Origin of the sequence: Bartonella sp. CB10SXKL (assembly GCF_042195515.1) — a bacterium.
Taxonomy (GTDB): Bacteria; Pseudomonadota; Alphaproteobacteria; order Rhizobiales; family Rhizobiaceae; genus Bartonella.
This window is the reverse complement of record NZ_JBHION010000005.1, coordinates 1-115,343: the sequence shown is the minus strand read 5'-3', so window position 1 is coordinate 115,343 and position 115,343 is coordinate 1. Positions and strand designations below refer to the sequence as shown.

92 protein-coding genes, 2 tRNA genes and 10 pseudogenes are annotated in these 115,343 nt (G+C 37.1%); 79 read left to right on the top strand and 25 right to left on the bottom strand.

The features are described from left to right. Positions 1 to 1,199 precede the first annotated feature (1,199 nt). From ACFIK3_RS04315 to ACFIK3_RS04230, 18 genes are all read left to right on the top strand, one after another. Complete coding sequence (locus tag ACFIK3_RS04315; protein ID WP_375676307.1) at positions 1,200 to 2,282, top strand: quinone-dependent dihydroorotate dehydrogenase; 1,083 nt, start codon at positions 1,200 to 1,202, stop codon at positions 2,280 to 2,282. 140 nt (positions 2,283 to 2,422) lie between these two features. Further along, a tRNA-His gene (locus tag ACFIK3_RS04310) sits at positions 2,423 to 2,499 on the top strand. 195 nt (positions 2,500 to 2,694) lie between these two features. After that, complete coding sequence (locus ACFIK3_RS04305) at positions 2,695 to 2,988, top strand: hypothetical protein (RefSeq protein ID WP_375676306.1); 294 nt, start codon at positions 2,695 to 2,697, stop codon at positions 2,986 to 2,988. Then, complete coding sequence (locus ACFIK3_RS04300; protein ID WP_375676305.1) at positions 2,979 to 3,776, top strand: beta-hydroxyacyl-ACP dehydratase; 798 nt, start codon at positions 2,979 to 2,981, stop codon at positions 3,774 to 3,776. The genes ACFIK3_RS04305 and ACFIK3_RS04300 overlap by 10 nt, the downstream gene beginning before the upstream one ends. Then, on the top strand, positions 3,764 to 4,321 hold the full coding sequence (locus ACFIK3_RS04295; RefSeq protein WP_375630991.1) for a hypothetical protein: 558 nt from the start codon (positions 3,764 to 3,766) through the stop codon (positions 4,319 to 4,321). The genes ACFIK3_RS04300 and ACFIK3_RS04295 overlap by 13 nt, the downstream gene beginning before the upstream one ends. Position 4,322: 1 nt before the next feature. Beyond that, positions 4,323 to 4,826 (top strand): DUF6622 family protein, encoded by a 504-nt coding sequence (locus ACFIK3_RS04290; protein WP_273790365.1) that lies wholly within the window; start codon positions 4,323 to 4,325, stop codon positions 4,824 to 4,826. A gap of 813 nt (positions 4,827 to 5,639) precedes the next feature. Then, entirely contained in the window at positions 5,640 to 5,768 is a 129-nt protein-coding gene (locus ACFIK3_RS04285) for a DUF2924 domain-containing protein (protein ID WP_375630993.1), read from the top strand. 351 nt (positions 5,769 to 6,119) lie between these two features. Beyond that, complete coding sequence (locus tag ACFIK3_RS04280) at positions 6,120 to 6,329, top strand: hypothetical protein (protein ID WP_273790367.1); 210 nt, start codon at positions 6,120 to 6,122, stop codon at positions 6,327 to 6,329. A 213-nt stretch (positions 6,330 to 6,542) separates the two neighbouring features. Beyond that, the gene (locus tag ACFIK3_RS04275) at positions 6,543 to 6,737 is read left to right on the top strand and encodes a hypothetical protein (protein WP_375676304.1); all 195 of its coding nucleotides are present in this window, start codon (positions 6,543 to 6,545) and stop codon (positions 6,735 to 6,737) included. A gap of 21 nt (positions 6,738 to 6,758) precedes the next feature. Then, positions 6,759 to 8,627, top strand: coding sequence for a site-specific DNA-methyltransferase (locus ACFIK3_RS04270; RefSeq protein ID WP_375676303.1), 1,869 nt, complete (start codon positions 6,759 to 6,761; stop codon positions 8,625 to 8,627). A 28-nt stretch (positions 8,628 to 8,655) separates the two neighbouring features. Continuing rightward, complete coding sequence (locus ACFIK3_RS04265) at positions 8,656 to 11,853, top strand: DEAD/DEAH box helicase family protein (protein WP_375630996.1); 3,198 nt, start codon at positions 8,656 to 8,658, stop codon at positions 11,851 to 11,853. Positions 11,854 to 12,168: 315 nt separating this feature from the next. After that, positions 12,169 to 13,419, top strand: coding sequence for an MFS transporter (locus tag ACFIK3_RS04260; RefSeq protein WP_375676302.1), 1,251 nt, complete (start codon positions 12,169 to 12,171; stop codon positions 13,417 to 13,419). Positions 13,420 to 14,350: 931 nt separating this feature from the next. Beyond that, positions 14,351 to 15,691: an MATE family efflux transporter gene (locus ACFIK3_RS04255; protein WP_375676301.1), complete on the top strand. Its 1,341-nt coding sequence runs from the start codon at positions 14,351 to 14,353 to the stop codon at positions 15,689 to 15,691. A gap of 316 nt (positions 15,692 to 16,007) precedes the next feature. Continuing rightward, positions 16,008 to 16,136: an NAD(P)H-dependent oxidoreductase gene (locus ACFIK3_RS04250; RefSeq protein WP_375663711.1), complete on the top strand. Its 129-nt coding sequence runs from the start codon at positions 16,008 to 16,010 to the stop codon at positions 16,134 to 16,136. A gap of 101 nt (positions 16,137 to 16,237) precedes the next feature. After that, positions 16,238 to 16,411 carry a hypothetical protein gene (locus ACFIK3_RS04245; protein WP_375663708.1) on the top strand — a complete coding sequence of 58 codons (174 nt, stop codon included), beginning with the start codon at positions 16,238 to 16,240 and terminating at the stop codon, positions 16,409 to 16,411. A gap of 424 nt (positions 16,412 to 16,835) precedes the next feature. Continuing rightward, positions 16,836 to 17,012 (top strand): hypothetical protein, encoded by a 177-nt coding sequence (locus ACFIK3_RS04240; RefSeq protein WP_375658111.1) that lies wholly within the window; start codon positions 16,836 to 16,838, stop codon positions 17,010 to 17,012. Between the two features lie 65 nt (positions 17,013 to 17,077). Next, on the top strand, positions 17,078 to 17,245 hold the full coding sequence (locus ACFIK3_RS04235; protein WP_375637524.1) for a hypothetical protein: 168 nt from the start codon (positions 17,078 to 17,080) through the stop codon (positions 17,243 to 17,245). After that, positions 17,242 to 17,397: a hypothetical protein gene (locus ACFIK3_RS04230; protein WP_375663019.1), complete on the top strand. Its 156-nt coding sequence runs from the start codon at positions 17,242 to 17,244 to the stop codon at positions 17,395 to 17,397. Before ACFIK3_RS04235 ends, ACFIK3_RS04230 begins: the two co-directional genes overlap by 4 nt. A gap of 789 nt (positions 17,398 to 18,186) precedes the next feature. On the opposite strand, the gene ACFIK3_RS04225 is transcribed toward ACFIK3_RS04230, so the two are convergent. Then, positions 18,187 to 19,407 carry an MFS transporter gene (locus tag ACFIK3_RS04225; protein ID WP_375637523.1) on the bottom strand — a complete coding sequence of 407 codons (1,221 nt, stop codon included), beginning with the start codon at positions 19,405 to 19,407 and terminating at the stop codon, positions 18,187 to 18,189. A 10-nt stretch (positions 19,408 to 19,417) separates the two neighbouring features. Continuing rightward, positions 19,418 to 20,839, bottom strand: a complete 1,422-nt coding sequence (locus ACFIK3_RS04220) for a coproporphyrinogen-III oxidase family protein (protein WP_375676300.1) — start codon at positions 20,837 to 20,839, stop codon at positions 19,418 to 19,420. Between the two features lie 320 nt (positions 20,840 to 21,159). Between ACFIK3_RS04220 and ACFIK3_RS04215 the strand changes: the two genes are divergently transcribed. The 7 genes from ACFIK3_RS04215 (at position 21,160) to edd (ending at position 29,709) form a co-directional block, all read left to right on the top strand. Further along, positions 21,160 to 21,861, top strand: a complete 702-nt coding sequence (locus tag ACFIK3_RS04215; RefSeq protein ID WP_375676299.1) for a hypothetical protein — start codon at positions 21,160 to 21,162, stop codon at positions 21,859 to 21,861. Positions 21,862 to 21,998: 137 nt separating this feature from the next. Next, positions 21,999 to 22,295, top strand: a complete 297-nt coding sequence (locus ACFIK3_RS04210; protein WP_375676309.1) for a class I SAM-dependent methyltransferase — start codon at positions 21,999 to 22,001, stop codon at positions 22,293 to 22,295. Positions 22,296 to 22,750: 455 nt separating this feature from the next. After that, positions 22,751 to 24,178 (top strand): glutamine synthetase family protein, encoded by a 1,428-nt coding sequence (locus tag ACFIK3_RS04205; RefSeq protein WP_273790377.1) that lies wholly within the window; start codon positions 22,751 to 22,753, stop codon positions 24,176 to 24,178. Positions 24,179 to 24,189: 11 nt separating this feature from the next. Then, positions 24,190 to 25,473, top strand: a complete 1,284-nt coding sequence (locus ACFIK3_RS04200; RefSeq protein WP_375637536.1) for an NAD(P)/FAD-dependent oxidoreductase — start codon at positions 24,190 to 24,192, stop codon at positions 25,471 to 25,473. Between the two features lie 120 nt (positions 25,474 to 25,593). Then, entirely contained in the window at positions 25,594 to 27,066 is a 1,473-nt protein-coding gene (gene zwf / locus ACFIK3_RS04195) for a glucose-6-phosphate dehydrogenase (protein ID WP_375676298.1), read from the top strand. Positions 27,067 to 27,076: 10 nt separating this feature from the next. Further along, on the top strand, positions 27,077 to 27,829 hold the full coding sequence (gene pgl, locus ACFIK3_RS04190; protein WP_273790379.1) for a 6-phosphogluconolactonase: 753 nt from the start codon (positions 27,077 to 27,079) through the stop codon (positions 27,827 to 27,829). A 56-nt stretch (positions 27,830 to 27,885) separates the two neighbouring features. Beyond that, entirely contained in the window at positions 27,886 to 29,709 is a 1,824-nt protein-coding gene (gene edd, locus ACFIK3_RS04185; RefSeq protein WP_273790380.1) for a phosphogluconate dehydratase, read from the top strand. A gap of 65 nt (positions 29,710 to 29,774) precedes the next feature. On the opposite strand, the gene folD is transcribed toward edd, so the two are convergent. Continuing rightward, the gene (gene folD / locus ACFIK3_RS04180; protein ID WP_273790381.1) at positions 29,775 to 30,674 is read right to left on the bottom strand and encodes a bifunctional methylenetetrahydrofolate dehydrogenase/methenyltetrahydrofolate cyclohydrolase FolD; all 900 of its coding nucleotides are present in this window, start codon (positions 30,672 to 30,674) and stop codon (positions 29,775 to 29,777) included. A gap of 316 nt (positions 30,675 to 30,990) precedes the next feature. Between folD and ACFIK3_RS04175 the strand changes: the two genes are divergently transcribed. Next, complete coding sequence (locus ACFIK3_RS04175) at positions 30,991 to 32,871, top strand: AsmA family protein (protein ID WP_375637517.1); 1,881 nt, start codon at positions 30,991 to 30,993, stop codon at positions 32,869 to 32,871. Positions 32,872 to 33,186: 315 nt separating this feature from the next. Here the strand turns inward: ACFIK3_RS04175 and ACFIK3_RS04170 are convergent, their stop codons facing one another. Continuing rightward, positions 33,187 to 33,330, bottom strand: a complete 144-nt coding sequence (locus tag ACFIK3_RS04170; RefSeq protein ID WP_375643339.1) for a hypothetical protein — start codon at positions 33,328 to 33,330, stop codon at positions 33,187 to 33,189. A gap of 235 nt (positions 33,331 to 33,565) precedes the next feature. Here ACFIK3_RS04170 and ACFIK3_RS04165 point away from each other — a divergent pair, with 235 nt between their 5' ends. Then, complete coding sequence (locus ACFIK3_RS04165) at positions 33,566 to 34,309, top strand: 16S rRNA (uracil(1498)-N(3))-methyltransferase (protein ID WP_375631008.1); 744 nt, start codon at positions 33,566 to 33,568, stop codon at positions 34,307 to 34,309. A 68-nt stretch (positions 34,310 to 34,377) separates the two neighbouring features. Beyond that, on the top strand, positions 34,378 to 35,751 hold the full coding sequence (locus ACFIK3_RS04160) for a glutamate--cysteine ligase (RefSeq protein ID WP_273790385.1): 1,374 nt from the start codon (positions 34,378 to 34,380) through the stop codon (positions 35,749 to 35,751). Between the two features lie 985 nt (positions 35,752 to 36,736). On the opposite strand, the pseudogene ACFIK3_RS04155 reads toward ACFIK3_RS04160, so the two are convergent. Beyond that, positions 36,737 to 37,322, bottom strand: a pseudogene (locus tag ACFIK3_RS04155) (type ISP restriction/modification enzyme); the annotation flags it as partial. 795 nt (positions 37,323 to 38,117) lie between these two features. Here ACFIK3_RS04155 and ACFIK3_RS04150 point away from each other — a divergent pair. Next, positions 38,118 to 39,473 (top strand): L-cystine transporter, encoded by a 1,356-nt coding sequence (locus ACFIK3_RS04150; RefSeq protein WP_375637515.1) that lies wholly within the window; start codon positions 38,118 to 38,120, stop codon positions 39,471 to 39,473. Between the two features lie 7 nt (positions 39,474 to 39,480). Here the strand turns inward: ACFIK3_RS04150 and ACFIK3_RS04145 are convergent, their stop codons facing one another. Next, positions 39,481 to 40,359, bottom strand: a complete 879-nt coding sequence (locus tag ACFIK3_RS04145) for a methyltransferase (protein WP_375676297.1) — start codon at positions 40,357 to 40,359, stop codon at positions 39,481 to 39,483. Positions 40,360 to 40,555: 196 nt separating this feature from the next. Between ACFIK3_RS04145 and ACFIK3_RS04140 the strand changes: the two genes are divergently transcribed. Both ACFIK3_RS04140 and grxC read left to right on the top strand, forming a co-directional pair. Further along, positions 40,556 to 41,341, top strand: a complete 786-nt coding sequence (locus tag ACFIK3_RS04140) for a ComF family protein (RefSeq protein WP_273790388.1) — start codon at positions 40,556 to 40,558, stop codon at positions 41,339 to 41,341. Between the two features lie 47 nt (positions 41,342 to 41,388). After that, entirely contained in the window at positions 41,389 to 41,643 is a 255-nt protein-coding gene (gene grxC / locus ACFIK3_RS04135) for a glutaredoxin 3 (protein WP_375631011.1), read from the top strand. Between the two features lie 20 nt (positions 41,644 to 41,663). On the opposite strand, the gene ubiG is transcribed toward grxC, so the two are convergent. Continuing rightward, positions 41,664 to 42,407: a bifunctional 2-polyprenyl-6-hydroxyphenol methylase/3-demethylubiquinol 3-O-methyltransferase UbiG gene (ubiG, locus tag ACFIK3_RS04130; protein WP_375676296.1), complete on the bottom strand. Its 744-nt coding sequence runs from the start codon at positions 42,405 to 42,407 to the stop codon at positions 41,664 to 41,666. Positions 42,408 to 42,596: 189 nt separating this feature from the next. Here ubiG and ACFIK3_RS04125 point away from each other — a divergent pair, with 189 nt between their 5' ends. Continuing rightward, positions 42,597 to 43,853 (top strand): aspartate kinase, encoded by a 1,257-nt coding sequence (locus ACFIK3_RS04125; protein ID WP_375631013.1) that lies wholly within the window; start codon positions 42,597 to 42,599, stop codon positions 43,851 to 43,853. 1,847 nt (positions 43,854 to 45,700) lie between these two features. Here ACFIK3_RS04125 and nhaA read toward each other — a convergent pair. Both nhaA and ACFIK3_RS04115 read right to left on the bottom strand, forming a co-directional pair. Further along, complete coding sequence (nhaA, locus tag ACFIK3_RS04120) at positions 45,701 to 47,059, bottom strand: Na+/H+ antiporter NhaA (protein WP_273790392.1); 1,359 nt, start codon at positions 47,057 to 47,059, stop codon at positions 45,701 to 45,703. A gap of 146 nt (positions 47,060 to 47,205) precedes the next feature. Continuing rightward, a complete protein-coding gene (locus ACFIK3_RS04115; protein ID WP_375676295.1) occupies positions 47,206 to 48,912 on the bottom strand; it encodes a hypothetical protein in 1,707 nt (568 codons plus the stop codon). Between the two features lie 352 nt (positions 48,913 to 49,264). Between ACFIK3_RS04115 and ACFIK3_RS04110 the strand changes: the two genes are divergently transcribed. From ACFIK3_RS04110 to ACFIK3_RS04075, 8 genes are all read left to right on the top strand, one after another. Beyond that, positions 49,265 to 51,037, top strand: a complete 1,773-nt coding sequence (locus ACFIK3_RS04110) for an SLC13 family permease (RefSeq protein ID WP_375660708.1) — start codon at positions 49,265 to 49,267, stop codon at positions 51,035 to 51,037. Between the two features lie 571 nt (positions 51,038 to 51,608). Further along, complete coding sequence (locus tag ACFIK3_RS04105; RefSeq protein ID WP_273790395.1) at positions 51,609 to 52,280, top strand: tetratricopeptide repeat protein; 672 nt, start codon at positions 51,609 to 51,611, stop codon at positions 52,278 to 52,280. A gap of 4 nt (positions 52,281 to 52,284) precedes the next feature. Continuing rightward, positions 52,285 to 53,709, top strand: coding sequence for a ribosome biogenesis GTPase Der (der, locus tag ACFIK3_RS04100; protein WP_273790396.1), 1,425 nt, complete (start codon positions 52,285 to 52,287; stop codon positions 53,707 to 53,709). Positions 53,710 to 54,747: 1,038 nt separating this feature from the next. Next, positions 54,748 to 55,179: an AtpZ/AtpI family protein gene (locus ACFIK3_RS04095; RefSeq protein ID WP_273790397.1), complete on the top strand. Its 432-nt coding sequence runs from the start codon at positions 54,748 to 54,750 to the stop codon at positions 55,177 to 55,179. Between the two features lie 7 nt (positions 55,180 to 55,186). Beyond that, positions 55,187 to 55,945: a F0F1 ATP synthase subunit A gene (locus ACFIK3_RS04090; RefSeq protein WP_273790444.1), complete on the top strand. Its 759-nt coding sequence runs from the start codon at positions 55,187 to 55,189 to the stop codon at positions 55,943 to 55,945. Positions 55,946 to 56,000: 55 nt separating this feature from the next. Beyond that, positions 56,001 to 56,231, top strand: a complete 231-nt coding sequence (locus ACFIK3_RS04085) for a F0F1 ATP synthase subunit C (RefSeq protein ID WP_005773968.1) — start codon at positions 56,001 to 56,003, stop codon at positions 56,229 to 56,231. Positions 56,232 to 56,373: 142 nt separating this feature from the next. Next, positions 56,374 to 56,940, top strand: coding sequence for a F0F1 ATP synthase subunit B (locus tag ACFIK3_RS04080; RefSeq protein WP_273790398.1), 567 nt, complete (start codon positions 56,374 to 56,376; stop codon positions 56,938 to 56,940). Positions 56,941 to 56,951: 11 nt separating this feature from the next. Beyond that, positions 56,952 to 57,446: a F0F1 ATP synthase subunit B gene (locus ACFIK3_RS04075; RefSeq protein ID WP_273790399.1), complete on the top strand. Its 495-nt coding sequence runs from the start codon at positions 56,952 to 56,954 to the stop codon at positions 57,444 to 57,446. Between the two features lie 123 nt (positions 57,447 to 57,569). Here ACFIK3_RS04075 and glyS read toward each other — a convergent pair whose 3' ends face one another. From glyS to ACFIK3_RS04055, 4 genes are all read right to left on the bottom strand, one after another. Then, positions 57,570 to 59,792 (bottom strand): glycine--tRNA ligase subunit beta, encoded by a 2,223-nt coding sequence (gene glyS, locus ACFIK3_RS04070; protein ID WP_273790400.1) that lies wholly within the window; start codon positions 59,790 to 59,792, stop codon positions 57,570 to 57,572. Beyond that, positions 59,792 to 60,733: a glycine--tRNA ligase subunit alpha gene (locus tag ACFIK3_RS04065; RefSeq protein ID WP_375631019.1), complete on the bottom strand. Its 942-nt coding sequence runs from the start codon at positions 60,731 to 60,733 to the stop codon at positions 59,792 to 59,794. Before ACFIK3_RS04065 ends, glyS begins: the two co-directional genes overlap by 1 nt. A 92-nt stretch (positions 60,734 to 60,825) precedes the next feature. Beyond that, entirely contained in the window at positions 60,826 to 62,520 is a 1,695-nt protein-coding gene (locus tag ACFIK3_RS04060; protein ID WP_273790402.1) for a tetratricopeptide repeat protein, read from the bottom strand. A 95-nt stretch (positions 62,521 to 62,615) separates the two neighbouring features. After that, complete coding sequence (locus tag ACFIK3_RS04055) at positions 62,616 to 63,692, bottom strand: polyprenyl synthetase family protein (RefSeq protein WP_375631020.1); 1,077 nt, start codon at positions 63,690 to 63,692, stop codon at positions 62,616 to 62,618. A 179-nt stretch (positions 63,693 to 63,871) separates the two neighbouring features. Here ACFIK3_RS04055 and ACFIK3_RS04050 point away from each other — a divergent pair, with 179 nt between their 5' ends. The 6 genes and pseudogenes from ACFIK3_RS04050 (at position 63,872) to ACFIK3_RS04025 (ending at position 68,484) form a co-directional block, all read left to right on the top strand. Beyond that, complete coding sequence (locus ACFIK3_RS04050) at positions 63,872 to 64,660, top strand: tRNA1(Val) (adenine(37)-N6)-methyltransferase (protein WP_375676294.1); 789 nt, start codon at positions 63,872 to 63,874, stop codon at positions 64,658 to 64,660. Between the two features lie 191 nt (positions 64,661 to 64,851). Then, positions 64,852 to 65,700, top strand: coding sequence for a S49 family peptidase (locus ACFIK3_RS04045; protein WP_273790405.1), 849 nt, complete (start codon positions 64,852 to 64,854; stop codon positions 65,698 to 65,700). A gap of 237 nt (positions 65,701 to 65,937) precedes the next feature. After that, on the top strand, positions 65,938 to 66,846 hold the full coding sequence (locus ACFIK3_RS04040; protein WP_273790406.1) for a 4-(cytidine 5'-diphospho)-2-C-methyl-D-erythritol kinase: 909 nt from the start codon (positions 65,938 to 65,940) through the stop codon (positions 66,844 to 66,846). Between the two features lie 165 nt (positions 66,847 to 67,011). After that, entirely contained in the window at positions 67,012 to 67,680 is a 669-nt protein-coding gene (locus tag ACFIK3_RS04035; protein ID WP_375663697.1) for a ribonuclease HII, read from the top strand. A 205-nt stretch (positions 67,681 to 67,885) separates the two neighbouring features. Further along, positions 67,886 to 68,166: pseudogene (locus ACFIK3_RS04030) on the top strand (type II toxin-antitoxin system RelE/ParE family toxin). A gap of 18 nt (positions 68,167 to 68,184) precedes the next feature. Beyond that, a complete protein-coding gene (locus ACFIK3_RS04025) occupies positions 68,185 to 68,484 on the top strand; it encodes a HigA family addiction module antitoxin (protein WP_273790446.1) in 300 nt (99 codons plus the stop codon). Positions 68,485 to 68,537: 53 nt separating this feature from the next. Here ACFIK3_RS04025 and ACFIK3_RS04020 read toward each other — a convergent pair. Next, a pseudogene (locus ACFIK3_RS04020) lies at positions 68,538 to 69,291 on the bottom strand (phage integrase central domain-containing protein); the annotation flags it as partial. A gap of 120 nt (positions 69,292 to 69,411) precedes the next feature. After that, the gene (locus ACFIK3_RS04015; protein WP_375676293.1) at positions 69,412 to 69,771 is read right to left on the bottom strand and encodes a DUF488 family protein; all 360 of its coding nucleotides are present in this window, start codon (positions 69,769 to 69,771) and stop codon (positions 69,412 to 69,414) included. Positions 69,772 to 69,932: 161 nt separating this feature from the next. Between ACFIK3_RS04015 and ACFIK3_RS04010 the strand changes: the two genes are divergently transcribed. The 5 genes from ACFIK3_RS04010 (at position 69,933) to ACFIK3_RS03990 (ending at position 71,710) form a co-directional block, all read left to right on the top strand. Continuing rightward, positions 69,933 to 70,193 (top strand): hypothetical protein, encoded by a 261-nt coding sequence (locus ACFIK3_RS04010; RefSeq protein ID WP_375676292.1) that lies wholly within the window; start codon positions 69,933 to 69,935, stop codon positions 70,191 to 70,193. A 39-nt stretch (positions 70,194 to 70,232) separates the two neighbouring features. Continuing rightward, positions 70,233 to 70,394: a hypothetical protein gene (locus ACFIK3_RS04005; RefSeq protein ID WP_375676291.1), complete on the top strand. Its 162-nt coding sequence runs from the start codon at positions 70,233 to 70,235 to the stop codon at positions 70,392 to 70,394. Between the two features lie 8 nt (positions 70,395 to 70,402). Beyond that, the gene (locus ACFIK3_RS04000; protein ID WP_273790410.1) at positions 70,403 to 70,585 is read left to right on the top strand and encodes a hypothetical protein; all 183 of its coding nucleotides are present in this window, start codon (positions 70,403 to 70,405) and stop codon (positions 70,583 to 70,585) included. 303 nt (positions 70,586 to 70,888) lie between these two features. Next, on the top strand, positions 70,889 to 71,170 hold the full coding sequence (locus ACFIK3_RS03995) for a hypothetical protein (protein ID WP_273790411.1): 282 nt from the start codon (positions 70,889 to 70,891) through the stop codon (positions 71,168 to 71,170). A 135-nt stretch (positions 71,171 to 71,305) separates the two neighbouring features. Then, positions 71,306 to 71,710 carry a hypothetical protein gene (locus ACFIK3_RS03990; RefSeq protein WP_375664118.1) on the top strand — a complete coding sequence of 135 codons (405 nt, stop codon included), beginning with the start codon at positions 71,306 to 71,308 and terminating at the stop codon, positions 71,708 to 71,710. A 100-nt stretch (positions 71,711 to 71,810) separates the two neighbouring features. Here the strand turns inward: ACFIK3_RS03990 and ACFIK3_RS03985 are convergent, their stop codons facing one another. Continuing rightward, positions 71,811 to 72,011, bottom strand: a complete 201-nt coding sequence (locus ACFIK3_RS03985; protein WP_004860538.1) for an AlpA family transcriptional regulator — start codon at positions 72,009 to 72,011, stop codon at positions 71,811 to 71,813. Positions 72,012 to 72,232: 221 nt separating this feature from the next. After that, positions 72,233 to 73,399, bottom strand: a pseudogene (locus ACFIK3_RS03980) (tyrosine-type recombinase/integrase). A 684-nt stretch (positions 73,400 to 74,083) separates the two neighbouring features. Here ACFIK3_RS03980 and ACFIK3_RS03975 point away from each other — a divergent pair. From ACFIK3_RS03975 to ACFIK3_RS03965, 3 genes are all read left to right on the top strand, one after another. After that, a complete protein-coding gene (locus tag ACFIK3_RS03975) occupies positions 74,084 to 75,952 on the top strand; it encodes an outer membrane beta-barrel protein (protein ID WP_375676290.1) in 1,869 nt (622 codons plus the stop codon). 248 nt (positions 75,953 to 76,200) lie between these two features. Then, positions 76,201 to 79,116 carry an isoleucine--tRNA ligase gene (gene ileS, locus ACFIK3_RS03970; RefSeq protein WP_375676289.1) on the top strand — a complete coding sequence of 972 codons (2,916 nt, stop codon included), beginning with the start codon at positions 76,201 to 76,203 and terminating at the stop codon, positions 79,114 to 79,116. A 177-nt stretch (positions 79,117 to 79,293) separates the two neighbouring features. Continuing rightward, on the top strand, positions 79,294 to 79,785 hold the full coding sequence (locus ACFIK3_RS03965) for a hypothetical protein (protein ID WP_375643350.1): 492 nt from the start codon (positions 79,294 to 79,296) through the stop codon (positions 79,783 to 79,785). 622 nt (positions 79,786 to 80,407) lie between these two features. Here ACFIK3_RS03965 and ACFIK3_RS03960 read toward each other — a convergent pair. Beyond that, positions 80,408 to 80,854, bottom strand: coding sequence for a nucleoside deaminase (locus ACFIK3_RS03960; protein WP_273790416.1), 447 nt, complete (start codon positions 80,852 to 80,854; stop codon positions 80,408 to 80,410). A 270-nt stretch (positions 80,855 to 81,124) separates the two neighbouring features. Between ACFIK3_RS03960 and ACFIK3_RS03955 the strand changes: the two genes are divergently transcribed. The 3 genes from ACFIK3_RS03955 to ACFIK3_RS03945 all read left to right on the top strand — a co-directional run bounded on the left by ACFIK3_RS03955 (position 81,125) and on the right by ACFIK3_RS03945 (position 84,058). Next, on the top strand, positions 81,125 to 82,519 hold the full coding sequence (locus ACFIK3_RS03955) for a pseudouridine synthase (protein ID WP_375676288.1): 1,395 nt from the start codon (positions 81,125 to 81,127) through the stop codon (positions 82,517 to 82,519). Then, complete coding sequence (rsmD, locus tag ACFIK3_RS03950) at positions 82,500 to 83,066, top strand: 16S rRNA (guanine(966)-N(2))-methyltransferase RsmD (protein WP_375676287.1); 567 nt, start codon at positions 82,500 to 82,502, stop codon at positions 83,064 to 83,066. The genes ACFIK3_RS03955 and rsmD overlap by 20 nt, the downstream gene beginning before the upstream one ends. A 542-nt stretch (positions 83,067 to 83,608) precedes the next feature. Beyond that, on the top strand, positions 83,609 to 84,058 hold the full coding sequence (locus tag ACFIK3_RS03945) for a hypothetical protein (RefSeq protein WP_375660143.1): 450 nt from the start codon (positions 83,609 to 83,611) through the stop codon (positions 84,056 to 84,058). Positions 84,059 to 84,268: 210 nt separating this feature from the next. Here the strand turns inward: ACFIK3_RS03945 and ACFIK3_RS03940 are convergent, their stop codons facing one another. Continuing rightward, entirely contained in the window at positions 84,269 to 84,415 is a 147-nt protein-coding gene (locus tag ACFIK3_RS03940) for a hypothetical protein (RefSeq protein ID WP_273790420.1), read from the bottom strand. Positions 84,416 to 85,788: 1,373 nt separating this feature from the next. Between ACFIK3_RS03940 and ACFIK3_RS03935 the strand changes: the two genes are divergently transcribed. From ACFIK3_RS03935 to lpxK, 6 genes and pseudogenes are all read left to right on the top strand, one after another. Further along, positions 85,789 to 87,120 (top strand): TldD/PmbA family protein, encoded by a 1,332-nt coding sequence (locus tag ACFIK3_RS03935; RefSeq protein WP_375676286.1) that lies wholly within the window; start codon positions 85,789 to 85,791, stop codon positions 87,118 to 87,120. Further along, positions 87,107 to 87,913, top strand: coding sequence for a 3'(2'),5'-bisphosphate nucleotidase CysQ (locus tag ACFIK3_RS03930; RefSeq protein WP_375623787.1), 807 nt, complete (start codon positions 87,107 to 87,109; stop codon positions 87,911 to 87,913). Before ACFIK3_RS03935 ends, ACFIK3_RS03930 begins: the two co-directional genes overlap by 14 nt. Before the next feature lie 46 nt (positions 87,914 to 87,959). Then, a complete protein-coding gene (locus tag ACFIK3_RS03925) occupies positions 87,960 to 88,205 on the top strand; it encodes a DUF4170 domain-containing protein (protein WP_273790423.1) in 246 nt (81 codons plus the stop codon). Between the two features lie 260 nt (positions 88,206 to 88,465). Further along, positions 88,466 to 88,742, top strand: a pseudogene (locus tag ACFIK3_RS03920) (hypothetical protein); the annotation flags it as partial. Positions 88,743 to 89,612: 870 nt separating this feature from the next. Then, the gene (gene waaA / locus ACFIK3_RS03915) at positions 89,613 to 90,935 is read left to right on the top strand and encodes a lipid IV(A) 3-deoxy-D-manno-octulosonic acid transferase (protein WP_375676285.1); all 1,323 of its coding nucleotides are present in this window, start codon (positions 89,613 to 89,615) and stop codon (positions 90,933 to 90,935) included. Beyond that, positions 90,925 to 91,965: a tetraacyldisaccharide 4'-kinase gene (gene lpxK, locus ACFIK3_RS03910; protein ID WP_375676284.1), complete on the top strand. Its 1,041-nt coding sequence runs from the start codon at positions 90,925 to 90,927 to the stop codon at positions 91,963 to 91,965. Before waaA ends, lpxK begins: the two co-directional genes overlap by 11 nt. A gap of 19 nt (positions 91,966 to 91,984) precedes the next feature. On the opposite strand, the gene ACFIK3_RS03905 is transcribed toward lpxK, so the two are convergent. Together ACFIK3_RS03905 and mutL are read right to left on the bottom strand one after the other, a co-directional pair. Then, positions 91,985 to 92,221 (bottom strand): DUF2093 domain-containing protein, encoded by a 237-nt coding sequence (locus ACFIK3_RS03905; RefSeq protein ID WP_273787833.1) that lies wholly within the window; start codon positions 92,219 to 92,221, stop codon positions 91,985 to 91,987. A gap of 109 nt (positions 92,222 to 92,330) precedes the next feature. Continuing rightward, positions 92,331 to 94,184 (bottom strand): DNA mismatch repair endonuclease MutL, encoded by a 1,854-nt coding sequence (gene mutL, locus ACFIK3_RS03900; RefSeq protein WP_375676283.1) that lies wholly within the window; start codon positions 94,182 to 94,184, stop codon positions 92,331 to 92,333. 237 nt (positions 94,185 to 94,421) lie between these two features. Here mutL and ACFIK3_RS03895 point away from each other — a divergent pair, with 237 nt between their 5' ends. From ACFIK3_RS03895 to ACFIK3_RS03885, 3 genes and pseudogenes are all read left to right on the top strand, one after another. After that, positions 94,422 to 95,510, top strand: a complete 1,089-nt coding sequence (locus ACFIK3_RS03895) for a 2'-deoxycytidine 5'-triphosphate deaminase (RefSeq protein ID WP_375654441.1) — start codon at positions 94,422 to 94,424, stop codon at positions 95,508 to 95,510. A 1,138-nt stretch (positions 95,511 to 96,648) separates the two neighbouring features. Beyond that, positions 96,649 to 97,797, top strand: a complete 1,149-nt coding sequence (gene lldD / locus ACFIK3_RS03890) for an FMN-dependent L-lactate dehydrogenase LldD (protein WP_273790428.1) — start codon at positions 96,649 to 96,651, stop codon at positions 97,795 to 97,797. 2,673 nt (positions 97,798 to 100,470) lie between these two features. After that, positions 100,471 to 100,912: pseudogene (locus tag ACFIK3_RS03885) on the top strand (integrase); the annotation flags it as partial. 654 nt (positions 100,913 to 101,566) lie between these two features. On the opposite strand, the pseudogene ACFIK3_RS03880 reads toward ACFIK3_RS03885, so the two are convergent. Further along, positions 101,567 to 101,754 (bottom strand): annotated as a pseudogene (locus ACFIK3_RS03880) (hypothetical protein). A gap of 274 nt (positions 101,755 to 102,028) precedes the next feature. On the opposite strand from ACFIK3_RS03880, the pseudogene ACFIK3_RS03875 reads away from it, so the two are divergent. Continuing rightward, positions 102,029 to 102,231: pseudogene (locus ACFIK3_RS03875) on the top strand (helix-turn-helix transcriptional regulator). A gap of 87 nt (positions 102,232 to 102,318) precedes the next feature. Here ACFIK3_RS03875 and ACFIK3_RS03870 read toward each other — a convergent pair. Further along, positions 102,319 to 102,394: transfer RNA gene (locus ACFIK3_RS03870), tRNA-Thr, on the bottom strand. 455 nt (positions 102,395 to 102,849) lie between these two features. Between ACFIK3_RS03870 and ACFIK3_RS03865 the strand changes: the two genes are divergently transcribed. From ACFIK3_RS03865 to ACFIK3_RS03840, 6 genes are all read left to right on the top strand, one after another. Continuing rightward, a complete protein-coding gene (locus tag ACFIK3_RS03865; RefSeq protein WP_375676282.1) occupies positions 102,850 to 103,053 on the top strand; it encodes a SlyX family protein in 204 nt (67 codons plus the stop codon). Between the two features lie 1,010 nt (positions 103,054 to 104,063). Further along, positions 104,064 to 105,491: an amino acid permease gene (locus ACFIK3_RS03860; RefSeq protein WP_375631049.1), complete on the top strand. Its 1,428-nt coding sequence runs from the start codon at positions 104,064 to 104,066 to the stop codon at positions 105,489 to 105,491. A gap of 40 nt (positions 105,492 to 105,531) precedes the next feature. Continuing rightward, a complete protein-coding gene (locus tag ACFIK3_RS03855) occupies positions 105,532 to 106,212 on the top strand; it encodes an energy-coupling factor ABC transporter ATP-binding protein (RefSeq protein ID WP_273790432.1) in 681 nt (226 codons plus the stop codon). Continuing rightward, on the top strand, positions 106,209 to 106,865 hold the full coding sequence (locus ACFIK3_RS03850) for an energy-coupling factor transporter transmembrane protein EcfT (RefSeq protein ID WP_273790433.1): 657 nt from the start codon (positions 106,209 to 106,211) through the stop codon (positions 106,863 to 106,865). Before ACFIK3_RS03855 ends, ACFIK3_RS03850 begins: the two co-directional genes overlap by 4 nt. Next, positions 106,862 to 107,419 carry a biotin transporter BioY gene (locus tag ACFIK3_RS03845; RefSeq protein ID WP_375676281.1) on the top strand — a complete coding sequence of 186 codons (558 nt, stop codon included), beginning with the start codon at positions 106,862 to 106,864 and terminating at the stop codon, positions 107,417 to 107,419. Before ACFIK3_RS03850 ends, ACFIK3_RS03845 begins: the two co-directional genes overlap by 4 nt. Before the next feature lie 257 nt (positions 107,420 to 107,676). Then, a complete protein-coding gene (locus ACFIK3_RS03840; protein ID WP_375676280.1) occupies positions 107,677 to 108,243 on the top strand; it encodes a biotin transporter BioY in 567 nt (188 codons plus the stop codon). On the opposite strand, the gene ACFIK3_RS03835 is transcribed toward ACFIK3_RS03840, so the two are convergent. After that, positions 108,213 to 108,428, bottom strand: coding sequence for a hypothetical protein (locus ACFIK3_RS03835; RefSeq protein ID WP_375676279.1), 216 nt, complete (start codon positions 108,426 to 108,428; stop codon positions 108,213 to 108,215). The two genes, ACFIK3_RS03840 and ACFIK3_RS03835, sit on opposite strands and share 31 nt — an antisense overlap. A gap of 375 nt (positions 108,429 to 108,803) precedes the next feature. Between ACFIK3_RS03835 and ACFIK3_RS03830 the strand changes: the two genes are divergently transcribed. The 3 genes and pseudogenes from ACFIK3_RS03830 (at position 108,804) to ACFIK3_RS03820 (ending at position 110,328) form a co-directional block, all read left to right on the top strand. Further along, positions 108,804 to 108,941: a hypothetical protein gene (locus ACFIK3_RS03830; RefSeq protein ID WP_375631040.1), complete on the top strand. Its 138-nt coding sequence runs from the start codon at positions 108,804 to 108,806 to the stop codon at positions 108,939 to 108,941. Beyond that, positions 108,919 to 109,225: pseudogene (locus ACFIK3_RS03825) on the top strand (BrnA antitoxin family protein). The gene ACFIK3_RS03830 and the pseudogene ACFIK3_RS03825 overlap by 23 nt, the downstream one beginning before the upstream one ends. Positions 109,226 to 109,470: 245 nt before the next feature. Beyond that, positions 109,471 to 110,328 (top strand): hypothetical protein, encoded by an 858-nt coding sequence (locus tag ACFIK3_RS03820; RefSeq protein ID WP_375676278.1) that lies wholly within the window; start codon positions 109,471 to 109,473, stop codon positions 110,326 to 110,328. On the opposite strand, the gene ACFIK3_RS03815 is transcribed toward ACFIK3_RS03820, so the two are convergent. Then, complete coding sequence (locus tag ACFIK3_RS03815; RefSeq protein ID WP_375676277.1) at positions 110,312 to 110,851, bottom strand: hypothetical protein; 540 nt, start codon at positions 110,849 to 110,851, stop codon at positions 110,312 to 110,314. The two genes, ACFIK3_RS03820 and ACFIK3_RS03815, sit on opposite strands and share 17 nt — an antisense overlap. A 1,011-nt stretch (positions 110,852 to 111,862) precedes the next feature. On the opposite strand from ACFIK3_RS03815, the pseudogene ACFIK3_RS03810 reads away from it, so the two are divergent. The 3 genes and pseudogenes from ACFIK3_RS03810 to ACFIK3_RS03800 all read left to right on the top strand — a co-directional run. Next, positions 111,863 to 113,911, top strand: a pseudogene (locus ACFIK3_RS03810) (DUF637 domain-containing protein); the annotation flags it as partial. Between the two features lie 48 nt (positions 113,912 to 113,959). Then, positions 113,960 to 114,541 carry an SMI1/KNR4 family protein gene (locus tag ACFIK3_RS03805; RefSeq protein WP_375676276.1) on the top strand — a complete coding sequence of 194 codons (582 nt, stop codon included), beginning with the start codon at positions 113,960 to 113,962 and terminating at the stop codon, positions 114,539 to 114,541. Positions 114,542 to 114,593: 52 nt separating this feature from the next. After that, positions 114,594 to 115,172 (top strand): SMI1/KNR4 family protein, encoded by a 579-nt coding sequence (locus tag ACFIK3_RS03800; RefSeq protein WP_375676275.1) that lies wholly within the window; start codon positions 114,594 to 114,596, stop codon positions 115,170 to 115,172. Positions 115,173 to 115,343 lie beyond the last annotated feature (171 nt).

Sequence of the window (115,343 nt, the reverse complement as noted above, 5' to 3'; positions counted from 1 at the left end):
TCCCCTTTATGTAAGTGATATACGGTAATTTACTTACCGCTTTTGATGAAAAAGGAAAGGGCAGATTTTGTTTTTATGATTATATTACAATATTAATATTATTTTCAAAGACTTTATAAGGTTTAATAAAGAGCTTTAGGGTTCTATTTGGATTTTAGGGCTCTATTTGAATTTACATAGAACCTTTCCTAGAAAAAAGCTTTTTTAATAAAAACTATATCTGCTTTTTCAACAGAAAGTAGAAAACTGTAGCTTAATTTATATAATTGCCTCAAGATTTTTATGTTAACATTAAAAAGAGAGATTTTTACACAATACCACAGTAAAACTTATAATTTAATTCCTCTTAATTTAGTAAGCGATAATAGAAATTAGGAGGGCATTATGGCTTATCTAAAAGCTATTTGTACTGGGTTGCATGAGCTAAAATGGAGATAATTCCGATGTAAGAAACACATTTCATCTGCTGGAAGATTGTATCAGTTTATAAATAGCAGAGCTCTAGGGTTTGCAAGATCATTTTGGTTTGGAAGTCGTTGGTATGATAGGTGTGAGTTCAACAATCAACTGTCATTACTTAAAATATATGTTAGACAGAGCACTTAATAGATGCAAAATTGTATTTAACGCATCAGAAATGGCAAAGGAAACAACGCAGATTCTTCAAAATTCTATCAATAGAGTACAAATTGATTGAACATTCTGTTGCTAATAAATGGTGCAACAATAGTATGAATTTAGATGTTTTTATGAACCATGTATCCTATAAATGCTAGGAAAAAAATAGCTTTATAGAACAAGCTTTGTTTCTGTTGAAAACAATATTACACAGAGGAACTTTGGGAATAGAGGGCATTTGCATGCATATTTAAGAGAATTATGAGCTTGCCTGCATAAGATGCCACAAAACCATGACTATGGTAAAGAGCCATTGATGTTTCAATTCATGCTGCATTTTATAAGATTAGGATTCATATTTTAATCTTTAAAAAATGTCGAAAAAGAGAAACATTTTTTAAGAATAAAAAGTTCTTTACACAGTATATATCAATATAAACATGTATGGCTATTATATGATGATTTTTCTTCTAGAAGGGGAATATTATTTGGATAATATGCTCTCTTTGATTGGAAATCTTTTGTGTTAAAAGATATAGGTGAGGTGCGATGGATCATTTTTATGTTGTGGAGAAGGATTAATGAGTTTTTTTCGTTGTATTGGCCGTTCTGCCTTATTTATGTTGGATCCAGAGCAAGCACACGGTTTAGCGATTCTCGGGCTGAAAAGTGGATTAAATGGTTGTCAAAAGGTTATCGACAAACGTTTGTGTGTAACTGTTGCTGGTCTTGAGTTTGAAAATTTTATTGGTCTTGCAGCGGGGTTTGATAAAAATGCAGAGGTTGTAGATGGTATTTTTCGTTTAGGATTTGGTTTTACTGAAATTGGGACAGTGACACCAAAGCCTCAGATTGGAAATCCTAAACCACGGCTTTTCCGTTTAAAAGAAGATGAAGCGATTATTAATAGAATGGGCTTTAATAATGACGGACATCAAGTTGTTTACAATAGATTGCGTGCGTGTAAAAAAACTGGTGTTATAGGAGTCAACATTGGAGCCAATAAGGATACGGTCGATAAGATTGATGATTATACTGTTGGTATTGTTCATTTTTATGATGTTGCTGATTATTTTACGGTTAATATTTCTTCTCCTAATACACCAGGTTTACGTGATTTACAGGCCCGTGACAGTTTGCATCTTTTGTTGAGTGCAGTTTCGAAAGCGCGAAATGAGCAAGAGAACAAGCATGGATTCCCCATTCCTATTTTTTTAAAAATTGCTCCCGATTTATCAGAGAAAGAATTAGATGATGTTGCTGAAGAAATAAAACTTTCTGATTTTAATGGACTGATTGTTTCTAACACAACTCTTTCACGCCAGGGGCTTAGCAATAGTCACTTCAGTAATGAACAGGGTGGGCTTTCTGGACGTCCACTTTTTGAGCGTTCTACTATTGTGCTTGCAAAAATGCGTCAAAAATTAGGGAAGGAGATTGCAATTATTGGTGTTGGCGGTGTAAAGGACGCACAAACCGCTTTGGAAAAAGTAAAAGCTGGTGCAGATTTAATTCAATTATATAGTGGGATGGTTTATGAAGGTCCAGATCTTGTCATAACTATTCTGCAAGAGATTTTGCAGATGATGCAACAAGATGGAGTTGATAACATAAAAAGCTATCGTGATCATAGTCTTGAACATTGGGCAAAATTTCCTTTGTAAAAAAACGCTTTTTTCTTCACAAAAAATTGCGAGATTTTTTTAAAGGGGCTTGCAAACTTTGTTGATTTTCCTTATGTCACATAAGCGTAAGAATAAATGTTTACGAAATCGTGAACATTTATGATACATTTTCTTTTTATGCGGTTGTAGCTCAGTTGGTTAGAGCGCTGGTTTGTGGCACCAGAGGTCGTAGGTTCAAATCCCACCAACCGTACCAAGAGAGACGTCATTTCTGCACTAATCGGTGGATTTTGTGCTACTGGTCTCGCGCATATAGGAGCCTGCAAATATGCTGCCATGCGACTTTCTAGTGTCCTCCATGAGATTGAAATCGAGAATCTTGAGGTGGCGGTAACGCATTATTGCAAAGACAAACCCTGGCTAGGGTTTGGTCATCCGATTATGCAACGGGATGTCTGGGTTTGATTTCTTTTTTTTACGCTTTCAGGCGCCTATGCGCCCCTTCAGTTCGCTTGCGCGATCTATTTCGGACAATACAGGACAGCAACCCAATGTCGATTTTCTAATTGCAAGCATCATGAGCAAACATCGGGCTGCTCCTGAGCTGGGATTGTTGGCTTTTTTCGTTTGTCGTATGCCGATACTTCTCGCGCACTATCAAGCGCGGTTTAGCTCTCATTCCTTCGGTTTATCATCAAAGGCTTTAAGAGAAAAATATAAAAAGGTCCCCCAATCATGGCTATAAAGCATCGCACCGAGCCAAATTTCTTGGGTATATGTCAGAGTATCACCTTAACCACACCGATGCGTGCTTGCGGGCAAATCGATATTTCTCACTGGGATTTAGCGCATAACTATTTGAAGCAGGGCTTGTTACTCGAAGCCTTGCATCAGTTTTCAGTTCGATTCGCCACCGTGGTGGCTAAAAACTTGGATCTCACTTATCGCTATCTCCCTGTTATGGTTGAACAGTTTTTCTCTACCGTCCATTTTGATAGCGATCGGTTGCGCGTTGAAGGACATATTGAACGCATTAATGAGGACTGCCGTATTCACTGTAAGTCCAGCCCATGCGACAATGGCAGGGCCGTTATTGCGCAGGCAATCATCATTGTCAGTAAGGTCTGCTTCCCTAGCTCGTGTTCTGAGAAAGCCGCTCTTCCATTACTAGGCGATTTATGTAAGATTTCCTCTGTAACCGGAGATTCTTGTACTTTTTCCTTTAATGCGCATCACCCGCTTTTTGAGGAACATTTCCCCTCCCGCGCCGTATGTCCTGGTTCACTATTGATTGAGATGGTTCTGGCTTTGTCCACGCAGGGTAGGGCGAAAAATATCGCATCTGTTGCGCTGAAAAAGGTAAAGTTCATTGAAGCAGTTTATCCGGGAGATACCTATCAGTTGACCATTAAACAGGATACAGAGTATGAACCGGGTGGCGTTTTTTATATTCATACGGAAACTAAAAAACGAAGCACTTGCGGTAAGTTTTCTATCAAATATAAAAAGGAGGATGCGCCATGTTTAACATAATAATCTCTTTTATTCCGTGGAGTATTTACTCCTGGGTTATCAATGGAAACTTTTTAACTCTGGTCGAACGCTCTCTCATCTTAACTGTGATTTTATTGTTCATTATTGCTGTGAATATTAAAATTGTCCGGCAGGGAGAACCCGTGATGATTACTAACATTCTGACAGTTATTGTCCTGTTTGTTAATTATTTCGCTGGATGGTCTACACTTTTACTGAACTACCCCACAGTTTTTTGCTATCTGTCACTTGCTCTGGTTTCATTGATTAGCTTGCTGGTAAAGAAACCCTTTACCATTTTTTATGCCAGTGCTGGTGTTTCTGAAGAAAAACGCAAACATATCCTATTTTATCTCATCAATAAATATATTACATGGATTTGGGTAATCATCTTTTTTGCCAATGGCCTTCTAGTGGCTTTTTTTACATGGACCCCGCAGATTTGGTTGGTCACTATGGGTTTAATTTGTACTGGTATTCTTTTTTCTAAATATCTTCCTAACATCATGCAATATTTTTATCGCATCAAACATCATGGAGCATAATATGTCATTGTTTAACATTCTGACCGGAACCCCTTTATGGGCTTGGATTTTGCTTATTTTTCTCATTGCGAGGGGAATAATCGCATTGAAAGATAGGGAAACGAAGGTTTACCGCCTTTTTCTCTTGCCGTTAGTCTTTCTTTTTTTGGGCGCAAGCGATGTGATTAACCAGCTGGCCTTCCCACGCTGGGGAGCAATCGCAATGTTGGCAGGGCTGATGATCGGCTTTGGCGTTGGCTGGTTGCTCTGGCGTGCTACTGCGCGTTTAAAAATCAAAGAGGGAACGGATTTAATTATTCGGCATGGTACGCCATTGACGCTGATATTTATTCTTATCGCTTTTGTCATCAAATTCACATTGATTGTTTTTCTCAATATTGAACCTGATTTGAAATATGCATTTGATTTTAATCTTCTTTTTGGTCTTTTAAGTGGGTTCACTGATGGTGTGTTTTGGGGCGGCACATTAAATTTATATATAGCATTTCGAAAGAATCCAAATTAGTTCCTATATCCTTAGCTGTTGATGCTTCTGTCAAGTATTATGATACAGAAGCGTCCGCTATTTTACGTTGAAACTGCGGCTGCTATACGACTAAGTGGCCTTACGCCTGAGTATGCAAGAGCGGCAGAGTTTGTACAGTCTACGCCATAATATGTGGAGCACTCTTGCGGGAATGAGTGCATTATTATTGCGATATACATGTAACCCTCTAGCTAATATTATATTAGTAAGGCTGTTTTTTGAAGCCGCTTGTAATTACGGTGTGTTTTTAAAGAGAACGTTCTAACCGATGTATCGCTTGCAGTACCATTTCTCTTTATAAGACTATTATCATTTCTTTTAGAAATCTGCACTTCTCACCTTTTTTTGCGTATGATCGATAACGTAGTTAAGATCCTTGAGATAGTGAATTTTTATCTCTTTTGCTAAAAATGCCCAAACCATCTTATTTAGTCGAGACTTTGTTTAAGAAGGGATCTTCTAAATTTATTTTTTCAATAGGATATAAATTTCTCGTTTTGGGTGCGCGGTAAACTTATAGCAGCAATAAGCTTAGGTTTATTGGTTCTAAGCGTGGAGGGAGTTGAGCTATCCAATGCAAAAGAATAAATTGCACTTTTGTCTGACTTTGTGAACACACACTATTTTCTGGACTAATCGAGGAAATAGAACATTCATGTGTTTGAGAGGATTAGACAATGAGTTGTAAACAATTAGAGCAAGAAATAGCCACAGTAAAGTATACGTCAATGTAGGAGCCCAAAGCCTTATGGCACACTTATTTCAGTGACGATTATTTAGGACAAACCCATCATGTGCTTGTGGTGCCAAAAGGCTATCAATGAGGGCAAGATTTACAAAAGCTTGAAAGTTATTGCCAAGCATATTACCGGCATCAATTGGAATAGCCATTTGTTTTTTGGCCTTGTAAGGCGGGGATGAGAGGATGACAGGGGACAAGAAAGGTGCTTAAACAAGCGATAAAACCAATACGCGGCGCTATATATAGACGTAAAACCGAAGAAGGTTTAAAGCAAGAGTTTAACTAACGGGACGACAAAAAGAAGCAGACGAAAGCTTTGTTAAAGCTTACCGTCATGAAGGTTGGCAATTAATACCAACGTTGCTGATAATGTAAAAATCATGCCGCAATATATTTAAGGAGCGAGTGCAAGAGATTAATACATTCCTATGGCAGATTGTAAAAGCATGGTTTGTACATGAGCCTAATTATATGATTGATAAGGCAATACAAATCACTCAGGGACAAAATGATAAGAGCTATATTTTATTATGAATCTGACACACAGTATAAAACCTATAAAGGCAAAGCGTTTTATGGCATGGGAAGGATTTTCAGCCTGCTGGTGGGCGTTTGAGGGTGTTTTTATTTTACCTTCCGTAAAAGGTATTTTAGCAAATCTTGCTTGTGCGGACAAGGGAAAACTAGAAGTGGATGCTGACATAATCCCTTGTGAAATGGTTTTTATTGCGTCGAAATAAATGATGAAGAAATTTATGTTTTCGTTGGCAGTGATAGTACTTGGATGTGCTTGTGCCAATTGATAAGCTTATTGATAATATTTGTAAGTGCCATAATAGCACACAAGAAAAAATATAAAATCGCTGTCTTTATTATGCCAAACAGCGGCTAATTTAGAGCGCGAAATTATTGCTTTTGCAAAGTAAATCAAAGAAAAGCAAAATGATCAAAATGTGGTAATGCGAATTGATTTAGCTGACTTGCGTAAGCAAAAAGAAATAAAACAAGCACAAGAAACTTTAAAAAATAAAGAGAACAGCTTATACGACACTTTTCATGAAAGTAAATTTGCAGAGGATACAGAAATAAATAGGATAAAAGGAATTGCGACGTACAAAAGAAATATTCATAGACATATTTTATACTAAGCGTAACGGAGAAGCGCAAAGATGAGTATAATAGCGGGTGAAGATAAAATAGAGGGCATGAGTCAAAGCCCTATTAATCCAAACATAGAAAAGTTAAAAGCAGTCTTTCCGCAATGTTTTGCTGAGGGAAAGCTCAATATAGATCAGCTTCTTAATCTATGCGGCGAATATATTGATAATGATTTTGAGAAGTTCAAATTTGAATGGAAGGGCAAAGGAGCAAGTTTAAAGCTTGCTCAAAAGCCTTCATTTGCGACATTGCGCCCGAAGCGCGAGGAGAGCGTAAACTTTGATAATACACATAATCTTTATATTAAGGGCGATAATCTTGAAGTGTTAAAACTTATCCAGCGGGCTTATTTTGGCCAAGTGAAGATGATCTATATAGACCCGCCCTATAATACGGGTAATGATTTTATCTATGATGATGATTTTAAAGACCCATTGGCGCGATATAAGGAAGTGACGAGCCAAACGACAAAATCGAACCCTGAGACAATGGGGCGGTTTCACACGGCTTGGCTCAATATGATTTATCCGCGCTTGCGTTTGGCACAGACCTTATTGCGTGACGATGGGGTGATTTTTATCTCAATAGATGATCATGAAGTTCATAATTTGCGCAAAGTATGTGATGAAGTGTTTGGCGAAGAGAATTTTGTTGCGCAGCTGGTGTGGAGGAAACGCACTGGTGCTAATGATGCGCAAAACAATGTAAGTACAGACCATGATTACATTTTGTGTTATAGTCGCAGGCACACTGTTTTTAGTGGAGTACAAAAGAGTTTTGCAAATTATACCAACCCCGATAATGACCCGCGCGGGCCTTGGATGGCTGATAATTTGACATGCAATAAAACAGCATCAGAGCGGCCAAATCTTAATTACCCGATTACTGATCCACAAACGGGTGTAGTTTACCAGTGTAATCCCAATCGTGTATGGGCTTATGAAAAAGGACGAATGGCAAACATCATCAAAGAAGGCAAGGTGATCTTCCCAAAAAACGGACAAGGTACGCCTACTTATAAACGTCATCAAACAGAAGTTAAATCTCAAACTAAACCATTTAGTACAATGCTTGAAACAGATATGAATTTTATAGCGACCAAACAATTACGAGAACTTTTAGGCGGCCAATTTTTTGATCATCCCAAGGGTGTGAGTCTTATAAAGCAATTGATTGAACAGACGACCAGTGACAACGACATCATTTTCGATTTTTTTGCTGGTTCTAGTACAACGGCGCATGCAGTGATGGCTTTGAATGCTGAAGATGGTGGTAATCGCAAATTCATCATGGTGCAATTGCCTGAATTATGTGATGAAAAGAGCGAAGCCTATAAAACTGGTTATAAAACTATCTGCGATATAGGTATTGAACGTATTCGCCGCGCTGGTGCACAAATCAAGCAAAAGCATGAAGCAGAACTCACAAGTGAGCAGCCTCTAGACACCGGATTTCGCGTTCTAGAGCTCGATAGTTCCAACTTTTCCATATGGGACGATAGCCCGATTGATCCGAATGCACTTGATGTTAAAGAACAATTGCAAATGCGCTTGGATCATATTTTGCAGGGGGTGAATCCCGAGCGCTCTCATCAAGATATTATCTTCGAAATCATACTTAAATATGGTTGGCCACTGGATTTAAAAATTTACCCTTTACCAATCAATGGCAAAAAATTCTATTATATAGGCGAGAGCGAAGGCGATGTCTTGGTAATTATAGCCATAGACCCGCCCTTTGAACCCGAAGATGCGGAAGAGATGATAAAGTATTTGCCCGTAAAAATCGTAGCGCTTGATGCGGCCTTTAAAAGTGATGAGGCGCTTATTAATTGCGACTTTATCTTTAAAGACAATGAAGTAAGTTTTGATAAAATTTAAACTATAGAGAGACGATTGGGGCGGCGATATGAAACTTAAATTTAAACAACAAGAATTTCAAAATGATGCGGTTAAAAGCGTCATTGATTTATTTAAAGGCCAACCACGACGGAATTCTTCTATTTTCTTGCATTCAGAACAAGGACAATTAGCGTTAAATGAATTTGGTTATGGTAATCAATTATTGATCAGTGATGAAAGCATATTAGCAAATTTACAAGAGGTGCAACAGAACAATAAACTCTTGGCGAGTAAGACGCTAGAGCAAAAGCAGTTTTCTATTGAGATGGAAACGGGAACAGGCAAAACTTATGTCTATAGCAAGACGATTTTTGAGTTAAATCAACGCTATGGCTTTACCAAATTTATTATCGTCGTACCAAGTGTTGCTATTCGCGAAGGGGTGTATAAATCACTTCAGGTAACAAGGGAGCATTTTCAAGCAGAGTTTGATAATCTGCCCTATCGTTATTTTATTTATAATTCAAAAGATCTTTCGCAAATTCGCCAATTTGCAAGCTCTACCAATATTGAAATTATGATTATCAATATTGATGCATTTAAAAAAGCAGAAAATATTATCAACCTTCCGCAAGATAGACTGAATGGCGAAAGTGCTATGCGCTATATCCAAGATACAAATCCGATTGTGATCATAGATGAACCGCAATCGGTGGATAATACAGCAAAAGCGAAGGAGGCTATTGCGAGCCTTAATCCGCTTTGTGTTTTCCGCTATAGTGCCACGCATAAAGATGAGATTAATCTTTTATATCGTTTAACACCTGTTGATGCTTATAAAAAAGGACTGGTAAAGCAAATTTGTGTTTCTTCTAATCAGATAGAGCAAAATTTTAACCGTCCCTATATTGCCTTGAAATCCGTATCTCACAAACATGGCTTTAAGGCGCGCTTAGAGTTGGATATTGCGGGAAAGAATGGCACTGTGAGCCGCAAAACAGTTACAGTGAGACAAGGCGATGATCTGTATCGCGTTACGGGCGGGCGTGAGCTTTATAGGGGTTATATTGTTTCGGGTATCAATTGCATGGCGGGGGATGAAGCTGTTGAGTTTTCTGATACTGAAATTGTCAAATTTGGCCACGCCCTTGGTGATGTGAATACAATAGAGCTTAAACGCGCGCAAATTTATCGCACTATAGAAACACATTTAGATAAAGAATTGCGGCTTGCGCCTTTAGGGATTAAAGTTTTATCACTTTTTTTTATTGATGAGGTGGCTAAATATCGTAGCTCTGATGAAGAGCCAGCACTTTATGAGCGTATGTTTGAAGAATGTTATGAAGAGCTGTTGGCGAAAAAGAAATATGCCTCCTTGCGAACTAAGTTTGCACAAAATGTTCGAAACGTGCACGGCGGTTATTTCTCGCAAGACAAAAAAGGCGTCTATAAGGATACAAAGGGCGACAGCCAAGCTGATGATGACACTTATAACACGATTATGCGTGATAAGGAGTGGTTATTATCTTTTGCATGCCCCTTGCGTTTTATCTTTTCGCATTCGGCCTTGAGAGAAGGCTGGGATAATCCGAATGTGTTTCAAGTGTGTATGTTGATTGAGCAAAAATCGAATTTTACCGTACGGCAAAAGATTGGTCGCGGTTTGCGCTTGTGCGTAAACCAACACGGTGAACAGGTAGAAGATAAAGATATAAATGTGCTGCATGTCATGGTGAATGAAAGCTTTGCTGAGTTTGTGAGTACATTGCAAAAAGAATTAGAGGCGGATATTGGTTATAAACTTGGTACATTGCAGATGGAGCATTTGGTTGGCCGTATTTATGAAGATGTAAAATATGTGGCCGCTAAAGTGGAAGTATCGCAAGCACAAAAAATTGTTAAAATACTTGTTGCAAAAGATTTTATTGATGAGGCAGGTGTCGTTAAAGTAGATCAAGATTTAGTAGCGAGCGAATTTGATGCTATAGGGGCGGAGGAAATGCCACGCGAATTGCGTCAAGAAATTGTGAAAAAAACTGATGCGGGCGCGCTTATTAATGTTGAGACGCTGCAAGATCTGATTTATATGACAACTGTGACAGAAACAAAAATTCTGTCTTCGCAAGAGGCTGCTGATATATTGGTTGAGTTGCGTGAAAAAGCCTTGCTTACATCAGCAGGAAAAATCACAGATACATTAAAAGCGCAATGGGCGACTGGGACGTTAGATTTAAGTGAACGTTTTAGTAAAGGGCAGAAGCAGGCTGTGCTGCAGGCGCTAGAAGCGAGCCAAGCCATGCCGATTATTCGTAATGCTACGCGCGAGGTGCGGGTTAAGCTTAAAAAGCAAACAGTGGCTTCACCAGAGTTTTTGGCCTTGTGGGAAAAGATAAATAAAAAGACCACTTATCGTGCAAAGCTTGATCGCACAGAGTTTGTTGCCAAAGCAGTGGATGCAGTGGAAAAAATGGCGCCAGTTGCGCCCGCGCATTTGGTTTATCAGACAGCAGAGATAGAACTGGATAGTGCTGGTGTGACCTATGAAGAGCAGTTATTAAAGCAGAGTGCGCTTGATTATAGTTTTTGTGCACTGCCGAACATTGTACATTATTTGACCTTAAAGCTGAAATTAACCACAAAGACAATTATTGGTATTTTGACAAAGAGTGGTCGTGAGCATGAGTTTGTAAAAAATCCACAAGCTTTTTTAGAGCGCATAGAAGAAATACTCAATAAAACCCATGTTAATCTTACAATTGATGGCATTAAATATTTAAAGCTGGTCGGGCAAGAATATAGTGTGCAAGAGCTTTTTACCAGTGAAGAGCTTGTGGCAAATTTAGAGCGTACAGCTGTTGTGAGTGAGAAGAGTGTGTATGATCATGTGGTTTATGAAAGCAGTGTGGAGAAAGAGTTTGCACAAAGTCTTGAAAATGATCCTGAAGTCAGATTGTTTTTTAAACTACCAAGAAGTTTTAAAATAGCCACTCCCATTGGTTCTTATACGCCTGATTGGGCAGTTTTTTTAGAGCGAGATGGCGAACAAAAGCTTTACTTTGTGCTGGAGACAAAAGGGGCAAACAGCGAGTTTGATTTGCGACTTAAAGAAATACTGAAGATTAAATGCGGCAAAGCGCATTTTGCTGCACTGCAAACGAGCGTTGCGTTTAACGACCAGCCGGTGATAAATTGGCGTGAATATAAGCGTACTTTGCCCGAAGGGGCGCATGAGTTTCCAAGTGCTGCGGTGGTTGTTACAGAATGATTGGAGCATGAAATACTTAAGGGGGAGGGGAGAAAAGCTTTTTATATCAAAATAATAAATTGATAAAAGGTAGTTATAATGTACACTTCATGTTGAATTTAATTGTTTTCATTTAATACAGGAGGTAAAGTTATGAAAACTAAAGATATGTATAAACCACTGAAAAAAAATTAAACGGGTTGATGTTGCTGCGCTCAAAGCCCGAGCAAGTGAGCAGAAAATGGCTGCTTGAGGCGCTTCTATGAATTGAAGTTTGAAAATATACAAAGCTGGCGGTAAAAAAAGCTGCCAGCTTTATAGCTTTTGGATATATTAATGACGATAGATTATGAAGTTAAAAAGTTGCTCTATGGCTGTGGGGCAATGAGCGGGGTTCGGCTGATTACAGGTTCCTTCCATGCTTTTTTTTTCTTGTCTATGGGCGTTAGTATAGCACAGTTAGCCTTATTGCAAATTGTGTTTAGCGCGGCTATTTGTATTTTTGAAGTGCCTTGTGGGATTTTAGGAGATAAAATCGGCGTTAAAAAAAATGTTATCTTATCATGTTTCTTTTTTTCGCTCTTCTTCTTTTTATGTATTTACGCGCCTAATCTTTCTGTCTTAATTCCGGCAGAAATTATATATGCTTTAGGCTTTGCTTTATGCTCTGGCGCTGATAGCACATGGATTAAAGGCTTAATCGACGGCGGTGGATACAAGGGTAGTTTGATCTACCACCAAGTAAACGTCTATAAGCGGGAACTGACGGCATTCATGAATATGGTTGCTGGTGCGCTAGGTGTTCTTATTGTTTTGTGTATGGATAATTATCAGTCGGCATATTATTTTTGTTCTTTCGGGTTTCTCATGCTTGTATTCTTGTTTAGTCGGGTGACGGGGATAGGTATTGCATCCGCTTCGGATAGTCAGTCAATAGACTCGGGTTCTTTGTTGCATGCAACAGAAGCTTTTACTTATTTAGTTACCTCAAAAATCGGGTTATATTATATATTGATATGTGGTTTTATTGTTGCTGCATTGCAGCCAATATTTCATTTTTGGCAACCTTTTATTTTGGGACAGACAGGAGTATTAGACAATGCGACAGGAAAGACTAAAATTCTTATTCTTGGCCTGTGCTTTGTGTCTTATACTCTCGTAAAATACTTATTTAATCGCTTTGTAATTAAATATCTTATGCAAAAATATGCTCCTATGGCGATAACTTTGTGCTCACTCGTCCTAAGTGCTGTTGTTATGCTTGCTCTGCTTCTCGTTGCAAACAGTTGGGCTCCTATTATTTTATTCACCGTATTTCACAGTTTTTTTTCTGTTCCTATGACGCAGTTTGAAGCAGAGTTTTTTAAACATATTCAACAAAAGAATGCAAATACGGTTTTATCCATTGTTAGTTTTCTTGCGCGTATTTTTGGTATTTTAGCGCTTGTGCTGATTGGTTGGTTGGCAAATAATGTTTGTATAGAAGCAGCTTTTTGTTTTGCCTTGGTTTGTATATGTTCAATTATCCCGCTTAATTTGGCCTGGCTTTATACTGATAAAAAGTTAATAAAAAACGAAGAGGTCTGAGAGTGAAGATACAGTTGAATAGGGCCTTGCCTGTGACTTACATAAAGACACAGGAAAAAATAGTGTGTGGGTCATCTTATATGGATTGAGTCGAAATTAATAGCTGTCCATCGTTTTTAGTAGAGATGCTTATCGATTTGAATGCGCCAAATGATTGTGCGGCTATTAGCCAGAAATATCGCGAACGAGCATATCAAGAGGATATGATATTGATGTGTTGTTAAATGAATACTTCAGATTGGATTCGGAGGTGGACAAAATTATTATTTTTGGAGAGGGCAATCATTCATATGAAGTCTCTATAGTTTTGTGATGTGGACATGGTGCGTATAGTTATAGAATGCTCTCCTAGTGAGTGCTAGATGGTGCTTTTGCGTCCGTAAAATATTGTGCGTTGGTTGTTGAAATAAAGTTTCATAATTTTAGATCGTAGAGCGGTGGGGCATCGAGGTGCCTTATGTATCATAAACGCTCTTTTTTAATTGGTGTATAGGCACAATGGATTGTAAAAATGCTAATGCCTGTGTTTTTTGACAACTTGGTCGGCTTTGTTTTTTTACGTATGTAAGCAGCGAGTAAGCAAAGGTTAGCACAGGTGTATTACTTGCAGTACCAAAAAGTTTGATTAAAAATACTAAAAATGGATATACAAGACGAACAAACGGCTCGCTGAGGATCTTTTATCAATGACTGTAGTTGCTTGGGGGCATAGTATTGTACAAAAAAACGCATGGCATAAAGTCCAAAAAACCAATAAAGGTGCATTGCGCTTCTTTTTTAAGAACTGGGCATCTCCTCTTACCTTAATGCGTTCTCATTATGCATCCTTTACACAAGACTTGCGATGGAAAGACTTTACGGAAAAAATCAATGTGTTTTGTTTAAAAGATCCGAGCTTAATATGCCCTTCAATATGGAAAGATATTTCACAATGTTTGTTGTGATGAAGCAATTGCTCTCTCTTGGCATGCCTCTGGCTGTTGGGTTTATCTTTCAGATGATGATTTCCTTCACAGATGCAGCGCTTGTAGCGCATTTAGGCGTGCAAGCCTTGAGTGGTACAATGTTAGCTCTGAGTATATTTAGTTTTGTTATGTTGTTTGGGCTAGGTATTATTACCGCGGTTGCACCAAAACTTGCGGAAAGTTTTCGCAGACAAGATAGATATGCATTAAAGGCATGGTTTGATCAAGGAATATGGCTTTCCCTTGTGATTGGAATGATGAGTGCAATCATTTTACTCAATACGAGGAATATTTTGTGTCTTCTCGGCCAAGATGAGACAATTGCCAATATAGCACAGGAATATAATAGTGGCGCTGCTATAGGAGTGGTGTTTTTTTATCTTTATGTGAATAGCCGAGGATTGCTGTCAGCAATTGGTAATCCACAGCCCTTAACTTGGGTTATGCTTGCGGCTATCATCGTGAACTTTTTTATCTCTTGGCTGCTTATTTTTGGTATAGGTTCTGCAAGCGGATTAGGTGTCTTTGGTGCAGGAATTGCGAGCAGTTTGATCCGTATTTTAATTGTTATTGCAGCAGCAATAATTTTGTCCCGCAATTCTGCTTTTCATTCTTTTCGCTTTAATTATTTGAGACCAAAGTTAGAGATTTCACGAATAATAAAATTGCTGCGAGTAGGGCTACCTATTGGTATACGTATTCTTATTGCGGAGGGCTTTCCTTCGGTCATTGCATTCATGATTACGGCTTATGGGATCGAATCTTTGGCCGCACATACGATAGGGATGCGACTCGATATGCTTATTTCTGTGGTGGCTTTGGGGATTTCCAGCGCAGCCGCGACAATAGCAGCGTGGTATAGAGCAGATAGGAATAATATGGCTCTAAAACAATTGCGTATGAGTGTCACAGTTTTTGCTGTAGCTTATGTCTTATTTTTATCAGTGGTTGTTTATCTCTCTTATGAATTTATCCTTACAACCATCTTTAATATTTCTGAAGACAGCGTTGTTGTTTTCTCTTGGAAGTTGCTTCCGTTCATTTTATTGTCTTTTGCTTTTGGCACTTTAGGAGCTATGCTCAATGGCATACTTGTGGGTTTGCTTGATACGTTTTGGTCAACAATTGTTGTAGCAATAAGTTATTGGGGGTTAGGCCTATTTGGGGGAGCGCTAATGGCAAATTTTTTTGAATATGGCTTTATTGGCTACTGGCTTGGCATGATTGGTGCAAGTTTAATCGTTTCTCTCTTTAATTATATGCGCGTGGGTTATTTAATAAAATGCAATCCTATGGGGGCAGAGTGAGTGTTATAAAAGCGCTTGTAAAGCACTAGCTGTGAAGGCTTAGCTACTCACCATCCATAGAGGCTGTTTTTACTTCTATGGAGATAACAATATAGGTTACAAAACTTGCTTAATATTGAAAAGAAGTGTCTTTGATTGTAGCCTCAATATTATTTGTTGAGTTTTTAAAATAATATGGGTTTATTAAAATCATTCGGCTACAATTTAAGAGTAAGTTCGGTAGATTGGAAGAGTTTAATACCTTAAAAAATGACGAGAAAAAACGTGCTTATATTCATACGCCGTTGAGGAGGCATTTAAAAAAGTTGTTGTTTTTATAAGTCATTACCATTGTGATGCTAAAACGCATGCATTTGTCAAAACAATCGCAGACGCTAACGATGTTATTCTTGCAAGCCCTGTTTATCACGGGTCTTATTCAGGGGGGATTGAAGAATGCTCTTGATAATTTAGAGTATAATGCTTTTGGGATAAAGTTTTTAGTCATCTCTCTCATGACAATATAACCCAAAATGCGCACTGCCCTGTGTATATTTGGTACCAATTGTGCATACGCTTTATGGACAGGCGCTGCAATATCAAGTTGCTTCGGCTAAAGATGATTTTGCATTTGAGAATGAAAACCGCACACGGAGACTTAGCAGCGTAAATGTACGGGCTTACTGCGCACATCTTGCTGATAAAATGTACAATAAGGGTGGAGGATATGATCAAAAATGATAGGAAATACCGTTATTTAGTCATTGGTGGTGCAGGAATATTGGCTCCCTTCGCCGGTTATTAGGGCTGAACAACGTGATTATCGCAGCGCGTTTTCGTTCTCATCAATCCAAAATTGAGTTATTTCAGACAAGGGCTAAATGTATATTTTGGAGATTATTATAAGCCATAGGCACAATTTTTAAAAGGGGTACCCCTATGGACGGGCTTGAAATATTGCATATTATGGGGGGGCATTCGCTTGCACATGCATTTTCGTGTAGGTTGAGATTGAGCGGTTGGCCTTCTTACCGAAGCCTCTGCGTATTGTTCATGTTTTTGGTTCTAATGCAGAGGATAAAATAATCTCTGGATGTGCGCATCACAATGAGATTGATCCCATATCTGTAAAATTAGGTCGGAAAAGGCGATCATATGGCCGGCGGTGGTCAATGAGAAGAGTGTATATGATTATGTGGGGTTTATAAGAGTAATATTGAGAAAGAATTTGCGCAAAATTAATGATAATGCCTCCGAAGTAAAATTATTTTTTAAATTGCCAAGGAGCTTTAAAATCGTGGCGCTCATAGGCTCTTACACGCCGGATTGGGGGGTGTTTTAGAGTGAGATGGCGCGCAAAAGCTTTATTTTGTACTGAAAACAAAAGGAACGAATAGCGAGTTTGATTTGCGCCTTAAAGAAATGCTGAAGATTAAATGCGGCAAGGCGCATTTTACCGCCCTTGAGACTGGTGTGGTGTTTAACGAGGCACCGGTGATGAGTTGGCGCGATTCTAAGCGGGGGATGGTGGTAGAAAGAGTGGGGGGCTGTGGTAGGAGTGGGCGGCACGAATGACGCTGTCTTTAGTTGCGTACCGCCAAGCTAATTTTGTGCTTTGCGAAATTAGCCAAGGCTTTTGGACGTACCGCGTAAAATCTTATGAATATCATGCAGAAGGCGCGCAGAAATGGGGGATTGCGTGTCTAGCTTCCCAATGCCGTAATTAAGTACAGCCACAAATGAGATAGCTCTTCAATATCATCAGTCGCACTGATACTTGTTCTTTATTTTCAAACAATAATAGGTCAGATGGTAACGATTATGTCCTTTCTATCTGAGAAAAGAGTAGCACCGCTTGCGTATATGCACGAGTAAAAGTCAATCAACATTGGTCTGAGGTAAAAACAGCCAATTATTTCTAATACACCTAAGGATTTCATAGCTTGCTCTAACGGTTTATATAAATCCGCCCTTTTAAAAGGTGGATTGGGTGGAAAATTTATTGGGATATAGGCTTTATGAATCTCTCGAACTAAGCTTCCTACTATGCAGGCCCTAAGGCGTGATTGCATATATGGTCGCATCTGTTGCTCGTTGTGTAGGCAGAAATCCTAAATTAGGAAAGGAGGGCTGGTCTTTTAATTACAAAGGAAGAATACGGCGCGTAAGTGCAACAAAATGTATTTTGAGGAGCGGTAAAGGGGTGAGGCATTTGATGTCCAGCGGGTGACGGATTAACTGGAGTATAAGTAGGCATTGCTAGGGCGGAGTTTTTAGTTAAGAATTGCGCTCTGTGCGCTATAAGCTCTCTGCATCCTTCATATAGGCGTTGGATCATCGCCCAATGCAACGTAAAGGGGCTGTTTTGTCTTTAGCGCTTGTTTGGCTGCTTCTATAGTGCCGCTGGCTCTATCAGCCATTATGGTTATAATTTCCTCGTCCAAAGAACAGATCAATCGATTGCGTAATAGGGTATGTGTGCCTTTTTTGACCGTGTCTTTTTTAAAAAGAAGCTGTTACCTCGTGGCAGGATTGGGTGTGTTTATATGATCAGCCTGCCAAAGAAATGGAAGCGTTATCGCGATAGCCACCAATAGTAGTCCAGCGATAAAGGCGGCAGCAAACTGCAATGATATAAAAGAACCAAGGACGCCGACCAAAAAGCTTCCGACCGGCATTCCAGCATAGCCTATCACCCGAAAAGCAGAATTAGCTCGCCCGAGAAGTTGCTTTGGTGTGAGGCGCTGCCTGAAGGCGGTAACACCAATAAACCATAAGCTTGCTCCAACGCCAGCGATAAAGGTGACGCCCCATACGACGACAGCACTTTTTGAAAAGGCTGGAATCAGCAGCAAGACAACCGTTCCTAAACCGTCAGTGAGAACAGCTAGGCGCACCGGTGCATAACGTATACGCGGCGCAAATAGGGCACCTGCCATTGTTCCAAGCGCGTAGGCCGCAAACATCACGCCATATTGGCTGCTATGTAGGCCCAGATACCGACTGTCGGTAACGAAGAAGATGAACGAGGTTAGGAATGCTCCAAATACCACCGATAGAAAGAATGTGAGTAATGTAAGGGAGGTAAGATGCCGATTTGAAAAAATGAAACGAAAGCCGGCAATAATATAACGGAAAGTGATGTTTTCTTTATCAAGTGTTGGCGATGTCGGAACAGCACGGCGAGCGGTAAAAATCAATGTGATAAAAAGCACGATTAACAAGCCAAGAAATAGCAGTGTGCCATGCCCTAAAATGCTGCTTGTTATGACAGGGGCAAGAAAATAGGAGACCCCGAAATCTAAAAACAAGACAATTGAGTAGAAGGTCATCAATCGCTCTCCCTCCATGATAAGTGGTGGAATCGTCATTATATAAGCTTCGGCAGAAACGACGATGAATCCAGCAATGGTTGCATAGAAGAAAATTTGTTCGGCTGGAGCAATCTGTATCATGAGCAGTACGAACAGGACAATATGCAGTAGCATGAAGATGAGGAGAGCTGTGGTGGCAAGTTTTATTTTGTCGCAGCGATCAAGTAAAGCGCCTGCAAGGATGCCGAAAATTGGCCACGCTAATGAGAAGAGACCTTGCGCCCAACTTACTCCGACTACGCCATATCCAGATTGTCTTGCTAATAGCGGGATGGCAGTGCGCAAAGCACCGCTGAGTAAGGCGAGCAGACTAACGGTTAGGCAAAAATAGCGTATGTTCCTGTTGGCAAAAAGCGTGAACATTCTTTTCTCCTTAAGATGCCATACAGGTTTCCGCTGTTCCATCAAGTACGGCGGTTGTATTCAGCATGTTTGCGACATAGCCGTCCAAGATATTCCTATCTGCCTGAGGTAGAAGAAAATACATAAGGTTGGAATACCATTGCCAACCACGCTGAGTCAGCTGGAGATCGTTATCACTTTCTACGATGAGACCTGCACCTATGAGCTGTTGTAGGTTATTGTATACGAAAGAGGGGAGTGCGGTCCAGTCAATTCTTTCTTTTTTGGCATAACCGTTATAAGGTAGCCGCATACACAAAGCCTTGGAGGCTTGTTGCTCCGCTGATACCCAATTGTAGTATACTTTGGATTTGCCTTTAAGTTGTATGTCGGTAATGTATCCGCTTCGACTGGGATTGGCTCGTGTGACGAGTGAGCCGAGAATCGACATTGCTGACGCCCCGAAGCCAACCACATAATCGTCATGATAACCATGCAAATATTTGTGATAGCGGAAATAATTCGCTGAACTCGTTTTAGCGAGCGTTAGAGGAGTGTTGTTGGCAATTTTGATATAGGAATGCCCATTACACGGCGCATAGCCGCAGCTGCGCATAACGATGTCGCTAAATAAGCGAAGCATCTGTCGATGCTGTAGGCTGGATGGCTTTAGCCCTTTTTGTGCGTAAGACTTATGCAGTTGCGACGTGATAGCCAGATTGTTGATTGCATAGAGGTTGATGGTTTCAGGGTGAAGCTCGCTGGCTTGCTTCAAATCGTATAATAGTTCTTCGGCTTGCTGGCTGTGCATGCCATAGAGTAGGTCGAAACCGACATGTCCAATTATCTCTTGTGACCAAGCCACGGTATTGTTGATTTGTTCACGTGTTGAGGTGAGGTTAAACAATGATCGGAAACGCTCAATGAAACTCTGTATACCGAAGCTGATCCGGTTAACGCCGATCTCACGGGCAGCATAAAGTTTATCACGTGTGACGCTCTTCGGTTCGCTTTCCAGTGTAAATTCGGCTAAGGAAGAGAGCTCAAATTCGGCATGCAATACTTTTCCGATGTGTCGGATATTATCTGCGGACAAAAGCGACGGTGTGCCGCCCCCTATATAGATGCTGCGGATGGGCCCTCTAAGCGAGCGAATGAAATTTCCTTTGGCTCTGATCTCTGTGGTAAGCGCTGAAATATAAGATTCGATTTGTTTAACGTGCTTGTATGCCCCTTTCTGAAAGGGACAGAAGGAACAGATGGTTTCGCAAAAGGGAATATGCAAATAAAGAGAAACGGTACGCGCTTGTGGAATCTGCTTACTGTGCGCTAGTTTATTAAAGTCTAGGTAATCGTAAAATTCATTTGAAATAGTGCGAAATAACGGATATGTGAAGTTGTAAATCGGCTTGAGTTGATCGAACTTCAGAAAAGGATGATCCACGAGTTGCATAGCTTACCTCCCCCAATTTCTTAACTCGCACTATATTATTGACGGGCGACTGGTGACCCAATCACCCGAGTGTATTACCAAAGATTTTCACGGAACATAATGAATCCTCCTTTTGTAGAAGTTATATGTATAATACATATAACTTCTTATATGAACAGGCTAGCTTGTTTAAGAGGCAATGTAAAGATAAAAATATAAAAAAACTTTCTCTTGCAGCCTTATGGTCTGATATTGTAATTGGTATCCTGTTTTACGTGGTCGGGCTATGAATGCCTAGGGCGAGAAAAAGCAGGGTATTTTAATGGACGTGCGGGGCATCATTGTTATGTTGCTGGGACTTGGAATTTGCGTCTGGTTATGAAATATCATTAGTGCAAAAAGATGATTTTAAAGGTAGATATATATTTTTTGATATCCCTGTAAAACTTCGAGAAGAGATAGAATTATCTATTAGAAAACATATAAATGTCCAGTGTGATAATATTATCGAATTACATGACATCATCGCTCTTGCCCGCCATTTTGACATATTGCCTAAAATCTCATTGAGATTGTGCCATGTACTGGCAAACGGGGATAGATTGCGTTTTGGTATGACTGCGGCGGAGTTACGTGCCGCATTATCTTTGCTAGAATCCAATAGGATTAGGCTTAATGGGGCGCCTTTGCATGTGGGCTCTAATTTGAATTCGACTGAGTTAATACTATCCACCTTAACTAAGGCTGGAAAGGATATTTACGCATTGAAGGATCAAAAAAGTTTTATCAGTCTAGGCGGGGGATATCCGACTTCCACAGCGTTCTGCGATGCCGTGACGATCAATGACGAATACCCTCGTAAAATTTATGAGGCATTATCACAATTGGGTTGTGATTTACATAAGCTTACGGTAATTATTGAATCTAGGCGTATTATATCTGAAGATTATGGTTATTTATTTTCTATAAAAGAGCAGAGTGGTACGAACTTAATTACAATCTTGGCTCTGGGGATGTGTACTCAATCTGCACAGTATCACTAGGTCATAAGTCAAAGTATGTGAAAGCAACTGATACAAAAAAGATTTTACGATGGTGGAAGATCGACGATGAAGGACTTTAGTTCAAAGGAAATTGATATTATTGTGTTCTCATATCCTGATTTTTTGGCTTTTTAGATATAAATAACACACCTCCTAGTGGGCTGGAGACTATCAAATGTTGGATCACGCATGGCGCAATTAGCAAAAATTCCTATCTATTGGATTTGGTATGCTCTACTGGATTCTCAGCTCTAAATATTGTGTGCGAAGTGCAATGTCAAGTGGTGGAAATTGATATAAGTGCAGAGTTTGTACCATCCGCTCAGAACAAGGTTGATAGCTCTGTTATGCAGGCGATGGTTAAGTTTCATATCGGAAATGCTGAGCGTATGACTTATCCTGAAAATACATTTACGCATATTATGGCGGGGTGAGTGTTTGTAAGCACTAGCTGTAAAGGCTACTCACCATCCTAGGGTGTTTACTTCTATGTGGATAACAATAGAGTTACAAAACTTGCTTCATATTAAAAGAAAAGTTTCCTTTCTTTTAATTAAGCATTGCGACAACCAAAAGGAAATTAAATATCTCGCCTTTATTATTCTCACCAATGTTTGCTTATATATGATTATTTGAATCGGAATTAGGTTACGTACAATATGGTATTTCTCGCTGTTTTATATAAGGAGAAGGTTAGCACCGATGTATCGCGTGCAATATCATTTTTTTCACTATGGTGATAGGATAGCTTGTTGAGCGTAAAGTTCTTTTACCTTGATGGATCTTATAGTATTATTCAAAATATCAGTTGATAAATTTTTTTCGTGTCGTTTATGCATGGGCTGATACAATAAGAATAGGACTTGATTGTTTTTAAAGTTGGTATGTTATGGATGTAAAAAATGGTAAACAAACGAAAAGTAAGAATTTTAAACCTGTTTCTCGTTTTCTCAAAAGTTTACGTGGTGTGCACAATTGGGAACAAGTTTCACAATGGCTTGCTTTCCGTAAGGTAGAGGATATTGAATGTATTACGCCTGATCAAGCAGGGGTACCACGGGGCAAGATGATGCTTTCTAAAAAATTTACATCGGAAACATCATTGGCATTGCCTTCAGCAGTTTTTATGGCAACAATTTCAGGGGATTATCCGGAAGATGGTCATGGTTTTGAATATCCTAAAGCAGATGGTGATTTACGCCTTGAGCCTGATCTTTCTACGTTAAGCATTGTTCCATGGGAAGATGCTCCTACGGCACAGGTGATTTGTGATCTTGTGTATCAAAATGGTCAGGTTGTGGATTACACACCACGCAATGTTTTACGAACGGTGGTTCACTTTTACACAAAAATGGGTTTAAGCCCTGTTGTTTCACCAGAAATTGAGTTTTATTTGGTACAAAAAAATCCCGATCCTGATTATCCGTTAGTTCCACCGGTTGGTCGTTCTGGACGTTCAATTGGTGGTGGACAGGGGTATTCCATTGCTGGTGTGAATGAATTTGATGATTTGATTGATGATATTTATCAATTTTCAGAGGCACAAGGATTGGAAATTGATACCCTCATTCATGAAGAAGGAGCAGGACAGTTTGAAATCAATTTACGTCATGGTGATCCTATTGAATTAGCGGATCAAGTTTTTATGTTTAAACGAACAATTCGTGAAGCAGCACTAAAACATAATATGTATGCAACTTTTATGGCAAAACCCATTCAAGGGCAGCCGGGTTCTGCTATGCATATTCACCAATCGGTTGTTGATAAGAAAACCGGTATGAATATTTTTACACAGGAAAATGGTGAAGAAAGTATCTGTTTTCGCCATTTTATTGGTGGATTGCAAAAACATATGCCAGGGGTACTTGTGATGCTTGCACCTTATGTGAATTCTTATCGACGTCTTGTTCCTGATAATTCGGCTCCTGTTAATTTGCGATGGGGATATGATAATCGTACTACAGCTTTTCGAGTTCCTCGTTCTGCTCCTCAAGCGCGGCGTGTTGAGAATAGACTTCCTTCATCAGATGCGAATCCTTATTTAGCCCTTGCAGCTTCTTTAGCGTGTGGTCTTATTGGTTTGCAACAAAAAATTGAGCCGGATGAGCCAGCGACAAATAATGTAAACGCTGATAATATTGAGTTGCCGCGTGGACTCATTGAGGCAGTCAATTTGTTTGAACAAGATACAGTGATACGTGCTATTTTAGGGGATGTGTTTGTCAGTACTTATGCTGCAATCAAACGCCAAGAGTTTGAAACTTTTATGGAAGTAATCAGTCCGTGGGAGCGTGAATATCTCCTGCTGAATGTTTAAATTTTATGACGATGATTGATTATAATTCAATTTCTCCAGGAATTTCTTGGTATGAAGATGCTTTAAGAGAACGTCCATCGTATCCTTCTTTTTGTGAAAACAGACAGTGTGATGTGGTCATTATTGGAGGCGGATTTACGGGTCTTTCGGCTGCTTATCATTTAGCCAAAGCTGGAGTAGATGTTGTTTTATTTGAAGCATCACGTTTTGGTGATGGTGCTTCAGGGCGCAATGGTGGACAGCTGGGAACAGGGCAACGGCAATGGGTAGAAACATTAGAAAAAAAGTATGGTTTTGAGCGAAGTAAGGCTCTGTTTGATTTGGCAGAAGAAGCTAAAAGAGATATTTTAGCTTTATGCGCAATGCCTAATTGTCCGTGTGATTTGATAGGAGGACAGCTTTCTGTAACTCATAAAAGGCGTGAGCTTCTCTCTTATCAACGGCATATTGAGGCGATGCAGCGTTATGGCTATCACGCGCTTACTTTTATGGATAAGGCTGAAACATTTGAGCGACTTGGATCAACTTTTTATTGTGGTGGTATTTATGATGCGGATACCGGTCATATAAATCCCTTAAAATTGATTATCGGGTTGGCAAAAAGAGCACAAGATGCTGGTGCTAAGCTTTATGAGAAGTCACAAGTAACGACCGTAAGGCGCAAGGGAGCACATTGGAAAGTAATAACAGAAAAAGGCAGTGTAACAGCAGAGCATGTTTTACTTGCAACAAATGGGTATAAACTTGGTCTGGAGCGTTTTATTGAAAAAAATATTGTTTCTATTCGCTCTTATATTGGAGCAACGGACCCATTACCAAAGCATAGTTCAATTCTTATAGGGGGGGAATCGGTTGATGATTCCCGTTTTATGGTTCGCTATTTTCGCAAAAGCATTGATAATCGCCTCTTATTTGGTGGTGTAGAAAGTTATGATAATAAGCATCCTCTAAATTTAGATGAACGTATAAAACGGCAAATTGTTGAAATTTATCCTCAATTACATTCTATCAATTTAAGCCATCGGTGGGGAGCAACGGTTGCCATCACAGTTGAACGCATGCCCTATGTTCGCCAAATTTTTTCAAGGATGACTTATTGTGGTGGTTATTCAGGGCATGGCGTTATGCTGGCTCCTTTCGTGGGAAAATTATACGCAGAATGGTTAACTGGAAAATATGAACGTTTTTCCTATTTCCAAGACTTAAAGATTTCATCTTTTCCGGGGGGAAGAGTTTTGCGTTATCCGCTTATATTTTTAGCAATGCGTTGGTTTTCTTTATTGGATCGCCTTTAATGGAAACATTGCTTGAAATGAAGAAAATTAATGGCTTATTTAGTATCTGTCTGCTTTAATGATGAAAGCTTTTATAAGTGATATGGGATTTCATAATCGAATAGAAAAATAAACAAGTTCATGGTGCGTAAAATTATTCCAGTTTCTTCCTTTGATTGTATTGTTTTTGGTGGCAATGGTGATCTGGCGTTGCGCAAGCTTTTGCCGGCTTTGTATCATTGTCAGTGTGCTGGGCAATTCAGTGAGCCAACACGTATTATTGGGGTTTCGCGCACTTCCTTAAGTTGTGAAGAATATCAAAATTTTGTCCGCAATTCTTTAGAAAAACATATCCATTCAAAAGATCTAAATTCAACAGAACTCAATCGTTTTCTTGCACGTTTAACTTACGTTTCTGTTGATGTTTCCTCAAATCGAGGGTGGGAGGATTTAGCCCTCCTTCTGTCACAAGATTCAGCGGATATTCGAGCTTTTTATTTGGCTGTTGGTTCGTCACTTTTTGCTGATATTGCGATGAAGTTGGAAAAAAATGATTTGGTGACACCACAAACACGGATTATCATTGAAAAACCAATTGGTTGCGATGTAAAAACAGCGGTTTCACTTAATGATGTATTTGCAAGCGCCTTTAATGAAGAGCAGATCTTTCGTATTGATCATTATCTTGGGAAGGAAACTGTTCAAAATTTAATGGCATTGCGGTTTGTTAATACACTTTATGAACCGCTATGGAACTCCAATTATATTGATCATGTTCAAATAACCGTTGCTGAATCTTTAGGGTTAGAAGGGCGTACAGAATATTATGAAAGCACTGGTGCTTTACGCGATATGGTTCAAAACCATATGCTACAATTACTTTGTTTGGTTGCGATGGAAATACCATTTACCAACAGTGCTAATGCTGTGCGTGACGAAAAACTTAAAGTTTTACATTCTTTAACACCGCTTGATGTCCATAATGTAGGGCAGCATACTGTACGTGGGCAGTATCTTTCTGGTCTATCAAATGGTATATCTGTAGAGTCTTATTTTGATGATTTGGGAAGAGTGAGTAAGAGCGAAACATTTGTAGCCCTTAAGGTTAAGATTGATAACTGGCGTTGGGCTAATACGCCTTTTTATTTACGAACAGGTAAGCGCATGTTCACGAGAATGTCTGAAATTGTTGTGGTTTTTAAACCTATTCCTCATAATATTTTTAATGTGGATTTAGATGAAATTTTTTCTAATCGGCTTGTAATTCGTCTCCAACCTGATGAAGGTGTAAAACAATGGTTGATGATTAAGGATCCAAGTTATGGCGGTATGCGGTTTCGTCACATTCCATTAGACATGAGTTTTGCTTCCGCATTTTCTGAACGTAATCCTGATGCTTATGAACGTTTATTAATGGATGTTATTCGTGGAGATCAAACACTGTTTATGCGTCGTGATGAAGTTGAGGCTGCTTGGCGTTGGATTGATCCAATCATTGAGGGGTGGGAAGCAATAAAACAGCCTGTTCACAGTTATAATGCTGGTTCGTGGGGGCCGTCTGCTTCGATGAGCCTCATGGAACGTGATGGGCGTATATGGAACAATTTAGTTTAGAGCAATAAGTATGTATAGAATGAATATTGACCGTTTAGATTTTGAAACCCCTCAGACTTTAGCCTTGGCATTGGCAGATCGAGTAGCCGCAGAGCTTAGTGTATCTGTTCTTGAGCGCAAGAGAGCAGTTTTAGCGGTGTCTGGTGGTAAAACACCAGCATTGTTTTTTCATTATTTGTCAAAAGCGGATATTGATTGGCAAAATATTATTATCACTTTGGTCGATGAACGTTTTGTCCCTACACACGATGAACGTTCAAATGAACATATGGTACGGTGTCATTTGTTACAAAATTTTGCCGAAAAAGCACGTTTTGTAGGGCTTTATCATAAAGCAATTACTGCTGAACTTGCTGCTTTTTCAGCGGCGAGTCGTGTTAATACTTTGCCTAAACCCTTTGATGTTGTTGTTTTAGGAATGGGGCAGGATGGACATACGGCTTCTTTTTTTCCTGATGCTGATCGTTTAAAGCAAGCGCTTGATTTACGAACACAAGCACTTGTTTTACCCCTTCATGCTAAGAGTGCTGTTGAGCCAAGACTCTCACTAACTTTGCCAGTTATTATGCAATCTCGTTGTATTATTCTCCATTTTGAAGGTTTTCAGAAACGCGATTGTTTTGAAGAGGCTTGTCAAGACGGGTCTGAAATAGAAATGCCTATTCGGGCAATTTTGCGTAATTCCCCTCATCTCGTTCAGGTTTATTGGTCGCCTGCAGAAAATGAAATAAGTGAATCAAAATATGCGACACAAGGTGAATAAAAACGTAATCTCTCTCAATGAATGAGGGGCAGCAACAATGAAAGGGGGAGAGAAATATGGCACTTTCCAAGACAATTGCCACAGTTACACGAAGGATTTATGAACGGTCTCAATCAACACGAGAAATTTACTTAGATCGTATTGCAAAAGCACAAGTTCATCGCCCCAAACGAAGTTTTTTAGGATGTGCCAATCAGGCGCATGGCTTTGCTGCTTGTGGTGCAATAGATAAAGAGCGTTTGAAGGGAAATATTGTTGGGAATATTGGCATTATCACGGCATATAACGATATACTTTCAGCGCATCAACCTTTTGAAAAATTTCCTCACTTAATTAAAGAGTCGGCCCGTATGGTTGGTGGTGTTGCACAGGTTGCAGGTGGTGTTCCCGCGATGTGCGATGGTGTTACGCAGGGAAATGCGGGGATGGAGCTTTCCCTTTTTTCGCGTGAAGTAATTGCAATGGCGACAGCTATAAGCTTATCACACGATGTCTTTGATGCAGCATTGTATCTTGGGGTGTGTGATAAAATTGTACCAGGTTTATTGATTGGTGCACTAACATTTGGTCATTTACCAGGAATTTTTATAGCAGCTGGTCCCATGACGAGTGGTCAAGGTAATGATGAAAAAGCGAAGATACGTCAACTTTACGCGGAAAATAAAATAGATCGCCAAACACTTCTAGCATCAGAAGCACGTTCTTATCATGGGCCAGGAACATGTACATTTTATGGAACAGCTAACTCTAATCAGGTGATACTGGAGATGATGGGGCTTCATATGCCTGGAGCTTCTTTTATTAATGCTAATACACCGTTGCGTGATGCTTTAACAAAAGAAGCTACGAAACGTGTACTTGAAATGACAGATCTTGGTGATCATTATAGTCCACTTGGTATGATCATTGATGAGCGTTCTTTTGTGAATGCCATTGTAGGATTAAATGCAACAGGAGGTTCTACCAATCATGCGATTCATTTGATTGCTATGGCTGCTGTTTGCGGTATTAAATTGACATGGCATGATATTGCAGAAATTTCATCCGTTGTGCCTCTTTTAGCGCGCATTTATCCTAACGGTTTAGCAGATATTAATCATTTTTATGCTGCGGGGGGAATGGGATTTATTATTCGCGAGCTTATCGAGGCAGGCTTGGTCCATGAAGATGTTTCTACAGTTTTTGGTAAAGATCTCAATGCTTATGCAATTGAAGCAAAGCTTTCTGCTGATGGTCATGTGGTGCGTGAAGCGGCTCTTAAGGAAAGTGGTGATCATAAGGTGTTAGCAGGGTGGAGAAAGCCATTTCAGTCTGATGGTGGTCTTCGTGTTTTATCAGGAGATTTGGGAACAGCTATTATAAAAGTTTCCTCTGTTAAACCAGAGTATTGGCAGATTAAAGCACCAGTCTTTGTTTTTAATGATCAAGAGGAACTACAAAAATCTTTTAAATCTGGAGTGTTGCATAATAAAGACTTTATCGCTGTTATTCGCTATCAAGGACCAAAAGCCAATGGTATGCCAGAGCTTCATAAATTAACGACCATTTTAGGCGTTTTACAAGATCGCGGTCAAAAGGTAGCATTGATAACCGATGGGCGTATGTCAGGAGCGTCAGGAAAAATTCCTGCTGCCCTCCATGTGACACCAGAAGCAGTGGATAATGGCCCCATTGCACGTTTGCAGGATGGTGATATTGTTTTTCTTGATGCTCATGAGGGTAAATTAACTCTTTTGGAGGATTTAGCAAAATTTAACGCGCGACAAATCATACCTCCAGATCTTTCAAAAAACGAACATGGTGTTGGACGCGAACTTTTTCATGTTTTTCGTCAATCCGTTAATCGTGCAGATCAAGGGGCATCTGTTTTTATGACATGAAAAATGCAAAAATAATAAGCTGAATCATATACAATGAAACCATATACAAGGAATTGTTACAATTCTTAGAATTTTGGTATAGGCAGATTGTGTGATCGCGCAGCAGCTTTGAGTGTATTAACCATAAGCATGGCAATTGTCATTGGTCCAACGCCTCCTGGAACAGGGGTAATCGCAGCAGCTTTTTCTTTTACGTTTTCAAAATCGACATCACCAACAAGACGTGTTTTCCCTATACCTTTTTCTGGTGCAGCAACGCGGTTAATACCGACATCAATAACAATTGCACCATCTTTTATCCAGTCTTTTTTAATCATTTGTGGACGGCCTACAGCTGCTACTAGAATATCAGCGCTTCGACACACATCATCAAGGTCACGGGTACGACTATGGGCAATTGTCACAGTAGCATTGGCTGCTGTTAAAAGGGCAGCCATAGGTTTTCCAACAATATTAGAGCGTCCAACAACGACAGCATCAAGTCCAGATAAATCTTGCCCACAGTGTTGTTCAATCATCATCATGGCACCAGCTGGAGTGCAGGGAATAATTGCATCTTCAAGTGCATTTGCCGCGAGTTTTCCTACATTAATATAATGAAAACCATCAACATCTTTTTGGAAAGCAACGGCTTGTGTTATGCGATTTGTATTCATATGAGCAGGGAGAGGCAGCTGTACCAAAATACCATGAATTTTGGGATCAGAATTTAATGTTGCAATAAGTTGAAGGAGTTCTTTTTCTTGTGTTTCTTTGGAAACGGCATGTTTGATTGAAAGAAACCCACATTCTTCGGCTTTTTTATTTTTTGAGGCGACATATACTTGACTTGCAGGATCGTCTCCAACGATAATAACAGCGATACTAGGTTGTATATTATAGTGATGGCGGAGCTTTGCTGTTTCGGCCTTAACTTTCACAATAATCTCTTCAGCAAGTTTTTTTCCGTCGATAATATTATTCATTCAGAGATCCTTTCGGTAAGGCTGTTTGTTTTTTTTTGTAAAGCATTTTCTAATAATACGATAGAGTTTTATAGCAATATTCATATGAGAACAGTAAGAATGGTTTTATAATGTTGTGGATTTATAGTTTTGAAGACTTTTAAATAATTGCTTTATAAAGAAGCAGCAACATTGCTGTTTGAATAAATTTTGGATAAAGAACAAAAATAATGAAGATACAAAGTGGATATAGTGAATTATAGGGTTATAAAAACTTTTTATGATCATTTAAGTTTGTTTTTAATCTGTTATAGGGGGATAAGTATAGAGGGATATTGTGCGCATCAGAATAATAAAACTTTTGAGCGGAATTTTTATTACAATTATCTTTTTATTGGGAGTGGGGATTCTCGTTTTACCTTATCTTATCTCTACAGATGCGATTCGTATTCGTTTAGCGCAGGATTTGAGTGCATGGACGGGTTACAATGTGCAATTGCGTGATCCACCGCGATTACATCTTTTTCCTTATCCTAAAGCATTTCTTTCTGGCGTTACTTTAACATCAAAAATGGATGATGTTGCGCCATTAATGGAAGCTGAATCAATAGAAGTTGATCTTTCTGTCGTCGATCTTCTTTGGGGACATATTTCTTTTTCAGAGACGCGGATTATGCGTCCTCAATTTGTTATGGAAAAGCCTGTTAAAACAATAGCAGATTTTTTTGATCGGTTTTCTCGCTCACAAGGTGCATTAGGGTTGGCAATACGTAATACGCGTGAAATATTAAAACATAATCCTGAACATCCAGAGATAGAGCAACTTTTAAAACAACCTTTTGGGCGGATTGTCATTAAAAATGGTGTTCTTGTGTATCACGATAGTTTTTCAGGAGCAGCAGAAAAAATAACAGGATTAAATGCAACTTTAGATTGTCCGAAATCAACTCAGGAAGTACGGTTACGCGCAGATGCGCGTTGGCGTGGAGAATTTACAAAGTTATCAATTGATGCTTCTCAAGCATTGTTGCTTCTTGCAGGAGGCAAAAGTCATATTAGGGCAAGTCTCAATTCTGTACGTGGGGGAATAACTTTTACAGGAAAGGCTCGGTTATCTGAATATTATATTTTTGACGGAAAAGTATCGATGCGTTCTCCTGGATGGAATCAGACATTGTCTTGGGTTGGTGGAAATCAGTTTTGGGGACATAAATTAAAAATACCCATTGTATGGGAATCTCATTTTTTAGCGCAGCCAATGCATATCCAAATGAACAATGTTACATTTACGATGGGAAAAGCCAATGCGCGAGGAGCTTTAAAACTCGATTTTCAAGATTATGTACCAAATGTCATGGGCTCTTTAGCTTTTGATAACCTAGACCTTAGCCTCTTGAGTTCAATATTTTTTTCAGGCAAAAAGAAAAATGCCTGCTTTGACATGAGAACTTTTGATCGTATTGGCGTGGATATACGACTTTCTGCGCCACAAGCTAAAATAGGAAATATTTCACTCACAAATTTAGCTGCTGCAATACAAATAAGAGATGGGCATGGTATTTTTGATCTTGGACATGCTAATATTTTTGGTGGATCCGTGCAAAGTAATATTGAAGTTACGTCAGCTGGACAGAGAGTGCGTATTGGAGGAAATATTTCAGGCGCTTCTATTGATATGCAGGAGACTTTAGAAACCTTGGGATTTATTCCATTTATACAAAGCAAAACGAATTTTACTGCAACGGTACGAACACTTGCTGATTCTTGGCCAGAAATTTTCACGAAAATGCAGGGTGAATTAACACTGAAGATGTCTTCTGGTCGGCTATTAGGGTATGATCTGAATGAATTACAAACAAGACTTTCAAATAAACAACAATTTCTTTTAATGAATAATGATACTTTTTCAACAACATTTGATCACTGGGATATTCAGACAAGCTTTTCAGAAGGTATGATGAAGGTGACAGAGTCATTAATGCGTACAGCAGACTTGAGCTTATCCATTCAAGGAACCATTGCAGCTGCTATTGCGCAAGGGAAGCAAAATGAACTGATATTACAGGCACAACTAGACAAAAACTATAGATCAGAAACTTTATGTAAAGACGTCCAATGTCTTGCTAATAGCCTTGCATGGCCTTTTACATTTTCTCTAAGCTCTAAAGGACAAAATCATGGTAATTTTTGGGTTACAAAAGACATTGACGCAGATTGAGTATCGTTTTTCATCTGTATAATATTCTATCCTATAATGGTAATTCGTTTTTTTGCAACTTAAAATTGTCTTTTAAATTTAAATCAGAGCTCCCATTATCGAAAGATTCTCTCATTTTAAGTCCGTTCGTCGTGAAGCAGTAAAAACCGTCCTCTCCGTCATAATAAGTGTGGTTGATATAGATAAATGACTGAAGAGAAGAATAAAAATCCTTCTTATGGAATCTCTCAAATACAAGAGATTCATAATATTGATGCAAATCTTAGAAAAGTTGCTAAAAAACATTAAAATTTTAAGGAGGATGTTGGCCAGTGCTTATTGAATCGCAGAAGAAATACCATAGCCATCTTTGGTAATTGTATGCTTCCCGTCTGCTCCAACAGAACCAATTCCCACTGTAATCAAAATAAAGGCTAAGAGGGTTGTAACCGTAATAATTGTAGCTTTTTTAGCAGACATATTTTTCCTCCACGGATGCATCAATGACTGAATGCAAAGATGAATGGTGTATTATTTAAACTTTTATGAAAGCAGAATCACTTAAGGATCTATAAGTTCCTATTATTATCTCATAAAGCTAAAAAAACTCTATAATTCTTTAATATATTATAGTTCTATAGATATAATTTTTTCTTTTTGCTATATATTTTTCTTCATTTTCTCGATGACGATAGTGAGCATTGGCAAAATTTTTATGCGCATAAATTATAAACTTAAAAGATTATTTATCAGACAGACATTGGCTTTGAATGAAGAAATAAAGATAGAGGGGGCACAAGCTTCTTATCTTGTGCATGTTTTGCGTATGAAAGAAGGAGCAGAAATTTTACTTTTTAATGGACAGGATGGTGAGTGGCTTGCTAAACTTATCGCTATTAAGAAAAAATTTGTTGTGGTTCAGCTTATCCATCAAGAAAGATTACAAACGACGCATTCCAATCTTATTTATTGCTTTTCTCCACTCAAAAACGCGCGGTTGGATTATATGGTGCAGAAAGCTGTTGAAATGGGGGTATCGATTTTGCAGCCTGTTATGACGCATCATACGCAGGTTACGCGTATCAATATGGCGCGTATGGAAGCCAATGTTATTGAAGCTTCTGAACAGTGTGGAATTTTATCTCTTCCTGAATGCGTCTCTGCTCTATCATTAGCAGAACTTTTAGCACGGTGGGATAAGACACAGCCTTTATTCTTTTGTGATGAAGAGCATAAATCGCATAATCCATTAGCTTCTTTTAAAAAGCGTGACGTTACAACACCTGGTATTCTTATTGGACCGGAAGGTGGCTTTAGTGAAGAAGAGCGGAGCTTTTTAAAAAAACATCCTTTTGTGGTTCCAATATCATTAGGTCCGCGTATTTTACGCGCTGACACTGCCGCTGTTGCTGCTTTGGCTCTTCTTAATGCTACCGTGGGGGATTGGGCAATGGATTGAGAAATCTGTAAAATCATTCTAAACAATTCATTTAAGATGATGATACCAATTATAGGATACGATGAGTTATGGCGCTTGATATAACTGATGAAAGTGAAATTTATAACTTAGATTCTTTGGTTAGCTATTTCCAAGGGGGGTATAAAGCAGAAGATGATTGGCGCATTGGTACAGAACATGAAAAATTTCCGTTTTATAGAGATGGTTTTCACCCTGTTCCTTATGAAGGAGAGAGGGGAATCCGAGCGCTTTTAGAGAGGATGCAAAGCGCCTTAGGATGGAAACCTATTTTAGATGAAGAGAATATTATTGGGCTCGTAGGATCCGTTGATCAGGGAGCTATTTCTTTGGAACCTGGGGGACAATTTGAATTATCTGGTGCACCATTAAAATCAGTAGGCCATACATATTATGAGTTGATGGAGCATTTAACTCTTCTCAAAAAAATTGCAGAACCATTGGGTATAGGTTTTCTAGGTCTTGGAGCTAGTCCAAAGTGGACTTTAGCTGAAACGCCGCGAATGCCTAAATCACGTTATCAGATTATGACTGATTATATGCCTAAAGTGGGGTATAATGGTCTTAATATGATGTATCGCACATCAACAGTTCAGGTTAATCTTGATTTTTCATCTGAAAGTGATATGCGGCGAAAAATGCAAGTGTCCATGAAGCTACAGTCCATTGCAACAGCATTATTTGCAAGTTCACCTTTTACAGAAGGGCGCCCAAATGGCTTTTTGTCGTGGCGTTCTGAAATTTGGCGTAATACGGATAATCAGAGGACAGGCGTTCTTCCCTTTATATTTTCTGAGCGTTTTGGTTTTGTTGATTATGTTGAATGGGCCCTTGATGTTCCAATGTATTTTGTTGTGCGTGATGGTCGTTACTATGATTGTACACACATAACGTTTCGTCAGTTTATGAATGGAGCATTAAAAGGACAAGTTGCAAATTCAATTCCAAACATGGGAGATTGGATTAATCACTTATCAACGTTATTTCCTGAAGTCCGCTTAAAAAGATTTTTAGAAATGAGGGGAGCTGATTGCGGTTCTTGGAAGCGCATTTGTGCGTTGTCGGCTTTTTGGGTTGGGCTTCTTTATGATAGGGAAGCACTTAATGAGGCAGAGGCTTTGACAAAAGATTGGTGTTTTGAAGAAGTTTTAGAGTTGCGCCAACGCGTTCCTAAAGAAGGGTTAAGAACTCCTTTTCGTCAAACTATTCTTTTAGAGTTAGCACGTCAATCTCTCGCTATTGCTCGCAAAGGCTTAAAAAATCGCAAACAGTATGATACGAATGGTTTTGATGAAACAAATTTTCTTAATCCTCTAGAAGAGGTTGTTGCAATGGGACAAACAGATGCTGAAAAATTTTTGTCCCATTACTATTCTATTTGGAATGAGTCGGTAGAACCTTTATTTTTAGAATGTGCCTATTAAATTTGAAGCAAAGATACTTCCTACTTTTTTAAAAATGCATATAACCGTGGTGGTTCATTCACTCATTTGCTCTAGAGAGCATATCCTACCTTGCTTTTAACATTTCTCATAACGGAAAGGATACAATACAAAAATCTCTTGGGCAGTGTGATTTTTATACCCAATAATATCACGATATTTCCGTAATCGTAATGTTGTCCTTTTGTACTAAAGATAGTTCATAAGAGATAAAGCTTATTATCAAACATTTTTTATTCACTTGGCTCATCTACTTATGAATAGGTCTGAAAATAATATTTTTCACTTTTAAAAGGGATAAAAAAATATAATTTGCGGTTAATAGTCAATTATTATAATTCAATATACGATGCTTATATGAAAGAGCATTTTATTATACAAAAATTATGATATCAATCTTTCAGTGCGCTAAAAAGACAGTAGAAAAAATACCGATAGATCTATGTATGTATAACTCAAGCTTATTTTTATAGAAAAAAGAAATATATTATATAAATAGATAGAAATAAAGATGATAATATATAGAATGAATGTGTTAATTACATCATTAAATATTAATAAATAAAAATATTATCTTCATAGGGTTATATGAAATTATAAGCTATTCATAGATAAGAAATAACTATTTGTATGCAAAGGGGTTATTATATTAAAATACTATTATTCTTGATAAAGATGAAAGAGATAAAGAGATTGAGCTTGTAACGAATGAGTGTTTGAATACGCATAAAAATTCAAAAAAGAACAACATTTCTATAGCAGAATAATTTTTATCAGTATGAGCGCAATTTATTATAGACGATTAATTATCTCCCATATATTGTAAATTTACTTTAAAGCTTCTTTTAATGCTTTATAACTGTACTATTCATAAAATTTATAATATTTGTAGGCTTAAAGCCTCTCATTTTAATCATATACCCTCAGTCTTTTCCATTGTTTTCATTATCTAGAAATTTGTAACCGCCTTTGTTATGCTCTCACTAGGATAAGCAGCTTTAAAGTGCATCCGTAATGGCATCACGCCTCTGTAAACCAGCTGTTGTGTTTTCTTCTGTAGAATTTGTAAATAAAAGGGACTGTTTCTCATCACGATCAGTTACAGAGATTCAACGTTTTTATAAAGATACCGTGGAAAGCATTGACCTGTATCTATTGCATCTATATTAGGCAAATTCTTAGCTATCAACACAGAAAAAACGCTTCGTGCTCCTATGCCTATAATTTGTATTACTCTATTTTCTACTACTGGCACCATAGGGAATATATGTGGTATCTGAAAACTCCATCATTGAAGATACAACTATAATAAAGCCATTGTCGTGTAAAAGGGCGATACGAACTTTGCGTGAGGCATGCCTCTTCAAATTCAAAAACCTTCCTCTTATTAGTCCTTGCTTAATATTATAACTCCAACTTATCTTTTTTTGTATCTAAAATGACAAAATTATCTACAGCACGTGCACGTGTTGTTCGATCAGCATATGAATAGGTATCGTTAAAAGTTTTACTGCGCTATTATAAAAAGCAATCATATTATTTATATTTGCTGCTCAAGCTCCGCCCTTCAATGTTTCGACAACTCTTGCATTAAGACGTTTCATAAGAGGTATTTCTACTCCTTTCTCATACATTTTTATCCACATATCTGCCCTGCTTGTGACGTGCAAGCAAATGATTTTGATTGATTCAAGATAAACAGGTTTGAAATGAGAGAATCTTATGTGATTCGGGACTCTCATTTAATATGCAAACAGTAAATTATGATTATAAATCAACATGTTGTCTTTAAAAACCTTTTTATGACTATAAAAGAATTTTGAAAAATAAAAAAGCTTTCATTGAGAGCAAAGAAAGAATGTATAAAAGGTATTTTCAATAAAATAATTATACTTGAAGTGCTGATCAAAGCTATTGAGAGTGCAGTCCATAAAATGAGCAGAAGTAGCTTGTTGGTGTATTTTCTAGAAAAATCATGAATGTTCGATTGTTAATTCATCTTTTCTTGGAAAGCTCGCTTCAGTTCAAATAGCAAAAGAGAGTGGTAAGGACATTTATAGGATAAGATACGCTGGAATTATTCAGTATTAAGATGCAATGAATGTTGTTTATATTTTTCTTATTTAACTATTTTATAAGAGCATAAATTTAAAGAATAAGAAAATAATTTTATTTATTTTCTTTAAACAGTTATTAGTAGATAAAAAATTCTCTTTTAATCTATAAATTAAAAAAATAATGATTTTGTAAAAGCCTTGTAAGCTTTATAGGTTAATTTTAAATATCATGCATTGATTTTGAATTATGCAGATTATTTATGTCAACCATAATAATAGTGAGCATAGACAATGACATTTAATTTTTTCGTCAATTTATTTCTATTTGTTATTTTTTTATTATTGGTTTCTCAAAGTAAGAAAATGCAATGGAGTCTTTCACTACGTGTTATGCTATGGCTTATCCTTGGCTTGATTTTTGGAAGTGTTTTGCAGTTTATTTATGGAGAGGGTGAAAGCACTTTATTGAAATCCGTTGAATGGTTTAACATTGTCGGTGAAGGCTATATTTTATTGTTGCAAATGATTGTTATGCCACTGGTTTTTATTTCTATCGTTTCAGCAGTTGCTCATTTACATTCTGTTTATGCTGTTGGAAAGATGAGTATAATAACAATTTCAATATTGCTTTTTACAACGGCTCTTTCAGCATTGGTTGGTGTGCTTGTGGTTAATTTTTTTGGATTAACAACCGAGGGTTTGGTGCATGAAGGGCAAAATGTTTCTGCTCTTCTTGAAGGTCATATTTCTAAACTTGGAGATATGAATATACCAAAGATGATTTTGTCTATGATTCCTAAAAATCCATTTGCTGAGTTGAGTGGAGCTAAACGTACGTCAATTATCAGTGTTGTTATTTTTGCGTCATTTTTAGGTGCATCGGTTCTTCTTTTAAAGAAAGATGAGCCAGAAAAAGGAGAAAAAGCGCTTTTATTTATTCAAGTGGCACAAGCTTGGATTATGCGGTTAGTCCGTATTGTGATTGCTTTGACGCCTTATGGTATTTTTGCACTTATGACGAAAGTAGGAGCAATATCGCGTATTGCAGATATTTTAAATTTACTGGTTTTTATTATTGCTTCTTATGTCGGTATTATTTTAATTTTTGGAATTCATGGTGTATTGCTTGGTATTTCTGGGATTAATCCCTTTCGTTTTTTCAAAAAGGTTTTACCAGTTTTAACATTTGCTTTTAGCAGTCGTTCAAGTGCTGCAAGTATTCCTTTGAATATTGAAGCGCAAACACAGTGGATAGGTGTACCACAATCCATTGCGAGTTTTGCAGCTTCTTTTGGGGCAACAATTGGACAAAATGGTTGTGCTGGTCTTTATCCAGCGATGCTTGCGACCATGATTGCACCCTCTATGGGTATTAATCCTCTTGATCCTACTTGGATTGCTACGCTTATTGGTGTTGTAACATTGAGTTCTATTGGTGTTGCTGGTGTGGGGGGAGGTGCTATTTTCGCTGCATTGATTGTGTTACCAATTATGGGGCTTCCTGTTACTTTGGTTGCTGTACTTATCTCTATTGAACCGCTAATTGATATGGGACGGACTGCTCTAAACGTGAGCGATTCAATGATAGCTGGAACGGTCACTAGTCAAATATTACGGACAACAGATAAAAGTATTTTAAAAAAATAATTTTAGGTTATATTTTTTTTGGCTGTAAAACATCTGTAAGAGATATTTGCGCTGAACCAGGTTGTAGGGGTTTTTGTTGGTTGGGATGAGGAGCCCAACCAGAGAGCCAGATGAAAGAAAAATGTGCACGAATACGTCCATCAGGATCACTAAATTGTTGTGCATAGATTTCAGCTGCGCGGAGAAAAAAACGTTTGGATACAGGGCGTCGTGAACGATTGATGAGTGCATTTTGCATTCCCATAGCTTTAAGATCGTGCATAAGGTCAAACATTGTATTATAACGTATTGTGATATCTTCAACGTCTGCTACAGGCAGGGCAAAGCCAACACGCTGTAAAAGAGCGCCTGCATCACGAATGTCGGCAAAAGGGTAGATCCTAGGGCTTGCTCCACCATAAATTTCACTTTCAGCTTGCAGCAGGCTTTCCCGCAATTCTCTTAATGTACCAGCTCCTGCCATAACAGCAAGAAATAAGCCATCTGGTTTAAGGGTATTTTTTATCTGGCTTAGAACACCAGGGGTATCATTGGTCAATTGTAATGAAAGAAGTGAAACAATAAGGTCACAGTAACTTTGAGGTAAATCAAGAAATTCTCGATGACGTAAATAGAATTTTTTATCATGGCTTTGATAAAGCGTATCGGTTTCAATGCGTTCTATGGAACAAACTTTTCCAGATTTCATTAAAGCTTGCGCAGCAAGGTCTGTATGGCTGTGTAAATCAAGAGCTAATGTAAAGTGGCGATCAACAGTGCTAAGGCGTTTATAGAGATCTTCTGCCATGTGAGAGAGTAAAAAGTCACATCCTTTTTTTGCTTTTTGAAAGGCACGTTTTCGGAATTGTTCAATGCGGTTATGATCAAAAATTAAAGGATGCGACATATTGTGGAACACTTTCGATCTATGAAAGAATATATTTTGAAAAGGTTCATTATTTGTGCAAGCTCTGTCAAGTTTATAATATGAAAGAAAATAAATTTATAGAAGGTAAGAGTTTTTAAAGGAATTAAAATTATAAATTGAGGAAATACAAAGGAACTTTTGTTCTGAGGGAAACTTGTAAAAGCCTAAATTTATAATGTTGTATTTTCGAGAAGCGGCGTTAAATAGCGGGGATATACTAAGTAAGTTCGTTGAACGCTTGAAAACGATGCTTTATCCACCAATTTGTCCTGGATGTAAGCAAAATGTTTCTACTTATGGTACGATTTGCTCCGAATGTTGGAAAGACCTTCAATTTATCACGAAACCTTATTGTCCTGTTATGGGGACTCCTTTTGTTTGTGATATGGGGGATGGTTTTCTTAGTGGTGAAGCACTCCGTAATACTCATCCTTTTTCACGTGTTCGCTCAGTCATTGTTCATAAAGGGCTTGCACGAACTTTAGTAACGCGCTTAAAATATGGTGATCATATAGAATTGGCATCATTTATGGCCAATTGGATGATGTTTGCTGGACGCGAGGTTATTGATGATTGTGATGTTATTATTCCCATTCCATTGCATTTTCGTCGTTTTTGGGAGAGGCGTTATAATCAATCTGCTGAGCTTGCACGTTACATTGCAGCATCACAAAAAAAGCTTTTAAAACCGAGTTGGCTTGTTCGTTGTCGGCATACCCGTCCGCAGGTTAGTCTTTCTTCAAGAGAGAGAAAACTTAACGTAAAAAATGCTTTTAAGGTTTCGCATAAAGTTAAAAAATATCTCAAAGGATGTTCTGTTTTGCTGATTGATGATGTATTTACAACGGGTGCAACAGTTACAGCAGCAGCTGCTGCATTAAAAGATGCAGGTGCACGACAGGTTGATGTGCTAACATTTTCGCGTGTTCTCAAAGAAGATTCTATTTTTCCTTCTTCTTAAGAGGAATTTAAAATGAATATTATTAAAAAATATTGGAGGATAATACTATGAAAGAGATAATAATTTATACACGCCCTAACTGTCCTTATTGTACAAAAGCACGTGATTTGCTTAATAAAAAAGGCGTAAAGTATACAGATATTGATGCTTCCACATCCCTTCGCCAAGAAATGGTACAGCGTGCAAATGGACGTAATACATTTCCACAAATTTTCATAGGTGATTATCACGTTGGCGGTTGTGATGATCTTTATGCTTTAGAGGCTGAGGGAAAGCTGAATTCTTTATTACAAGGCATATAATATTTGTAAATTACATATCCTTACGACCTTTTTGCGAGAAGGAGATAGTTAACACCCATGTCTTTTGAGCGATTCCAGCTGTCGTTTAAAGGGTTATAAGTAATACCTATCTCATCAATGACAGTCAGAGCGTTTTTTGATAAGAAATTTTTAAGTTCTAGAGGTTTTAGGAATTTTTTATAATCGTGGGTTCCTTTAGGAAGCCAACGTAGAATATATTCAGCGCCTACAATAGCAAGCCACCATGCTTTCCATGTGCGGTTGAGTGTTGAGACAAACATCAACCCTTGTGGTTTCAACATTTTTGCTGTAGCTGCTATGAAGAGATTAACGTCAGCGACATGTTCAACAACTTCCATATTAAGGATAATATCAAATTTTTCTCCTTCATTGGCAAGTACTTCTGCTGTCGTCGTGCGGTAATCAATGGAAAGGTCATTTTGAGCAGCATGGGTTTTTGCGACTTCAATATTTGTTTGTGCAGCATCAACGCCTACAACCATAGCACCAAGACGTGCCATTGGTTCAGATAACAAGCCTCCTCCACAGCCAATATCAAGAATTTTCAAATTGTGAAAGGGCGTAAGTGAAGAAGGGTCACGATTAAACTCTAAACAGATTTTTTCTCTGATGTAAGCAAGGCGTGTTGGGTTAAATTGGTGAAGAGGTCGAAATTTTCCTTGTGGATTCCACCATTCTGTAGCAATACGTGAAAAGTGATCAATTTCACTTTGATCAATAGTTGTTTGTGTTTCATCGATCATGTTGCCTTCCTTTTATTTTTAATGATCAGGTCAAGTAGATTTTATACAAAGTCAAGAGAAATTAATATAATCATAATGAAACTTGCACAAATGATAGATATTCGCTATGTCGAGAAAATGGTTAGTTGATACAGCATCTAATTCTCATTACTGTTTGAGATAAGAGATGTAAAGGTAAGAGTGTTATTAATGGCGCGCATTGTCATGAAATTTGGTGGAACATCTGTAGCAAACATTGAATGTATTCATAATGTTGCACGGCATGTCAAAAGAGAGGTTGATGCAGGCAATGAGGTTGCCGTTGTCGTATCTGCGATGGCTGGTAAAACAAATGAACTTGTTCAGTGGACGAGTGATGCTTCCTCCATGCATAGAGATGCTCGTGAATATGATGTTGTGGTTGCTTCTGGTGAACAGGTTACTTCAGGATTGTTGGCTTTGACACTTCAAGAAATGGGGGTGAATGCACGTTCATGGCTTGGTTGGCAAATTCCTATTCATACAGACAATGCGCATGGCCGTGCACGTATTACTAATATTGATGGATCTTTTTTAATCGAGTGTTTTCAGGAAGGTCAGGTTGCCGTTATTGCTGGTTTTCAGGGGTTAGCTCCGGATAACCGGATTTCTACCTTAGGGCGTGGGGGATCAGATACAAGTGCTGTTGCTATAGCCGCTGCTGTACAAGCTGATCGCTGTGATATTTATACGGATGTGGATGGTGTTTATACAACGGATCCACGTATAGAACCGAAAGCGCGTCGTTTACCAAAAGTAGCTTTTGAAGAAATGCTAGAAATGGCTTCTCTTGGTGCAAAGGTTTTACAGGTTCGTTCTGTTGAATTAGCAATGGTTCATAAGGTTCGTACCTTTGTGCGTTCAAGTTTTGAGGATCCTGATGCGTTAGGCATGGAGGATTCAATGAGTTCTTCTGGAACACTTATTTGCGATGAGGATGAAATTGTGGAACAACAAAATGTTACTGGTATTGCTTTTGCCAAAGATGAAGCACAAATTTCCCTTCGTCGGCTTGCCGATCGTCCAGGGATTTCGGCAGCAATTTTTGGTCCCTTGGCTGAAGAACGCATTAATGTTGATATGATTGTGCAAAATATTTCTGAAGATGGCTCAAAAACTGATATGACTTTTACTGTACCATCATCAGATGTAGAAAAAGCCGTTACACTTCTTGAGAAGAATCGCAAAGAAATTGGATTTGATGTTCTCCAATTTGAAGGCGATCTCGCCAAGGTATCTGTGATTGGTATTGGAATGCGTAGCCATGCAGGTGTTGCCGCTACAGCATTTAAGGCTTTGGCTGAAAAGGGTATTAACATTCAAGCAATTACGACTTCAGAAATTAAAATTTCTATTTTGATTGATAGTGCTTACACTGAACTTGCGGTTAGAACATTACATGCTGTTTATGCTCTTGATAAGGGATAAGTATTTTTTAGTTTCAACAAAGTTTCAATAACATAAAGCTTTAATATATGTTAATAATTTTTGTTAAGAACAATTTATATTTTTAACTTAAATAGAATATTTAATACAGCAAAACTCTCTCATTTTAAACTTGTTCATGATGAATTTAAAAATGGTCACTTATACATTACAAGAGAAAGATGTTTGGGTAAAAAACTGTTTAAGAAGGGATAAAAAATATGCCGTCTATAAACGTTTTAGAGCCTATAGAGAGGGATGGAGAAGTCTTTACGATAAGCCTTAATGGAATAAGGAGCAGTGCGCAGTGTTTATTCAAAAGATGCATGTTGCATGAGGGACAGCCCCGTCAATACAGATTTAATATTATAAATCTTAGAGAAATTAGAGCTCATTAGATTAGTGATGGAATTACCAAAAGTAAAATTGATGATGTATTTTCTATAGATGTTTAGTTTATCTTCAAATGATTGTTTATGACTTTATGTGTATCTTGAAAAGTTAATTTTTTCCATATTATGAGGCAATAAAAAAATCTATCTCTATAGACAATATTTATATTTACGCTATACGTTATAAAATTACTATATCTTATGCGTTTATAGCTTCTTCAGAAGTACTTTTCATAAAATTATGTAACTATAGATCAAAATTAATGATAATGTTACAAGTGTGTTGCTTTTATTAATTAAATTTTTTTCATGTCTATTTCTCTTTTTGGAATTATAATTAAGATTTTCAAAGTTTTTGATACCTCCATATGTTCTTTAGGTTAACTTTCTTCCCTTAACTACTCTATTATAAGTATTTTCTGTGTCATACTGCCAACCACGCATGAAATACATTCTTCCGTTTTTTCAGTATATCGTGCTAGTTTCTTTATCGTGTTTACATATTTTGCAAATGGTGGTCTTTGTAAGCAAAACTCTTCTTGTGAGAAATATAGCCATATTATTTTACTCTTTTTGTATTTTATGTGGCGTTGTATAAATTCGAAAGTCTCGGAAATATTGCTTTTTAAATTATCTGTGAAGAGTATTTTATGGTATCAAGAAATATAGAGCGAGCTCTTTAAACAAAAAGAAAATAAATATCAAATAAGAGCGCGAAAAGGGGAGAACAACGATATACATGCTCTATTTTTCCACCAATCATATGTTTTAGAATAGTCTAAATGACTAGGGTTTTCTTTTTTCCCGCGAGTTAATTACTTAAACTAGAGTGCTTCCTATGGAAGCATGCTTCAAGTTTAATTCTTTCATGGAGTGAGACAAGTGATGTGTCGATGATAAAAAACGGGAATATTTTTATCCAAAAATAATGTGCTTTTAAGAAGATAAAAATTAAAGTTGTTTAGAATACCGGCAATAAAATCAATAACGAGGAGGGTGGTTTATTGGGAAAAATAAGCCATGGAATTACTTAACTGATTATTGAACTTTGCTTATTCTTATCTTTTTCTTATTATTAAACATAATATATTGATTTATAATAATTAAATTCTTCTTTATAGTGAATCATAGTCCCAATAAAAAACAGCTTTTCTGAAACCACGAAGCCTTTATTGAAACAATTAAAACCATTTCTGTGTATATCATGAGTGGAGCTGGTACATGAGTAAAAGATTATTGAAGAAAGGAATAAAAATATCTCTTATAATTCCTCTCGAGTGTCAAAGGTTGTTGCAACATTAGAGGCTAGTAAATAGTATGATGACGTTAGTTTTCTCCTTCATAAGTGTAAAGATGAGGCGAGACAACGGATTTTACATTAAATATCGTCCGAATCGAACAAATGGGCAAAATTGCTTTTTAGAATTTCTGCATAAAAATGTATTTTCAGTTAGTTTGTTAGGAACTATGAGAAATTCCTTTATTGCGCTTAATATAAATAAATCCATATCCCAAACCGATAAGGGCAGATAAACCAGAGCCACAAAGGACCCCAATTTTTGCCGCATCAAGCAGAATAATATCTTTAAAAGCGAGCATTGAAACAAAGATAGACATTGTAAAGCCAATTCCTGCTAAAAAACCAATGAGTAAAACACCTGTCCAGGTCATATGAGGGGGTAGGCGGCATAGTCCTGATTTTACAGCTATATAACTGGCAGTGATAATACCAAGAGGCTTACCGATGAAAAGACCAATGACAACACCCAGAACAATCAAGAATGATTTGTCAGAAGAAAGATCAAAGTTTGCAAAACTTACTCCTGCATTTGCGAAGGCAAAAACCGGCATGATAACGTATGCAACCCATGGATGCAATGCTTTTTGAACACGAGTTACTGGGGCAATCATGGCCCGTTGTCCTTTGCGCATCTTTTTTAATGCTGTTGAAATATGATGCAGATCTGTTTTTGTATTTTTTTCTTGAAGAATTTGCATAGCGTTACTGAGCATGGTGAGTGGCGCTACAAGAGTACGGGTAGGAAGAACGGGAGTCATCATCCCTAAGATTACGCCAGCAAGCGATGGGTGAACGCCTGTTGCCATTAAACCCCACCAAATGATTGCACCAGGTAAAATGTAAAGCCATGCTGATGCAAGCCCGATCCACTGAAAAAATAGTACCAAAGCAATACCCGCTCCTGCAATCATTAAACCGCTAGGATCAATGTTTGTTGAGTAGAAAAAAGCAATAATAAGAACAGCGATAATATCGTCAATAATCGCTAATGATAGAAGAATAATATGAAGATTAGAAGGAATTTTTTTTCCTAGAAGAGCAAGAATACCTAGAGCAAAGGCAATATCTGTTGCTGTTGGCACAGCCCAACCGCGCATATGTCCCTCGTTAAAATTGAAGATAAAGTAAATAATTGCAGGAACACAAACGCCCCCTATTGCAGCAACAATTGGTAAGATTGCTTGTTTAAAATCGGCAAGAGCACCTTCATGAATTTCTCGTCGAATTTCCATTCCTGCGACGAGAAAGAAAATAGTCATAAGGGCATCATTAACCCAGAAATGTAAATCCCATGAAAGAGTGAAATGACCCAAATTAAAGCCAAGAGGTGTATGCCAAAAAGATTCATAGAAAGCAGCATATTTAGAATTGGCAAAAATAAGTGCAGAAGCAGCAGCTAATAAAAGAACAACACCACTAAGAGCTTCAATATGGAGAAAACGCTCGATAGCAGAAAGCGCTTGATTGGTGACACGAGAAGCGCGATTAGGCAGGCGATTTGAAGATAAACCAGACATGAACAACTCCAAGCATCGACAATTTTAGATTCTATATTCTCTGTATAAATAACTCTGTATGATACCTTCTGTATCATATAAAAGAAAAAAGAGGAATAAAGTTCTTAATTTATAGACAAGATCATCATGTTTAAAGCACAAAATGTTTAAGGCGATGATTCATTTTTAATAGTAAGATGTACTTTGCTTAAAGCCTTGGATAGATCATTTTGTAGAGCAGATTCGAGATCAACTATTGCGAGACCTTTATTATCTTTTGCTTTAATTTTCACGATCAATGTTTGTGGATTTTTAGCAAATTCTCCTAAGGATTTTGAAATTTTTTCTGCTTCGTCATGATTTTTTAGCAGAATTTTTGGGGTCTGCGTCATCATTAGATAGAAATCGTCATAAAGTTCCTTTTTAAGATCATGTTGGCTGTCATTAAGATTTTGCGCAAGATAAGAAAAAAGCTTATCAATGAAACCTGCATCAGTATATTGTATATCAATTTCATTGATGCCAAGATCTTGAGACGCAGCAATCATTATATTTTTCTGACCAGAAAAAAGCTTTTCATCAACATCAATAACCTTAGCCGATATATCTCCAGATCCAACGTCTTTCATATTGAAAGACATTGTATCAAGAAAGAGCATACGTTTTTTTTCATCGTAAGAAATATCAACTTTTCCTGAAACATTAAAGCGCTCAAAGTTCAGATTTTTAAAAAACTCTAAGTCTTTTTCATTCATTTTTTTAGGTAGAATGGAAAGGTTGTTGAGAGAAAGAAAAAGCTTTTTAGGGATAGGTTGTTTCCACAAACTTGGTTTGAATTGGAATGATTCGAGCGTTGCTTTCAACTGCGGTATATCAACGGTGATATTATCAACTTTGGCATCCGCTGAGGTAATGGCGAGCAGTATGTTTAGAAGAAGACCATTTTGTGCAACTTTTTCAGCGATTTTATTATTCTCTTTTCTTGCATTAAGATAAGCTTTGATTAATTTTTCAGGAGTTTGTTCAAGCGGTTTCATCTTTAAACCAGATGTTTTAAACTGCCCAAGGAAGAAAGAGCTATTTTTTTCTGCTTCTTCAAAAATATCAACACTTATATTATTCAGAGAAATGGGGCCAGTAACGGTTTTACCTTGATTGAGAGCATTGTTTTTTCCAAAAATGATAGAATAGGCATAGTTGATGTCGATATCATGGGCTTTTATTGTATCACTTTTAGCCATAAGTTGCATCTGTTTGGCACCATTTGCTACGACCGTTTTAAGATCCATATTTTTGATACTAACTGAACGGATATGGTTATTTCTAAAATCAGAAAGCTGGAAATTCTTGATCTCAACCGTTTCTGTTTGGTTATTTTTATTTTCTATAGAAAGTTGTATATTGGGAGCAATAATTGAGGAAAGCTCAATACGCATCATTGATTGTAAAAGACGTGATGTTATCGTTCTATCTTTTTCTTTTAGGGATACACTCCGAAGAGAAATTTGGGGAATTTGCACATGAATATTATTATGCTTTAAATCAACATTATAAAATGTAAAAGTTCCGGGAATAAAGGAAAGAGGAGGACGGGCAGAAATGGCACCAATTTTAAGTGATGTACCAGCTGGAACGGGTAATGTCACATTCTTCAAGTTGACTTTACCTAGAATGCTTACTTCAGATGTTTCGGCTTTTATGGCACGACGGGCTATTTCTTGTCTTACAAAACTGTCAAGATAGGGTTTTGCGATATAAAATCCACCAACAATTATAATTGCCAAGATAGCAACAAATCCAATAATGCAAGTGAGCCAATATCTGAGGTTACTTTGATACCCACTATTAAGATTGACCATTCTTTCTTCTTTCATTTTTATCACTCTGTGAATTGAGAGTGAAGATAAATTCTTTTAAGCAACGACAAAGGTTTAAATATAGCGTGTACCAGTTTCAACAATTATCTACGCTCTATATTAGAGTTATTCTCATCTTTTTTGCAATATAGCTTTATCAACTTTTATCAATTTTCTTTGGGTTCAGCACTTTATAGAAAAGCACGCATAATAAGGAGAGGTGAGTTTATGCGCATCATAATTTTTTATCACTTTAAAATTATCCTAAAATATTCCGATGTCTGCTTTTATCTTGCTGCTGTTTATAGGAATATTTAAAACATAAAAGATATGTTTTTGTTCATTAATTTAATGGGGAGAAGTGAGTGTTATGACAGAAAATCAAATAATGGCCTTTTCGATCATTGGTCTCATGATGGTTGTTTTTATTTGGGATCGATTTCGTTATGATCTTGTTGCTATTTGTACATTATTAATAGCTTGTGCCCTTGGTCTTGTTAGCCCGAAGGAAGCGTTTAGCGGTTTTAGTAATGATATCGTTATTATCGTGGGGAGTGTGTTTGTTGTCAGTACTGCTGTATCTCGCTCTGGTATAATGGAATTTATTATTCAACGGATATGGCCAGATGTGAAATCGGTGCGTCTTCAATTAGCTTTTTTGGTTCTTTCTGTTGTCGTATTATCAATGTTTGTTAAAAACATTGGTGCTTTGGCGATTATGCTTCCGATAGCTTTTCAGTTTGCACGTCGTTCTCAGGTTTCTCCTTCTGTCTTTTTGATGCCCATGGCCTTTGGTTCTTTGTTGGGAGGGCTTATGACACAGATAGGAACATCTCCTAATGTTGTTATTTCAGCGATGCAAGAACGTTTAGCAGGAACACCTTTTACTATGTTTGATTTTACACCAGTTGGTGCGGTTATTGCGACGGCTGGTGTTGTATATTTGGTCTGTTTTTATTGGCTTTTGCCTGTGCGTGTGCGTTCAGGTGTATCATTTGATGATGCCATTGATATCCGTAATTATGTTGCAGAAGTGCATATTCCAATAAATTCACCGATTGTGGGGAAAAATATTGTTGATTTGGTTAAGCCATCAAGTGGTGATGTGATGGTAATTCAAATTATCAGAAACAAAGTATCTATTTCACCATTACCAGATTTTGTTTTGTCTGAAAATGATATTATTTTGCTGGAAGGGTCACATACAGGGTTAGATAGCGTGATGAACTCTGCTCGTTTAGAGTTTTCTAAGGGGCGAACTATTGCTGCAGGTGATAAGGACAGTGACATTGATATTATTGAAGCAGTCATTACCCATAATTCACCTCTTATTGGTATTAGTGCGAAAGAGTTTTCCCTATTTGATCGCTATAATGTAAATTTACTTGCGTTAAGTCGTCAACATGAAAGGGTGCGGGGAAGACTTGATGATATTATTTTCCATCTTGGAGATGTGATTGTTTTGCAAGGACAGGATGCAATTATTCCCAATTTATTAAGAGAATTGAAATGCTTGCCCCTAGCAAAACGAAATATTGTGTTTGGAAATTTACGACATGGTTTCATCTCTTTAGCTGTTTTATTTATAGCAATTATTTTTACAGCTTTTCATATTGTTCCAGTTGCTTTTTCTTTCTTTTCTGCTGCTGCTGCAATGGTGATCTTTCGTGTTTTGCCCGCGCGTGATCTGTATCAGGCATTAGATGGTCCAATACTCGTACTATTAGCGGCTCTTATTCCAGTGAGTGAAGCGTTAGAGAAAACAGGATGTACGGATCTCATTGGTCAATGGCTGAGCCAATTGGCAATATTTTTCCCGCCATCTGGTGCTTTAGCGCTTATGTTGGTGACAGCTATGTTGGTTACGCCATTTTTGAATAATGCAGCAACAGTGATGATGGTAGCACCAATTGCGTCAAGTTTTGCTCATTCCCTTCATTATAAGCCTGAAGCTTTTTTGATGGCTGTTGCAATTGGTGCGGGATGTGAGTTTCTTACACCTATTGGACATCAAAGTAATATGCTCGTGATGGCGCCAGGAGGATATCGTTTTAGTGATTATCCACGTTTGGGTGCTCCATTGGCGGTGTTGATCGTTATTATTGCTGTTCCAATGCTTATGTGGGTTTGGCCCTTACAATAGGATATTTTTAGAAACTTTAAGGATCAATTACAAAAGGTTGTTAATCGTATGAAGATAAGTTGAAGGGATACACTTTATATAAAGAGCTTTAACTGAAGATTTGGAATTATACCACACTTTAATCATGGCGCTTCGGTATTTTTGATACAAATAAAAATTTATTTATTGGGTTTTAAGGGACTTTCATGGAAATTTACCTTTTTTCAAGAAGTGGTTTTTCTATTATAATTCTATAATCCAATACAACCAACGATTGCGGTTGAAGACTTTAAAAGATTATCTCGCTATATAATGGGGAGAAAATCTGCTTGAGATGATAGGCAATCATGATAAATATTAAGGCAGTGAATTTTTCATAAGACTCAATATATGTAAAAGCTGTAATATGTACAAACAGGGTGCTTATATCATTTTCGATTAAGACTGTTGCAAAAATCCGATTGAATTGGCTACATGTTGATTTAAAATAAATAAACGAGCAATTTAAAGATTTTTAGTTAATTAGGGCTACCATCTTTATCCATTTATGCGTAAAAGCACAGATAAAGTAACTTTTTTCAAGGTATGATATATGTCGTATGATAGTTTTATTGCTGAAGTGAATGCAGAATTTCGTCAGGAAAAGGCGCTTGCTTTTTGGAGACGGTATGGTTTTTCAATTATTGGAGCAGTTATTCTTTTTATATTCATGATAGTTGCTTATCAAGTTTATCATCATACGCAAATAAAGAAAGCTGGTTATATTGGTGATGCATTTGTAAAGAGTCTTGATCTTGCGAATACACGTGATTTTGATAAAGCGATAAAGCAATTAGAAACTGTTAAAACCTCTCATTTTGGGGGGTATCCTTTTCTTGCTCGTTTACGTGAGGCTTCTTTACTCATGGAGAAAGGTGATATTATTAAGTCAGTGGAGATCTTTGATTCTATTGCAGCGGATGAGAAAGCACCGCAGATTTTGCAGAAAGTTGCAAAAATTCGGGCGGCTTATATTCTGGTTGATACAGGGACATTAGCTGATGTTGAAAAGCGCATCAAAGATATGGCAAGTGATACCGATCCTATGCGTATGTCTGCAAGAGAAGCTTTAGGCTTAGCTGCCTATAAGGCGGATAAAATGGATGAGGCGGTTTATTATTTTAAAAAAAATTCTGAAGAAGGTGCTTTGGGTTCAAAAATAACAGATCGGGCTCGAATGATGCTTGAGCTTATACAAGCTGAGGGCAAGGCAAATAAGGAATAAATCGATGAGCCTTACCATTGCTATCATTGGTCGTCCCAATGTTGGGAAGTCGACACTATTTAATCGTTTGGTTGGGCAAAAATTGGCTTTGGTTGATGATAAGCCTGGTGTAACACGTGATCGGCGTATTCATGCGGCAAAACTTCAAGATCTACGTTTTGATGTGATTGATACGGCTGGGCTGGAAGAAGCAGGTGATCATACACTCGAGGGGCGTATGCGTTCTCATACAAAAGTTGCAATTGATGAAGCGGATCTTATTTTATTTGTATTTGATGCAAAGAGCGGAATAACACCAAGTGATTTAAATTTTTCTTCATTGGTTCGCAAATCAGGAAAGCCAATTGTGCTTGTTGCCAATAAGTCTGAGTCAAGAGCGGCAACAGGAGGAGAGTATGAGGCGTGGTCATTAGGTTTGGGAGAGCCGTGCCCAATATCGGCTGAACATGGTTTGGGACTTAGTGATCTGCGTGATGCAATTATAGATGCTGTTGGGTCAGAGCATGCTTTTGGCAACAACAAAGAAGAAAATAGGATGATACAGCCTGCATCTGTTGGTGATGATGTAAAGGATTTGGAAGAAGAGGAGCTTATTTACGATGAAAGTAAGCCCATTAGGATTGCGATTGCGGGGCGTCCCAATACAGGAAAATCCACTCTTATTAATAGTATGTTGAAACAAGAGCGATTGTTAACAGGACCAGAAGCAGGACTCACGCGTGATTCTATTTCTGTAGATTGGGAATGGCGTGGTCGTCATATTAAACTTTTTGATACTGCAGGTTTACGTCGAAAATCGAGAATTCAAGAAAAATTAGAAAAACTATCTGTTGCAGATACTTTGCGTGCTATTCGTTTTGCAGAAGTGGTGGTCATTGTTTTTGATGCAACGATACCTTTTGAAAAGCAGGATTTACAAATTGCTGATCTTGTGATTCGTGAAGGGCGTGTTCCAGTTATTGCTTTCAATAAGTGGGACCTTATTGAAAACAGTCAGACTACATTGATTGATTTGCATGAAAAATGTGCTCGATTTCTTCCTCAAGTTCGTGGTTTGAGAGCCGTTCCTTTATCAGGACAATATGGTCAAGGGATTGATAAACTGATGGAAAATGTCATGATGATGCACCGTGTATGGAATCGTCGCATTTCGACGGCTAAATTGAACCAATGGCTTGGAACTGTTGTGGCACATCATCCACCTCCTGCGGTTTCTGGACGTCGACTTAAGGTTAAATACATCACACAGGTTAAGACACGTCCTCCTGGATTTATGATTTCTTGCTCGCGTCCCAAAAGTATGCCACAGTCGTATTTGCGTTATCTTGTCAATGGGTTACGTGAAACATTTGATATGTCTGGTATACCCGTTCGCATATCATTACGAGCCTCTGATAATCCTTTTGCGACACGTTCCAAGAAGAAATGATAACTCTTTAATTTTTTGAGTGAATGAAATCTATACTTAAGAATCTTAAAAGTAAGTTTTTTCAATGATCTTTCTTTTCATAAAATTAAAATTTTATTTGCTAAAGTTTTAATTTTATTGATGATCATTTATTTGCATGTCATGAGAAGAGTGTGATAGGGAGTATTTAAGAAAGAGTACATAATCCTCTTAATGGGTTATTTAAGTGCAAGAATAGATGCAATATGAGGGTAGGGGAATATAATTATGATGCTTGTGTGAAAAGCAGTATTAGATTATCGTTTCATAAAAATAAAGATTATGAATAAGCGCTTTTGCTTACGATAGTTTGTCTGAATAAAAAGCAAAAATACTTGCTAAATCTACCGATATTCAATTGTAAAGAGTGAAGTTCATAAAAGTGGATTAAAATTGTATAAAGTGGTATGGTAATCGTATTTAAATTTTATTGTGTTCTATTGGCTTAATCTATTTGAAATTTTAGATTTATTAATATCTTGTATTTAAAGGAACTTCTCTTAATACCCTCAAGCTCATTTCGTGATGGGGCCTGTAATGGCATATGTAAAATACTTTGCGAATAGGATCATATAGAAACCATTGATTATTATTTTCATAAAATAAAAAGTGCAAGTTTATTTGAATAAAAGGTGTAAACTAACGCTCTCATACTGTTTTTTAGCTTTCTATGTTCTCTTTCAAAACTAGGATTGATATAACATTGGGAGCCGGAAAATAAGATGGTATCAGTTGACACCTTTCGTTAAGCGTAAAAATGGTTGTTCTATGAGTTTTATATTATTCACGGGAACTTTTGTTATACATTCACGGGTGCTGTCGTGAAATCGGTTTAGGTGCTCAGAATATCTTTTTAAGAAAGCATGTAAATTGAAAAATACGTTATTTCTGCAATAAAATTTATACGATAACTTGTGATAGATTTCTTTTAGTATCTTGACGAATAAATTTGGGAACAATATGATGCACACGGTTTTATGAAATGTATTCTTACGTTGCTTTTTAATTAAGGAGCCAATGATGGCGATGGGCGAGAAACCCGTTATGAGCCGTAAGGAGGCTGAAGAGAAAAAGCAAGGAGAGTGTCTTCATTCAGAGGATTTGGAATGTCGTAGTAGGAATTTAAGCGTGGCTTTAGTGCGCAAGCAAGCATTAAAGAAGCGGGAGCATAAGAATAAGCGGGAAAAATCACAAGGAAGGATGGCAGGCGCAATTAAGCTTTCCAGTGAGTTTCTGGCAAGTGTTATAGTTGGTATTGTTTTGGGGTTGGGGTTTGATAAGTTAGCAGGTTCATGGCCTTGGGGATTAGTATTTTTTCTCTTCTTTGGGTTTGCTGCTGGTGTATTGAGTATTCTTCGGTCTGTGGGGTATGTTTCCTCCAGTCAATTAGGAAAAAAAGGCGCATTGCGCCAAAAACAAGATAAAGGGGCCAATGAGAGGTCCGATAAATGAGGTTGAAGTGACAACGCACGCTCCAGATCCTATTCATCAGTTTGAGGTTTCAAGGCTGATTAAGATTTCCATAGGAAATATGGATTTATCGTTTACAAATGTATCATTGTTTACAGTCCTTACGGTTGTTGTAACTTCTATTTTTCTCTTCATTTCGTCATCGAGTCGTGGATTGGTTCCAACGCGGATGCAGTCTCTTTCGGAAATGGCATATGAATTTGTAGCATCGACTCTGCGGGAATCATCTGGTGTGCAGGGGATGCAGTTTTTTCCTTTAGTTTTTTCTCTGTTTACTTTTATTTTAGTTGCTAACTTTATTGGTCTCTTTCCTTATTTTTATACGGTTACATCTCAAATCATGATCACGTTTTCGTTAGCAATGGTGGTGATTTTGACGGTGATTGGTTATGGCTTTTATAAGCATGGGGTCAGTTTTTTGAAACTGTTCGTTCCCAGTGGAGTTCCTGTTGTGGTTTTGCCTCTGGTGACAATGATTGAGGTTATTTCTTTTCTCTCCCGTCCAATTAGTCTTTCTCTTCGTCTTTTTGCGAATATGCTTGCTGGTCATATTACGCTTAAAGTGTTTTCTGGGTTTGTTGTTTCAATGATTGGGGTAGGACTCGTAGGTGTGGGTGGTTCGGTTTTACCGCTTATTATGACTGTAGCAATTACTGCACTTGAGTTTTTGGTCGCATTCCTTCAGGCTTACGTCTTTACGGTTTTAACTTGTATGTATCTTAATGATGCAATTCATCCAGGACATTAATAAAACTGGCGGTTATTCCGTCGAATAATGCAATTTCGCTTTAAAGGAGAATAACATGGAAATGGTGCTTGCAGCAAAATATATTGGCGCTGGTCTTGCTTGCTTTGGTATGGCTGGAACAGCTTTAGGACTTGGTAATATTTTTGGTAGCTATCTTTCTGGTGCATTACGAAATCCATCAGCAGCAGATAGTCAGTTTGGACGTCTCGTCTTTGGTTTTGCTGTAACAGAAGCTTTGGGAATTTTTTCATTGCTCATTGCTTTATTACTTCTTTTTGGGGTTTGATCATCATCAAAAGGGTATATCTGTTCTTGCATGAGGAAAGATTTACCCTTTTAGCTCTTAACCAGAGAGATGCCAGAGAGATGTCAGTCAGTTATCATCGGTTATAGAGGGCTTTAATAAGCTATTTAAAGGATGAAAGAAGATGTTTGTTTCAAGCGCTTATGCACAGAACACTGAAACGTCGATAGAACATATTAAAAAGGTGGCAGAGCATGCAAATCGTGTGTTTCCGCCTTTTGATTTTGTGCATTTTGGTTCGCATTTTTTCTGGTTGGCAATTTCTTTCGGTCTTTTTTATCTTTTTATCTCTCGTGTAATTGTACCACGTATTGGTGGTGTTATTGAAACACGGCGAGATCGAATCGCATCTGATTTAGATCAGGCAATGCGCATGAAGCAGGAAGCAGACATTGTCGTTGAAACTTATGAGCGGAAATTAGCAGAAGCGCGTTTGAATGCGCAGGCTATAGCGCAGGTAGCTAGTGAAGAATTAAAAGAAAAGGCAGAGCTTGAACGGAAAGAAATTGAAGAGAGTTTAGAGAAAAAACTCGCAGATGCTGAAAAACAGATAGCAAAAATTCGGGATAAAGCGATGCAAAATGTTGGTTCTATCGCTGAAGAAGTAGCTCTTGAAATTGTGAAAAAATTGATTGACGTTGATATTAGCAAAGAGGCTGTTCGTTCAGTTGTTAAAACTGCGGATTATTGAGGAAGACAAAGATGACTGATACTTTTTGGGCATTTGTTGGGTTAGTTCTTTTTTTGGCTCTTTTAGTCTATTTCCAAATTCCACAAAGGGTTATACACCATCTTGATGCGCGTGCAAAGCGTATCAAAGATGAACTGGATGAGGCTCTGCGTCTTCGTGAAGAGGCACAGGAAATATTAGCTGAATATCAACGCAAACATGCAGAAGCAGAAAAAGATGCGCAAGAAATTGTTGCAGCAGCAAAGCATGAAGTTGAATCTATTATTGCTGAGGCCCGTGCAAAAGCAGAAGAATATGTAAAGAACCGTAATAAATTGGCAGAACAAAAAATCGCTCAAGCAGAAGCGGATGCAATACGCATGGTTTCTTCATCGGCTATTGATTTGGCAATTTCTACAGCACGTACCCTTATTGCAAGGGAAATAGATTCTAACAAGGCAGATGAACTTATTAAAGAGTCTCTTGAGAAAGAATCGTTTATCAAAATGAAAACATATCTTAATTAATGATATTTGAGAGATAAAGAACACTCTCTTTGGTTGCATAATTTTCTCAGTATTAATTAATAAAAGTCATAAAAAAGAAAAATTTATCTTCATTGTTTTTACCAGTTAATAGGCTCTTTGATTTCAAATGACAAGTTTTGAGAAGTCTGCAACCGATTGTGTAACAATGTGAGTGCGTTTGAGAAGAGCAAGACGGTTAGCACGAACATCAGGTTTTTTATCATTCACCAATACGTTTTCAAAAAATATATCAATCAATTTTCCAAGTGGCGCTAGCACACTGAGTGCAAATGATAAATTTGTTGCATTGATGGGAGCAAGAACCTTTCTTTCTACTTCACAGATTGCATGATAGAGCTGCTTTTCTTCTTTCTCGATAAAGAGCTCAGGATTAATTTCATTCGCTATTGTTGTGCTTTTTTGAAATTCATTTTCAAGAATATTGGCAGTACGTTTTACAGAGGCTACAAAGTTCATTCCATCATGGGTATTGATAAAAGCGATAAGCGATTCGACACGACGTGCAACCAATAAAAAATCATCAGAATCTTTATTTAAAACGGCTTCAAGGGCATCGTAACGAGCGCCTTCCTCTTTTAGATAGATTTTCAAACGGTCATGAAAAAAGAATAACAGATCTGATAAAATATATTCTGTTTTTTCTGGAAGCAGATTCTGCAATTGTGAATTTTCTCTTTGAGAGATTTCATGTTTGTTTTTTTGTTGTAAGAAAAGATTCGTTGCTAACTGAAACAGTGGCATAAGATTGATTTTCCAATCTCGCGAAAGTACAAGCCTAATAATTCCCAATGCTGCTCGTCTTAACGCATAGGGATCTTTTGAGCCGGTTGGTTTTTCATTAATGAGCCAAAAGCCAACGAGCATGTCAATTTTGTCGGCGAGCATAACGGTTATAGCAAGTGGTTCTTGTGGAAGACGATCTGTTGGACCTTGAGGTTTATAATGGTCTTCGATTGCTACAGCTACGCGAGGATTTTCCCCTTGAAGAAGGGCGTATTTTTTCCCCATAACACCTTGTAGTTCAGGAAATTCTCCGACAATTTCTGTTTGCAAATCAGCTTTTGCAAGGATGGCTGCACGTTTTGCTAAAAGAGGATCTGTTTGTATCAAAGGGGCAATTTCTTGTGCGAGTGTAGCAATGCGTTCTACCCTTGCACCTTGCGTACCCAATTTAGCATGAAAAGTTACATTCAAATGATCAAGTCGCGCCATTCTTTGATCGAGAGGTTTTTTTATATCAAGTTCAAATTTTTTTATAGAAGATTCCAATTGTTGAAGATCAGGCAAATCACGCTGATCAGTTTGCCAAAAATGAAGTGCATCGGAAAGACGGGCACGGACAACCTTACTATTTCCTTTCGAAATTTCTTTGCCTTCATCATTTGCAAGAATATTAGAAACGAGAATAAAATGATGAGAAAGTTTTACGTTTTCTCCTTGTTTACGGGTGACAAAACATTTTTGATTGGCTCGAATGGTCAAGCGAATAATTTCTGGAGGAATATCAAGGAATGATTTTTCAAAATCACCCATCAGGATAACAGGCCATTCAACAAGACCAGCAACTTCTTCTAGGAGAGGATTATCTTGAACCAGTTCTAAACCGTTTGCAAAGCAGAGATTTTGGGCATCAGCTAAAATAATATTCTTTCGTCTCTCGGCATCCAGAATGACTTTATGGGTTTCAAGTTGAGTAACATAATCATCAAAGCGGCGCACTTGAAATGGCTTTCCATCACTTAAGAAACGATGACCATAAGTTAAATTATTGCTTTTAAGAGAACCAATTGTAAATGGAATAACATGTGTTTCACCAATTTCTGGTCCGAAAATACAAAGAATGTTTTGTAAAGGTCGAATCCACTTCAAAGTACCACTTTGTGCTGAATCTTTTCCCCAACGCATAGATTTCGGCCACGGAAAGTTGCGGATAATATCCGGTAAAATATCGGCAATAATTTCTTCTGCTGCTCGACCTTTTTTAACAATTTTAGCAATATAAAAATGACCTTTTTTATCATCATGTCCAATATGCGCTTCAGAAATATCGTTTAATCCTGTTGCACGTAGAAAACCATCAATTACATGCTGTGGTGATTTTATACTGGGACCTTTGCGTTCTTCATGGATATCTTTTGAGCGTGTGGAAAGTCCGCGTATGTCCAATGTTAGCCGACGAGGTGTCCAATATTCACGAGCAGCTTCATAGATCAATCCAGCATTCACAAGTTGATCTGTAACAGATTTTTTAAGATCAGCAGCAGCTTTTCGTTGCATACGTGCGGGGATTTCTTCACTGAAAAGTTCAAGAAGAAGATCAGACATTAGGCTTCTCCAGTGTATATTTGTCCAGCTTCTGTGAGTAAGAAGGCTTCCCCACAACGGCGCGCGAGATTACGAACGCGAAGAATGTAATTTTGTCGTTCGGTTACAGAAATAACGCCACGTGCTTGCAAAAGGTTAAAGATATGGCTCGCTTTAATACATTGATCATAGGCAGGAAAAACACAGCGATGGAATACATTTTCTTTATTTGGTTTTCCAGCATCAAGAAGTGCGCTGCATTCGCGTTCTGCATCGATAAAGTGCTGATGGAGCAGTTTTGTATCAGCAAATTCAAAATTATAATATGAGTATTCCTGTTCTGCCTGTAAAAAAATATCTCTATAACTTATTTTGTTGTCTCCCTCCAAACCATTAAAGTTAAGGTCATAGACGTTATCAACCCCTTGGATATACATCGCTAGACGCTCAAGACCGTATGTGAGTTCCCCTGAAACTGGAGCGCATTCAATGCCGCACACTTGTTGAAAATAAGTAAACTGAGAGACTTCCATTCCATCGCACCAGCATTCCCATCCGAGCCCCCAAGCACCAAGAGTGGGACTTTCCCAATCATCTTCAACAAAGCGAATATCATGCAGTTTTGTATCAAGCCCGATAGCTTGTAGCGACTTTATATAAAGTTCTTGTAGATTGAGCGGAGAGGGTTTGAGAAGCACTTGGAATTGATAATAGTGTTGTAAACGATTTGGATTCTTACCATATCGGCCATCTGTTGGACGTCGAGAGGGTTGGACATAAGCAACTTTCCAAGGGCGTGGACCTAGAGAGCGTAATGTTGTTGCTGGATGAAAAGTCCCAGCTCCGACTTCCATATCGTAAGGTTGCAAAATTGCACATCCATAGTGTGCCCAATAATTTTGCAAAGTTAAGATTAGTCCCTGAAAAGAACGTTTGGGGTTAAGATGTTCAGGCAGTTTCACGCTTTATACTCTTTATATTGGACTAAACAAAAAACCAAAGTAATTTTAGTTTCTCTATTTATTATTTCATGTGGTTTATGGTTAAGCATCATTTATTGCAAACCAAATTTCAACTTTTCTTGAATTTGTTCAGAATTTTCTGGTTTTCCGTCAATTGCGTGGTTCCATTGAAAGATTGCTTCACGTTTACGTCCAACTTTCCAATAAGCATCCCCTAAATGATCATTCAGTGTTGGGTCCTCAGGTTGTAATCTGACAGCATTTTCTAATATTTGCACTGCTTTATTATATTCTTTTAGTTTATAATAAGCCCATCCTAAAGAATCGAGAATATGACTGTTGTGAGCTTGCAAAGCAGAAGCTTTTTGCAGCATACGGAGCGATTCTTCAAGCTTCTCACCACGTTCCACAAGGGAATAGGCTAAATAATTAAGAACTTGCGGTTGGTTTGGGAAAAATTCAAGTGATTTTCGCAAGTCAATTTCTGCTTTTGGCCATTGCTTTAAACGTTCAAAAGCAATACCACGCTGATAAAAGAGTTTCCAATCGTCCTGCTGAAAGTTTTTTATCTTTGTAATAGCGTAGTCTAGAGTTTTAATGGCCTCAAGAAATTTATTGTCCTGCATATAAAAAGCAACGAGCGTTATCAAAATATTACGATCATTGGGAAATTTTTTATTTAACAATGTGAGTAATTTTATTGCTTCTTTGTAATTGTTGTTATTAGCAAGAAGGAATGCAAGATGAAGTTGTCCATCTTTATAATAAGGAGATTTAGGGGATAAAGCGCGATAAAGTTTAATTGCTTGATGTGGATCGTTCAATTTAGCAGAAATGTGTGCGAGCTGAAACAGTGTTGCGTCATTTTGAGGGTATAACGCGAAAGATAATTGCTTAAAAATACGTGCAATTCGCCCTGAGTTTTTGTAGTTGAGGGCTGTTCCAAAATTATATAATACCTCGGCTGCTCCTTGTTGAGGTGTTTTAATAACTCTCTCTAAGAAAGCATTTTTTTCAATTTTTTCTCGAAAGTTTTTAAGGACTTCGCGACCTGACAACATTTGTTCGCCATGCTGGATTGTTTGAAGAGCTTGGTTGCGCATACTATGGCGCAATTGGAATGAGGCATAGGCTATGATAATACGCTCATAAGTATTAGGAGCGATAAGAGTTCCCTGTTTGTTACTCAGTGCTTTAATGAAATATTTTTTTGCATCCTTTGGCCGTTCTGCAAGGTCGCTCATAAGTGCTAGATGATAAGATATAAAAAGGTCATACCAGACAGGACCTTTGAGTTTCTTAAGATCAGCGATTGCTTGAGATTTTTGTCCAGATCCAAATGTAATCCAAGCGCCGATGAGTTCAGGTATTGGATTATTGGACGTAGGAAGTTCTTTTAATTGGAGAAGAGTCTTGGCATTCTTATAGTCTTTTTTGATGAGACTTTCTACTGACAAAGTTAAGGAAACAAAGGGAGTTATAACATCGTTCTCTTTGAGTTTTTGGGCTTGTTGGACAGCTTCTTTAAAGTTTCCGACTGAGAGCATAGCTTCAAGGAGCTCTTTTTGTGTTTCAATGTTATCAGGTTGATAAACCAGTGCTTGTTTAAAATAATTGATAGCAAGTTCTGTTTTATTTTCATGATTTGCAACCCTTCCAGCTAAATAAGCACCTGTAAATGAGCTTGTATGAGTTGCTGCACTTATTTTACTGTAGGTGGGGGATGGCATCAGCATGATACCCACGATAAAAAGGGCAAAAAGTCGAGATACCGTTGCAGAGCACATGGAGCTAATCCTTTTCAAGATAATCAATTGATGGTGTTGTTTATAAATCATATCTCATTACTTTGTTGAGAAATACTGCGATTCTTGCAAAGAATTCAGTTTACGCGTGAAATACAAAATTCAACAGTCTCAACGAGAGCATTGTAAGCAAGATTTTCATTCATGGGAACAAGAGCATCAATTGCATATTTTCCATAGATGCGTGCTTGTTCTATTGTATCTGTGATACTATCATACTTTTCCATTAAGTGTTGCGCGTGTGCAAAGGATTCATCATTATTATTGCCATCTTCAAGCGCTTTTTTCCAGAAATCTTTTTCTACCATATTCCCACGCTCATATGCGAGAATAACAGGCATTGTGATTTTTCCTTCTCTAAAATCATCCCCTATATTTTTTCCTAAGTTTTGAGCACTACCGCTATAGTCAAGTGCATCATCAATTAATTGGAAAGCTAAACCTAAGGATGTTCCATATTCACGTAATGAAGAACGCTCTTTATTTCCATAGCCAGCAATAATGGGTCCTACTTCAGCGGCTGCTGAAAAAAGTGCTGCTGTTTTTGCATTGATGATTTTGAGATATTCTGAAGGGCTGGTTTTTATATTTTTTGCGGCAGAAAGTTGCATAACTTCTCCTTCAGCAATAATTGCAGCAGCGTTGGCTAGGACAGAGAGCGCTTCTATGGAACCGACATCGACCATCATTTTAAAGGCCTGGCCCAATAGGAAATCACCAACAAGTACACTTGCTTGATTCCCCCAAATCATCCGTGCTGTAGATTTTCCACGTCGTAAATTACTTTCGTCAATCACATCATCGTGTAGTAATGTTGCTGTATGCATAAATTCAACAGCTGTTGCGAGTTTTATATGCCCGTCACTTTGATAACCGAACATATGAGCAGAAGCGAGCGTAATCATTGGGCGTAATCGCTTTCCACCTGATGAAATAAGATGGTTAGAAATTTCAGGGATCATCTCAACCTCTGATTTTGCCATAGAGAGAATAAATTGATTTACGCAATCCATATCTTTTTGAGTAAGATTGACAAGAGATTGAAGAGAAATTTGATTATTTCTTATTTGTTTTAGTTTGATAGCTGCACTCAATGTGTTTACTCCTAGAGTATTGCAATGGACATATATAAAAATTACTTTATTCATTAGCATAAAGGGGGTTTGGTTTTGACTCAAGCTTTTGATGTCGTTTAAAAGTGTTAGCTTGGAATGTTATTGGCAAGAAATGTTCTTTAGCGAGTGTAATCTTATTGTTATGAAATAATAAAAAATTTAAAATAGCAGCTGAATGGCAAAAATGCAGTTTATAAAGATGAACATTAGGCTTTTAAATGAATAAAGCAGCGAATCAAATTGGTGAAACAATTGACAGTTTTCACCGCGGAAAATTTTATTTGGTTCAACCCCATAAATATGGTCATCGTTCTGGAATGGATGCGATGTTATTAGCTAGTTTGGTTCCAAGTGATTTAAAGGGCAAGGTTGTTGATTTAGGGGCAGGTGCTGGAGCTGCAGGGTTGGCTGTTGCTTCGCGTTGTCTGAAAGTTCATGTTACCTTAGTTGAACGTTCAGCTTTTATGGTATCTTACGCTCAAAAAACGCTTATGCTAAAACAAAATAAACAATTTGCTAGCCGAATTTGTTTGCTAGAAGCAGATGTTACCTTCAAAGGGAATGCCCGTATAAGAGCAGGTTTGATAGATAATAGCTTTGATTTTGCGATTATGAATCCACCTTTTAATAATCCCACCGATCGTAAGACACCTGATAAACAAAAATCTGAAGCACATGTTATGTCTGAAGCGATGTTTGATAACTGGTTGCGGAGTGCAGCAGCCATTGTTAAGCCAGGTGGATACTTAGGGCTCATTGCGCGTCCACAATCGCTGAAAGATATCTTGCGTGCTTTAGAAGGACGTTTTGGTGGTATTTGTATAATTCCTGTGCATGCACGTGCGAAAACAGCAGCAATTCGTCTTTTATTTTACGCAAAACGAGGAAGCAGAGCAGCCTTATCTGTTTTGCCGGCATTGGTTATACATGAAGGTAATGACCATACTTTTTCACCACGGGTTGATGCAATTAATAATGGATATATAAGCTTGTGGGAACTTTTCTAATAGTATCTTGTGTTTTTTAGTTTATTATTTAGAGTCCAAACTTTGTTATTAGGGAGGTTTGACTTTGGGTGAAGTTATATTTCTGCTTGTAATGTGGGGATTGATTGGCGCTTTTGGATATTATCGCGTTCTTCCTTTTTGTTGTCCTTTCCTATTTAATTGTTCTTAATTTATAAGGAGATTTTGTTTTGATGGATTTTATTAAAAGTTTTATTCCACGCCGTTTTTCTTCCGATAAACTTGAAATTCCTGTGGTGCGCCTTCAAGGAGCAATTATGGATTCATCAGCGTCTATATCTCGTACTCTTTCCCTCAGTAGGTGTGCAAATCTTTTAGAGAAGGCTTTCGGACACAAAAAGTCACCGGCTGTTGCACTTATTATTAATTCTCCTGGTGGTTCACCTGTACAGTCGCGTTTTATCTTCAAGCGTATTCGTGATTTGGCAGAAGAAAAAAATAAAAAGGTTCTTGTGTTTATTGAAGATATTGCAGCATCCGGTGGTTATATGATTGCTTGTGCGGGGGATGAAATTTTTGCAGATCCTTCTTCAATTGTTGGTTCCATTGGAGTGGTTTCAGCTTCCTTTGGTTTTCCGGAACTTTTGAAAAAAATTGGTATCGAACGGCGTGTCTACACAGCAGGAAAGAACAAAGTTACATTAGATCCATTTCAGCCAGAAAAAAAGGCGGATATTGAGCATTTGAAATCTCTCCAACTTGAAGTGCATCAAACTTTTATCGATTTGGTTAAAGAACGGCGTGCTGAAAAATTATCAGATGATTCGAATCTCTTTACAGGAATGTTTTGGAGTGGAAAACAAAGCGTTGAGCTTGGTCTTGTTGATGGATTGAATGATGTACGTTCTGTTATTAAAGAGCGCTTTGGTAATGATGCAAAACTTCGACTTATTACGCCTCCAAAAAGTTTTTTAGGACCTAAAACGCCTTCAGGAGTGACGGCACATACGGTTTATACAGTCATTGATAGTGCATTGATGGCAGCAGAAGAGCGAGCACTTTGGCAGCGTTATGGTTTGTGATGGAAAGGATCATTCAAGCCAGAGAGATTTTTATCTAAAAACAGATGCTAGAAGAAAAAAGGCTTGAAATGATACGAATGAGAACATGTCGTTTGTTTTGTATGAGAACTCTTTATATTTATTGTTTTTTAGAAAACGATTAAGAATATTCCAAGCTGTTTATAGGGCTAGTGCTAAAAGTGTGGATAAAAGGGGGGAATTTGTAAAAGAACCCTATACAGGTTAATATTACGTCATATGATGCCAAATGTACAAGCTTCGTTCCAAAGACATTCCTATTTATTTACACCTATTAAATTGAATTTAGCTCTACATGTTGTGGGGCAACGTGCTGATGGGTATCATTTAATAGAAAGTTTGGTTTATTTTAGTCTTAGCGGTGATTGTCTACACTATGCACCTTGTGAAAATAATCAGTTTGTTTTGACGGGGCCGTTTGCAAAAGGACTTGTTTCTCATTTAGACAATTTGGTTATTCGCGCACGGGACTTTATGCATAAGACTTTTCCGGAATGTGCTCAACCTGCTTTTTTTCGGCTTGTAAAAACATTACCTGTTGCTTCAGGCATTGGTGGCGGCTCAGGTGATGCAGCTGGGGTTATCAGCATGTTGCGTCAACAGTGGAATCTTGATTGCCCTTACGAAGAATTAGCAAAAAAGAGCTTAGTTCTTGGTGCTGATGTTCCCATGTGCCTTTGTGCATTAGAATATCAGCAGCCGCTTTTGGTCAAAGGAATTGGTCAAGAGATGATACAAATAAAAGGAGCCTGTTCTCTTGCAATAGTATTGGTTAATCATGGACAAGAGATTTCAACACCAACTGTTTTTAAAGCGTTAGAGAAGCGTCATAATCCTTCTTTAAAAATTAATACAGACGCTTTAAAAAGTGTTGATTCATTGGTTAAAGCTTTACAAGAAACGCGTAATGATCTTTTTTCTCCTGCATTAAAAATAGCACCTCAGTTAGCTGAAGTGTTATCTATATTAGATGAATGTGGGGCTCTTTTTTCCCGTATGTCTGGAACGGGAGCAACTTGCTTTGGCATTTTTAAAAATAAACAAACGGCGCAACAAGCAGCTCTTTTTATCAAATCAATGCACCCAAATTGGTTTGTAAAACCTATCATGACTTTAGGAAATATTTGATAAATAAATATAAAAGCTTTTATTTCATCATGATTTTATTATACATAATGAAAGAGGGGAACCAAAGAAATGTGCTTTTTATCTTTTGTGTAAGAGTTCGCAGAATATTTGAAGAGCCATTTAAAACTGTAATGCTTGCAAAAAATGATCAGGCTACAGAAATAGATGTATGTTTGTTGTATGTGTGATTTATCAAAGATGTTTAATTTGCCGCTTCAACCAAATTTTTCGTGCGAATTGGATTTGCAAAAACAGGGTTTTTTTCATATAGCAGGTGTTGATGAAGTAGGACGGGGGCCTCTCGCGGGACCTGTGGTAACAGCAGCCGTTATCTTGGATAGAGATCGTATTCCTAATGGGTTAAATGATTCAAAAAAACTTTCTTTTTTCCAACGAAATAGACTTTATCATGAAATTTTGCAAAGTGCATTAGCGGTTTCAGTCGCCAGTCTTTGTGCTCGTACAATTGATCAATCTAATATTAGAAAAGCAACTTTAGAAGCAATGCGTCGCTGTATTATAGGATTAGCCATTCCAGCCCACTATGTCCTTGTTGATGGGCGTGATATTCCTTCTGAGTTGTCTTGTCCTGCAATGGCGTTGATTAAGGGCGATCAGCGTTCAGTTTCAATTGCAGCCGCATCTATTATTGCGAAAGTAACGCGTGATCGGATGATGGAATGTGCAGGACAAGTTTATAAAGGGTATGGTTTAGAGAAGCATGTAGGTTATGCAACGCTAGCGCATCGTACAGCTCTTGATAAATATGGACCAGTTATAGGGTTACATCGTTATAGTTTTGCACCACTAAAAGAGTGTAAAAAAGGTAATTAAAATCAGTGACTTATTACAAGAGTAAGGGGTTTTATAATCATTGATTCTATAATGTTTTTTGAGTGTCTATCCCTAACCTTTTTGAAGCTTTTTTATCACTTATTCCTATCTATTTTTTCCAGATATAGAATCAGATATTTCTAACATGGGCTTAACTCTTATTTGTTATTAACCGTATAGCGATGATATACGACAAGGGGTGGTAATGGCAATTGTGAGTTTTAAACATAAGGGCTTAAAATTATTTTGTACAACAGGTTCCACAAAAGCTATTTGACCAGATCATGTAAAAAAATTCGCGTTATCTTAACGGTTTTAACAAGTGCTACTACGCTTGAAATATTGAGAGAGCCTGCCTTTAAAATGCACCATCTTAAAGGTGAACTTATAGAGTACTGTTCTATATGGGTGAATGGAAATTGGCGTGCTACTTTTCGCTTTATAGGAACAGATGTAGAGCTTGTTGATTATCAAGATTACCATTGAAGAAAGGAATGAAAAAAAATGATGCACAACCCCGCACATCCGGGTAAAGTTCTGAAAGTAGCTTTCTTAGAAGAAATGGGGATAACAATACAAAAATTAGCTGATCATGTCCATATGACAAGAGCTTCTTTATCAAGAGTGATTAACGGACATGCTTCTATAAGTACCGAGCTTGCTGTTAAATTAGAATTAGCTGGTTTTAGTAAAGCAAAATTTTGGTTGGATATGCAAACAAACTATAATTTATGGCAAACAATGCAACAGGCACAACCACCTATTTCTCCTCTGGTTTCTGATACATCTCAAACGCCGCTTTGATTTCGTTAATAATTTTGATAGCAATTTAGTTTGTTAAGCGGTGCTTTGTGAGGCTAACTTTTTTGGAGCTTTTTGATTGCTTCAAGGGAAAGTTTTTACGGTCTGCACTCTTTATATCAAGGGATGCCATTTTATCTTCGGTTCAACCAAAAAGCGCTTTCATTTGTGAAACCGTAGCACCAGCATTGGCAGTATGTTTTGCTGCTAATTTTTGCAATCCGTGCGCTGATTTTTTAATACCCGCCGCATTACATGCTTCACGAAAGAGGTTGCCAAAACTTTCTTTGATAAGCTTATTTCCACCTTTACCACAAATGAATGTTTCATCACCTATGGGACCAATTTTAAGGGTTGCCTCTAGTTCTGGTAAAACAAGCCCGTATAAAGAAGAACGTCAATCCAGACGCGTTCATGTGTACCATGTGACCAACGGTGATAATATTTGTCTATGTCCTATTCTAGCCAAGGCAGTAATCCCTCGTTGTTAAGAGATTTTGGTGCTTTTATATTAAAGGCAGGATTTTTATTTAAAAGGGCATTATCAACCGCCCAATTAAAGAGACCGTTTAAAGAGGTCAAAAAATGTTTTGCTGCTGCGAGAGTATGTCGCCTTCTGTCTACGGCGTCAAGGATATGGTGTCTTTCTATACTTTTATATGCACGATCAGCAATATGTTTAGAAACATTATTCAGAATTCGATATTTAACTTTTTGAGTAGATTCTGATTGATTATGCCATTGCATGCTTTGTAAATACTGATGCAATAACCAATTGAAAGAGCCTTTTGTAAGTCTGGTTATTTTCTTGATTTGCGTACAATCCACCCGTAGCGTGAATCATGCATTACTTAAAAGTTGTTAGGAATGGGGAGAGGGCTAGAGGTTGTAAATGCCCCCCATATGTAAAAAGTTTGTAAGTTTATTTTTTTAAATGTGCTTAATTTCATATTTCCAATCAGACAATTGAGTAAGAGCTAATGCGAGTTGTCCTCTATGACACATGCATACATTGGCTTCAAAACAGGTGATTGCAACGCGCTTTTTGTTTAAAAACATTTTATATAATTTGTTTATTGCACAAGAATTATTCTTGAGAGTTGTATTTTGATAATCTTCAAAAAGGCGGTCATAATCTTTTTGTGTTTTCAAATTTCTTCGTTTTTCAGAAGCAATTCCAAATTCAGGTATATGCATATATTCAATATCAATATTGCTTATAGCTTTCTCTAATTGTCTTTTCGAAAATCCGCGGTTTCTACTTATTGAATTTTTACGAACATCACACAAAAGTTTAATATTATTTTTGATAAGTTGATTGAGATAGTCCTCAGAGGATTTTCTTTCATAGCCAATGGTAAAAAAATAAAGCTCTCATCTTTAGCAGGCTGTATGATGATATTTTTGATGTTACACACATTTAATTTCCTTAGTAAATGGGTGGGGGCTCCGTGAGCGCCTCTTTCCAAAAGGATAAATCCTCTAGCGATTATCATAGTGTTGTGGAGCAATCAGGCATCAAAACCGGTGATGGCGGCTTTAATATCATTGTTAAAGACAAAACGACCCTAACGGGAGGTATCATTGTCAGCAGCGCACCGGCAGACAAAAACAACTTGATCACAGGAAGCATAAGCACCAGTGATATAACCAACAGTGCACATGCTCAAGCTAGCAGCCAAGGGTTAGCATTTCTGGGAATGACACGATAAAAAACATTGCCAAAAATGCTTTAAGTCACGGCAAAGCCCATGATGGAGCGGAAGGATATACAAATCCGCTATCAGCGGTGCACCATCATCCTCACTGATACAACTGGACAGAGGGCGATGGGGCAAGATGCTGGACAAATCATTGGCTCTCTCTCTCAACCACAACACCGCAGCAGTCCACCAGGGCTGTCGCACCGATAGATGCCATATTGCTTGAGGGCATCGTTCATAATCGCTTAGACATGATCAATGATTTATCGGATGAAGGTCTTGGATACTGGGACAAAGTGCGCGAAATGACAAATGTCAAAGAGCATCCAGTAGGTGAGGTTGAGCATGATGAAAATGGCAATGTCCTCTATTTAACTGATGAAAATGGAGAACCTATATAAAGACAGTGATGGAGAATATATTACTCTGTATCACTTTTTAAAAGCTGAAGATGAGCAGCCAGCATTTACAAGTTGGTTCTGATGGCAACAGGCGTATGTTCTAAAATGGCATTTTTAACACATCCGATGAGGCTGCGTGTTATGCTGTCCAATTTGCTGACAATGATCATGGTCCCCTTTATTTTACATACTTCCCACAAGCTAAAGACTGGGAAGTGGAAATAGGGATAGCGATTTTTCAGAAGCTTCTGGAAAGTAAACTTTTTTTGATTGACCAATTCAACCAAGAAATTCCAGGATACAATGTATCTTTATGGCAATACAGGATTGCATATTGATGCCCATAGTTGTGGCAGTTTGACAGGCTTTAATATGCTGAATTCTTTCAAACAAGAAGGTATGCACGGGATAGCCGACAACACGAATATCAATTTCTATAGACCAGCCTTTAATGTTTTAGTTGCATCTGGTCTGTTAGGTTATGTGAGTGATGGCAAACAAACTACTATTGGCTTTGATGGGAATAGATATGACTTTGTAAGCAGAATTATTGGTGTATACCTACGAGACAATACCTGCTGGTAGTAACGTTTGGAAAGAATGATTGAGAGTGGCTACAAATCCCATAAGTTCCCATACCTGTCTTGGAGATGCGGGCCAAGCATGTCGGTATATTTACGGCTCATCCAATCGAGTACAAGTCCCTTTAAGGAGGAACAAATGAAACAAACTCTAAAATTATTAAGCGCTGTAACTTTGTTCAGTATAGCCGGATGTCAATTTAACAAACCTCCTCTAGGAGAGGTGACAGCGTGGAAGAAACTAGGAGCAGATTTTACAGAGGTAGGAAAAGCCTTGTTAGAATGTGGAATGCCAACACCTTATTATACCGATCCAGAAAGCAGAAAGCTAAGTAACAATGCATGGGCAACAATTCATGCGTGTATGGTTCAATCAGGTTTCCATTATGAAAATGAACATGAGGGAGGATGGTGTTATACTTTTAGAGACGAAAACCTTCCCATTTGTCGTCCAGGCACTGTCATACCACAGCGAAGTGTCAAGAAGCGCTTAAATAGCCCTTATTGTAAAAAGCATTCAGAACAACTTGAATGCAAACCTTAAGTCGTGCTTCAGCAGAGAAAGCCTTGAATTTACACCAAATAAAGCTCTAGGTTGATGAGCTTGAGAAAGCCTTGTCCGTCCTTACGTGACAAGGTTTTTTTTATGCCGCGTCGTTATAACGTTGCTGCTTTGCTTGCTCGATGACATTGATAAGATCTGATTGTAACCAACGGGATAAAAAACCAAATTTTAAAGGTTTTGGGAGAGAGCCATTGGTTACATGACGGCGGAATGTTGAAACACTCATATGAAGCAATTTTGCACTTTCACGGTCTGTTAAAAGAATATCATTTTCTGTCATAATAATTTCCTTTCACTATAAAAAAATGGTAACAAATCATAAGCATTTATTAACCATATTTTTGTTCATTTTTGAAGGTATTTTATTTATAGAAAACAATATTTTATCATATTTTTTCTGATGTGATAATTTATGTGATAAATTATGACTCTTATTGAGAAAGAATGAGAGACAAGAGAGTTAAAGTTATCCACAGATAATGGGGTTATTCACCCCATATCTTAAGATTGACCCGTGACATAAGCCGCCCATTTATCCATATAAACACGGCGCTGTTCTAGATAATCAGTACGACGATAGGCACGCTCTACTTGCCCTCCTACTGTATGACTTAGAATGGTTTCAGCGACCTCATAAGGGGCATTGGTTGTTTCTGCTAGCCAATCGCGTAAACTAGAGCGAAAACCATGGGGACAAGTTTCAATTTTATTTTTTCTCATATACGCCGCCATCATCGTATGTGAAAGAGGACCACGACCGGTAAGTGAAAAGATGAAATCACTTTTAGAGATACAGCGGGCTTGTTCAATTACTTTTATTGCTTCAGATGATAGGGGCACGCGAAACTCTGTTGTGGCATCATGCTTGCCTTTCATATTTTCAGCAGGGATTGTCCAGATATCATCTTCAATCTGATCTTCACGAATATGACGCAAAGGATTGCTACGAACCCCTGTAAGGATAAGCAGACGCAAAGCTAAATGTTTTATAGTTGTTGTTTTGCAGAGAAATTGGTAAAAAGCCGGCACATCTCTCCAATCCATTGCAGGTAAGTTTTTGATTTTATGGCGTTGTTTACCTAAGAGCGCGCGTGCTTTTTCTGTTACTTATAAATCAACATTCAATCCTAATGCAGCCGCATGTTTGAGACAAAGGTTGAGACGAATAAGAGCTCTATTAGCTGTTCCAGCTTTTGTATGCCAAATAGGGGCAAGAACATTGCGTATCTCTGTTTGTGTAATCTCAGAAACGGGAAGACAGCCTAATTTGGGCAGAATATGAAGGCGTAATGGTAAAAACCAATCCCCATCTTTACCATCATTTTTTAATTCAGCTTACGACTTTCAAAAGCATCCAACGCGATATCTTTTAAATAATGGAGATTGCTTATTGCTTCACGCTTTTGTTTTTCACGTTCTTTAATAGGATCACGACCTTCACGAAGAACAGAACGCCACCCAGTTGCCAATTCACGAGCTTGTTTTAAAGAGACATCTCTCAAGGCACCCAAGCCCATTTCACGGCGCCGCCCATGAATGGTAAAACGGTAAATCCATTGAGCACCTCCATCTTTACGCTTATGAAGTAACAAGCCGGCACCATCATTATATTTGCCAGCTCGTGGGTGTTGCGACAGCCCTTGCATTAAGACGGTTCATAAGAACCATTTTTACTCCTTTCTTGTACAGTTTTTACCCACACATCAGCCCCGCTTATGACGTGCAAGTAAGTGGTTTTAGTTGATTCAACATAAACAGATTTAAAATGAGAGAATCCTACAGTATTAGTTTTTTCATTCAATATGAAAACAAAAAGTTATCCTTATAAATCAATGTGATGTAGCAGGATGAAGGTGTTTATGCAAAGAATCTAAAAGTTTTTTTGCGAGTGTTTGAATAAGTCCTTTGTTTTTCTGAATTTTAGATACAAAATACTATTGCTAAAGTACTAAAAGTAGATCATGCTGGTAAATAGATGAGACTTTGATGATGGCGCTTGGTTTTAAAAAAGGCAATATTTGATTTCACTGTTTGCGCTGGCATTGATTTTGCAATAACAGATAATAGTTTATTGTATGCAGAATACTGTTATTTAGATTTTGATAAAAAGAAATTTATAAAGAATATTATCATTAACAGTTATGCGAAACTTTAATGAAAATGAATCCAACTTTAATACACATAATTTAGTGTGATTTAGTTTACAAATGCTCATTGAATGCAAAATTAAAAGTTTAAGAAGCCTTATTTTCAAAAATTCTTTATTTTTTTTGTGAGTGTGTCATTTTTGCTACAGATCTTTCAAAAAAGATGCTCTATATACATTTCATTTTGGATATTTGGAGAGATTTTATGAATACAAAACGTTTAATAACAGCGTCTATTTTTTCTTTAATTTCAGCGTCTACAGCACTAGCTGCTGATGTTATAATTCCTCATCAGCCAGCATCATCGACTTCTTCTACCATTATCGCGCCTACTTTTTCATGGACAGGTCTTTATTTAGGTGTTCAAGCGGGTGGTTTTTCGAGCAAAGCTGATATGGCTCTTGTTGGTCAAGAAAATAGTTTACCACTGGATAAAGAGTTCTCTCCTAAACTTTCAGGTTTTGCAGGTGGTTTTTATGCAGGTTCTAATATTGATCTCGGTGACAACTTTATTTTTGGCATCGATACGGATTTAATGATATCTGGAAAAAAACACACAAAGACCATTACCATAGGTGCAGCTGATAACACTACAGTAGAAAATGCAGTCGTAAGATCCCGCAGATCCGCAGGAACACCAGGAACAAGAACACCAACAGGACCACAAACACAAAAAAGCGTTGAAGGAACACTCGCAGATGCAAGAACATCTGCAAGTGCAGGAGCACCTGTAGGCTCAGGAACTAAAACAGTAAGCACTCCAACAGCAGGATCCACGTCAGAACAATCTGCTGCAACGCAATCCAGTCAAGCACCAGCTACACCAGTAAATGCAGTTCAACAACCACAAGCAGGAGCAGCACCATCAAAATCAACAACAGCTGGAAGTTCTAACACTGTTAATTCAACAGCAGGAAAAACAGCGGCAGTGGACAGGAAAAGTCCAGGAGTTTCAGCATCACCATTAAGAACGCCATCTGCATCGCTAATAACACAATCAGCCTCTTCCAGACAGGAGGAGGGATCAGTGCAATCGCCATCGTCCTCATCGGAAAGATCAGGTACAGGACCGACATCGGTAAGCGGGGTAAATGGATTAAAATCACCTGCACCTAAATCAATATCCTCTACCACAGGAGCAAGCTCACCAGAGCGGTCAACGCTCTTATTGGCAAGATCATCTCAAGAAGATCAATCATCAAGAGTAGGGTCAGATGGAGCAAAATCATCTGCTAAGTCAGAGTCTGCAAAAGCAGTTGAAAAAGCATCAGTATCCTCTATCTCATCAACAGTATTAGGCGCAAGTCAGCCAGCAGAAAAAGCACCTGCATCGGAACAATCATCATTAAAACAAAGAACAGTACCGAGCGGAGGGACACTTATACTCGCGAGATCAGGATCATCCGGATCAGATACAACAGCTTCTAATGGAACAAGCGGAGCCCAACGGGGAGGTCATCATAGTTCTTCCCATGGTAGCGGAAATGCTCATCCACATGGTGTATCTCATGCAGGTGGGCATGGTTCTGGTGCTCATGCGCATGGTGCTAATCCACATGCTTCTCGTTCTCATGGTGGACAGAATATGGCTGGACACGGTGCACAAAATACACAAGCGGTGGATAAGAATGATTCCAGTGTATATGGTATAGAACAAATAAAAAAGATGGCTTCTGAACTTGGTCTTGATCAAGAGTATGAAGTTGAAACGTTAAGTCATACTTTCAAACAAAATTGGGGTGGTGCTACACGGGTACGTATTGGTTTTGCTGCTGATCGCTTTATGCCTTATCTTGCTGGTGGTATTGCTTATGGGCAATTCCAAGACACTGTATCAATATCCGTTAAGGATGAGGATGGAAGAGTCGTTTCTTCTAAGAACTTAGCTGATGAAACAAAAACCATGATTGGTTACACACTTGGTGGTGGCGTTGATTTCTCGCTTCTGGATAATGTGATTGTACGTGCAGAATATCGTTACTCTGATTTTGGTAAAAAGAAATTTGCAAAGGAAAAACTTGAAGTTAACTACAAAACCAATGATTTCCGTGTTGGTGTAGCTTATAAATTCTAATTTTTTAAAGAGTAAATTTCTAAGAGGCTCCACTGTCAGTGGAGCCTTTATTTTTTAAAAGATCACTTTTTGGTTTCTTTTCTTGTGAATTTCATGATAAAGCCCATAGAGTGTGATGATATATTTTCCTGATCGCTGCTTAATACGAATGATAAGCTCGGCTTTCCCTATAGATAAAAACCAGAGTTGCAGGGTTCAGGGAAGTTATGCAAAAATGAAATCGTAAAAGTGGACAGGGATATTTCACAATGGCTGTGAAAAATGAAACAATAGATTATTCAAAAACTCTTTATCTCCCACAGACAAATTTTCCTATGCGTGCAGGGCTTCCGCAAAAAGAGCTTGAATTGATGGCGCGTTGGGAAGATATGGGGCTTTATGCGCAATTGCGCCAACAAGCAAAAGATCGTCCATTTTATATTCTTCATGATGGTCCACCTTATGCAAATGGTCATATTCATATCGGGCATGCTTTAAATAAAGTTCTAAAGGATGTGGTTGTCCGTTCATTCCAAATGCGCGGTTTTAATGCAAATTATGTTCCTGGTTGGGATTGCCATGGGCTTCCAATTGAATGGAAAATTGAAGAAAAATATCGAGCACAAGGAAAAAATAAGGATGAGGTACCTCTTAACGAGTTTCGTCAAGAATGCCGTGAATTTGCACAGCATTGGGTAACCGTTCAAAGTGAAGAATTTAAACGCCTTGGTGTTGTGGGAGATTTTAACGCGCCTTATACTACAATGGCTTTTCATGCAGAAGCACGCATTGCCAGTGAATTGATAAAATTTGCTATGTCAGATCAGATTTATCGTGGTTCCAAGCCAGTGATGTGGTCTGTTGTGGAGCGTACGGCTTTGGCAGAGGCTGAGATTGAATATCATGATCATGAATCAGAGGTGCTTTGGGTTAAGTTTCCTGTTTTTGAAGCAAATTCTGATGATTTATATGGTGCTCATGTCGTCATTTGGACAACAACACCGTGGACAATTCCAAGCAATCGTGCAGTGAGTTATTCTTCGCAGATTTCTTATAGTATTTACGAAGTTGAAAGTGCTGAAAATGATTTTGGTCCTCAAGTGGGAGAAAAGCTTCTTTTTGCAGACGCTTTAGCGATGAGTTGTGGAGAAAAAGCCAAACTTGTTTTGAAGCGTTTACGTGTTATTTCTGCTGAGGAATTGAAAGCTCTTGTTCTTTCTCATCCACTCAAAGGTTTAGCTGGAGGGTATAATTATAAAATTCCATTGCTTGATGGTTCACACGTAACAGAGAGTGCTGGTACAGGTTTTGTCCATACAGCACCAAGCCATGGGCGTGAGGACTTTGAAATTTGGAATGATTATAAGTCCTTACTGGAGCAAGCGGGGATTGATTCATCTATACCGTTTCCTGTTGATGATGCAGGGTTCTATACGAAAGATGTTCTAGGTTTAGGACCAGATCGTGAAGGAGGACCTGCACGTGTTATTGATGATAATGGAAAAATGGGTGACGCCAATAAAGAGGTCATTAACGCTTTAATTAAAGCAGATCGATTATTTGCACGGGGGCGTTTAAAGCATTCCTATCCCCATAGTTGGCGTTCAAAAAAACCCGTTATTTTTCGCAATACACCACAATGGTTTATTTCAATGGATAAAGATTTTGGGGATGGTTCAACTTTACGTAGTCGGGCTTTGGAAGCTGTTTCAAAAACGCGTTTTGTGCCATCTTCTGGACAAAACCGCCTAGCTTCTATGATAGAGGATCGTCCTGATTGGGTTCTTTCTCGTCAGCGTTCTTGGGGGGTTCCTATTTGTATTTTTGCGAATGAGGATGGTGTTATTCTAAAAGATGAAGGTGTGAACGAGCGTATTTTACGGGCTTTTGAAGCAGAAGGGGCAGATGCATGGTTTGCTGAAGGAGCACGTGAACGTTTTTTAGGTGAGCGTGCACATGAGCCTTGGGTACAGGTTTATGATATTTTGGATGTTTGGTTTGATTCTGGAGCAAGCCATAGCTTTGTGTTAGAAGATCGGGCTGATTTGAAATGGCCTGCTGATGTTTATTTTGAAGGTTCAGATCAACATCGCGGATGGTTCCAATCTTCTCTTTTGGAAAGCTGTGGTACGCGTGCTTGTTCTCCCTATAAAGCCGTGATCACACACGGTTTTACTTTGGATGAGAATGGTAAGAAAATGTCTAAATCTTTAGGCAATACGGTTGTTCCGCAAGAGATCATTAAAACATCTGGAGCTGATATTTTTCGTCTCTGGGTTATGACAACCGATTATTGGGAAGATCAGCGTTTAGGCAAAAAAATTCTTCAAACAAATGTGGATTCATATCGTAAACTACGCAATGCAATTCGTTGGATGCTAGGAACTTTAGCACATGATGATGGGGAAGAAATATCTTATGGTGCACTGCCGGATCTTGAAAAATTTATATTGCATAGGCTTTTTGAACTTGATCAGTTGATTAATCGCGCTTACGACGAATTTGATTTTAAAAAGATTATGCGTGCATTATTGGATTTTTCAATCATTGAGTTATCGGCATTTTATTTTGATATCCGCAAGGATTCTCTTTATTGTGATGCGCCTTCATCAAAAAAACGCAAGGCCTCCTTGCAGGTTGTCCGTGAGATTTTTGAGCGTATGGTAACATGGCTTTCTCCAATGTTGCCTTTTACTATGGAGGAAGCTTGGTTAGAGCGTTATCCAGAAAGCCAATCGGTGCATTTGGAACAATTTCGCTCTGTACCAGAAGAATGGCAAAACCAATCTTTGGCTGAGCGTTGGAAAAAAATTCGGCAGGTCCGTAAAGTTGTGACAGGTGCTTTAGAGCTTGAACGTGCTAATAAGCGTATTGGATCCTCTTTGGAAGCTGCGCCTATTGTTTTTATTTCCAATCTGGTTTTACGAGAGGCATTAGAAAATGTGGATATGGCGGAGATCTGTATTACCAGTGCACTCACAATTAGGCAGGACACGATACCTTCCGATGCTTTTACTTTGAATGATGTTGAAGGTGTTGGTGTATATCCAGAGAAGGCATTAGGAAAAAAATGTGCTCGATCATGGCGTTATACACAAGATGTTGGGAGTGATCCAGCTTATCCGGATGTATCTGCTCGTGATGCAGCTGCTTTGCGGGAACTACAGATTCTTGGTAAGATTTAAAATTTTAAATCAAGGGAAAGGAGTACAAGTATATTTCTCATATTGATGAATATAGTTTTTTGTGGTACAAAGTAAATTCCGTTGTTTTTTCTGCAGGGGGGAAATTTGTGTATGGACCGTTCTCTCATAAATAACGGGAATATTAATCAGCCATATACTTAGGAAATGGAATAGGCAGTGAGAAAACGTGAAGTAAAAATATTTCCAATAGGAATTTTAGGGATGTGCTTTGTTCTAACGGGATGCAATTTATCCGCTCCTACCTATGGTACTAATAAACCGGTTTCGATACAGTTTTTTGAAGATGTTGCTAATATTACTTCATTAACACCAACAAATAATAGCAGCCAGATTGTTATGAAACCTCATCCAAAACTTGTAATACCAAGCCCTAGTTCACGCAGATTTTTGCCGGTACCACAACAAGATAGATCTGTCAATGAAATGGCAGCATCGAAGAAGCATCAAGGAAATACTCCTTTTCCTCATAAAGGATCGTCAGTTAATGGCGCTGGTTCAGAAAACCCTTCACAGTTGAATGCGAAGCAACGACAGGAATATTTACGTCGTCAGAGAGCACAAGTTGGAAGTTCAAAATACCGTCGCTATCTCACTGAACCACCTTTAAGTTATCGCCAACCGGCAAAAACCGCACCTATTGGTCGATAAGGGAAAGACAAAATATTTAAAGTAAAGTATTTTTCCAATTACTTATGATACTAAGCTCTCATTCACGCACAGTTATAATGCTGTTGGAGGAGGGATGTTATTCTCATGAAATAGCAATATGACAACAGCATCGAGAGAGTCCTTATGCATTTCCTAACAAGAAATATTTCTCAAGTTCATTTTGCAACATCGTTCATGTGGATAGTATAACGTAAAATCTATTGTACTCCACTATCTTGATGCTTAGGAAGGAGAAAGCTGATACCATCATTTTATTTTCCAGACTCTAGTTGCGACAATTCTTGCATTTGAGAGCCTTCATAAGAGACATTTTTAGTCTTTTCTACAACGTTCTTTATCCAGACGATAATCCCGCTTATGATGTGCAAAAAAGTGATTTTTATTGCTTCAATGTAATTTGAAAGAGAGTATATCTACGATATGTTGGAATTTATATTTTATTATACAAAATAATGAATTATTCTTATGAATGAATGTATCATCTAATAGAAGCAATATGCATGATTAAAAGAGAGAAAAATGCTTCGAAATAGCTTTTACTATATATATCATAAGAATTAATAGTTTTTTAAGAGTGAAAGTTATGGAAGAAGAATTGTTTTTAGTATCGCTTTTGTACAAAAAAATCTTTAAGTAATTGAGCAGCTTCTTTTTCTTTAAAACCAGAATAAATCTCAGGTTTGTGATGACAGGTTGGTTGCTGATAAAAACGTGGACCATTTTCTATAGCACCCCCTTTTGGATCATTTGTTGCGTAATAGAGACGACGTATGCGTGCAAATGAAATGGCAGCAGCACACATAGCACAAGGCTCAAGTGTTACATAAAGATCGCAATCAGGAAGCCTTTCGTTTTGCAATGTTTCGCAAGCCATACGGATTGCGCGTATTTCTGCGTGTCCTGTAGGGTCATATGCAGATTTTATAAAGTTACCAGCGCGTGCAATGATAGCTTTTCCACGTGTAATGACAGCACCTACGGGAACTTCATCTTTTTTTGCAGCCTCTTGTGCTTCTAAAAGGGCTATTTCCATGGGCGTCAAAGTCATAATATTCTTTCTACTGAAGGTATAGAAAATCTAAAGGTTATCTCGATAAGGAATGCTATAGAATGAATAATTTATTACGCTTTTATAATGAAAAGAATACCTCTATTTTTTTTAAGAGTTTAAAACAAACTTGCAAGTCGGCAGATACATTATTGTCGTTAAAGGATAGAAAATGATCAATGATTATGCTACTTCATTTTTCAGGATAAGCGGTATGGTGCATGTGAATAATTTTCTGAACATACTTGCAAAGATTGGTTTGAAACGCAAATGAATGAAAATAATGAGAGTGAACGAATTGCTAAAAGGTTAGCGCGTGCAGGTATTGCTTCGCGTCGAGATGCAGAAATGATGATTGTTGCAGGTCGTATTTCTGTGAATGGTAAAGTCGTGACAACGCCTGCTTGTAATGTTAGCCGCTCTGATGTTATTAAAGTTGATGGCAAACCTTTACCTCCTATAGAACGAACGCGTTTATGGCTTTACCATAAGCCAGCAGGTCTTGTCACCACGAACCGTGATCCTGAAGGCAGACCTACAGTATTTAGTAATTTACCAAAAGGAATGCCGCGTGTTCTTTCTGTTGGAAGGCTTGACATTAACACGGAAGGGCTTTTGCTTTTAACCAATGATGGTGGCTTAGCGCGTGTATTAGAGCTTCCTGTAACGGGGTGGGTCCGCAAATATCGCGTCCGTGCTCATGGAAGAGTAAAACAGAGTGCGCTGGATAACCTTAAAAATGGTATTGCGATTAATGGTATTTTTTATGGTTCGATTGAAGCATCAATTGAACGTGAACAAGGGTCGAATGTATGGCTTTCTGTTGCGTTGCGTGAAGGAAAAAATCGTGAAATAAAGAATGTTTTAGGGGCATTGGGATTATCAGTTAATCGATTAATCCGTGTATCCTATGGTCCATTTCATCTCTCTGATTTAGAAGAAGGAGCCGTGCAAGAGTTAAAAGGGCGGATGTTACGAGATCAGTTGGGGGAGCGTTTGATTATGCAAGCCAATGCAGATTTTGATGCTCCTATTCTGAAACCCTTTTCAAATTCTGCAGTTGTTGCAGAAAAGCAAAGCCAGAAAGATCTTTCTGTTGCAAATGATGGTTGGGTTTTCTCAAGTGAAAGGGCGATACGACGCCGACCAAGAGATGGTTCTGTTGAACATAGTCGCGCGCAATTAAGTACAAAGTCTCATGAGAATGTAAAGAAGGAGAAAAGTGAAGAAGGAAAAGCAGAGCGTTTTCTACCGCGTTCTCGCCGTGCTAATGTTTGGATGGCTCCTGGTGCACGTCCGCAAAGTGCACGTAGAAAGCCTTCCTATAGTGAGGAGAAATCGCATGATCATAAGAGCGATTTGGATGGTAGAAAGTCCTTTCATCGAGGCAAGGAAAAACTAAAAGAAAGTCCGTCACACAAAGAGAAGAGGAAAAGTTTTGTTCAAAAACGTGGCAAAATATCTTATGACGAGACGCACCCCTTTGGTAAGAAAGATCGCTTTTTAAAGGATAAAGAGAACATGATAAAAGGTGGTCATGATGAACATTCTTTTGAGAGAAAGAAAAAATCGTTTGGTGGTGCTATGAAAAAATCTAAACCACATAGGGACGGTGCAAAAACTTCGAAGCGATTTGGAGGTCCACGTGCGGATCATAGGCGGTAAATTTGCTGGGCGTGTTTTGTTTTCGCCTGTTAATCAGTCGATTCGCCCAACGAGTGATCGTACACGTGAGAGCCTTTTTAATATTCTTTCTAGCCGTGAAGAACAATTTTGGACCAATAAACGCATTCTTGATCTTTTTGCTGGTACTGGTGCTTTAGGCATCGAAGCACTTTCACGTGGAGCAAAGGCGGCTGTTTTTGTTGAAAATTCGGTTGAGGGGCGTGGATTGCTTCAAAAAAATATAGAAGCCTTTGAATTACAGTCGATAGGACGGATTTTACGTCGTGATGCGACCAAACTTGGCAATATTGGCACAATGCTTCCATTTGATGTTATCTGCGCTGATCCTCCTTATAGCCGTTGTTTAGGTGAACGTGCTTTCGTAGAAGCTTTGCGAGGGGGGTGGGCAAAAGCTGATACACTCTTCATACTTGAAGAAAAGAAAGATACAATGATTTATTTACCTGACGTATTTTATCTAGACGATGAGCGTTTTTATGGTGAGACAGCAATACGTCTCTATAAATTACGATCGCTTACATCTTGAGAAAATTCTTGTTTTTATCCGATAGGATGAAAAAATGCTTCTTCACAGTTTTCTTCATTTTATATGGTTTTTAAAAGGTTAAGCAGAAAATCAATAAAAGATTCTAATGTTAAAGGAATTGATGAATTTTGATTAGCTTTAATACAGAAGGATGTTTTTTCTCCAATAGGATATATATTCCTCGATAATAGTTATGATCTTTTTTATCTAATTTCTTTCTGCCATACCTTAATCATCACATTTCATCAGCAGTTGAAAGCTTTAAGCTATGCAGTCTGCATTGATATCTTATATGATGCGTAACTTCTATTTTTGCTATTGTCTAAACTTAAAAAAGATATTTTGTTTAGTATTGAAAATATTGTTCATTTATCCTGAATATTTGTGTGTTTAGTTTAGTAATATTGCTTGTTGAGTTAATCATTACATATTAAGTAAATCTGAGAGTATTAAGTATCTTATCGTTGTGCAGCTTTAAGGATACTTTTTATATTATTCTTTATCACTAAAGATAAGTAATTTGTAAAAAAGGGGAGATTATCGTGTTTAATTGGATATATAGTGAAGAGATTAGTACAGAAGCAAGTGCTGAGCAAATTTGGGCTATATGGGAAGATGTGGCATCATGGCCTTGCTGGGATAGTGAACTTGAGTGGGTAGAACTTTCTGGTCCTTTCAAAGAAGGCGCTATAGGACGCATGAAACCTAAAAAGGGACCTACAGTAACTTTTACACTTGATAAAGTTATAAAAAATGTTTGTTTTTCTGATTATGCTAAACTTCCTTTTACACGTATGAGTTTTAATCATGAATATATTTGTTCAACAAAATCGGGTTCTTCAAATAACAAAATTCGTCATACTGTAACCATGTCTGGTTTATTTTCTCCTTTCTTTGGAATGATTATTGGGTCAAAAATTAAGTTACATCTTCGCGATGCAATGATTGAAATGAGCAGACGTGCTCTTACTGAAAACAAAAGCATCTCGTAAGGGGGGCATTTATAAAGAAGTTAATACCTTAAAAAAGGTGCAGAAATCTTAGCCTTGTTAGAATGAAATCAGTTATGAGTATATAGCAAATCGATGATCTATGATCTGTTTTTTAGTTAGTCGTTGAAATCGTGTCAAATCATCTGAGAAAATTAATTTTGCACCAAAGATCTTATAAAAGCCATTGAATTTTATTCAATATATAAAAGCTTATAAGGCGCGCATTTTTACTGAAAATAAAGAAAGTTGTAGAAGCTTATTTCTGCTCTTGTGAATCTGTAGGTTGATATTGTCATGATATTTGCCAGTTTCTAATGTTGCGATAGTTTTTGATTTGAGAGCATTCATAAAAGACATTTTGACTCCTTCTTAAATAGTTTTTATTCATACGCCCCTTACTGATGATATGCTCGCAAATAGTTGTGATTGATTCAACATGAATAGGTTCGAAACGGAGAAAATTTAATGATATTTGATTCTTTTATGCAAATTACAAAACGATCAATTATGATTATAAATCAAAGTGTTTTTTTGATTAAAAGATTATAAGAACAGATAATTTCTTTGATTACTTTTCTAGAGAGTGCAGTTCTAAAAGGCTCTAGATGATAAAATAAAACCTCCCTTAATTTTCGTAAAAATTAATCTCGTATCGTTGTATGTATTTGGTTTAAATGTTTAAAAAGCGATTTTTAAAAATGCGCACAGATATCCCAGTTTCTGCAAATATTTTTGTATCTATTAAAACAATTATGAGCGATAAACTTGCCCAAATTAATTGGAAGAATATGCTTATTGTAGATTGAATTGAACAATAGATACAACATTGAGTTTTATATAAAAGTTTTATTGATTATCGTTTTATAACAATATTACGCTTCTTTATTTTTTAATGGAAGGAAAAGAGGAAGGAGTGTAGTTCTTAAATCAAAATCTATCCAGTATTTTGGGATTTTTGTTTCAGGAAAAAGAGTCTATTAAGTTATATCTGTTTAGTAACAAAATAACCAGTTAAGGATGAGGCATGAAAAATGAGATGCTCTTGATTAGACGCATTAGAAACGAGAGAGAATGTTATGATTATAACTTATTTCTGATAAATATAAAAAATGAGTTCTTTGTGATATCACGCTTATGAGAATAAAGAAGCTAATGACTGCTCATTTTGTTGAAGCAATAACGCAAGAAAAATTTTTTTATTCCGTTTATATTTTTTTGTTTACAAGATTGCCATCTTATTATGAGAGAGTTTATAGAAGCAAAGAAGTATACACAAATATAAGGCATTTTCTTGATTCTTGCTTGGAAATTAAAGAATGCTATAGGAATGAAGGAAGTTATTTGACTATCCAGAGGACATAAGGCTTGTGACTTAAGTCATTTTATACTTTTCGAATTTTTGAGGATTTTGGCTTAAATTCAAATGTTATTGTTAGGCCTTTTGTTAATTGCCAAATTTTCGGTTGATTTGATTGTCAGTACAGATTGGATTATCTAAAATGATAAGGGCCCATGAGAAATCTTGAAACTAAAGAGATTTTACGGCATATACAGCATATTACGTCTTTTCATAAAGAAGCTAAAAGGGAAATGATTTAATGCATTAAAAAAAAGAATGCATGAAATATGCATAATCTTATGAATAAACACACAAGAGTTATATTCTGATTTGTATAAATTTGTCAGAATGCTTATCAATGTAAATAATAAAATATTTTAGGGAGTCTATAATGACTGACAAAAACCAGATTGAGAAAGCTGTTTCGTTGGTTGAAGCAGCAAGGCGTTCTGGGGCAGATGCTGCTGATGCTGTTATTGTTCATACTCATTCTACCAGTGTATCAGTTCGTTTTGGGAAAGTCGAATCGACAGAAGCAGCAGAGAGCAATGATTTTACTCTAAGGGTTTTTGTTGGAAAAAAAGTAGCAAGTGTTTCTGCTAATTTAGGATCTTATCCGCAAGAACTTGCGGAACGTGCTGTTGCGATGGCTAAAGCTTCTCCCGATAGTTTATTTGAAGGTTTGGCAGATAAAGAGTGTTTGGTTAAGTATCCTAAAGATCTTGATCTTTTTGATGATTTTGTACCCAGCAGTCATTTTTTAACAGAAGATGCTTTAAAAACGGAGGCAGCAGCTCTTGATGTTAAAGGTGTAAGCAATTCTGGTGGCGCTGCAACAGCTTATGGCCGTAGTGGGTTTATTCTTGTGACCAGCGATGGTTTTTGTGAAGCCTATCGTTCCAGTTGTTTTTCACGTTCTTGTAGTGCTCTTGCCGGAGAAGGAACACAGATGGAGCGAGATTATGATTATACAACAGCCTTACATTTTTCTGATTTAGAGGCAGCAGAAACTGTGGGAAAGAATGCAGGGCTTGGTGCTGTTCGACGTTTGGGTGCAGTTCGTGCGGCAACTGGGGGCGTTGATGTTATTTTTAATCCGCGTACGGCTCGTGGAATTGCAGGGCATATCGCATCTATGGTCAATGGAGCTTCTGTGGCTCGTAAAACGAGTCTTTTACAGAATTTTCTAGGCAAGGAAGTGATGAAGCCTAATGTTAATGTAACCGATCAACCTTTGCGATTACGTGGAAATGCTTCTCATCCTTTTGATGGAGAAGGGGTAGAGGGGCAAACACTCAATATTATTGAAAATGGTATTTTAAAAAATTGGCTTCTTTCATCATCTACAGCACGAGAATTGGGACTTAAAACAAATGGACACGGTGTGCGTTCGGCATCATTGGTGCAGCCGACCAGTACAAATTTTGCTATTGAACCGGGTTTAGTATCGCCTTGCGATATGATAAAAGATTTGCAAAATGGATTTTATGTGACCGAATTATTCGGTCATGGCATTGATTTTATTACTGGTCAGTATAGTCGTGGGGCTTCCGGTTTTTGGATTGAAAATGGTGAAATTGCTTATCCGGTGAGTGAAGTAACGCTAGGCTCTGATTTGCTTCATATGTTAGCACATTTAACACCTGCCAATGATATTGATCGGCGTTATAGTACCGCTGCTCCAACATTGTTAGTTGAAGGGATGACACTTGCAGGAAAATAATACGCATCATTCTTCTGATTTAAATCTTTTGCGTGAGGTTTGTCGAGAAGCAGGAGATTTAGCAATGCGGTATTTTGGATGCACGTTGGATGTCTGGATTAAAGAAGGTAATTCCCCGGTCAGTGAAGCAGATTTTGCTGTTGATCATTTCTTGAAAGAGAAGCTTCTAGGGGCACGTCCAAATTATGGATGGATTTCAGAAGAAACAAAAGATAATCGAGAAAAACAAGATTATTATGAGCGCTCTTTTGTTGTTGATCCTATTGATGGAACGCGTGGTTTTCTTTCTGGCAGTCCTTATTGGTGTATTTCGGTTGCCATTATTGAGAATGGGCGTCCTATTGTGGGTGTTCTACAATGTCCGGCTCAAGGGGATGTTTATGCAGCTGTAACGGGTGGAGGGGCAACATTAAATGGGATAAAACTTCCTCGTTTAGCCTTTCAGGTTCATCGAAAATATAAAATTTCACTTGATAAATCGCTCGCACAAAAATTACCAGATGATTTTCTCAATCAAGTCAGTCTTTACCATTATCTTCCTTCTCTTGCTTATCGTATTGTTCTTGTTGCTCAAGATGAAATTGATATCGTATTAGTTCGTCCAAATTGTCATGAATGGGATATTGCCGCTGCTGATCTTATTTTGCAGGAGTGTGGAGGGTGTTTTTTATCGCTTGATGCCTCTTTACTATCTTATGGAATTGAACCTTACCAATATGGACTTTTAATTGCTGGTAAAAATAATTGCTGTCAAGATATGATAGATGTTGTTCGTCAAACAAAGTTAGTTTAATCACGTAAAAGCATGCTAAAATAATCTAAATAATATAGAGGCACATATGACTGAAACCAACGAAAAAAAACAATATTTACATCTTGTATTTGGTGGGGAATTAAAAAATCTTAATAGTAATCAATTCAAGAATCCCGATGATTTAGATGTGGTTGGTATTTTCTCAGATTATAAATCCGCTCAAGAAGCATGGCAGGCAAAAGCGCAAAGCAGTGTAGATAATGCATTACAACGTTATTACATTGTAGATTTGCATCAGTTTCTTGATGCTGAGTTAGGCGATGCAGAATAAAGCTTGAATATTTGGTTATTATAGCTTGTAGATTGCTGCATGCTTTTGTTTAGTCGTCCTTTTCATAGGTACTTTCTTCGAGTAAAATAGAACGTTGTAAAAAAGAATATGCTTGTTGTTTAAAATTCATATGTTTTCTTAAAAAACATCTCTCAAAGCACCCAAACCCATTTCATAATAGTGTTCGTGCAAGGTGTAAAATCCATTGTTGCACCACCATCTTTGCGCTTAATAAAAATGCAAGATAGTGCTATCAACCTATTTACAACAGCAATATTATCATGACAGCGATCACTCGAAGTTTATGATTATATTGTGAATAGTCACTTTGCTCTTGAATAGGGTCTGAGACACTAATGCGTTAAGATTAACAAAAAGAGTAGCATTATTAATGATACCAATTACTACTCTATTGAGATTATTAGCACTCCCTACTTAATCTATTGGAATTTTTTCAACGAGTTATTTCTGTAAGCTTAGAAACCATAAAAGTCGTTAGAAACTTACCAAAATTAGAAACTTAGAGAAACTGAATAGATTTATAAAGTTAACTTACCTCATAAGGGCTTCTTAGGTACTCGTTTAAAACTACAATCTATAAGTTAATCATTTTGTGTTGATTATATACAATCTTAAAAGGAATAAGATATCATGCAACCTCCTGAAAAGAGAGGATTTAAAATTTTGAAAACTCTTATTTAAATTGCTGTAAGGCTTTTAAGAAATTCTCTATTAAACAAGATTAGATTTTTCTGGATTACCTTTAAGAGATGATATCACAATTTAAAATGAGAACGCTATACCATTCAAAAGTTTTTTTTAAAGATTTGTTTGACATATTCATTTTATTGAAATGAAATAATAGAGATTGAGCTTCCTTTTAAACATATTTTATTTATATTAGGTTGTAATGTCTATATGGATTATTTTTTGAAAAATTGACAATACCTAACATATGTAAAAATAAGTTTTTTCTCTAAAATACCAACGTGTACAATTCAAAGCCTCACTAAAATTATAAGAAGTATTTATTCAGTGAGCTGAAAAAATATGTCATAGGTTGTATGGTATTTATCATTTATATTTTCAAAATTATAATTGATTGAAAAATAGTTTTGTTATTTTTGAGTAAGATTTTTATAAGGTGCAGAATGAAGTGATAAAATTTCATTAAAAGAGATTTAAATAATGTGTATATGTTATTTTTATAGGAAAGTTTTAAAAAAAATATGGTGATAAAATTGCATTTTTTGTCCTTTATGTATTGAATTTTCTCATAGGTTAAGCGTTTTTTATTTAAGATATGGATGATATTAAAAAAATACGAAAGCAACCACTAGTGTTGATGAATTTTTTAACAAAATAAGCATATAGATATCTTAAAATAGCTGGATGAGGTGATTTTAAATGGTAGAATTAAAGGCACATACGGCTCTTTTAAGCTATCGGATAATTGGTTTTTGCTTATGTCCTGTTATTCCTTTTTATTTGTTCTTTCGTGCTATTCGTGGAAAAGAAGAGTGGTGTCGCAAAAAAGAGCGTTTAGGTAAAAGTTCTCATGTACGCCCCCAAGGTTCATTAGTTTGGTTGCATGCAGCAAGTGTTGGAGAAACACTTGCACTTTTTCCACTTGTAAATTATATTTTATCATTGAAAATCAATGTGTTAATGACAACAGGGACTGTGACATCTTCTACTCTTGTGAAAAAACATTTTGGTAATAGGTTGATTCATCAATATGCTCCTTTGGATTTAGATTTTGCAGTGCGCCGTTTTATTAGTCATTGGAAGCCTGATCTCGTCTTGATTTGTGAATCAGAAATTTGGCCCCTTCGTATTAAAGAACTTGCAAAAATGCGTATTCCGCAGATTTTGGTTAATGCCCATATGTCTGAACGTTCTTTTAAAGCTTGGCAAAAACGACGCGTTCTTGCCAAACATATTTTTAAGGATATTGATTTGGCGATTGGTCAAAACGAAAGAGATGTAGCTTATTACCATAAACTTGGCGTAAAATCTGTTACGTTTTCTGGTAATCTCAAGGCTGATGTTTTTCTGGTTGAAAATCAAGCATTGCTTGCACGTTATCGTAATGCTATCGGCAATCGTCCAGTTTGGGCAGCTGTTTCAACGCATGAAGGGGAAGAGGAGATTGCTTTTGAGGTCCATAAGATTGTTAAAAATTATTTGCCAGATTTATTAACAATTATTGTGCCTCGTCATCCTGAACGTTCAGAAGATCTTATCAGAAAATGCGATAATAAGGGGTTAAGTTTTATTCGTAGGAGTAGAGATGCTGTTCCAAACATGAATACCGACATTTTATGGGGAGATACCATTGGAGAAATGGCACTTTTTCTTCGCTTATCACAAGTTTCTTTTGTTGGTAAGTCGTTGTGTGGAAACGGTGGACATAATCCCTTGGAATTGGCTTTGCTTGGCTCTGCTATTTTGACAGGGCCCCATGTTTCAAATTTTCAAGAGATGTTCAAACAATTTCTAACGCATGATGCAGCATATATGGTTCAAGATACAAAACAGCTTGCTATTCAGGTGTATAAGCTTTTAACAAATGAAACATTGCGACAAGAAATGGTTGATAAGGCTCATGAAGTGGCGACAGGTATGGCAGGTGCACTTGAGCGCACATTAAAGATTTTAGATCCATTTTTACAACCCCTTGTAATACAAACAGGTTTACGTCAGCGTCAGGGTAGATATGCATATTAGCGCCCCCCATTTTTGGTGGAAAAATAAAAGCTTTTTGCGTTTTGTATTAGCCCCAGTTTCATGGGGGTATGGTTATTTTTCAAGTCGTTTTATGGCAAGACAGCCTCCCGTGATTAATCTGCCTGTTTTGTGTATTGGAAATTTTACATGTGGTGGTGCGGGTAAAACGCCGGTTGTTATTGCTTTTACCAAGGTGGCTAAAGAACTTGGTTTTGTACCTGGTATTGTATCTCGTGGTTATGGTGGATCAGTTAAAGGGGTACATCTTGTAAATGAGAAATATGATACTCCACACAATGTTGGAGATGAGGCACTTTTACTTGCACGGCATGCTTTTGTAGCTGTATCACCTAATCGTTATGCAGCGGCGCAACGGCTTAAGCAAGAGGGATGTAATCTTATTTTAATGGATGATGGATTTCAAAGTCGCCGTCTTTATATGGATTATGCGTTACTCGTTGTTGATGCGATGCGCGGTTTTGGTAATGGAGCTGTCTTTCCAGCAGGACCTTTGCGCGTACCATTAAAAACGCAGTTTTCTTTTATGGATAGTGTTTTATTGATTGGTCACTCCGATGTGCCTGATAATGTTGCTTTTCTTGTTTCGCGTACTGGAAAGCCTTTATATCGTGCTCATCTTAAAGCTAGTGCTTCTGATGAGGTTTCAGGAAAATCATTTTTGGCATTTGCCGGTATTGGAAATCCAGATAAGTTTTTTAAATCTATTAAAGAATTGTCTGGTCATGTGGTGCAAACTTACATATATCCAGACCACTATTTTTTCACCGATAAAAATTTAAAAAGCCTTATACAAAAGGCTAAAATGCACAATTTATGGCTCGCAACAACAGCTAAAGATTATACCCGTATACAGACAATTCACACGCAAAAAGATTTGAAAGATCTTATTGTCTTTGATGTGAATGTCGATTTTGTTCAAAAAGACTTCTGTCGCATGGTTCTTGAGGAGGTCATGACCCGCTTTAGAAAACGTTCCCTTGAGTTTTCTTGTCTAAAAGGCAAAGGCTAAATTTATAGCTTTCAAAGGGTTATTTTTCTTTTGTTTTTAACAATTGCTTGAGATATGGGTTGCATTCAAGTTCGCGCTGATAGGAGATTTCACAACTAGCATATGCTTCTTGGCGGTGATGATTCCAATATTTTAAATCATCTATAGGGATTTTTTGCCCGCTAACAGCACAAATAGTATAGGTACCATATTCTATAATGTCATATCCGTTATTAGAATAATGAATTTTTGCTTCGCGTTCACTATCGGAAAACATTATAACTCCTTTTTGCTTGATACAAGAGATTCAAGAAAAGTGCCATAAAATATATTATAAAGTCGAGAGTTAATTTAAAAATATTTTTCTTGTCAAAATGATGAAGAGTTTATTTTCTGCCAAAAAGCCGTTCTATATCTGCCAATTTGAGTTCAATATAAGTAGGGCGTCCATGATTACATGTACTTGTATTAGGTATTGCCTCCATTTGCCGTAATAGTGTATTCATTTCTTCGGGGCGTAAAAGGCGCCCTGACCGTATTGAGCCGTGACAGGCCATCGTTGCTGCAACATAATCAAGCATTTCTTTTAAATTATTTGTTGTATCATACTCAGCGGCCTCATCTGCGAGATCTTTAATAAGGGCTTGGACGTTGATTTCTCCTAACATGGAAGGTGTTTCACGCACAACAATTGCTCCTGGTCCAAATGGTTCTATTCCTAATCCAAATTTTTGCAAAGCATCTTTATGCGTTAAAAGACATGTTGCATCCTCTTCAGAGAGTTCTACAATTTCAGGAATAAGTAATAACTGTGAAGGAAGCGGTTTGGAATAAAGTGCATTTTTGAGTGCTTCATAAACCAATCGTTCGTGAGCTGCATGCTGATCGACAATGATCAAACTATCTTGTGTTTGGGCGATAATATAGTTTTTATGGATTTGTGCTCTGGCCGCTCCTAATGGATAAGATAACTCTTCTGATGAAGATGTAGTGCTTGGAATGTATGCATCCCCACTTGGTATATTTAAGCCCTCCATAATAGGAGCGGCATCTTCTTTTAAATCAAAAGAGCTAGTACTATCCAATGGTTTTTGGACCATTGAAGCGCTGGTAAAATGATGAGGCTGTGAACTGTAAGAAGAGGACAGGTGCGTGTTCTTAAAATTGCCTAATGGTTGTTGTGCCAATGATTGTTGTGTTTGAAATGCAGCAAGCATTGCTTCAGAACGGGTTGAGGTAGGACGAATACCAGATTGCTGCAATGCTTCACGAATAGCTCCAACAATCAAACCACGAATTAATCCTGGATCACGGAATCGTACATCAGCTTTGGCTGGGTGAACATTAACATCTACCTCAGCAGGTGGGAGATCAATAAAAAGAATAGCGACAGGATAACGATCTCGTGTCATGACATCAGCATAAGCACCTCGGAGTGCACTCCATAGAAACTTGTCACGCACGGGACGCCCATTAACATAAGCAAATTGATGAAGGCTGTTATTTCGGTTGAAAGATGGTAAACAGGCAAAACCCGTTAAGCGCACCGCTTCGCGTTCAGCATTCAGCGCGATGCTATTAGGGGCAAATTCTTTTCCCATAATTTGTGTAATGCGTTGTAATTGTCCTTGAGTATTATTTTCTGTAGCAGACAGTTCCATAGATGTTCTGTCTAATCCTGAAAGAGAAAAGCGGATATGTGGAAATGCGATAGCAATTCGCTTAATCATATCGCTAATAGCATTTGTTTCAGCCCGATCAGTTTTCATAAATTTTAATCGTGCCGGCGTGACAAAGAAAAGATCACGAACTTCAACAATTGTTCCAAGGTTTGCAGCAGCTGGTTTGGGTCCTACAATTTTTCCAGCAGTAACGGAAATTTCAGCAGCGCTCTCAGCATCTTTTGTTCGTGAAATGAGTTTAAGTTTAGCAACAGAACCAATAGAGGGGAGGGCTTCTCCTCTAAATCCAAGGAAGCAGATATTGTGTACGTCATCGGTAATCTTTGAGGTACAATGGCGAGAAACTGCTAAAGTTAACTGATCTGCAGGAATTCCATAACCATTATCACTCACCTTTATAAAATTTTTTCCACCATTTGCTGTAATAATTTCAATGCGTGTTGCACCAGCATCAATAGCGTTTTCAACAAGTTCTTTGACAACATTTGCTGGTCGTTCAATAACTTCACCGGCGGCGATTTGATTAATAATATTTTCGCTAAGATGGCGTATAATCATAATAAATTCTAACAGGAATCTTAAGGGTTCTATAGAAAATTATGATAACATCATTTGCGCGACATTCAAGAACAAGAGAGCTGAGAGGTATTATTTTTACAATACCTCCTATTTTATTTTATGTTAACAAATCAGTTGGAAAAAACATAGAAATAGTTTTTATCACTTTAAAATAGCTTGCACCGATTTATCATCTAGGTCAAAAAAGAAACAATGTAAAAAGGGAAGGCAATATATATGGCGCGTATAAGCGGTATTTTAGCAGATAGTGATATACAAGCTTTGATTGAGAATAACGTTCTCAAGGCTCAGTATCCATTTGATAGATCTCAAATACAACCAGCAAGCCTTGATCTTCGTTTAGGGGAGAAGGCTTATCGTATACGTGCTTCTTTTATGCCGGGCCCTAATACAAAAGTTTTGGATAAGCTTGAACGGTTAAAGTTGCATGAGTTTGACTTACGAGACGGAGCCGTTTTGGAAACGGGGTGTGTTTATATTGTTCCTCTTTTGGAAAGTTTAGCGTTACCAGAATTTTTATCTGCTGTTGCCAATCCCAAAAGTTCTACAGGCCGATTAGATATTTTTACACGTGTCATTACGGATAATGCTCAGGAGTTTGATAAAGTTTGTGCTGGTTATCATGGTCCACTTTATTTGGAAATTAGTCCACGCACATTTCCAATTTTGGTGCATACAGGCTCACATTTATCACAGCTTCGGTTTAGAAAAGGGCAAAGTTATTTAAATGAAATAGAGTTGCACACTTTGCAAAGGCAAGAAACACTGATATCGGATGATTTTCCTAATATTAGTGTTGGTGGTATTGGTCTTTCCATTAATTTAAAGGGAGACGAAAACGGGCTTATAGGTTATCGTGGTAAACATCATACAAGTGTTATTGATATTGATAAACGTGCTGTTGCCCACGTTTTAGATTTTTGGGAACCTCTTTTTGATCGTGGTCAGAGAGAGTTGGTTCTTGATCCTGATGAATTTTACATTTTAGTTTCACGAGAGTCTGTTCATGTGCCTCCGCTTTATGCCGCAGAAATGACTCCTTTTGATCCTTTAGTTGGTGAGTTTAGGGTGCATTATGCAGGCTTTTTTGATCCAGGATTTGGGCATAAGGAGGCGGGTGGAAAAGGAGCAAGAGCGGTTTTAGAAGTGCGGAGCCATGAAGTTCCTTTTATCTTAGAGCATGGTCAAATTATTGGCCGTTTGGTCTATGAGCATATGCTTAATCGACCATCAACCCTTTATGGACATGATGTTGGATCACATTATCAAGCACAGGGTTTAAAGTTGTCCAAGCATTTTAAATGAGTTGGGAACCACGAATTTTGATAACATGTATGCAGAAAGCGTATTTTAGATAAAAGAAAAATTTATCCTTCATAAAACCGGCACTATGCATTTTATTTTCAGTTTTCAAAGTTATGGGAGGGTATGAGAGGCATTTTTACTTCTTTTTTAAAGAGGTTTTATCTATACAAACTCCATTTATGATGTGCAAAAGAATAGTTTTGGTTATTTCATCATGACAAAATCTACAATGAAAGAATTTTACTATATTCAATATGTTATTCATATTTATTATTATAATAAATCAATAGGTTAATAAAATTCAATATAACAGTAGCGTATTCACTTTTCAAAGTAAATATGCGAGATTGGATGCTACACTTGGCGCCATTTTTCTAGAGCTTAAATGACCAGTATATTTTATTTCGTATAAAAATTATCCTTAAAAGCCAATAAATAAGTTTTTCACTACAGTTTAGTAACAATTTTTTTAAACATTGTTCTAATTTTAGTAACTCATTTATAGCCTCAAGATATAATATTGCTAGAAAATTATTCAATTAAATATGAAGAGCTTCTATTAGTATGAACATTAAAAGTTTTTTTATGCTTTATGTGAATTAGACACTGTATATTTTTATAAACTTTCATGAACAAGTAACAGGTTTCAGTTTTGAATATTGATATAAGAAGATTTATGGATGTATGCGACAGCTTTATTTACAGTATTAATAAAGGATTTTTTCATCTTTTGGAGGAGGTTATGGTTTATACTTAATGACACTCTATATTCTTAATAACTGATAATGTAAGGACCTTTGGAGGGAGAAACGACTTTAAATTATAACTAATTAAGCTACGGAGCAATCGCTTTCGAAGAGGTATTTGTTTAACGAGAGTATAACATTTCAATTGCACATGAACGATATATGAGTAGATACGTTATTAATGATACTGCATACTGTGAGATTTTAAATTTGGATAAGAGAAATAAAGACGTTGTTTTTATCAATTAGTTTTTTTAGAAAGTTGCAATCTCTGTTGCTTTTATCTATTCAATAGAGCGTTTTGGGAGGATGTCGAATAGGTAGGTATACGGATTCGCTTTTATGCGTTTTAGGATGTCTTCTTTTTTTATTTAGGAACAATGGTGCCATCAATGATTATTTCTTCAACACTTGATTATCGTAAAGCAGCAAAGCGTCGTCTTCCTCCCTTTCTTTTTCACTATATTGATGGTGGGGCTTATGCTGAAGAAACGATGCGACGTAATTGTACAGAACTTCAAGCACTTGCACTGCGTCAAAGGATTCTAAGGCAAGTTGGTGAAGTTGATCTTTCAATCAAGCTTTTTGATCAGACACTTGATTTACCGATTGTACTTGCACCTGTTGGGCTAACGGGCATGTATGCACGTCGTGGAGAAGTAAAAGCAGCGCGTGCCGCAGCGGCAAAAGGGATTCCTTTTACTCTATCCTCTGTTTCAGTTTGTCCCATTGCGGAAGTACAAGAGGCGGTTGGAGATGCATTTTGGTTTCAACTTTATGTTCTCAAAGATCGCGGTTTCATGCGTGATGCACTAGAACGGGCTTGGTTGGCTGGTGTACGCACGTTGGTTTTTACAGTTGATATGCCAATTCCTGGTGCACGTTATCGTGATGCGCATTCGGGAATGTCTGGTCCTTATGCTGGTTTACGTCGTTTTTTACAAGCTTTGACTCATCCATATTGGGCTTGGAACGTTGGTGTTATGGGGCGCCCTCATGATCTTGGAAATGTCTCCACTTATCTCAAAAAGAAAATTGCATTGGATGATTACGTTGGTTGGCTTGGTGCAAATTTTGATCCATCAATTGGTTGGCATGATCTACAATGGATTCGCGATTTTTGGAAAGGAAAAATGATTTTGAAAGGTATTCTTGACCCAGAAGATGCGCGAGAAGCAGTAAAATTTGGTGCGGATGGTATTGTTGTTTCTAATCACGGCGGACGTCAGCTTGATGGTGTATTATCAACAACACGAGCGTTGCCTGCAATTGCGGATGCTGTAAAGGATCATTTGACTATTTTAGTGGACTCAGGTGTTCGTTCTGGTCTTGATGTTGTACGCATGATAGCACAAGGTGCGGATGCTGTTATGATTGGTCGTGCTTTTGTTTATGCGCTTGCAGCAGCAGGTAAGAAAGGTGTTATGCATCTCCTTGATCTTTTTGCTAATGAAATGCGGGTAGCTATGACACTGACCGGTACTCAGACAATCAAAGATATTACACGCAAAAGTTTAGTGAATATAGATGTTTTTAAGTAACGAAATCAATATGTTATAACTTATTTTAGAAAAAGAAAGTCTTTTTATAGAGGAGCATAATTATATACTTTACAAATATGTTGATAGTTAAATTTAAATAGAAAAGATCAAGAAGCTCCTCTATAAAATCACAGAAAATACTAAGTAACTACAATAATACTAAGTAACTACAATAATATTAACGCAAAAATCTTAATAATAATAAACACAAAAAAAATACTAATAACATTGCATACATCTTTTATTTACGTTATTAACAGCTCATTCTATGGATAAAAAGGAACAAGCGCTGATATTAAAGGCAAAACAACTGTTGATATAGAAAAAATAGATATAAATAATGCTGTGAGCATTTTTCCCTCCTATATATAAAAACATAATATATTAATCACTCTTTTTCCACATTAGCATAAAATATAAACCTCATTTAGTTTTATTTTAATATAGAATAATATTAATTATGATATATAAATAAAATTATTAAAAATGTCAATATGTATTTATTGTAACATTTAATTATAATAAAATTGGATCAATATAAATAATGTTTCTATAATATATATATTATTTATATTAATTTTATTGAATAATATATTATAAGGATATGATATTGTTTTTATGGAGTACGTTTTTAAGCAATGAAAAAAATACCTGTACTATCTTTAAAAAAAGCTGGTTTACTGAGAGCAAGACTGCGTGAATTAATGTGCTTTTCTTGCATACTCAATGATTTATGATGTTTTTGAACTGGCGAATATATTAGGAAGCAGTTGAATATTTTTTTGTATAGTATGTCATTTATAACACTATTTATGTGTTCTAGATTTATTTCATAATTTGTTAAAAATATCCAGTTTATTTTTATTACAGATGGGGTCGTTGTGTATTCATAATGATACAAATTGGCATAGAATGTTTTGTTCCATAATCGATTTAACAATTACATCTCCAAGCTTCTCCATGGATACTATGCTCTTCATAGACAACAACAGATTGGTGAGATTGGCATAACTCTAGCACAGATATATTATCTCAAAGTTGAATTGTTGGCACACTTGTAATTATTGGGATAACTTCATGTTTTTTGAAGCTATTCAGTAATATAAGACAAATCTGAACAGTTTTTTCAGTAGCAAGTAAGAGAACATCTTTTCCTTTTTTTAACAGAAGTTTTGCTGATATCAATTTTTAAAGCATTTTTATGAATATTCATAACAGCACGCTTTCCTAAACCTATATAAACGGGTACAAGATTACTCAGATTAGCAGTTTCCATTTGATCTAATTACTACTCATAAGTAATTGGATAATATTTACTATATCGCTGAATAAAAAATAAAAGTTTTTCTCTCTTTCAAGAGAGGATGGGTTGTCATCTAGCCAATAGGGATAGTTTGCGAGCAATTTGTTCGATGCAAGATAATTTAAATTGCAGTTACTTTTTATCACTTGAAGCTGTGAAAAGAAGGCGAAGATAGATGAAAGAATGTAAAAAATGATGGATACATTTTAGGATAAAAAATTATAATCCTGTTAATTCCACACCTGTTGCAGCTGATATTGGTGGCAAAAGAAATTTTACCAAAAAATTATCAAAATTATTGAGGACATTCCTCATGGCATGTAGACTAAACCTTTTTGTTGGTATGGGTGGGATTTTCTTTGAGCTGAAATTGATTCTATCCCCTGAAATCAGCAATAATCTCTCAGGTTATGGCGTAAACTTTTTGGGGATGTTTCAACACCACTATCGTCCTTTTATGAAAAATGTTAGCACTTCAGATAAGCAGCTGTGAGGAGTTTCAACGTTTAATACAGCAAGCTCCAGAAACTCTCACGGATTTAGAACGGGCTTCAAGATTTTTATATTTACAGCGATTAAATTTTTGAGAGAAAGTAAATCGTACGATGAGAGGTGAAACCCATCGTAGCGCGCGCGGGCTTAAGCCCTTCCAATTTGAAGGCGTGCTAAAACTTATTTTCCTCTGTTTAGCAGGTGTTAGCATTGAACATTTAAACTGGTCTATTTTTATTGTGCGTTATGATCGTCTAAAAATCTTGTTCTATCTTTTACCACTTTAATTGTGGTTCTGAAGGTTATAAAGAAAGGATTTTTTATAAGCGAGAGGATTATCAGCCGATGTCTAAGCTGTTTGCATAAATAAAAGGGAGTGTTTTGTCTTTAAGCAATATGCTAGAAATTCAAAAAACTTTAGTTAACTTCATAAAAGAGATTACACCATCTTATACAGATTGCTCTGCAAATAACACAATTGCTGGTAAGGAATGGGGCATCACCAATTTTGATTTCTAAAAAAGAAACAATACGTATTAAATAGTCTTTAATTTTACAGACTTTTTAAGAATCCTTTCAGAACCTTTTGAAAAAAGTGAATTGATAGAAGATTTTCTATCAAAATATAGCAACTTTTCTAACAAGTTACGAATAAATCTAAAAATATATATTAAATATAAAAAACAGTGCGATATGCAGGCTGTCTGGACTTTAGAAATAAGAATCAAAGCGTATAAAGATGCATAGAGGTGAGATTGAGACATATCATTTTTATGATTCAATAAAAAAATTAAAGAAAAAATTCTATATCAAAAATTGAAGGTAGTTTAAAAGGTGGACGAGCAATGCATGGAAGGATGAGCGAGAAGGTGAATTAGGTGAGGGCGATTTATAGATTATCAGTATCTTTGTAAAAGTACCTTCTCAAGATAAATATTGTGATAAAGTAAGATTGTGGTTGAGTGTCGAAAAGATAATACGCGCTCTTAATTTTTCCGTTATACACATCACAATAAACGCCATGAAAGGCACGGTCCTATTACAAACTTTCTCTAAGAGCAGTACATGAGTTTGCAAGATATTACAGTGATATTTTAAAAGAAGGATTTTATTTCAGGAAGAAATTGTCTTAAAATAGCAAAGCAATATTTTCCAAGAAATTGCCAGGCGAATTTTGAAAGTAAAAAAGCTAAGTTAAAAAATAAAAGCAAAAATGGTTGTTGGTTTTCTCTACTGGAGTTGCATGTTATTTCCCACATAGGAAATTTACCTATAGAAAAATTAACAGCCAAGATCATTCACAATGTGTTCCCGCCACTTTAGCATGAAAAAGCAGATATAGTGCGAAAGTATTTGCCTTATCGTCAACATCATTATTATAATTAGGAAGCTGAAGCAACGTCATTTACAAATCACATAAAGCCTATACCATTATTCATTATATAGTTCCGTAGATTGCTTTTCTTCAAGCATCCGGCTCCTAGATATTATTTTTGTTGAAAACAGAACCTTTGTGTATGATCAGTTCTTTGAACGACGATAGTAGTGCTATCCATAAAATCTTTTCTCATCTTCTTTTGATAAGATAACAAAGATGCCCTTAGAATACATCAATAGACTTAATCATTTTACACAAATATAACCTGTTGAATCCTTTAGTTTCAACTTAAACGTCCCTTAGTCACTCTAATTAAACCCAATCGACCACCAGAGTGTTTTAATCCTTTAAGTGCTTTTACTTTCTAATCTGAATGTATCCACCTCTTTTAAATCTTTTCATTGATAGATGTTTCAGAGAAATTATATTTTTATCACTTTATTTTCCGTTTATGTCTCCAATCACATAAACGTTCACCTTGTTCATTATGTTTTAAAATATCTCTCGCCAAATTTGGACTAATGACATTGATATCTTGTCGATTCAAATAAATTGGCAGCCATCCAATACAAGAAGTTCATTCATTCGTCGCGCAACTAGCTAGAAAGCTTAGTGCGCACATCAGCATCACTTTTCTATTAATTTCATTTTCTATCTCAAGCCGTGTTGTCGCTATCTTGAAAGCTTCCTTTGTTTGCTTTTGCTTCTCAACTTTTTTCCCAAGAAAAAAGGCTTTGACTAAAGCTATAAGAAAAGCTGCTATGATCGCTGACCTCACCGTCAGATATTTTTTTCCATATGAATAACGCTTTTGTCTTTTTCATATGAAGCATTTTGTGGGGTGTTCGGGTCCAATGGTATCACCTTTGTCTGGTGTTGTATTGGCTACGTTTCCAGCAGCGTCTTAAGCAAATCAATCAAGCTATTGAAATCTTTTTAGAGGCAATAGCACAAGAGACAAAAAAGATTTTGACAAAAAGCCGCTTGAAGATATAGGAAGTTCTCTCCTCCTAGCCCCCCAGCCATTTACATAACATAAAAAAGAGAAAGGCAATGAAATGATATTTGATGATGGCGATAGATATGTAACAATCCGTGAATGTACACAGCTTTTTAGTGTATCCACAACAACGATTCGCCATTAGATGCCTCAGGTGTATTTCCAAAGCCATGCAAGCTAGGGAGAGCAGTAAGGTGAAGGAAAAAAGAGATTTTAGCATTCACTTCAACGAAAAATAAGGAGAAAATAAGAACAAATTAGATAAAATTATACAAACTGTAAAAGGTGGTCTGAAAATGGCCATTTAAAGAAAAAATCTATATATTTCAATATGTTTAAGAAATAAAATGGTGCCGCATGCCGGATTCGAACCAGCGACCCCATCATTACGAATGATGTGCTCTACCAACTGAGCTAATGCGGCATAGGTTTGTAAGTCAATGAAACAAAACTAATTTGAGGGTAATAGCTAAAAGTACGTATAAAAGCAAGAATGCATTTTTTCAATAATTTATAAATATGATAATAATTTGAAGGAGAAGTATGTAAAAGTCAGAGGAAAGTATTCTTTGACCTTAATGCTATAAAATGCTTTCCAATTTACGATAACACTTAAATTAAGAAGCTGGGAATATAGATCTTTAGGATGAAAAATGGTGTCACGATATCTTAGTAAAGATAAAAACATTTTCTGGTTCTTGAGAAAGAAATTTGTTGCATAAGTGATTGGGAAAATAAAGATCATCATAAACCCTTTATAATGTGCAAATAAGATGAGTAGAATTAGTTTAAAAGTTACTTCTCATTTTTATGGGAAGAAAAAGGGAGGAGGATTAATAAAATTAATCACGTTTTTTTATTTAAGAGGGAGTAAAAATCATGTCGGATGAAGATCGGCTGATAGAACTAGAAATGAAGCTAGCTTACCAAGAAAAATTCATTGAAGAACTTTCTCGAGAGGTAATTAATCAATGGAAAAGTTTGGATGAGATATCTAAAAAAGTTGATATTTTAGCGAGACGATTTTCAGATTTAAAAGAACAGAGTGTTACTGAAGCTGTTATCTTACCATTTTCTCAATAGGGAGAAGGTGCGAAATATTTTTTATCATAATTGCAATTATTTACAGATATTTACAGATGAGTTTTTATTTCACGCATTTTGTTAGACTTGTAGAATAATTTTTATAAGCTTCTTCATTAATTCTAATAAGTTCTAATCTTATAAGGAGAGCTGATATTAGAAGACGTTTTTTATATGGGGTTTCTAGTACGAAAATTAAGAAAAGTTTTTGTAGAGTATAAAGAAGCAGCCATAGAAAAATATATGAACTGCAATATTTTAAGTTTTTTCTGTACAGAGTTTTCTTATAGGTGGGAGGTAGATTTATTCGCTAATTTTTTTAAATTGATACAAATGAAGTGATGTTATCGTTATCTATAGAAATCATAAGTGAGCGCCTATATTTATAATAAAGCGTTTTAATTTGTTCTGATGATCAAGTGATTTTCAGTTGTTTTATAGAGTGAGGGGTTTTAAGCGACATCGATTATGTTATAGGACAGAGAGCTCTAGAAGTTTTTTTCAAGATCAAATGTACTCTTCGTTATATGTATATGATATTTTGTGAAAAGGCTTTTGTTTTTCGTAATTTAAGATACAAAATACTATTGCTAAAGCACCAAAGATAGACCATGCGGGTAAATAAGTGAGAGTAATGCAAATTGAGGACAGAAAATCAGGCATTACCTTGCATAGAGATTGATTAAGGTGATAGATATCTGTTTGCAGAAGGTTTATTAAAATTTTATTAAAGGGGGTTGTTGTCCAATGTGATGTGATTACAGAGTGTGCGTTATCAATGACCAATGCTATAATGGTTAGTGTAACGAAAATGAAGGACATTAATTTAAATAAAGGGTGGAGCATATTTTTTCTTAAAACTTCAACGGGACATACGTATAATGCACAAAAAAATGAGGAGTTGCATTATGATGAGAAAATAAGTTTACGTTTGTTTTGTGTTTTTTGAAAGAGGTGCCTAATTTTTCAATAAAAGTTGAGGTTAAGTTCAACAAAAGTAGTGAGGCATGATGTCTGAAAAAAAGCACGAGGAATTGAAGCGTAGCCTTCAAAATCGCCATGTTCAAATGATTGCTTTGGGTGGCGTTATTGGGACGGGACTTTTTTATGGGTCAACCGAGGCAATTCAATTAGCTGGTCCCTCAGTTATTTTATCTTATCTTGTCGGCGGGCTTATTATGTATTTCATTATGCGAATGCTTGGTGAAATGTCAGTAGAAGAACCGTCTTCAGGAGCATTTAGTTTTTTTGCTTATAAATATTGGGGGAGATTAGCTGGTTTCATAACAGGTTGGAATTATTGGTTTCTTTATATTCTTGTGAGCATGGCTGAACTTACAGTGATAGGGTTTTACCTTGATCATTGGATTTTGATTGATCATTGGAAGACATCTTTCATTGTTCTTTTATTTGTTACATTTGTTAATTTGTTTAATGTTCGTTTTTATGGAGAATTTGAATTTGTTTGCGCTTTGATCAAAGTGGCTGCTGTTATTGGTATGATTATTTTGGGAATTTTTCTCATTGTCACTGGACTAGGGGAAAATCAAGCGAATATTCATTATCTTTGGGACCATGGCGGTTTTTTCCCTTATGGAGCAGTAGGGGTTGTTTTAGCAACTTCTGTAGTAATGTTTTCTTTTGGAGGAACGGAGCTTATTGGTATTGCTGCTGGAGAAGCATCTAATCCACAAAAAACAATTCCAGCGGCTATTCGTCAAGTTATGTGGAGGATTATAATTTTTTATATTGGTTCTATCAGCGTTATTATGATAATCAGCCCTTGGAATATGATTGGAAAAAATGGTAGTCCTTTTGTCACAATTTTCGAGACTATAGGAATTCCTGCTGCTGGTCATATTTTGAATTTTGTGGTGATTATGGCTGCTATTTCTGTTTACAATAGTGGCATTTATTCTAATGGCCGTATGCTTTATAGTTTAGCTGTACAAAAAAATGCACCACATATTTTTAGTAAACTGAGTGCTGCTCGTGTTCCTTATATTGCTATCCTTTTTTCATCATTATGTACGGCGTTGATTGTCGTTGTTAATGCTCTTGTTCCTGATAATAGTTTCATGCGGATCATGGCTCTTGCAACTGCAGCAGCAGTGATTACTTGGGCTATTATTGTTATTGTTCATTTGAAATTTCGCAATGCATATAAGAACAGAAAGGGCGATTTTATTTATGCATTTGGTTTATATCCTTACGCTAACTATCTTTGCCTCAGCTTTCTTGCTTTATTGTTTTGCATTATGTTTGTCAGTGGTTTTGGGCAAAATGGATTGATGACTCGACTTTTTGATATGATAGGAATAAGCGTGCCTTTTCTTGAAACATATATTCCTGTACAGATGCCTGATATGAGTTTGGCAGTCATTATTATTCCTCTATGGTGCTTGTTATTACTTTTAGGTTATAAACTGAAACGATAGAGAAAGAAGAGCTAATAAAAGGGATTGATTGGAATAAACTTTGGGGATTATAAAATTTGATGAGGTAACACAAGTTTTTGGTGATTTGTGTGTTTTAAGAAATATTACTGTACAGCTTACCGAAAGACGAATTGCTATTATAGGTGCGAATGGTTCTGGAAAAAGTACATTTGTTCGTCTTATTAATGGGCTCCAATTACCATCTCATGGTTTTGTAAGCGTTGATGGGCTTGATACAAAACGCGATGCAAAAGCAGTAAAGCGTAAAGTTGGATTTGTTTTTCAAAATCCAGATAATCAGATTGTTTTACCATTAGTTGAAGAGGACTTATCCTTTGGTCTCAAAAATTTAAAGCTTAATAAAGATGAAATTAAGGAGCGTGTAGATGAAATTTTACAGCGCTATGAACTTCAAGATTTCAGAAATCACGCTGTCCATTTATTAAGTGGTGGGCAAAAACAACTCGTTGCTATTTCCGGTGTAGTTGCAATGAAACCAGACTACATTATTTTTGATGAGCCGACGACATTACTTGATTTGCGAAATAAGCATCGCGTTACGCAAGTGATAGAAGAATTACCACAAACTGCAATAGTTGTATCGCATGATTTAGAGTTTTTGAAAAAGTTTGATAGAGTGCTGGTTTTTGATAAGGGGGAGATAGCAATTGATGATGTACCTTTTGTTGCTATAAAGGAGTATATAAGAAGAATGTCATGATCGGTTTATATATTCCGAGGGATACATTTATTCATAGGTTAAGGCCTGGAGTTAAGTTATTATTTCTTACGGCGTGTGGAACTTTTATAATAATGGTTTCTTCCATAGCGCTTCTTGGTTTATTTTTGTTGTTTGTCATCTTATTCTATAGAGTCGCCAAGATCCCTTTCAAAACTGTGATAAAGCAATTTAAATCGATGGGATTGCTTTTAGTTCTTCTATTTGTATTTCAAACTATTTTTAGCGGTTGGCTTACGGGGGTTGAGGTCATATTACGTCTTGTTATCCTCTTTTCTTTATCATCAGTTATTTCATTCACAACAAAAGTGTCAGATATGGTGGATGCAATTGAAGCAGGCCTCCAGCCCTTTCGTTGTTTTGGTATAAATCCATCAAAAGTGAGTATGGTTATCTCTATGGCGATCAGGTTTATTCCTCTTTTGAGTGAAAAGTTTAATGAGGTACATGAAGCACAGCAAGCACGGGGACTTAATACTAACATTGTTGCTCTTGCGATACCTTTAATTATACGGACCATAAGAATGGCGTCAGAAGTGGCTGAAGCATTGGAAGCGCGTTCTTATGATGCTGATACTATTGATACAGCATCTCGTAATAATCAGAGTTTTTATAGTAAAAGAAGAATTAAATGAATACAAAAGATTTAGTTTATATTGCTTTATTTGCCGCTATTTATGCTATTTTGGGCCTTTTCCCTTCTATTTATCTTCCTTTTCTTCTAGGGGTACCTGTTACAGCTCAATCGATGGGACCGATGCTAGCAGGGTCTATACTTGGGGCAAAAAGGGGTGCTTTAGCGTCACTCCTTTTTCTTGTTCTTGTTGCGATTGGATTACCTCTGTTGTCTGGTGGTCGTGGTGGAATCAGTGTCTTTTCAGGGATTGCAAGTGGTTATTTAATAGGTTTTCCATTTGCCGCATTTTTTATTGGTTTAATGGTAGAGTTGTTTTGGCAGCGGTTAAGTTTTATAACATTATTTATGATAAATACTTTTGGTGGCATTGGGATAGTTTATTCTTTTGGGGTTCCATGGACAGCGTATATGACCAAAGTTTCTTTACTGAATGTTTTAATGGCTTCATCAGTTTTTTTGATAGGCGATTGTTTAAAAGCGTTGATTGCATCCTTTATTGCACTCGCGATTAAAAGATCTGTTCCTCTCATGCATTCAAAGCATAATAACTAAAATAAATGTATTATTTTGTTATGCTGTTGTTATATAATATTCGTATATCACTATTATTGAATTTAACTATAGTAATTTATGATATAATTAAACATTGTAGAATCTAATATGATTTATATAAGTAATATTATTAAAATAAATTATTATAATATTTTTCTCTATATCTAAGGCATTTAAAGTGTATTTTTATAAATCTGATACTTTTTATTAATTGTACAACAATAACGAAAGCTTTTCCCTAGTGAAGGAATAATTCAGTGAATACAAAAGATTTGGTTTATATTGCTTTATTTGCCGCTATTTACGCTGTTTTGAGTCTTTTTCCTCCTCTTTATCTTCCTTTTTTGCTGGGTGTCCCTATTACAGCTCAGTCTATGGCTCCGATGTTAGCAGGCTCTATACTTGGAGCAAAAAGGGGAGCGTTAGCATCACTTCTTTTCCTTGTTCTTATTGCGATTGGGTTACCTCTATTGCCTAGTGGTCGTGGTGGAATTAGTGTTTTTTCAGGAGTTACGAGTGGTTATCTGATTAGTTTTCCATTTGCTGCATTTTTTATTGGCTTTATGGTAGAATTATTTTGGCAGCGGTTAAATTTTATAATATTATTTGTGATAAATACTGTGGGTGGCATTGGGATAGTCTATTCTTTTGGAATACCATGGGTAGCGTATATGACACAGGTTCCTTTGCTGACAGTTTTAATAAGTTCATTAGGTTTTTTGGTTAGTGGTTTCTTGAAAGTGCTGATTGCATCCTTTGTAGCGTTGACCATAAAAAAAACCGTTCCTCTCATTCATTCGGAAAAAGGGGCAATTTTGTACTGAAGAACAAGTTTTTCCAAATGTATGTAGATTAAAAAGCACCACGGAATACCATTTTGTTTTGTCACTTTTTTATTGGTATTTTTATCTGCATAGCCCTCAGAGGTAGCCATACGAAAATTGAATGTTTCGGCACCAAAATTCTTTTTTCTTTCAGGAGCAGCCTCTAAATAGCCAATTAATATCATTTTATTCAACAGGCTTGTAAGTTTTATTCGATTTGCATACTATATGCATAAAGCCTTAGAATAATTTATTATTTTTTTAATATTTTTAGTTAATTAATCACTAATTTTTAAAGTGTTAAATTATATTAATTGTACAAAAACATGGATAATTTAGTGTTCATCTAAAAACTCTTGATGTATATAGTGCCCTTATAAATGTATTAATATAAGGTATAAAAATGAGATTTGAATGGAATGAAGCTAAAACAAAAAGTAATCTTAGAAAGCACCGTGTAAAGTTTTGAAATAGCTGCATATGTTTTTTCTGATCCATTCTCCATGGCTAAACAAGACCGTATTGAAAATGGAGAGTATGGTTAGCAAGCTTTATGGCTCATGGATGTTTTTTTATTACTATTCGTAGCGCATATTGTCCATGACGATAAAAATGGCATAGAGGTAATCCGTATTATTTCAGCACGGCGAGCCAATTTGAAAGAGAGTAAACTTTATAAAGAAGAAAGTTCGTTATAAAATTGAGGTAGGTAACTTATCACCTTTGACAGATGAACAGAGAGTTGAAGTTGATAAACTGGCTGTAATGCCGGACAATGCAATTGATTATAGAGATATTCCGTCACTCAATGATGCGTTCTGGAAAAATGCCGTTCGCAATCCATTCTATAAACCACCCAAAACTGTTACAACAGTGCGTGTGGATTCAGACGTTCTAGCGTGACTTTAAAAGTCAAGGGAAAGGATATCAAATGCGTATTAACGCCATTTTACGTGATACTATGCTTCGTTCAATGCACTGATTTCTCCTCCACTTAAAAGCCGGAAAGGGGGGCCCATATTCTAAAAATCTAAGCAGCTCTCACTGCAGAGTTCTCTAAAATTCGTATTGCTTTTGCAATTAAAATTTTATAGCTTCGATCTTTAACTAACTGATTCTAAACAATACAATATATTTTGGATACACTATCTTCCCATAATCACTAAGATAACTTGGGCAACATCTACCACCCGATAAGACTATAGACATTGTAATTATGTTAACTTTATGAATACCCTTAACTTCCTTTCTTATAAATATAAAATAGATCCAGCCTCAGAATTAGTCAATATAAATGGTGTTGATAAATTTTTAGAGGAAGGAGCATACCGTTTTAACCGTGATAATCAATGTGTTACCTTAATAATTGAAAAGTTTTCTGTGAACTCGAAGATCTGCTATTGGATTTATGTTTTAACGGGAGAAAATAGTCCTTATAACCCAGAAGTGATTGATTCTGAAAACGACTTTCAGAATATTCCTAACCCACGTCCTAGAAAATATGTTGAACAGAATAAGCAATATTTTGGAATTTTGATTCCTATAGAGTTTACTCTTTTTTCTTCAAATAAAGAGTTAAACAAATTCTTGCAGCTACACTACAAAAAATCTTTTCCCCCGAAAACGATTGATATCTCACCTGATATTGTTGGTAAGGAAGAGTTCGAAAAAAAATTGCTTTTAATTAAAGAAATAAAACTGAAATATACACAACCAAAACAATTAGATTTTTTTGCAATGCAATCAGAAGACAACTTGCTAAAGATGGCTAAACTTTTGTTAGGTGAATTTCCCACGGATGATTATTCTGAAATGGAACTTGACTTGGGTATCAAATTTAAAGAAAAAAATAATTTAAAGAATTATTTTTTGAATCTTTTTAAAAAATATAAATTAAATCCAGCATTTAAAAACATAAGTTTTGTTGGAAAGACACATAATAATTTTGATATAATCTTTAATACTGAAACTTTTCAACATAAATTTGCTATTAAAACAAGTAAAAATGATAATGGTATGTATAATGAAGGTCATATAAAAGAAAAATTAAAGCATGAAATCGTAAGTTTTACTGTATCTCTTTAATAGAGCACTGTAGCGTGTAAATAGATATATTTATTAAACTGCGTGTACGCAACATAAGGAAGAATACACAGACTAAAAAAAAGTACCAAAGTATAATATTTGAATATCCAAGAGCAATATCTAAGTACCAAAGTACGGTATCCAATGAAAAAGAAAACTTGTGCTCCACGTACTTATAAATGACAGGCAAAGAAACAGTTTCTTTATAACTACTTGGGAAAATTAAAACGACAAGCGCTAAAATTATTAACTTTAGGAGACTGTGCATATACTGATGTAACTCACATGTTAATGTCTTCCAACCTGTTGTATTGCCGCATTTATATTGTGGGTTGTTTTGCAACTCAGAAGGGATATTAGAATTGCATAAAATTGCAAAAACAGTTGTTACGATCACCAAAGAAATAGACGCGAATGTCAAAATACCCTGAATAAAGTCAAGATTTTTTCTTATTCCTAAAAAACATACAAATATAAAAATTATAACGCCAAACAAGGCTTTTCTCTTCTTATCTGTAAACATATTTATTTCCTGTGAAAAAATTATGATCTCAATTTCTTAAATTATTTTCTGATATAAAAACACAAACTACCTTTTAGTCTTTTTAGCATTTGCTTTTCTTTTAATAGCAATGTCTTCTATTGCATCCAGTTGCTTTTAATATTTTAGTTAACCTCGTCTATGATTTATCTATAGTTGATGATAGCTTTAAACACAGGGCTCCATAATCCCAAACTCTTGCTTGCATTTTGATACCCAAATCCACCTTTCAACAAAGCCCATCGCACTGGCAACCCTTTCATACAGATTAAAGAAAAGCTCTGTTATTTCAAAAGTACACGAAAGGGAATCATAATTGCCGCAACATTTTTTGAGCTGATGCTGGCTACTCATGTTTTAAAAAAAAATATTTTGAAATTCGCGTATCCTAAAATCCTTAATTTGTATTAATGGATTTATTTACTTTATAAATTTGATACTATAGAGCTATTTTAGCTTCTAGAAATATATTGTACATTAAAAAAACTTTTTAATCACTCTTTAAATGCATATCCAATCCAAAAATGATCAGCACTTTTCACTATTTTGCTACTTTTTAGAAATCTATTTTAAACTCTCCTATCATTAGTTCATGAAGAGTTTTGGTGCGTGAAAGAAGGTCTTTTTCAATCTCTTCACAATACTTAGAAAAATCTGTTGCTCTTGGAATGATTTTTTTAGACATGCTTTCTACGTTGCTCTGCAAAATGCGTTTTAAGGACTCTTTCAAAATCAATAAGGAAATACCTTTGAGTTCAGTTTGATAAGCTTGAGAAGAGGTATTATAGTCCATATATTTTCGCGTGTGGAAGCTACCACAAGAGAACAAGCGAAAAGTATTAGAGATATCATCATTTGAAGCTTTTACAGCAATAAACCTGTGAAGCCATATGCAAGTCTCAAGTGCATTTTCTTCATTCGGTTTTTGTTTTTAATTTTCCATACGACACACGGCTATTTCAGGCTATTACTTTGGGTTGATTAAGATTTGTAAGGAAAGTTGATTGGCAAGAAGTTAAGGCTGAATTTAAAGACTGGGATTATAAAGCCCAAGGGCTGACAGAAGCCGGTGCGGCTCTCGTGGCTTTGGCTGTCACGGCGGTTACGGGCGGAGCAGCCTCGGGCGCTGCCAGTGCCATTACCGGTGCTTTGGGGCTTGGCTCGAGTACCGCCATGAATGCGGCGATACAGGCAGGTGTCCAAGCACTGATTAACAAAAGCGCTGTGGCTCTTGTCAATAATCGCGGCAACATTGCCGGCGCCTTGCATGAGCTTGGCTCTTCAAAGAATGTTCCCAGCATTGTCTCATCGATTTTAATGGCGGGCTTAACCAGTCAAATAACGGAAATGGCAGGTGTTGGACAATCTTTGCCAAAAACCGCTCCTTTTGTCGATCGTATCGCCATTGAAGCGAAAAAGAACTTGATCAAAGCCGCCATTGGCACAGGCGTGCAAACGGCTCTTGAGGGCGGCTCTCTTGACAAGAACTTTTTTAACAATCTGCGCATTGCCCTGTCTGATACAGTTGGCAAATCGTTGGCAGAAGAAATCGGTACCGCCAAGGCAGAAGGCAAAATAGACACGGTCACACAGATCGTTGCCCACGCTGGTCTTGGCTGTTTAAAAGGCGCGGTTGCGAGTGGTGCTTGCTCTGCCGGTGCTATCGGCGGTGCCTGTGGGCGAAGCCACTGCTATGCTCCAGTTTAAACTGTGGTCCCCCAATTTATACAAAAAGAAATAGCAGCATTGGATGGTCGTATTCCAACGGCAGAAGAACAAGCGCGTATAAACGCAAAGATTGATGCGCAGTTTGCTGACTTTAGAGACCACACCATTGATGTCGCACGGGCTGCCGGGGGCGTTGCCGCTGCCCTTGCCGGTGGCAATGTTGATGCCGGCGCTGATGCCGCTGGTAATGCCGCTGCCCTTGCCGGTGGCAATGTTGATGCCGGCGCTGATGCCGCTGGTAATGCCGCTGCAAATAACTACCTCAGCAGTGCGCAACAAGCTCAGATGGAGAAAGAATTAAAGGAGTGTCCTGACTTTTTATGTGCAGCAGAAGTGTCTGCGAAGTGGACTGCGATTAGTACAGGGCAAGATATAAGCTTTGGGGCTGGTATAGTAGCTGGTGTACCGGCTGAAATATACGATACGGTTGATGGTTTTTGGCAACTAGCCAAACATCCCGAAGAGACTTTGAAAGCGCTCAAAGATTTTTTCAGCAGTGGTGAGATTTTGGCGACAATTGGTCAGACCCTTGGACAGTCCTATGTAGATCGCATTAATAAAATGGAGGAGGAATATGAGCGAGCCGGTGCTGGTGGATCCTTTAAAGCTGGACTTGAATTTGGAAAATTATTGACTGAAACAGCATCCCTAATGACAGGAGTTGCTGGAGCAGCCAAGGGAGCCATAAAGCTTGGCGAAAAGGCTGTGATCAAGTTCATTGCTAGGAAAGATTTTGCCCAATTCGCTTCCAAGAAAAATCTTTCCAAACTTGCAGCTCAGGGAGATCCTGACAAACTTGCGGCGAAGAAAGAACTAACTAAACTTGCTGCTAAAGAAAAAACGCTTTGGTTAAAAAAGAAACCCACTAAATTTACCGATAGCAAATTTGGACAGACTAACAAAGCCTATCAGAGAGACGATTTGTTTGATCCTGACAAAATGGTTAGTTGGACAGTAAAAGGGGAAGAAGTATGGGGCACCAATATTGAGAGAATGGAAACAGGAAGAGCACCTATAGGATATGATGGTGAATCAGTTGAGCTGCATCATCTCTCACAAACGCATGAGGGTCCCATAGCAGAAATTAGCCATGAATCTCATAAAAAATATACTTCTGTGATTCATGATAATCCCAAAACACATCAATCGCTTATAGAGAGAGAAAAGTTTGGTAAGTGGAGAGAGGAATATTGGAAGGAACGCGCTAAAGGATATAGAGAACAAACAAACAATAATTTAGGAGGACTAATTGATATGAAATGGAGTATCATAGGGATAGATTTTGATAGATGGGGACAGGAGCATCGGCAATAATGCTCTACGGTTGATGAAAAGAGAAAAAAGAAATTTGGAGAATAATTGATGAAAACCTATACCTTAGCTGATGTTGCAGTATTAATTGATAAAGTGAATAAATATGATGATGAGATTATCAATTTGGGTACTGCAGAAAATGCAGTTGATGATCTACTGATTGAAAAGGCGGAGAAAGCTCTCGGTTTACAATTTACATCTTCTTATAAGAGTTTTTTAAAAAATTATAAAGGAGGAGAAATTGGAGGTTATGAAATCTGTAGCGTTTATAGGGATTGTGGAATAGGTATTGCTGCTGGTGATATTGTTTTCCGCAACTTAAATAATAGAAAAAGGGGTTTTGCGACACCAGAACAGCTTATCGTAAGTAGAACAGATTTTGGTGAGACTTTTTACTTTGATTATACGCAGTTTCGGGATGGTGAATGCCCACTTTATGTCATGCTTCCATCTGAAGATTGCGAATATTACGCAAGTAATTTTTATGAATTCCTTTGCAAAAGAATTAAAGAAAGCGTGGGAGTTGAGATACCTGATGGTGACCAACCGATTGAAAAGATTGAGAACACTCCCACTCCGCAACCTATCCCTTGTTACAAGAGCTTTTGGAAAAAACTATGGAAGAGGTGAAATTGATAGGGGAAATATGGAGCATTTATAACGCACGTTTTGAGGATCATCTATGAAAACCTATACCTTAGCTGATGTTGCAGTATTAATTGATAAGGTTAATAAATATGATGATGATATTATCAATTTTGGTACTGAAAAAAATGCGGTTGATGATCTTGTGATTGAAAAGGCAGAGAAAGCTTTGGATTTGAAATTCACATCGTCTTACAAAGTTTTTTTAAAAAAATATGTAGGAGGGGAAATTGGTGGTGAAGAAATTTATAGCCTTTATGGAGATTGTGGGGAAGGTATTCCTGCTGGTGATATTGTTTACCAAAACTTACTCGATAGAAAAGATGGTTTTGCGACACCAGAACAGCTCGTTGTGAGTTATGATCTTGATGAAACCTTTTATTTTGATTATACGCAGTTTCGGGATGGTGAATGCCCACTTTATGTCATGCTTCCATCTGAAGATTGCGAATATTACGCAAGTAATTTTTATGAATTCCTATGCAAAAGAATTAAAGTACACGCGGGAGTTGAGATACCTGATGGTGACCAACCGATTGAAAAGATTGAGAACACTCCCACTCCGCAACCTATACCTTTTTACAAGAGTTTTTGGAAAAAACTATGGAAGAGGTGAAATTGATAGAGGAAATATGGAGCGTTTATAACGCAAGTTTTGAGGATCATCTATGAAAACCTATACCTTAGATGATGTTGCACAATTGGTTGATAAGTGATTCATGATGCAAACTAAAGATGTCACAGAGATTTTAAAAAGACTGGGCTGGGAGCCTTATCGTGATAACGT

Excerpts from the sequence above, each read along its gene's own strand:
- ACFIK3_RS04060 (WP_273790402.1), bottom strand. The coding sequence starts at position 62,520 with ATGTGCTCTGCAACGGTATCTCGACTTTTTGCCCTTTTTATCGTGGGT.
- ACFIK3_RS04115 (WP_375676295.1), bottom strand. The coding sequence starts at position 48,912 with ATGAAAGAAGAAAGAATGGTCAATCTTAATAGTGGGTATCAAAGTAAC.
- ACFIK3_RS04290 (WP_273790365.1), top strand. The coding sequence starts at position 4,323 with ATGTCATTGTTTAACATTCTGACCGGAACCCCTTTATGGGCTTGGATT.
- ACFIK3_RS04200 (WP_375637536.1), top strand. The coding sequence starts at position 24,190 with ATGATTGATTATAATTCAATTTCTCCAGGAATTTCTTGGTATGAAGAT.
- lpxK (WP_375676284.1), top strand. The coding sequence starts at position 90,925 with ATGCATATTAGCGCCCCCCATTTTTGGTGGAAAAATAAAAGCTTTTTG.
- ACFIK3_RS03800 (WP_375676275.1), top strand. The coding sequence starts at position 114,594 with ATGAAAACCTATACCTTAGCTGATGTTGCAGTATTAATTGATAAGGTT.
- ACFIK3_RS03995 (WP_273790411.1), top strand. The coding sequence starts at position 70,889 with ATGTATCTTTATGGCAATACAGGATTGCATATTGATGCCCATAGTTGT.
- ACFIK3_RS04165 (WP_375631008.1), top strand. The coding sequence starts at position 33,566 with ATGCGCATAAATTATAAACTTAAAAGATTATTTATCAGACAGACATTG.
- ACFIK3_RS04105 (WP_273790395.1), top strand. The coding sequence starts at position 51,609 with ATGTCGTATGATAGTTTTATTGCTGAAGTGAATGCAGAATTTCGTCAG.
- folD (WP_273790381.1), bottom strand. The coding sequence starts at position 30,674 with ATGAATAATATTATCGACGGAAAAAAACTTGCTGAAGAGATTATTGTG.
- ACFIK3_RS04285 (WP_375630993.1), top strand. The coding sequence starts at position 5,640 with ATGTGCTTGTGGTGCCAAAAGGCTATCAATGAGGGCAAGATTTACAAA.
- ACFIK3_RS04150 (WP_375637515.1), top strand. The coding sequence starts at position 38,118 with ATGACATTTAATTTTTTCGTCAATTTATTTCTATTTGTTATTTTTTTA.
- ACFIK3_RS04005 (WP_375676291.1), top strand. The coding sequence starts at position 70,233 with ATGATGGAGCGGAAGGATATACAAATCCGCTATCAGCGGTGCACCATC.
- ACFIK3_RS04160 (WP_273790385.1), top strand. The coding sequence starts at position 34,378 with ATGGCGCTTGATATAACTGATGAAAGTGAAATTTATAACTTAGATTCT.
- ACFIK3_RS04025 (WP_273790446.1), top strand. The coding sequence starts at position 68,185 with ATGATGCACAACCCCGCACATCCGGGTAAAGTTCTGAAAGTAGCTTTC.
- ACFIK3_RS03925 (WP_273790423.1), top strand. The coding sequence starts at position 87,960 with ATGACTGAAACCAACGAAAAAAAACAATATTTACATCTTGTATTTGGT.
- ACFIK3_RS03985 (WP_004860538.1), bottom strand. The coding sequence starts at position 72,011 with ATGACAGAAAATGATATTCTTTTAACAGACCGTGAAAGTGCAAAATTG.
- ACFIK3_RS03975 (WP_375676290.1), top strand. The coding sequence starts at position 74,084 with ATGAATACAAAACGTTTAATAACAGCGTCTATTTTTTCTTTAATTTCA.
- edd (WP_273790380.1), top strand. The coding sequence starts at position 27,886 with ATGGCACTTTCCAAGACAATTGCCACAGTTACACGAAGGATTTATGAA.
- ACFIK3_RS03835 (WP_375676279.1), bottom strand. The coding sequence starts at position 108,428 with ATGATATTAATTGGCTATTTAGAGGCTGCTCCTGAAAGAAAAAAGAAT.
- mutL (WP_375676283.1), bottom strand. The coding sequence starts at position 94,184 with ATGATTATACGCCATCTTAGCGAAAATATTATTAATCAAATCGCCGCC.
- ACFIK3_RS04230 (WP_375663019.1), top strand. The coding sequence starts at position 17,242 with ATGACGCTGTCTTTAGTTGCGTACCGCCAAGCTAATTTTGTGCTTTGC.
- glyS (WP_273790400.1), bottom strand. The coding sequence starts at position 59,792 with ATGTCTGATCTTCTTCTTGAACTTTTCAGTGAAGAAATCCCCGCACGT.
- ACFIK3_RS04295 (WP_375630991.1), top strand. The coding sequence starts at position 3,764 with ATGTTTAACATAATAATCTCTTTTATTCCGTGGAGTATTTACTCCTGG.
- ACFIK3_RS04225 (WP_375637523.1), bottom strand. The coding sequence starts at position 19,407 with ATGTTCACGCTTTTTGCCAACAGGAACATACGCTATTTTTGCCTAACC.
- ileS (WP_375676289.1), top strand. The coding sequence starts at position 76,201 with ATGGCTGTGAAAAATGAAACAATAGATTATTCAAAAACTCTTTATCTC.
- grxC (WP_375631011.1), top strand. The coding sequence starts at position 41,389 with ATGAAAGAGATAATAATTTATACACGCCCTAACTGTCCTTATTGTACA.
- ACFIK3_RS03990 (WP_375664118.1), top strand. The coding sequence starts at position 71,306 with ATGAAACAAACTCTAAAATTATTAAGCGCTGTAACTTTGTTCAGTATA.
- ACFIK3_RS03815 (WP_375676277.1), bottom strand. The coding sequence starts at position 110,851 with ATGTTTACAGATAAGAAGAGAAAAGCCTTGTTTGGCGTTATAATTTTT.
- ACFIK3_RS04260 (WP_375676302.1), top strand. The coding sequence starts at position 12,169 with ATGACGATAGATTATGAAGTTAAAAAGTTGCTCTATGGCTGTGGGGCA.
- ACFIK3_RS04050 (WP_375676294.1), top strand. The coding sequence starts at position 63,872 with ATGAATAAAGCAGCGAATCAAATTGGTGAAACAATTGACAGTTTTCAC.
- ACFIK3_RS03955 (WP_375676288.1), top strand. The coding sequence starts at position 81,125 with ATGAATGAAAATAATGAGAGTGAACGAATTGCTAAAAGGTTAGCGCGT.
- ACFIK3_RS04040 (WP_273790406.1), top strand. The coding sequence starts at position 65,938 with ATGATGCCAAATGTACAAGCTTCGTTCCAAAGACATTCCTATTTATTT.
- ACFIK3_RS04055 (WP_375631020.1), bottom strand. The coding sequence starts at position 63,692 with ATGCTAATGAATAAAGTAATTTTTATATATGTCCATTGCAATACTCTA.
- ACFIK3_RS04075 (WP_273790399.1), top strand. The coding sequence starts at position 56,952 with ATGACTGATACTTTTTGGGCATTTGTTGGGTTAGTTCTTTTTTTGGCT.
- ACFIK3_RS04315 (WP_375676307.1), top strand. The coding sequence starts at position 1,200 with ATGAGTTTTTTTCGTTGTATTGGCCGTTCTGCCTTATTTATGTTGGAT.
- nhaA (WP_273790392.1), bottom strand. The coding sequence starts at position 47,059 with ATGTCTGGTTTATCTTCAAATCGCCTGCCTAATCGCGCTTCTCGTGTC.
- ACFIK3_RS03935 (WP_375676286.1), top strand. The coding sequence starts at position 85,789 with ATGACTGACAAAAACCAGATTGAGAAAGCTGTTTCGTTGGTTGAAGCA.
- ACFIK3_RS03905 (WP_273787833.1), bottom strand. The coding sequence starts at position 92,221 with ATGTTTTCCGATAGTGAACGCGAAGCAAAAATTCATTATTCTAATAAC.
- ACFIK3_RS04125 (WP_375631013.1), top strand. The coding sequence starts at position 42,597 with ATGGCGCGCATTGTCATGAAATTTGGTGGAACATCTGTAGCAAACATT.
- ACFIK3_RS04085 (WP_005773968.1), top strand. The coding sequence starts at position 56,001 with ATGGAAATGGTGCTTGCAGCAAAATATATTGGCGCTGGTCTTGCTTGC.
- ACFIK3_RS03960 (WP_273790416.1), bottom strand. The coding sequence starts at position 80,854 with ATGACTTTGACGCCCATGGAAATAGCCCTTTTAGAAGCACAAGAGGCT.
- ACFIK3_RS03830 (WP_375631040.1), top strand. The coding sequence starts at position 108,804 with ATGGATGTTTTTTTATTACTATTCGTAGCGCATATTGTCCATGACGAT.
- ACFIK3_RS04255 (WP_375676301.1), top strand. The coding sequence starts at position 14,351 with ATGTTTGTTGTGATGAAGCAATTGCTCTCTCTTGGCATGCCTCTGGCT.
- lldD (WP_273790428.1), top strand. The coding sequence starts at position 96,649 with ATGATTATTTCTTCAACACTTGATTATCGTAAAGCAGCAAAGCGTCGT.
- ACFIK3_RS03895 (WP_375654441.1), top strand. The coding sequence starts at position 94,422 with ATGGCGCGTATAAGCGGTATTTTAGCAGATAGTGATATACAAGCTTTG.
- ACFIK3_RS03940 (WP_273790420.1), bottom strand. The coding sequence starts at position 84,415 with ATGTCTTTTATGAATGCTCTCAAATCAAAAACTATCGCAACATTAGAA.
- ACFIK3_RS04140 (WP_273790388.1), top strand. The coding sequence starts at position 40,556 with ATGTTGTATTTTCGAGAAGCGGCGTTAAATAGCGGGGATATACTAAGT.
- ACFIK3_RS03820 (WP_375676278.1), top strand. The coding sequence starts at position 109,471 with ATGAATACCCTTAACTTCCTTTCTTATAAATATAAAATAGATCCAGCC.
- ACFIK3_RS04300 (WP_375676305.1), top strand. The coding sequence starts at position 2,979 with ATGGCTATAAAGCATCGCACCGAGCCAAATTTCTTGGGTATATGTCAG.
- ACFIK3_RS04305 (WP_375676306.1), top strand. The coding sequence starts at position 2,695 with ATGTCTGGGTTTGATTTCTTTTTTTTACGCTTTCAGGCGCCTATGCGC.
- ACFIK3_RS03860 (WP_375631049.1), top strand. The coding sequence starts at position 104,064 with ATGTCTGAAAAAAAGCACGAGGAATTGAAGCGTAGCCTTCAAAATCGC.
- ACFIK3_RS04080 (WP_273790398.1), top strand. The coding sequence starts at position 56,374 with ATGTTTGTTTCAAGCGCTTATGCACAGAACACTGAAACGTCGATAGAA.
- ACFIK3_RS03845 (WP_375676281.1), top strand. The coding sequence starts at position 106,862 with ATGAATACAAAAGATTTAGTTTATATTGCTTTATTTGCCGCTATTTAT.
- ACFIK3_RS04145 (WP_375676297.1), bottom strand. The coding sequence starts at position 40,359 with ATGTCGCATCCTTTAATTTTTGATCATAACCGCATTGAACAATTCCGA.
- ubiG (WP_375676296.1), bottom strand. The coding sequence starts at position 42,407 with ATGATCGATGAAACACAAACAACTATTGATCAAAGTGAAATTGATCAC.
- waaA (WP_375676285.1), top strand. The coding sequence starts at position 89,613 with ATGGTAGAATTAAAGGCACATACGGCTCTTTTAAGCTATCGGATAATT.
- ACFIK3_RS04045 (WP_273790405.1), top strand. The coding sequence starts at position 64,852 with ATGGATTTTATTAAAAGTTTTATTCCACGCCGTTTTTCTTCCGATAAA.
- ACFIK3_RS04170 (WP_375643339.1), bottom strand. The coding sequence starts at position 33,330 with ATGTCTGCTAAAAAAGCTACAATTATTACGGTTACAACCCTCTTAGCC.
- ACFIK3_RS04095 (WP_273790397.1), top strand. The coding sequence starts at position 54,748 with ATGGCGATGGGCGAGAAACCCGTTATGAGCCGTAAGGAGGCTGAAGAG.
- ACFIK3_RS04270 (WP_375676303.1), top strand. The coding sequence starts at position 6,759 with ATGAGTATAATAGCGGGTGAAGATAAAATAGAGGGCATGAGTCAAAGC.
- ACFIK3_RS04220 (WP_375676300.1), bottom strand. The coding sequence starts at position 20,839 with ATGCAACTCGTGGATCATCCTTTTCTGAAGTTCGATCAACTCAAGCCG.
- ACFIK3_RS03850 (WP_273790433.1), top strand. The coding sequence starts at position 106,209 with ATGATCGGTTTATATATTCCGAGGGATACATTTATTCATAGGTTAAGG.
- der (WP_273790396.1), top strand. The coding sequence starts at position 52,285 with ATGAGCCTTACCATTGCTATCATTGGTCGTCCCAATGTTGGGAAGTCG.
- ACFIK3_RS03865 (WP_375676282.1), top strand. The coding sequence starts at position 102,850 with ATGTCGGATGAAGATCGGCTGATAGAACTAGAAATGAAGCTAGCTTAC.
- ACFIK3_RS04205 (WP_273790377.1), top strand. The coding sequence starts at position 22,751 with ATGGATGTAAAAAATGGTAAACAAACGAAAAGTAAGAATTTTAAACCT.
- ACFIK3_RS04035 (WP_375663697.1), top strand. The coding sequence starts at position 67,012 with ATGTATGTTTGTTGTATGTGTGATTTATCAAAGATGTTTAATTTGCCG.
- ACFIK3_RS03805 (WP_375676276.1), top strand. The coding sequence starts at position 113,960 with ATGAAAACCTATACCTTAGCTGATGTTGCAGTATTAATTGATAAAGTG.
- zwf (WP_375676298.1), top strand. The coding sequence starts at position 25,594 with ATGGTGCGTAAAATTATTCCAGTTTCTTCCTTTGATTGTATTGTTTTT.
- ACFIK3_RS04110 (WP_375660708.1), top strand. The coding sequence starts at position 49,265 with ATGACAGAAAATCAAATAATGGCCTTTTCGATCATTGGTCTCATGATG.
- pgl (WP_273790379.1), top strand. The coding sequence starts at position 27,077 with ATGTATAGAATGAATATTGACCGTTTAGATTTTGAAACCCCTCAGACT.
- ACFIK3_RS04265 (WP_375630996.1), top strand. The coding sequence starts at position 8,656 with ATGAAACTTAAATTTAAACAACAAGAATTTCAAAATGATGCGGTTAAA.
- ACFIK3_RS04280 (WP_273790367.1), top strand. The coding sequence starts at position 6,120 with ATGAATCTGACACACAGTATAAAACCTATAAAGGCAAAGCGTTTTATG.